Origin of the sequence: Corynebacterium sp. HMSC05C01 (assembly GCF_001807155.1) — a bacterium.
Lineage (GTDB): Bacteria > Actinomycetota > Actinomycetes > Mycobacteriales > Mycobacteriaceae > Corynebacterium > Corynebacterium coyleae.
On record NZ_KV787967.1, the window covers coordinates 107,675 to 212,978 of the forward strand.

At 63.1% G+C, this 105,304-nt stretch carries 94 protein-coding genes; 50 read left to right on the plus strand and 44 right to left on the minus strand.

Annotated features, from left to right (window positions below; translation table 11 throughout):
- The 3 genes from HMPREF3145_RS12055 to HMPREF3145_RS08495 all read right to left on the minus strand — a co-directional run.
- Nucleotides 1-398: MetQ/NlpA family ABC transporter substrate-binding protein (locus HMPREF3145_RS12055; RefSeq protein WP_246817569.1), on the minus strand; the 398-nt coding region annotated here is incomplete at its 3' end.
- Nucleotides 399-428: 30 nt separating this feature from the next.
- Nucleotides 429-1,322: a MetQ/NlpA family ABC transporter substrate-binding protein gene (locus tag HMPREF3145_RS08490; protein ID WP_070422801.1), complete on the minus strand. Its 894-nt coding sequence runs from the start codon at nt 1,320-1,322 to the stop codon at nt 429-431.
- 95 nt (nt 1,323-1,417) lie between these two features.
- Nucleotides 1,418-2,380 (minus strand): helix-turn-helix transcriptional regulator, encoded by a 963-nt coding sequence (locus HMPREF3145_RS08495; RefSeq protein ID WP_083279471.1) that lies wholly within the window; start codon nt 2,378-2,380, stop codon nt 1,418-1,420.
- Nucleotides 2,381-2,470: 90 nt separating this feature from the next.
- Here HMPREF3145_RS08495 and HMPREF3145_RS08500 point away from each other — a divergent pair, with 90 nt between their 5' ends.
- Genes HMPREF3145_RS08500 through HMPREF3145_RS08515 form a run of 4 tightly spaced genes read left to right on the plus strand, consistent with a single transcriptional unit; the run spans nt 2,471 to nt 8,270 of the window.
- Nucleotides 2,471-3,028 carry a DinB family protein gene (locus HMPREF3145_RS08500; RefSeq protein ID WP_070422802.1) on the plus strand — a complete coding sequence of 186 codons (558 nt, stop codon included), beginning with the start codon at nt 2,471-2,473 and terminating at the stop codon, nt 3,026-3,028.
- A gap of 33 nt (nt 3,029-3,061) precedes the next feature.
- Nucleotides 3,062-6,223 (plus strand): error-prone DNA polymerase, encoded by a 3,162-nt coding sequence (locus HMPREF3145_RS08505; protein ID WP_070422803.1) that lies wholly within the window; start codon nt 3,062-3,064, stop codon nt 6,221-6,223.
- Nucleotides 6,224-6,243: 20 nt separating this feature from the next.
- Nucleotides 6,244-6,879: a PH domain-containing protein gene (locus tag HMPREF3145_RS08510; RefSeq protein ID WP_371325704.1), complete on the plus strand. Its 636-nt coding sequence runs from the start codon at nt 6,244-6,246 to the stop codon at nt 6,877-6,879.
- Nucleotides 6,876-8,270 (plus strand): PH domain-containing protein, encoded by a 1,395-nt coding sequence (locus HMPREF3145_RS08515; protein WP_141740851.1) that lies wholly within the window; start codon nt 6,876-6,878, stop codon nt 8,268-8,270. The genes HMPREF3145_RS08510 and HMPREF3145_RS08515 overlap by 4 nt, the downstream gene beginning before the upstream one ends.
- On the opposite strand, the gene HMPREF3145_RS08520 is transcribed toward HMPREF3145_RS08515, so the two are convergent.
- The gene (locus tag HMPREF3145_RS08520) at nt 8,217-8,687 is read right to left on the minus strand and encodes a tRNA (cytidine(34)-2'-O)-methyltransferase (protein ID WP_070422805.1); all 471 of its coding nucleotides are present in this window, start codon (nt 8,685-8,687) and stop codon (nt 8,217-8,219) included. The two genes, HMPREF3145_RS08515 and HMPREF3145_RS08520, sit on opposite strands and share 54 nt — an antisense overlap.
- An 18-nt stretch (nt 8,688-8,705) precedes the next feature.
- On the opposite strand from HMPREF3145_RS08520, the gene HMPREF3145_RS08525 reads away from it, so the two are divergent.
- The gene (locus tag HMPREF3145_RS08525) at nt 8,706-9,584 is read left to right on the plus strand and encodes a bifunctional methylenetetrahydrofolate dehydrogenase/methenyltetrahydrofolate cyclohydrolase (RefSeq protein ID WP_210384182.1); all 879 of its coding nucleotides are present in this window, start codon (nt 8,706-8,708) and stop codon (nt 9,582-9,584) included.
- Nucleotides 9,585-9,588: 4 nt separating this feature from the next.
- Entirely contained in the window at nt 9,589-9,951 is a 363-nt protein-coding gene (locus tag HMPREF3145_RS08530) for a DUF3017 domain-containing protein (protein ID WP_224213045.1), read from the plus strand.
- Nucleotides 9,952-9,954: 3 nt separating this feature from the next.
- On the opposite strand, the gene HMPREF3145_RS08535 is transcribed toward HMPREF3145_RS08530, so the two are convergent.
- Together HMPREF3145_RS08535 and HMPREF3145_RS08540 are read right to left on the minus strand one after the other, a co-directional pair.
- Entirely contained in the window at nt 9,955-11,091 is a 1,137-nt protein-coding gene (locus tag HMPREF3145_RS08535) for a homoserine O-acetyltransferase MetX (RefSeq protein ID WP_070422807.1), read from the minus strand.
- Nucleotides 11,092-12,414, minus strand: coding sequence for an O-acetylhomoserine/O-acetylserine sulfhydrylase (locus HMPREF3145_RS08540; RefSeq protein WP_070422808.1), 1,323 nt, complete (start codon nt 12,412-12,414; stop codon nt 11,092-11,094).
- 205 nt (nt 12,415-12,619) lie between these two features.
- On the opposite strand from HMPREF3145_RS08540, the gene ppc reads away from it, so the two are divergent.
- The gene (ppc, locus tag HMPREF3145_RS08545) at nt 12,620-15,268 is read left to right on the plus strand and encodes a phosphoenolpyruvate carboxylase (protein WP_070422809.1); all 2,649 of its coding nucleotides are present in this window, start codon (nt 12,620-12,622) and stop codon (nt 15,266-15,268) included.
- A 52-nt stretch (nt 15,269-15,320) separates the two neighbouring features.
- Nucleotides 15,321-16,256, plus strand: coding sequence for a hypothetical protein (locus tag HMPREF3145_RS08550; protein WP_083279472.1), 936 nt, complete (start codon nt 15,321-15,323; stop codon nt 16,254-16,256).
- 279 nt (nt 16,257-16,535) lie between these two features.
- Here HMPREF3145_RS08550 and HMPREF3145_RS08555 read toward each other — a convergent pair whose 3' ends face one another.
- Nucleotides 16,536-18,719, minus strand: a complete 2,184-nt coding sequence (locus HMPREF3145_RS08555) for an NADP-dependent isocitrate dehydrogenase (RefSeq protein ID WP_070422810.1) — start codon at nt 18,717-18,719, stop codon at nt 16,536-16,538.
- A 112-nt stretch (nt 18,720-18,831) separates the two neighbouring features.
- Here HMPREF3145_RS08555 and HMPREF3145_RS08560 point away from each other — a divergent pair, with 112 nt between their 5' ends.
- From HMPREF3145_RS08560 to HMPREF3145_RS08570, 3 genes are all read left to right on the plus strand, one after another.
- Nucleotides 18,832-19,746 (plus strand): exodeoxyribonuclease III, encoded by a 915-nt coding sequence (locus HMPREF3145_RS08560; RefSeq protein ID WP_070422811.1) that lies wholly within the window; start codon nt 18,832-18,834, stop codon nt 19,744-19,746.
- Nucleotides 19,747-19,828: 82 nt separating this feature from the next.
- Nucleotides 19,829-20,893 (plus strand): biotin synthase BioB, encoded by a 1,065-nt coding sequence (gene bioB, locus HMPREF3145_RS08565; RefSeq protein WP_070422812.1) that lies wholly within the window; start codon nt 19,829-19,831, stop codon nt 20,891-20,893.
- Between the two features lie 13 nt (nt 20,894-20,906).
- Entirely contained in the window at nt 20,907-21,110 is a 204-nt protein-coding gene (locus HMPREF3145_RS08570; RefSeq protein ID WP_070422813.1) for a biotin synthase auxiliary protein BsaP, read from the plus strand.
- Here HMPREF3145_RS08570 and HMPREF3145_RS08575 read toward each other — a convergent pair.
- The 7 genes from HMPREF3145_RS08575 to HMPREF3145_RS08605 all read right to left on the minus strand — a co-directional run bounded on the left by HMPREF3145_RS08575 (nt 21,107) and on the right by HMPREF3145_RS08605 (nt 35,698).
- Complete coding sequence (locus tag HMPREF3145_RS08575; protein WP_070422814.1) at nt 21,107-21,790, minus strand: hypothetical protein; 684 nt, start codon at nt 21,788-21,790, stop codon at nt 21,107-21,109. The genes HMPREF3145_RS08570 and HMPREF3145_RS08575 overlap by 4 nt on opposite strands.
- Nucleotides 21,787-22,470, minus strand: coding sequence for an ATP-binding cassette domain-containing protein (locus HMPREF3145_RS08580; protein WP_070422815.1), 684 nt, complete (start codon nt 22,468-22,470; stop codon nt 21,787-21,789). Before HMPREF3145_RS08580 ends, HMPREF3145_RS08575 begins: the two co-directional genes overlap by 4 nt.
- Nucleotides 22,467-22,820: a GntR family transcriptional regulator gene (locus tag HMPREF3145_RS08585; protein ID WP_070422816.1), complete on the minus strand. Its 354-nt coding sequence runs from the start codon at nt 22,818-22,820 to the stop codon at nt 22,467-22,469. Before HMPREF3145_RS08585 ends, HMPREF3145_RS08580 begins: the two co-directional genes overlap by 4 nt.
- 97 nt (nt 22,821-22,917) lie before the next feature.
- Nucleotides 22,918-24,720 (minus strand): acetyl/propionyl/methylcrotonyl-CoA carboxylase subunit alpha, encoded by a 1,803-nt coding sequence (locus tag HMPREF3145_RS08590; RefSeq protein WP_070422817.1) that lies wholly within the window; start codon nt 24,718-24,720, stop codon nt 22,918-22,920.
- Between the two features lie 14 nt (nt 24,721-24,734).
- Nucleotides 24,735-24,950 (minus strand): hypothetical protein, encoded by a 216-nt coding sequence (locus tag HMPREF3145_RS08595; protein WP_070422818.1) that lies wholly within the window; start codon nt 24,948-24,950, stop codon nt 24,735-24,737.
- Nucleotides 24,951-24,961: 11 nt separating this feature from the next.
- Complete coding sequence (locus HMPREF3145_RS08600) at nt 24,962-34,000, minus strand: type I polyketide synthase (protein WP_070422819.1); 9,039 nt, start codon at nt 33,998-34,000, stop codon at nt 24,962-24,964.
- 45 nt (nt 34,001-34,045) lie between these two features.
- The gene (locus HMPREF3145_RS08605) at nt 34,046-35,698 is read right to left on the minus strand and encodes an acyl-CoA carboxylase subunit beta (RefSeq protein ID WP_083279473.1); all 1,653 of its coding nucleotides are present in this window, start codon (nt 35,696-35,698) and stop codon (nt 34,046-34,048) included.
- Nucleotides 35,699-35,819: 121 nt separating this feature from the next.
- On the opposite strand from HMPREF3145_RS08605, the gene HMPREF3145_RS08610 reads away from it, so the two are divergent.
- Nucleotides 35,820-36,197 carry a holo-ACP synthase AcpS gene (locus tag HMPREF3145_RS08610; RefSeq protein ID WP_070422877.1) on the plus strand — a complete coding sequence of 126 codons (378 nt, stop codon included), beginning with the start codon at nt 35,820-35,822 and terminating at the stop codon, nt 36,195-36,197.
- 19 nt (nt 36,198-36,216) lie between these two features.
- On the opposite strand, the gene HMPREF3145_RS08615 is transcribed toward HMPREF3145_RS08610, so the two are convergent.
- Together HMPREF3145_RS08615 and HMPREF3145_RS11705 are read right to left on the minus strand one after the other, a co-directional pair.
- Nucleotides 36,217-36,903, minus strand: a complete 687-nt coding sequence (locus tag HMPREF3145_RS08615; RefSeq protein WP_070422820.1) for a type 1 glutamine amidotransferase — start codon at nt 36,901-36,903, stop codon at nt 36,217-36,219.
- A 2-nt stretch (nt 36,904-36,905) separates the two neighbouring features.
- Nucleotides 36,906-37,070 (minus strand): RNA helicase, encoded by a 165-nt coding sequence (locus tag HMPREF3145_RS11705; RefSeq protein ID WP_101732482.1) that lies wholly within the window; start codon nt 37,068-37,070, stop codon nt 36,906-36,908.
- A 73-nt stretch (nt 37,071-37,143) separates the two neighbouring features.
- On the opposite strand from HMPREF3145_RS11705, the gene trpS reads away from it, so the two are divergent.
- Nucleotides 37,144-38,154, plus strand: coding sequence for a tryptophan--tRNA ligase (gene trpS, locus HMPREF3145_RS08620; protein WP_070422821.1), 1,011 nt, complete (start codon nt 37,144-37,146; stop codon nt 38,152-38,154).
- A gap of 38 nt (nt 38,155-38,192) precedes the next feature.
- Here trpS and HMPREF3145_RS08625 read toward each other — a convergent pair whose 3' ends face one another.
- The gene (locus tag HMPREF3145_RS08625; RefSeq protein WP_070422822.1) at nt 38,193-40,085 is read right to left on the minus strand and encodes a heavy metal translocating P-type ATPase; all 1,893 of its coding nucleotides are present in this window, start codon (nt 40,083-40,085) and stop codon (nt 38,193-38,195) included.
- Nucleotides 40,082-40,441 (minus strand): Cd(II)/Pb(II)-sensing metalloregulatory transcriptional regulator CmtR, encoded by a 360-nt coding sequence (locus HMPREF3145_RS08630; RefSeq protein WP_070422823.1) that lies wholly within the window; start codon nt 40,439-40,441, stop codon nt 40,082-40,084. Before HMPREF3145_RS08630 ends, HMPREF3145_RS08625 begins: the two co-directional genes overlap by 4 nt.
- Before the next feature lie 139 nt (nt 40,442-40,580).
- Between HMPREF3145_RS08630 and HMPREF3145_RS08635 the strand changes: the two genes are divergently transcribed.
- Nucleotides 40,581-41,675, plus strand: coding sequence for a YhjD/YihY/BrkB family envelope integrity protein (locus HMPREF3145_RS08635; protein ID WP_070422824.1), 1,095 nt, complete (start codon nt 40,581-40,583; stop codon nt 41,673-41,675).
- Here HMPREF3145_RS08635 and HMPREF3145_RS08640 read toward each other — a convergent pair.
- The 5 genes from HMPREF3145_RS08640 to HMPREF3145_RS08660 are packed head-to-tail and all read right to left on the minus strand — an operon-like array spanning nt 41,635 to nt 46,702.
- The gene (locus tag HMPREF3145_RS08640) at nt 41,635-42,906 is read right to left on the minus strand and encodes a D-alanyl-D-alanine carboxypeptidase family protein (protein WP_245167944.1); all 1,272 of its coding nucleotides are present in this window, start codon (nt 42,904-42,906) and stop codon (nt 41,635-41,637) included. The two genes, HMPREF3145_RS08635 and HMPREF3145_RS08640, sit on opposite strands and share 41 nt — an antisense overlap.
- Entirely contained in the window at nt 42,907-44,031 is a 1,125-nt protein-coding gene (locus tag HMPREF3145_RS08645; RefSeq protein ID WP_083279474.1) for a trimeric intracellular cation channel family protein, read from the minus strand.
- Nucleotides 44,032-44,056: 25 nt separating this feature from the next.
- Nucleotides 44,057-45,295: a hypothetical protein gene (locus tag HMPREF3145_RS08650; protein WP_070422825.1), complete on the minus strand. Its 1,239-nt coding sequence runs from the start codon at nt 45,293-45,295 to the stop codon at nt 44,057-44,059.
- A gap of 34 nt (nt 45,296-45,329) precedes the next feature.
- Nucleotides 45,330-46,424 (minus strand): C40 family peptidase, encoded by a 1,095-nt coding sequence (locus tag HMPREF3145_RS11510; RefSeq protein ID WP_245167945.1) that lies wholly within the window; start codon nt 46,422-46,424, stop codon nt 45,330-45,332.
- A complete protein-coding gene (locus tag HMPREF3145_RS08660; protein WP_070422826.1) occupies nt 46,421-46,702 on the minus strand; it encodes a hypothetical protein in 282 nt (93 codons plus the stop codon). Before HMPREF3145_RS08660 ends, HMPREF3145_RS11510 begins: the two co-directional genes overlap by 4 nt.
- 74 nt (nt 46,703-46,776) lie before the next feature.
- On the opposite strand from HMPREF3145_RS08660, the gene upp reads away from it, so the two are divergent.
- The 4 genes from upp to HMPREF3145_RS08680 all read left to right on the plus strand — a co-directional run bounded on the left by upp (nt 46,777) and on the right by HMPREF3145_RS08680 (nt 50,768).
- On the plus strand, nt 46,777-47,412 hold the full coding sequence (upp, locus tag HMPREF3145_RS08665) for a uracil phosphoribosyltransferase (protein WP_070422880.1): 636 nt from the start codon (nt 46,777-46,779) through the stop codon (nt 47,410-47,412).
- A gap of 147 nt (nt 47,413-47,559) precedes the next feature.
- Nucleotides 47,560-48,048 (plus strand): helix-turn-helix domain-containing protein, encoded by a 489-nt coding sequence (locus HMPREF3145_RS08670; protein ID WP_070482389.1) that lies wholly within the window; start codon nt 47,560-47,562, stop codon nt 48,046-48,048.
- Between the two features lie 62 nt (nt 48,049-48,110).
- Nucleotides 48,111-49,313, plus strand: a complete 1,203-nt coding sequence (locus tag HMPREF3145_RS08675; protein WP_246817570.1) for an amidohydrolase — start codon at nt 48,111-48,113, stop codon at nt 49,311-49,313.
- Nucleotides 49,314-49,361: 48 nt separating this feature from the next.
- Nucleotides 49,362-50,768 carry an NAD(P)H-quinone dehydrogenase gene (locus tag HMPREF3145_RS08680; protein ID WP_070422829.1) on the plus strand — a complete coding sequence of 469 codons (1,407 nt, stop codon included), beginning with the start codon at nt 49,362-49,364 and terminating at the stop codon, nt 50,766-50,768.
- Here HMPREF3145_RS08680 and HMPREF3145_RS08685 read toward each other — a convergent pair.
- Entirely contained in the window at nt 50,746-52,023 is a 1,278-nt protein-coding gene (locus tag HMPREF3145_RS08685; protein WP_070422830.1) for a helix-turn-helix domain-containing protein, read from the minus strand. The two genes, HMPREF3145_RS08680 and HMPREF3145_RS08685, sit on opposite strands and share 23 nt — an antisense overlap.
- 166 nt (nt 52,024-52,189) lie before the next feature.
- Here HMPREF3145_RS08685 and prpD point away from each other — a divergent pair, with 166 nt between their 5' ends.
- The 4 genes from prpD (at nt 52,190) to HMPREF3145_RS08705 (ending at nt 59,415) form a co-directional block, all read left to right on the plus strand.
- Nucleotides 52,190-53,701: a 2-methylcitrate dehydratase PrpD gene (gene prpD, locus HMPREF3145_RS08690; RefSeq protein ID WP_070422831.1), complete on the plus strand. Its 1,512-nt coding sequence runs from the start codon at nt 52,190-52,192 to the stop codon at nt 53,699-53,701.
- The gene (prpB, locus tag HMPREF3145_RS08695; RefSeq protein WP_070422832.1) at nt 53,701-54,624 is read left to right on the plus strand and encodes a methylisocitrate lyase; all 924 of its coding nucleotides are present in this window, start codon (nt 53,701-53,703) and stop codon (nt 54,622-54,624) included. Before prpD ends, prpB begins: the two co-directional genes overlap by 1 nt.
- 42 nt (nt 54,625-54,666) lie before the next feature.
- Nucleotides 54,667-55,812, plus strand: coding sequence for a bifunctional 2-methylcitrate synthase/citrate synthase (locus HMPREF3145_RS08700; RefSeq protein ID WP_070422833.1), 1,146 nt, complete (start codon nt 54,667-54,669; stop codon nt 55,810-55,812).
- A gap of 174 nt (nt 55,813-55,986) precedes the next feature.
- Entirely contained in the window at nt 55,987-59,415 is a 3,429-nt protein-coding gene (locus HMPREF3145_RS08705; protein ID WP_070422834.1) for a pyruvate carboxylase, read from the plus strand.
- Between the two features lie 3 nt (nt 59,416-59,418).
- Here the strand turns inward: HMPREF3145_RS08705 and HMPREF3145_RS08710 are convergent, their stop codons facing one another.
- Nucleotides 59,419-59,922 carry a GNAT family N-acetyltransferase gene (locus HMPREF3145_RS08710; protein ID WP_070422881.1) on the minus strand — a complete coding sequence of 168 codons (504 nt, stop codon included), beginning with the start codon at nt 59,920-59,922 and terminating at the stop codon, nt 59,419-59,421.
- A gap of 23 nt (nt 59,923-59,945) precedes the next feature.
- On the opposite strand from HMPREF3145_RS08710, the gene HMPREF3145_RS08715 reads away from it, so the two are divergent.
- Nucleotides 59,946-60,779, plus strand: a complete 834-nt coding sequence (locus HMPREF3145_RS08715; protein ID WP_070422835.1) for a chymotrypsin family serine protease — start codon at nt 59,946-59,948, stop codon at nt 60,777-60,779.
- Nucleotides 60,780-60,917: 138 nt separating this feature from the next.
- Here the strand turns inward: HMPREF3145_RS08715 and HMPREF3145_RS08720 are convergent, their stop codons facing one another.
- Nucleotides 60,918-62,702, minus strand: coding sequence for an acetyl-CoA carboxylase biotin carboxylase subunit (locus HMPREF3145_RS08720; protein ID WP_246817571.1), 1,785 nt, complete (start codon nt 62,700-62,702; stop codon nt 60,918-60,920).
- Between the two features lie 60 nt (nt 62,703-62,762).
- Nucleotides 62,763-63,647 carry a sulfurtransferase gene (locus HMPREF3145_RS08725; protein WP_070422836.1) on the minus strand — a complete coding sequence of 295 codons (885 nt, stop codon included), beginning with the start codon at nt 63,645-63,647 and terminating at the stop codon, nt 62,763-62,765.
- A 302-nt stretch (nt 63,648-63,949) separates the two neighbouring features.
- Here HMPREF3145_RS08725 and HMPREF3145_RS08730 point away from each other — a divergent pair, with 302 nt between their 5' ends.
- Nucleotides 63,950-65,011 carry a Cj0069 family protein gene (locus HMPREF3145_RS08730; protein WP_070422883.1) on the plus strand — a complete coding sequence of 354 codons (1,062 nt, stop codon included), beginning with the start codon at nt 63,950-63,952 and terminating at the stop codon, nt 65,009-65,011.
- Between the two features lie 239 nt (nt 65,012-65,250).
- Here the strand turns inward: HMPREF3145_RS08730 and HMPREF3145_RS08735 are convergent, their stop codons facing one another.
- The 5 genes from HMPREF3145_RS08735 to HMPREF3145_RS08755 all read right to left on the minus strand — a co-directional run bounded on the left by HMPREF3145_RS08735 (nt 65,251) and on the right by HMPREF3145_RS08755 (nt 69,368).
- Nucleotides 65,251-65,649, minus strand: a complete 399-nt coding sequence (locus HMPREF3145_RS08735) for a DUF3151 domain-containing protein (RefSeq protein ID WP_070449528.1) — start codon at nt 65,647-65,649, stop codon at nt 65,251-65,253.
- 26 nt (nt 65,650-65,675) lie between these two features.
- Nucleotides 65,676-66,269 carry a Maf family protein gene (locus HMPREF3145_RS08740; RefSeq protein ID WP_070422837.1) on the minus strand — a complete coding sequence of 198 codons (594 nt, stop codon included), beginning with the start codon at nt 66,267-66,269 and terminating at the stop codon, nt 65,676-65,678.
- On the minus strand, nt 66,269-66,454 hold the full coding sequence (locus HMPREF3145_RS08745) for an acyl-CoA carboxylase subunit epsilon (protein ID WP_070422838.1): 186 nt from the start codon (nt 66,452-66,454) through the stop codon (nt 66,269-66,271). The genes HMPREF3145_RS08740 and HMPREF3145_RS08745 overlap by 1 nt, the downstream gene beginning before the upstream one ends.
- Before the next feature lie 10 nt (nt 66,455-66,464).
- Nucleotides 66,465-67,988 carry an acyl-CoA carboxylase subunit beta gene (locus tag HMPREF3145_RS08750; protein WP_070422839.1) on the minus strand — a complete coding sequence of 508 codons (1,524 nt, stop codon included), beginning with the start codon at nt 67,986-67,988 and terminating at the stop codon, nt 66,465-66,467.
- 132 nt (nt 67,989-68,120) lie between these two features.
- Nucleotides 68,121-69,368, minus strand: a complete 1,248-nt coding sequence (locus HMPREF3145_RS08755) for an ATP-binding protein (protein WP_070422885.1) — start codon at nt 69,366-69,368, stop codon at nt 68,121-68,123.
- A gap of 210 nt (nt 69,369-69,578) precedes the next feature.
- Between HMPREF3145_RS08755 and HMPREF3145_RS08760 the strand changes: the two genes are divergently transcribed.
- Together HMPREF3145_RS08760 and HMPREF3145_RS08765 are read left to right on the plus strand one after the other, a co-directional pair.
- Complete coding sequence (locus HMPREF3145_RS08760) at nt 69,579-70,310, plus strand: biotin--[acetyl-CoA-carboxylase] ligase (protein ID WP_070422886.1); 732 nt, start codon at nt 69,579-69,581, stop codon at nt 70,308-70,310.
- A gap of 22 nt (nt 70,311-70,332) precedes the next feature.
- A complete protein-coding gene (locus HMPREF3145_RS08765; RefSeq protein ID WP_070422840.1) occupies nt 70,333-70,788 on the plus strand; it encodes a hypothetical protein in 456 nt (151 codons plus the stop codon).
- Here the strand turns inward: HMPREF3145_RS08765 and budA are convergent.
- Nucleotides 70,785-71,513 carry an acetolactate decarboxylase gene (budA, locus tag HMPREF3145_RS08770; RefSeq protein WP_070422841.1) on the minus strand — a complete coding sequence of 243 codons (729 nt, stop codon included), beginning with the start codon at nt 71,511-71,513 and terminating at the stop codon, nt 70,785-70,787. The genes HMPREF3145_RS08765 and budA overlap by 4 nt on opposite strands.
- 58 nt (nt 71,514-71,571) lie before the next feature.
- Here budA and HMPREF3145_RS08775 point away from each other — a divergent pair, with 58 nt between their 5' ends.
- The 3 genes from HMPREF3145_RS08775 to HMPREF3145_RS08785 are packed head-to-tail and all read left to right on the plus strand — an operon-like array spanning nt 71,572 to nt 73,703.
- Nucleotides 71,572-72,735: a 5-(carboxyamino)imidazole ribonucleotide synthase gene (locus HMPREF3145_RS08775; RefSeq protein WP_083279475.1), complete on the plus strand. Its 1,164-nt coding sequence runs from the start codon at nt 71,572-71,574 to the stop codon at nt 72,733-72,735.
- A gap of 4 nt (nt 72,736-72,739) precedes the next feature.
- Complete coding sequence (gene purE / locus HMPREF3145_RS08780; RefSeq protein ID WP_070422842.1) at nt 72,740-73,243, plus strand: 5-(carboxyamino)imidazole ribonucleotide mutase; 504 nt, start codon at nt 72,740-72,742, stop codon at nt 73,241-73,243.
- Entirely contained in the window at nt 73,236-73,703 is a 468-nt protein-coding gene (locus HMPREF3145_RS08785) for a YdcF family protein (RefSeq protein ID WP_083279476.1), read from the plus strand. The genes purE and HMPREF3145_RS08785 overlap by 8 nt, the downstream gene beginning before the upstream one ends.
- A 50-nt stretch (nt 73,704-73,753) precedes the next feature.
- On the opposite strand, the gene HMPREF3145_RS08790 is transcribed toward HMPREF3145_RS08785, so the two are convergent.
- The 3 genes from HMPREF3145_RS08790 to HMPREF3145_RS08800 all read right to left on the minus strand — a co-directional run bounded on the left by HMPREF3145_RS08790 (nt 73,754) and on the right by HMPREF3145_RS08800 (nt 76,367).
- Entirely contained in the window at nt 73,754-74,077 is a 324-nt protein-coding gene (locus HMPREF3145_RS08790; RefSeq protein ID WP_070422844.1) for a hypothetical protein, read from the minus strand.
- Between the two features lie 73 nt (nt 74,078-74,150).
- Nucleotides 74,151-74,807, minus strand: coding sequence for a TIGR03089 family protein (locus tag HMPREF3145_RS08795; protein WP_070422845.1), 657 nt, complete (start codon nt 74,805-74,807; stop codon nt 74,151-74,153).
- Between the two features lie 18 nt (nt 74,808-74,825).
- On the minus strand, nt 74,826-76,367 hold the full coding sequence (locus tag HMPREF3145_RS08800) for an AbgT family transporter (RefSeq protein WP_083279477.1): 1,542 nt from the start codon (nt 76,365-76,367) through the stop codon (nt 74,826-74,828).
- Between the two features lie 226 nt (nt 76,368-76,593).
- Here HMPREF3145_RS08800 and HMPREF3145_RS08805 point away from each other — a divergent pair, with 226 nt between their 5' ends.
- The gene (locus HMPREF3145_RS08805) at nt 76,594-77,886 is read left to right on the plus strand and encodes a M20 family metallopeptidase (protein ID WP_070422846.1); all 1,293 of its coding nucleotides are present in this window, start codon (nt 76,594-76,596) and stop codon (nt 77,884-77,886) included.
- Between the two features lie 30 nt (nt 77,887-77,916).
- Here HMPREF3145_RS08805 and HMPREF3145_RS08810 read toward each other — a convergent pair whose 3' ends face one another.
- A complete protein-coding gene (locus HMPREF3145_RS08810) occupies nt 77,917-79,599 on the minus strand; it encodes an AbgT family transporter (protein WP_083279478.1) in 1,683 nt (560 codons plus the stop codon).
- A gap of 51 nt (nt 79,600-79,650) precedes the next feature.
- Nucleotides 79,651-81,234 carry an LCP family protein gene (locus HMPREF3145_RS08815; protein ID WP_083279479.1) on the minus strand — a complete coding sequence of 528 codons (1,584 nt, stop codon included), beginning with the start codon at nt 81,232-81,234 and terminating at the stop codon, nt 79,651-79,653.
- 68 nt (nt 81,235-81,302) lie between these two features.
- Between HMPREF3145_RS08815 and HMPREF3145_RS08820 the strand changes: the two genes are divergently transcribed.
- The 3 genes from HMPREF3145_RS08820 (at nt 81,303) to HMPREF3145_RS08830 (ending at nt 83,987) form a co-directional block, all read left to right on the plus strand.
- Nucleotides 81,303-82,259 carry a glycosyltransferase family 2 protein gene (locus HMPREF3145_RS08820; protein ID WP_070422891.1) on the plus strand — a complete coding sequence of 319 codons (957 nt, stop codon included), beginning with the start codon at nt 81,303-81,305 and terminating at the stop codon, nt 82,257-82,259.
- Between the two features lie 82 nt (nt 82,260-82,341).
- Nucleotides 82,342-83,403, plus strand: a complete 1,062-nt coding sequence (locus HMPREF3145_RS08825) for a mannose-1-phosphate guanylyltransferase (RefSeq protein ID WP_070422892.1) — start codon at nt 82,342-82,344, stop codon at nt 83,401-83,403.
- Between the two features lie 335 nt (nt 83,404-83,738).
- The gene (locus HMPREF3145_RS08830; RefSeq protein WP_180952331.1) at nt 83,739-83,987 is read left to right on the plus strand and encodes a WhiB family transcriptional regulator; all 249 of its coding nucleotides are present in this window, start codon (nt 83,739-83,741) and stop codon (nt 83,985-83,987) included.
- A 26-nt stretch (nt 83,988-84,013) separates the two neighbouring features.
- Here HMPREF3145_RS08830 and HMPREF3145_RS08835 read toward each other — a convergent pair whose 3' ends face one another.
- Nucleotides 84,014-84,502 carry a metallopeptidase family protein gene (locus HMPREF3145_RS08835; protein WP_070422848.1) on the minus strand — a complete coding sequence of 163 codons (489 nt, stop codon included), beginning with the start codon at nt 84,500-84,502 and terminating at the stop codon, nt 84,014-84,016.
- A 92-nt stretch (nt 84,503-84,594) separates the two neighbouring features.
- Here HMPREF3145_RS08835 and HMPREF3145_RS08840 point away from each other — a divergent pair, with 92 nt between their 5' ends.
- The 3 genes from HMPREF3145_RS08840 (at nt 84,595) to manA (ending at nt 87,772) form a co-directional block, all read left to right on the plus strand.
- Nucleotides 84,595-85,068, plus strand: a complete 474-nt coding sequence (locus tag HMPREF3145_RS08840; protein ID WP_083279486.1) for a DUF3499 domain-containing protein — start codon at nt 84,595-84,597, stop codon at nt 85,066-85,068.
- A gap of 56 nt (nt 85,069-85,124) precedes the next feature.
- The gene (locus tag HMPREF3145_RS08845; protein WP_070422850.1) at nt 85,125-86,495 is read left to right on the plus strand and encodes a phosphomannomutase/phosphoglucomutase; all 1,371 of its coding nucleotides are present in this window, start codon (nt 85,125-85,127) and stop codon (nt 86,493-86,495) included.
- Nucleotides 86,496-86,578: 83 nt separating this feature from the next.
- Entirely contained in the window at nt 86,579-87,772 is a 1,194-nt protein-coding gene (gene manA, locus HMPREF3145_RS08850; RefSeq protein WP_070422851.1) for a mannose-6-phosphate isomerase, class I, read from the plus strand.
- Here the strand turns inward: manA and HMPREF3145_RS08855 are convergent.
- On the minus strand, nt 87,762-88,757 hold the full coding sequence (locus HMPREF3145_RS08855) for a hypothetical protein (protein WP_070422852.1): 996 nt from the start codon (nt 88,755-88,757) through the stop codon (nt 87,762-87,764). The two genes, manA and HMPREF3145_RS08855, sit on opposite strands and share 11 nt — an antisense overlap.
- Before the next feature lie 186 nt (nt 88,758-88,943).
- On the opposite strand from HMPREF3145_RS08855, the gene HMPREF3145_RS08860 reads away from it, so the two are divergent.
- The 9 genes from HMPREF3145_RS08860 (at nt 88,944) to secA (ending at nt 98,773) form a co-directional block, all read left to right on the plus strand.
- A complete protein-coding gene (locus tag HMPREF3145_RS08860) occupies nt 88,944-89,297 on the plus strand; it encodes a DUF4259 domain-containing protein (RefSeq protein WP_070422853.1) in 354 nt (117 codons plus the stop codon).
- Nucleotides 89,298-89,309: 12 nt separating this feature from the next.
- On the plus strand, nt 89,310-89,915 hold the full coding sequence (locus tag HMPREF3145_RS08865; protein ID WP_070422854.1) for a dTMP kinase: 606 nt from the start codon (nt 89,310-89,312) through the stop codon (nt 89,913-89,915).
- A gap of 46 nt (nt 89,916-89,961) precedes the next feature.
- On the plus strand, nt 89,962-90,645 hold the full coding sequence (gene mtrA / locus HMPREF3145_RS08870; RefSeq protein ID WP_083279481.1) for an MtrAB system response regulator MtrA: 684 nt from the start codon (nt 89,962-89,964) through the stop codon (nt 90,643-90,645).
- A 105-nt stretch (nt 90,646-90,750) separates the two neighbouring features.
- Complete coding sequence (mtrB, locus tag HMPREF3145_RS08875) at nt 90,751-92,382, plus strand: MtrAB system histidine kinase MtrB (protein ID WP_083279487.1); 1,632 nt, start codon at nt 90,751-90,753, stop codon at nt 92,380-92,382.
- Nucleotides 92,383-92,393: 11 nt separating this feature from the next.
- Nucleotides 92,394-94,118: an MtrAB system accessory lipoprotein LpqB gene (gene lpqB, locus HMPREF3145_RS08880; protein WP_070422855.1), complete on the plus strand. Its 1,725-nt coding sequence runs from the start codon at nt 92,394-92,396 to the stop codon at nt 94,116-94,118.
- An 11-nt stretch (nt 94,119-94,129) separates the two neighbouring features.
- On the plus strand, nt 94,130-94,747 hold the full coding sequence (locus tag HMPREF3145_RS08885) for a ComF family protein (RefSeq protein ID WP_070614826.1): 618 nt from the start codon (nt 94,130-94,132) through the stop codon (nt 94,745-94,747).
- 48 nt (nt 94,748-94,795) lie between these two features.
- On the plus strand, nt 94,796-95,191 hold the full coding sequence (locus tag HMPREF3145_RS08890; RefSeq protein WP_070449560.1) for a hypothetical protein: 396 nt from the start codon (nt 94,796-94,798) through the stop codon (nt 95,189-95,191).
- A gap of 137 nt (nt 95,192-95,328) precedes the next feature.
- On the plus strand, nt 95,329-96,048 hold the full coding sequence (gene hpf / locus HMPREF3145_RS08895; protein ID WP_070422857.1) for a ribosome hibernation-promoting factor, HPF/YfiA family: 720 nt from the start codon (nt 95,329-95,331) through the stop codon (nt 96,046-96,048).
- Nucleotides 96,049-96,205: 157 nt separating this feature from the next.
- The gene (gene secA / locus HMPREF3145_RS08900) at nt 96,206-98,773 is read left to right on the plus strand and encodes a preprotein translocase subunit SecA (RefSeq protein ID WP_070422858.1); all 2,568 of its coding nucleotides are present in this window, start codon (nt 96,206-96,208) and stop codon (nt 98,771-98,773) included.
- A 62-nt stretch (nt 98,774-98,835) separates the two neighbouring features.
- On the opposite strand, the gene HMPREF3145_RS08905 is transcribed toward secA, so the two are convergent.
- A complete protein-coding gene (locus HMPREF3145_RS08905) occupies nt 98,836-99,351 on the minus strand; it encodes a hypothetical protein (RefSeq protein ID WP_070422859.1) in 516 nt (171 codons plus the stop codon).
- A 153-nt stretch (nt 99,352-99,504) separates the two neighbouring features.
- Here HMPREF3145_RS08905 and HMPREF3145_RS08910 point away from each other — a divergent pair, with 153 nt between their 5' ends.
- A complete protein-coding gene (locus HMPREF3145_RS08910; protein WP_070422860.1) occupies nt 99,505-99,918 on the plus strand; it encodes an HAD-IA family hydrolase in 414 nt (137 codons plus the stop codon).
- Complete coding sequence (locus HMPREF3145_RS08915; protein ID WP_180950030.1) at nt 99,918-100,412, plus strand: DUF6912 family protein; 495 nt, start codon at nt 99,918-99,920, stop codon at nt 100,410-100,412. The genes HMPREF3145_RS08910 and HMPREF3145_RS08915 overlap by 1 nt, the downstream gene beginning before the upstream one ends.
- Here HMPREF3145_RS08915 and rsgA read toward each other — a convergent pair.
- Nucleotides 100,386-101,411 carry a ribosome small subunit-dependent GTPase A gene (gene rsgA, locus HMPREF3145_RS08920; RefSeq protein WP_070422861.1) on the minus strand — a complete coding sequence of 342 codons (1,026 nt, stop codon included), beginning with the start codon at nt 101,409-101,411 and terminating at the stop codon, nt 100,386-100,388. The two genes, HMPREF3145_RS08915 and rsgA, sit on opposite strands and share 27 nt — an antisense overlap.
- A complete protein-coding gene (gene aroA, locus HMPREF3145_RS08925; protein WP_070422896.1) occupies nt 101,411-102,691 on the minus strand; it encodes a 3-phosphoshikimate 1-carboxyvinyltransferase in 1,281 nt (426 codons plus the stop codon). Before aroA ends, rsgA begins: the two co-directional genes overlap by 1 nt.
- A 13-nt stretch (nt 102,692-102,704) precedes the next feature.
- Between aroA and HMPREF3145_RS08930 the strand changes: the two genes are divergently transcribed.
- On the plus strand, nt 102,705-103,361 hold the full coding sequence (locus tag HMPREF3145_RS08930) for an SOS response-associated peptidase (RefSeq protein ID WP_070422897.1): 657 nt from the start codon (nt 102,705-102,707) through the stop codon (nt 103,359-103,361).
- Between the two features lie 7 nt (nt 103,362-103,368).
- Here HMPREF3145_RS08930 and ybaK read toward each other — a convergent pair whose 3' ends face one another.
- Entirely contained in the window at nt 103,369-103,833 is a 465-nt protein-coding gene (gene ybaK, locus HMPREF3145_RS08935; protein WP_070422862.1) for a Cys-tRNA(Pro) deacylase, read from the minus strand.
- A 34-nt stretch (nt 103,834-103,867) separates the two neighbouring features.
- Here ybaK and HMPREF3145_RS08940 point away from each other — a divergent pair, with 34 nt between their 5' ends.
- On the plus strand, nt 103,868-104,488 hold the full coding sequence (locus HMPREF3145_RS08940) for a sigma-70 family RNA polymerase sigma factor (RefSeq protein WP_070422863.1): 621 nt from the start codon (nt 103,868-103,870) through the stop codon (nt 104,486-104,488).
- Nucleotides 104,488-104,739, plus strand: coding sequence for a hypothetical protein (locus tag HMPREF3145_RS08945; RefSeq protein WP_070422864.1), 252 nt, complete (start codon nt 104,488-104,490; stop codon nt 104,737-104,739). Before HMPREF3145_RS08940 ends, HMPREF3145_RS08945 begins: the two co-directional genes overlap by 1 nt.
- Nucleotides 104,740-105,304: the final 565 nt, after the last annotated feature.

Sequence of the window (105,304 nt, forward strand, 5' to 3'; positions counted from 1 at the left end):
ATGCCGTCGAGCGAGTCGTGGTCCTTCCAGTACAGGCCAAGCACGTTGATCTCGCCAGAACCAATGATGCGCAGGTCCTTGCCAGCGGTGGCGTTGTACTGGGCCTGGTAGTTGATGGTCTGGAACTTCGAAATCTCGATCTGACCCTCGGTCTGTGCTGGGTTGACCTGCGGGTACTCGGAGAAACGCACGATGTCGAGCTCGATGCCAGCCTTCTGGGCTTCGTCCGCGAAGACACTCCAGGCCTTCTGGTCGGCGTCGGTGGTGCCGATCTTGACGGTCACAGTGTCGCCATCAGCACTGCTTGTCGACGACTCCGTTTCCGACGAGCACGCCACCAAAGAGGTTGCGGCGATGACAGAGGCTGCCGCCGCTGCGAGAAAACGCTTGGTACGCATGATCTACGCGCTCCTTATTGCTTCTTGTGCTTACTTGTTCTGCAGACGGTCAAGGATGTCGTTGAGCTCCTTCTGGTCGCGGTAAACCGGAACCGAGGTGCCCTTGGAGTCCTTGGCGGTAGCTTCAGCAACCTCCGGGGTCTGCCACAGCTCGACCAGCTTGTTCAGCGTTTCATCGGAAATGTCCTCGGAACGAGCAGCGAACACGTTGATGTACGGCTCTGCTTCCTTGGACTCCGGATCGTCCTCGAACACGGCCAGGCTCGGCTCGATGCCTGCGCGGTCCAGCCAGGTGTTGTTGATGATGGCCGGCTTGCCTTCGTTGTAAGCATTCGGCGTCTGGGATGCGTCGACCGGGGTGACGGTGACCTTGGACTCGTCCTTGTTGATCTCGGCCGGGGTCGGGGTCAGCGGGTCAGCGACGTTGTCGTTGAGGGTAAGCAGACCGGCCTGAACCAGCACGTTGATGGCGCGGCCCTGGTTGGACGGGTCGTTCGGGATAGCGACGGACTGGCCCTCGATGCCGTCGAGCGAGTCGTGGTCCTTCCAGAACAGCGCGAGCGGGACGATCTCGGTGGAGCCGACAACCTTGAGGTCGTTGCCGGAAGCAGCGTTGTACTCGGCGAGGTACTTAATGTGCTGGAACTTGTTCACGTCCAGCTCTCCCTGTGCGAGCGCCTCGTTGACCGGGGAGTAGTCGGAGAACTGCACGATGTCGAGCTCGATGCCGTTGTCAGCTGCGAGCTGCTTGAATACAGTCCAGGCCTCCTGGTCGGCCTCGGTGGTACCGATCTTGACGGTGACGTTCTCGCCGTTTGCGGCGGTGGTCTCGGTGGCGTCGTTGGACTCGTTGGAGCAAGCGACCAGGCCGGTGGTGGCGAGCGCTGCAGCAGCAACGGTTGCGAGGGTGCGCTTGATACGCATGATGTCTCCTTGTTTATTGGGAAAGTTTGACGGGTGAGAATCTAGCACCCTATGTACCGCTTAGTCTATTTTTTAGAACAAAGCAGTTTGCGCTTCTATGCCTGGGCCAATAAAAGCGCAGCTTGTCCGATGTTGTGCAACGCCGTTCGAAGGTGGTCTGACTCTGCGTTCGCATCCAACTTCATCGTGCAGTCCAGGTCGCGGCATACCCAAAGAAGGTGCCATGCAAGATCGTCCCAATCTGGTGCGCCGGTGACGAAAGTACATCCATTTTTGGTTACCTCTAGGTCGGTGCGATAGGGAGGGGGGATCCGTTCGGCCACCAGATCGGGTGAGCTTTCCAGCTCCACACGGATGACGCAGGGATAGCGTTTTGCGATATCGCTGCTGAAGTCCGGGGGTGGTGGAATCTTCGGGGTGAAACCCCAGCATGTTGTCTGTGCGTTGCTTATTCGGTCGAGGCGAAAAGTGCGCCAGTCGTCTCTGCTTTTGTCAAATGCTTGGAGGTACCAGAGCTCGCCTTGGGTCATGAGCCGGGCTGGTTCAACTTCCCTCGTGGATGATGTGCCGTTGGGCTTGCTGTAGGTGAAACGTACGAGCGTGTGGTCCCGCTGTGAAGTGGCGAGTTGGGTGAGTAGTTGTAGTTCGACGGTCGGGCGCTCATGGGGGAGCGCCGTAGTTGCGTTATCAACCGCTGATGCTAGGGCTCGCAGGTGGGGCGGCACGATATGATCAATTTTGGCCAAGGCACGAAGTGCGGCGGTTCCAGCGTTGTCGGTGCCGTTCAGGGCCATCATGCGCAGACTCGCGACGAGCGCGACGGCCTCGGTGTCGTCGAGGAGTAGGGGCGGTAAATGGCGACCAGTGCCCAATTGGTAGCCTCCCTCGATCCCGCTGCTGGAATTGACCGGGTAGCCCATATCGCGCAACCGCGCGATATCGCGGCGCACTGTGCGCTCTGTGACGCCGAGCTCAGAGGCGAGGGCGCTTGCTTGCCACGTGGTTCGCGCTTGCAATAGTCCCAAAAGCTGGAGCACGCGCTGCGTCGTATTTGCCATGCAGTCATTCTTCTCCATACTGCGGACAAAAGCTGTCCTCAACGGGGCTTAGGGTTCCGGTTGGAAAGTGATCAACAGGAAGGAATATCGATGTATTTTCCGCGCAAAGACAATGAGCTAGACACGCTTTGTAACTATCTTGACGTGCAGTTAGATGCGCTGCGGGCTAGCGCGTTTGGGCTTGACGACGATGCTGCGAGGCGCACTCCACTCCGCAGTGCGCTGAGCATTAGCGGACTGCTCAAACACGTCACGTTTGTCATGGTGAGGTCGCTTTCCGGTGCCGGTGTTGCCGGGTATGAACACTCACAGGCCGACTTTGCAGCCAGCTTTACGCCGACTGCCGAAGAGACGCTGGATCGCATCTTGGAACGCTTCGATAGCGTGCGAGCTGACTATATGGAGATGTGTCGCGGCGGTGACCTTGAGGCGGAACTGCCGGTGGGGCCGTTCCCGTGGTACGGCATGGATGAGCCGCAGGTAGCTAAGTTGCGCTACATCTATGTGCATGCGGTGGAGGAGTTCGCCCGCCATGCCGGGCATGCGGACATCATTCGGGAGCAGATTGACGGTGCGCAGGCTGCAGAGTTGCTTGCGGCGATCGAGGGGTGGGAACCGAACGAATACATCACCCCTTGGAGTAACTAGCACACAGTTTCGAACGGTGGTAGCGTTCCCGCTATGAGGTTCAACGGGGGAGCGCCACTGTCGTGGTCGCGGCTCGAACGCATCCTCTCCGGCCGCCCCGGCCCGGAGCCGGTGCCGGTCGGTCACACCGGCACGCCCGCAGGCGCCGCGTACGGCAAGGCGGAGCCAGCGCCCCCGCCGCAAAAACAATGCCTATCGACGACACCGTTCGCCGAGCTGCACACCGTCAGCTCGTATAGCTTCCTCGGCGGGGCGAGCGAACCGGAGGACTTGGTGGCCCGGGCCGTTGAGCTGGGACTGAGCGCGGTGGGGCTGCTGGACCGGGACGGATTCTACGGCGCGGTGAAGTTCGCGGAGGCGGCCGCCGCGGCCGGGCTGGACACCGTCTTCGGGGCGGAGCTGACGTTGGGTGACACCGTCCTGCCCGTGATCGCCCGCGGGCCGGAGGGGTACAAGCGACTCTCCCACCTGATGGCGGACGCGCACATGGCCACCCGGGAAAAGGACAAGGTGGCCTATCCGCCGCTGGAGCTCATCGGCGACCAGCTGGGCGGCACCTGCGTCGTGCTCGCCGGCTGGCAGTGGGTAGGGGAAATCGACCACCTGGTCGAAACATTTGGCCAGGACAATGTGGTGCGAGAATATGAAGTTTCGATGACTCCTGAAGACGCTGACCGGCACGCAATGCTCGATCGTTTTGATCACCTCCCCGCCATCGTCACCGCGATACCGGCGGCAGCCACGCGTGAGCAGGCGAGGTTGGCTGCGGCGAAGCGTGCGTTGGCTCGCAGAGAAGCACTTGCACAAGCACACGGGGACTTGCATCCGATGGGTGCGAACTGGCTGCGCTCTGGCGAGCAGCTCGAACGCATGCTGCCGGGATGCAAACACATGCTGGATTACAGCGTTGAGTTGGCAAAGCAGTGCGCGTTCACGCTGAATCTTGTCGCGCCTGAACTGCCGCGCTACCCAACGCCAAGCGGGCGAGGCGAGATGGATCATCTGCGGGATCTGACGTTGGCGAGCGCGCAGTTCCGGTACGCGACGCGAAGTGCGGATGTGCGCAACCAGGCGATGAAGCAGATCCGCTACGAACTGAGCGTGATTGAAGAGCTGAACTTTCCCGGCTACTTCCTGATCATTTACGACCTCGTGGATTTCTGCGCGAAGCAGAACATTTTGTGCCAAGGACGTGGTTCGGCGGCGAACTCGGCGGTGTGTTTCGCCCTCGGGATCACGAATGTCGAGCCGATCGAGGCAGGCCTCCTGTTCGAGCGTTTCCTCTCGCCTGACCGCGACGGCCCGCCGGATATTGACCTAGACATTGAGTCAGGCCGGCGAGAGGAGGTCATTCAGTACGTCTACGACACATATGGGCGCGACAATGCGGCGCAGGTAGCTAACGTGATTACGTACCGCACGAAAGGGGCGGTCCGTGATGCCGCGCGTGCGCTCGGATACGCACAGGGCGCTGCGGATAGTTGGTCGAAGGGGCTTTCAGATCCGCCCGAGGCTGTGGAGCAACTTGCAGCGCAGTTCAAGGGGCAGCCGCGTCATCTGGGCATTCACTCTGGTGGCATGGTGATTTGTGACCGTCCCATCGCCGACGTCGTCCCCGTCGAATGGGCGCGCATGGCAGATCGCTCGGTGGTGCAATGGGATAAAGATGACTGTGCCTCCGCTGGCCTGGTCAAGTTCGACCTGCTGGGGCTCGGCATGCTCGAAGCGCTGCACCACATGGTGGATCTCGTGGAGGAAACCACAGGCCGCAAGGTGCATTTGTGGGAGCTTTCGCTTGACGACGACGCCGTGTACGACATGCTTTGCCGCGCCGATTCCGTCGGCGTGTTCCAGGTTGAATCGCGCGCACAGATGGGCACGCTGCCTAGGTTGAAGCCGCGCAGGTTTTTCGACCTGGTCGTGCAGGTGGCCTTGATCCGCCCTGGTCCAATCCAGGGTGGTTCGGTGCATCCGTACCTGCGGCGTCGCGACGGGCTAGAGCCGGTCGTGTACGACCATCCGGTGCTCGAGCGATCCCTTGGCAAAACACTGGGGATCCCGCTGTTCCAAGAGCAACTTATGCAGATCTGCGTCGACGCGGCTGGTTTTTCCGGACGTGAGGCGGATGCGCTTCGGCGCGCGATGGGATCGAAACGCTCACCGGCCAAGATGGCCGCGTTGCGCGCGAGGTTTTTCGAAGGCTGCTGGGCCACCAACCAAATCAGCGAAGAAGTCGCAGAACGGCTGTGGCAGAAGATCGTGGCGTTCGCCGCATACGGGTTCCCGGAATCGCACTCCCAGTCGTTCGCCTCTTTGGTGTACTTCTCCGCCTGGTTTAAATGCCACTACCCGGCGCAGTTCTGCGTGGGGCTGCTGCGGGCGCAACCGATGGGATTCTACTCACCACAGTCGCTGGTACAGGACGCACGCCGGCACGGGGTAGAGGTACTGCCAGTGTCGGTCAACGCGTCGGGGCGCGAGGCGCGCTGCATTGATTCCTCAACGATCCGGATGGGGCTCGGGCTCGTCCGTGGCTTAGGTGCGGATGCCGCCGACCGGATCGAAGCAGCGGCACCGTTTACCGATATTGCGGATCTATCGCGCCGGGCTGACCTGAGCGTCGACCACGTCGAGGCGCTCGCGCGGGCGGGGGCGTTGGACTGCTTTGAGGTGTCTCGTCGACAAGCATTGTGGCAAGCGGGTATCGCTGCCACGGAACGCCACGGCATGCTGCCCGGATTATCGGCGATCTCGGCGCCGGCGCTGCCTGGCATGAACTCGTTCGAACTCATGGTGGCTGACATCGCAGCCACAGGGGTGACCCCGGAGCTCATGCCAGTAGAGATGGTGCGCGAATCGCTGGAGGAGCGAGGCGTTATTCCGGTTGCACAACTGCTGCATGGCGTGGAGGACGGCACTCGCGTGCGCATCGCCGGAGTGGTGACGCACCGCCAACATCCGGTCACTGCAGGTGGTGTGACATTTTTGGGAATGGAGGATGAAACCGGGCTGGTCAACGTGGTTATCTCAGTCGGGTTGTGGAAGAAGCAACGCGTCCTTGCCCGCACTGCGAAAGCGCTCGTCGTACGCGGGATTGTGCAAAATGCTTCCGGGGCAGTGTCCGTGGTGGCGGACCGGTTCGAACCGTTGGAGGTAGGGGAGCTGCTCTCCCGGGGATCGAGGGACTTCCGATGAATGCTTCGATGAGCCCTGTCATGAGCAAGGCCGTGTCTGGGGCTGCTGGTAGCGTGATCGCCATGTCTGAAGCGCTCAGCGGAAGCCCTGAACATCACCCCGGACCAAACACTGCAGGCCCGAACACTGCAGGCCCGAACACTGCAGGCCAGCCCACTACCGGCGTGCATAGCCCGGTGCAGCCTTTGCCATCCTCGGTCGAGGAGATGCACAAAGTGTCGCCGAAGTTGATGTGGCCGATGCTGGTGTCGAATGCCCTGTGGACCATCGGCGTGTGCGGTGGCCTGTATTTGGCCTACCGCGAGTGGGGCTGGGGATTCCTGATCCCGCTGGGGATTTTCACGGTGATCTTCATCTGGCGCTTCTTCCTTATCCCGTACCAGGTCCGCAACATGGGTTGGCTGGAGACCGAGGACGAACTGGTGCTGAGCACCGGCAAGATGTTCCACACGATCACGGTGATTCCGTACGGGCGCATTCAGTTCGTGGATGTGCAGTCGGGGCCGATCACACGTGCCCTGGGGCTGAAGGAGCTGACGGTGCATACGGCGTCGAATTCGTCCAACTCGGATCTGCCGGGACTGCTTGCGGCGGATGCAGATGCGTTGCGGGATCGCCTTGCGCTGAAGGCTCGTGAGCGGATGAGTGGGCTGTGACAAGCGGACGCGTATCGACGATTCCCGGCATGGAGGGCTACCGCCACGTCCATAGGCTCACGCCATTGTTGCGTGTGTGGACGTTCATGCTGGCCCTAGCGACACTCGCCCTGTTCAACTTCACCATGCCGATTTATCGGTGGATGCAGCGCGAAAACGTCGGGCCCACCGACATTGCATGGGCAGCCGCAGGCCTTGTGGCTGCGCTCGTGGTGATTTTCGCGGTGTCCCAGGTGTGGTGGCGTCGCAGCGGATTCAAGGTAGGCGACGAAGAAGTGGAGACCCGCCGCGGTGTGCTGACCAACCAAATCCGCACCGCGCGCTACGACCGTGTTCAGGCAGTTGACGTAGTCGAATCCTTTGCACCGCGACTGTTCGGGCTTGCCTCCGTGCGTATCGAGGCCGCAGGCAGCGCCAGTTCAGGTTTGGACATCACATATCTTCCGCGCGAGGAAGCAGAGGAGGTCCGCGCGCAGATCCTGGCCCGAATTGACGGGCCAGTGAAGCGTTCGCTTGAGAGCGCCGCCGCTGCCGGGGCCGAATACGCACCGAACATGTTGGTGCCGCCGATCCCGATTCGCCGCTCGCTGATCGGCACCACATTGCAAATGTCGACCGTATTCACACTGGCGTGGTCGACGATTCCACTGTGGACGGATGTGACCGCCGCGGCGATCATCCCTGTTGTGGTGGGTTTTATGCCCCGCATTTGGCGCACGATCGACCAGTCGTGGCGCTTCAACGCGACGAAGGACGGGGAGGTGTTCCACTTGACGTATGGGTTGGCGAATCGTCGTCGGCAAGCAATGCCTCGCTCGCGTATCCACGCGGTGCAGTTGCGCCAGCCAATGTTCTGGCGCCCGTTCGGATGGTGGACGGTCTCTGTCGTGGCGGCGGGTTATGGCTCGGAACGTAACAAGCAAACCGGCACGTCGAAGATTCTGCCAGTGGGGACGTGGGAACAGGCGATGGCCGTGATCGATGCAGTCGGTCCGCTAACCGGCGCTGAACTGACCGATCTGGACAACGTAGATTTCCGCTCCCCGCGCAGCGCCCGGTGGATCTCACCGTTCGACTGGAAACGTCAAACGGTCAAGGTCCGCGCCGACGCGGTCACGACAACGGCAGGGCGGATCGGGCGCTGGTTCCAGATGGTGGACGTCCCACACATTCAGGAACTGACCTTCAACCAGGATCCGCTGCAGCGAAAACTTGGCCTGGCCAGCATTGACCTGGACCTGGTGCCCGGCGCCTTCAGCGTGACGTGTCGGGATTTGGAGGAGGACCAGGCGCGTGGGCTCGTCGATAAGCTGCGCGCTCGCGAGCTACCGCCGTTGTCACAAAGCGCCGGGGAACCCGAGTTGGCGCCAGGCCTCGTAGATGGCGACTGACGCCGAGTTGGTCAGGTTCATGCTGCGTCGCGACGGCAGCATCGGAATCCGCACCTGACGCGTAATCCGCGGGTGGGCGAGGTGCTCCTCCGGGATGCCGTTGGCCTCGTTGCCGAACAGCAACGCGTCGCCGTCCTGGTATTGCACCTCGTGGTAGTGGTGGTCGGTGTGCGCGGTGAACGCGAAAATGCGTGAGCCTTCCAACGCGTCGAAGCAGGCGTCGATGTTGGGGTGGATGACCACGTCTGCAAGATCGTGGTAGTCCAGGCCTGCGCGTTTGAGGTGTTTGTCGTCAAAATTGAAGCCGAGCGGCTCGACGAAATGCAGCTGCGCGCCGGTATTTGCCGCAAGGCGGATCGCCGCGCCAGCGTTGCCGCCAATGGCCGGATTGTCATAGATGATGTGGAGCACGCACAAGAGTCTAGGATTGGGGCCGTGACTGCGATCAAACTGGACGGAAAACTCTACCGCGAGGAGATTTTCGCGGACCTGCGCGAGCGCGTGGCGCGACTGAAGGAACAGGGGGTGACCCCGGGTCTGGCGACGGTGCTTGTCGGCGAAGATCCCGCTAGCCAGAACTACGTGCGTATGAAGCACAAGGACTGCGAAGAGCTCGGCATTGCCTCCATTCAGAAGCACCTGTCTGCGGAGACCACTCAAAAGGAGCTTGAGGCGGTTATCGACGAGCTCAACCGCGACGATTCCGTCACCGGCTACATCGTCCAGTTGCCGCTGCCGAAGCACCTGGATGAGAACCGGATCCTGGAGTTGATTGACCCGGACAAGGACGCCGACGGCCTCCACCCGGTGAACCTGGGCAAACTCGTCCTCAACGAGCCGGCCCCGCTGCCGTGCACCCCGAACGGCTCCATCAAGCTGCTCGAGCGCTTCGGCGTGGATCTCAACGGCGCCATCGTTTGTGTTATTGGCCGCGGCGTGACGGTGGGCCGTCCGATCTCGCTGATGCTGACCTCCCGCGATGTCAACGCCACCACCGTGCTGTGTCACACCGGCACCAAGGACCTCGCCGCGGAGACTCGCCGCGCGGACGTGATCATCGCTGCCGCTGGCAAGCCACACATGATCACCGCCGACATGATCAAGGAAGGCGCGGCGCTTCTCGACGTCGGCGTCTCCCGCGTCGACGGCAAAACCGTCGGCGACCTGCACCCCGACGTGTGGGAGAAGGCCGGTTGGGTCTCCCCGAACCCGGGCGGTGTAGGCCCGATGACGCGCACGTTCCTGGTGCGCAACATCGTCGAAAGCGCCGAGCGCCAAGCCGGCGTGAACCAGCAAGCAAACCAGGACGCGTAACAACGTGGGAAGCACCCGCATCCAGCTCCCTGGGACTTCGCTGCCACCGGGGTTGACGCTGGATAACCCTCACGACCGCGGCAACGCCCCGTCACGCCTGCCATTGTGGGCGCAGCGCGTCGGGGTTGCCCTGTTTGTTGTCGGGTTTGTCATTTCCGGCATCTTCGCCGCTACCGAGCACTGGCGTCGCGCCACGTTCACCCTTGGCGCGGCGCTACTGTGGCTCACGCTGGTGCGCTTGACCTGCGACTCCAAGGTTATTGGTCTGGTCGCGGTGCGCTCCAAGCGTTTCGACGCCATGTTCACCACCGCCCTTGGCGCCACCATGATGTGGCTGTCCTGGTCGGTGGACGCGCTGGGGTCTTAACCCCTAGATCGCGTAGTCGCCGTAGCGTGACGCGATCTCGCGGGCGGGCGGGATTTCGTGGGTGAGTTTGATGAAGTTGCGCAGAATCCGATCCATCTGGCGTGCCTCCACGAGGAAGGCGTCGTGGCCGACGGGGGAGGACAACTTCGACATGGCTAGCAGGTTGCCCAAGTTTCGGGAGATGTGTTCCTGCTGGTGGTAGGGGTACAAAATGTCGGTGTCGACGCCGACGATCATCGTCGGCACGGTTGAGGATGCCAACGCCTTGTTCAGCCCGCCGCGGCCCCGGCCGATGTCGTGGCGGTTGAGGGCTTCGGTGAGGGTGACGTAGCAGGCGGCGTCGAAACGCTCGGTGAGTTTCTTGCCCTGGTGTTCCAGGTAGGACTGGACGGCGAAGCGCTGGTCGTCTTGGCGGAATGGCCCGAGTGGGTTTTCGCCGGTTTGGGCGGAGGTGCCGAAGCGCTCGTCGATTTCCAGCTCGCCACGGTAGGTCAGATGGGCGATGCGACGCGCGGCGGCGAGCCCGGCATCCGGCGACTGGCCGGTGCCGTGGTAGTCGCCACCCTGCCAGGCTGGGTCCTGGGTGATCGAGGTGATCTGCGCGGTTTGGATACCGATCTGCCAGGCGCTTGCTCGGGCAGACACGGCCAGCACCAGCGCGTAGTCGGCTTGCTCGGGGTAGAGCAGCGTCCACTCCAGAGTGCGCGCGCCGCCCATGGATCCACCGATGACCGCGTGGACGCGCCCAATGCCGAGACGGTCAAGGAAGGCGTGCTCGGCGTGCACCATGTCGCGGATCGTGATGGCGGGGAAGCGCGAGCCCCACACACCACCATCCGGGTGCTCGCTCGCGGGGCCGGTGGAGCCGTAACACGACCCGAGTGCGTTGGTGCAGATCACGCACCACTCGTCGGTGTCTAGCGCTTTGCCGGGGCCGATGGCTTCGGACCACCAGTCGGAGGCGTCACTGTCGCCGGTCAGGGCGTGTTCGACGAGGATGACGTTGTTGACGCCGTTGGGGTCGCCTTGCAGTGCGCCCCATCGTCGATAAGCAATGCGCGTATCCGCGATCACCTCGCCGGCCTCAGTGACAACATCGCCGATGGCGACCGTGGCGAGCTGCCCTTCAGGAGCCAGCATTTAGACCGCCGCGAAACCGCGCTCGAGGTCCGCGATAATGTCCTCGACATCCTCGATGCCGACAGACAAACGCACCGTGGCCTGCGTAATACCAGCGCGGGCAAGACCCGCAGCGTCCGACTGGGAGTGCGTTGTCGACGCCGGGTGCACCACCAGCGAGCGCACGTCGCCGATGTTGGCCAGGTTGGAGTGCAGCTTCAGCGCGTCGATGAACTTCCACGCGTTCGTCTTGTCATCCTGATCGCCCGCGATGTCGAACGACAGCACCGAACCGGTGTACTTCAGACCCAACTTGTCCTTCGTCGCCTTGTACGGCGAATCGTCCAGGCCTGCGTAGTTGACCTTGGCCACCTTGTCATGGCCCGCGAGGAACTCCGCCACCTTCAGCGCGTTTGCATTGTGCTTCTCGACGCGAAGCGCCAACGTATCAATACCCTGCAGCGCAACCCACGCGTTGAACGGCGAGATCGCCGCACCCGTGTCGCGCAGCAAACCGGCGCGGGCACGCAGCGCAAACGCCGGGGCGCCCAGGTCCGCGTACTTCAGACCGTGGTACGCCGGATCCGGGGTGGTAAACAGTGGGAAGACGTCCTTGCCGTCGCGCTGGACGGTCCAGTCGAACTTGCCGCCGTCGATAATCGCGCCACCAATCGCAGCGCCGTTACCGGTGTAGAACTTCGTCGTGGACACGACCACGATGTCCGCGCCCAACTCCAGCGGCTTGACCAGAGCGGCAGTCGCCATCGTGTTATCGACGATCAACGGCACCTGATTGTTATGCGCAACCTCTGCAACCGCCGGGATGTCCAGGACGTCCGCGATCGGGTTGCCGAACGTCTCGCCATAAAACGCCCGTGTGTTCGGCTGGACGGCAGCCTGCCAGCTTGCGGGATCGTCCGGATTTTCCACGAAGGTGAACTCAATGCCCAACTTCGGCAGCGTGTGCTGGAACAGCGTCTCGGTACCGCCGTAGAGGCGCGGGGACGTAACAACGTGGTCGCCTGCCTGAGCCAGGGTAAGAATTGCGGCGGTCTCCGCAGCCATGCCGGAGGCGAACGCCGTGGCAGCCACGCCGCCCTCCAGCGACGCCAGGCGATCCTCGAGCGCCTGCTGCGTCGGGTTGGTCAGGCGGGTGTAAATCGGGCCTGCATCCGAGAGGTTGAAACGGTTCTCCGCGTGCTGTGCGTCGTCGAACACGTAGCTGGTGGTCATGTAAATCGGCTGGTTACGAGCGCCGTAATCCTGATCGACCTGCTGGCCAGCGTGGATCGAGCGTGTGCCAAAGGACCATTCTTGTGCGTTGGAGTTGTCGTAGTTTCCCATGGGCTGCAATGTAGCCCGCTTAGTCTGCCGTTGTGTACCAAGCGGTCTATTTTCCGAGTTGAAAGGCTGAATAAAAATAGTGCAAATACCCAGCCCGCGATCGTTCGACCTCCGATGTCGAGACAGGGGAGTAGAACTTGGCTACGTTTACTAAGCACGTCGCGCCCGTGACGTCTTAGTCGCGCCGTAGTTGAAGGAAGCCTCCGTGTCTGCTCAGCCTGCCGATCACGTCCGTGAAGACATCCGACTCCTAGGCCGGGTACTCGGCCGCGTGCTTGCCGAGCAGGAAGGGCAGGAGATCTTCGACCTGGTCGAATCCACCCGCCGCACCGCCTTCGACATCGCCCACGGGGACGCCACCCCGGAAGACTTGCTCGCAGTCTTCCGCGATATGGACATCACCAAAGTGAACCTCGTCGCACGCGCATTTAGCCACTTCGCGCTGCTGGCTAACTTGGTTGAGGATCTTGACGACGAGAAGGCCGCCGCACCGGTCTCGCTACGCACAAGCTTCGCGCACCTGAAAGACAGCGGCGTGGACGCTGACAAGGTCGCCGACCTTATCGCCGGGGCGCAGGTCTCTCCGGTGCTCACTGCGCACCCGACTGAGACCCGTCGCCGCACCGTCTTCGACACCCAGACCCACATCAAGCGCTTGCTGAGTGAACTCCACGCTGGTGCCGACCCGGCAGCCATCGAACGCGAGATGGAGCTGCGCATGACCCTGATGTGGCAGACCGCGCTGATCCGCATCGCCCGCCCGCGTCTTGAGGACGAGATTGACGTCGGCCTGCGCTATTACAAGCTCTCCCTGCTTGAGCAGATCCCGGCGATCAACCGCGCAATCCGCTACGAACTTCGCGACACCTTTGGCCGCGACCTCGCCCTCACCCCCGTGATGCGCCCGGGTTCCTGGATCGGCGGCGACCATGACGGCAACCCGTACGTGAATGCCGAAACGCTCACGTATGCCACCCGCCAAGCCGCCGATACTGTGCTCAGCTACTACATCGATGAGCTGGGTGAGTTGGAGCGCGAGCTGTCGCTTTCAGACCGCTATTCCACCTGCTCGGAGGAGCTTTCCCGGCTTGCGGATGCCGCCAACAACACCGCCGAGTCCCGCGTCGATGAGCCCTACCGCCGGGCCATTTTTGGCATCCGCCACCGTGTCGTCGCTACGCGCGAGTTGCTCGCTGGCTCGGTGACCACGGGCTCGCCGTATGCGGAACCGGGCGAGCTGCTCGCAGACTTGGACGTGACCGACGCCTCCCTTCGTGCCCACGGCGGCGCCATCATTGCCGATGACCGGCTGGGCCGCCTGCGCTCCGCCGTGACCACCTTCGGCTTCCACCTGTACACGCTTGACCTGCGCCAAAACTCCGAATCCTTTGAAAAAGTCGTGACCGAAGTGCTTGCGGTTGCCGGCGTGTGCGATAACTACGCCGCGCTCGCTGAAGAGGACCGCGTGGAGGTACTCGTCGAGGAGCTGCGCACCCCACGTCCGCTGCTGCGCGCCGAAGCACTGCTTAGCGACGACACCCGCAAGGAAATGGGCATCCTCACCGCCGCCGCCCGCGCCGTCCGAGACTTGGGCCAGGGGGCGATCGCGCAGTGCATTATCGCCATGACCGGTGCCGTCTCCGACATTTTGGAGCCCATGGTCCTGCTCAAAGAGGTCGGCCTGAGCGACGTCAACGTCGTCCCACTCTTCGAGACCATCGAGGACCTCGCACACGGCGCCAGCATCCTCGAAGATCTCTGGTCGCTGCCGTTCTATCGCGAACATCTGCGCGCCCGCGGTGACATCCAGGAGGTCATGCTCGGCTACTCCGACTCCAACAAGGACGGCGGCTACCTGCAAGCGAACTGGGCGCTTTACGACGCCGAACTCGCCCTGGTCGACCTCTGCAACCGGCACGGCATCCGCCTTCGACTCGCGCACGGCCGCGGCGGGGCAGTCGGCCGCGGTGGCGGGCCCACCTACGACGCGATCCTCGCTCAGCCCAAGGGTGCCGTCGACGGCTCCATCCGCATCACCGAGCAGGGCGAGATCATCTCCGCCAAGTACGGATCGCCAGAGACCGCCCGCCGCCACCTCGAAGCCTTCGTCGCCGGCACCCTGGAGGCATCCCTCCTGGATACCGAACCTATTGAAGACCCGACCCGCGCCTACGACATCATGCGCACGCTTGCCGCCTACTCCGGCGAAAAGTACAACGAGCTCATCGGCGACCCCGGGTTCATTGACTACTTCACCCAATCCACCCCGCTGCACGAGATCGGCGAGCTCAACCTCGGCTCTCGCCCGGCGTCCCGCAAACAGACCACCGCGATTTCCGACCTGCGCGCCATCCCCTGGGTGCTGTCCTGGGCGCAGTCGCGTACCAATGTGCCTGGCTGGTTCGGCGTCGGTACTGCAGTCGAGCGCTGGGCTGGGGAAGACGAAGACCGCTGGGATGACCTGCGCGAACTCTACCGTGACTGGCCGTTCTTCCGCTCCGTGCTGTCCAACATGGCCCAAGTCATGGCGAAGGCCGAGCTGTCGCTGGCCCGCCTCTACGCCGACCTAGTGGAGGACCGCGAGGTAGCCGAGCGCATCTACTCCCTTATCGCCGATGAATTCGAGCGCACCAAGCAGGTCTACTTCCGTATCACCGGGCATACGGACCTTGTTGCCGAGAACCAGCGCCAGGCCCGATCCCTAAAACGTCGCTACCCCTACCTGCTGCCGCTCAACGCGGTCCAGCTTGAGCTGCTGCGCCGCTACCGCGCCGGCGACGAGGCCTTCCTCGTCCCGAAGACGATCCAGGTCACCATGAACGGGCTGGCCACCGCACTGCGCAACGCAGGGTAGATTTCCTGCGGCGAAAGGGAACCGGTGCCGAGTTTCCGCCGTCAGAATAGGTATGGGGATTGACAGAGAACACAAGGCACAACAGCAACGATGGGAGGAGCGGAAGGAGGAACTGCGGCGGGGGATTGTGGACAAACGGCTGCTCTCCCACAAAGCACTCGACAAACTCCGAGGGCCGCATCGGGTGCTCGACACAAGTATTGTGTATCGGGAGACGAGCTGGAAAGAGCTGAAGTTCCACGAACGTCAATGGCTGCGTGTCGAGGCTGCTGCACTGATGAGCAGGGAAGCAGTGCTAGTCGGCAGATCGGCCGCGCGCATGCACGGTATTTGGGTGATCAGTACGACAAAAGAGCCCGTCGAACTGTGTCTGCTTTCCAGGGGGAGCTCCCCTACTCGACGAAACCGGGAAGGGATCCTGTTTCGACGCATGGTGCTGCGCAAGAGCGAAATCTCGTTGCGCGACGGCCACCGGGTTACCAATGGTTTTCGAACGTTCGCTGATATCGCCCGCCACTACGGCTTCGTCGAAGGGCTCGTCGCTGCCGACTACCTCCGGCGCAGTGGGTTTACGCTTGAACTCCTTGAACGGGAGGCATCCCAGCTTGGCAGACTGAAAGGTGTTGCAGTGGTCCGGGAGTGCATTCGGCACAGCGTCGCGGATTCCGGTTCGCCCTACGAATCTTTCGCGCGCGCCTTGCTGATCCGTGCGGGGATCGGCCCCTTGTTTACACAGTACGAAGTGGCTGGACGCTACGCCGACCTTTGCATCGATGGCTGGTTACTCATTGAGATCGACGGCAACGTGAAATACCAGGGACCCAACGCCGAACGCGCGCGGCAGGAAGAGTTCGAGCGACAGAAGATGATCGCCAACCGAGGATATGTGTTTCTGCGCTACTCGCCGGATTTCCTACGCCGGCATCCTGAGAAGTTCGTCCGAGAGGTTCTCGCCACCATCGCTGGCCGTCGAGCAGCCTTGGGGTGAGCAGTCGCACCCGCTCTTCGCCGGCGCTGTTCCCGCCCTTCGCCGCTCCTGGCCGGCGCTGTTCCCGTCCTTCGCCGAGGATGGTAACCGGAGGATGGTGATGAGCCGAGTTGGACGAGCACCGTCGGTCCAGGCACTCGGTTGATTACCATCTGGTGGTTACCACCTAGGAGGACAGCACCAGGAGGAAAGCACCCAGGGCAGGCCTGACGCGACGAACAGCAAAAGCCCCGGCCGCTGCGAAAAAATGCAGTGACCGGGGCCGATCAAACCGAGCGCTTACTTCTCCAGTGCGTCGATGATCTTGTTGAAGGTTGCGGACGGACGCATGACCGCGGAGGTCTTGGCGTCGTCCGGCCAGTAGTAGCCGCCGAGGTCGGCAGCGTTGCCCTGGGCGTTCAGCAGCTCAGAGTCAATCGTCTCGGCGTTGTCGCGCAGGTCCTTCGCAATCGGGCCGAAGACCTCAGCCAGTTCGGCGTCGTCGGTCTGGGCTGCCAGTGCCTCTGCCCAGTACAGGGAGAGCCAGAAGTGGGAGCCGCGGTCGTCGATTTCGTTGACCTTGCGGGACGGGGACTTGCCTTCATCCAGCAGCTTCTCGGTTGCCTTGTCCAGAGCGGCGGCAAGGACGCCCGCCTTCTCGTTGCCGTTGGTGTTCTTCTCGTGGCGGAAGGACTCGGCCAGTGCGAGGTACTCACCGAGGGAGTCCCAACGCAGGTGGTTTTCTTCCTCAACCTGCTGGACGTGCTTCGGGGCGGAGCCGCCGGCACCGGTCTCGAACAGGCCGCCGCCAGCCATCAGCGGGACGACGGAGAGCATCTTCGCGGAGGTACCCAGTTCGAGGATCGGGAACAGGTCCGTGTTGTAGTCACGCAGCACGTTGCCGGTCACGGAGATGGTGTCCTCGCCGCGGCGGATGCGCTCGACGGAGATCTTGGTGGCCTCGACCGGGGAGGCGATGGAGATGTCCAGGCCGTCGGTGTCGTGGTCGGCCAGGTACTTCTTCACCAGTTCGATGAGGTTGCGGTCGTGTGCGCGCTCCTCGTCCAGCCAGAAGATGGTCTTCATGCCGGACAGGCGTGCGCGGTTGACGGCCAGCTTGACCCAGTCTTGGATCGGGGCGTCCTTGGTCTGGCATGCGCGCCAGATATCGCCAGCTTCGACGTCGTGCTCGATCAGCACGTCGCCAGCAGCGTTGACAACCTGGGCCTTGCCGTCAGCCGGGATCTTGAAGGTCTTGTCGTGGGAGCCGTACTCCTCAGCCTTCTTCGCCATGAGGCCGACGTTCGGAACGGTGCCCATGGTGGTCGGGTCGTAGGCGCCGTTTTCGCGGCAGTCGTCGATAACCGTCTGGTACACGCCGGCGTAGGAGGAATCCGGGATGACGGCCAGGGTGTCCTGCTCCTGGTCGTCGGCGTTCCACATGTGGCCGGAGGTGCGGATCATGGCCGGCATGGAGGCGTCGATGATCACGTCGGACGGGACGTGGAGGTTGGTGATGCCCTTTGCGGAGTTCACCTGTGCCAGTGCCGGGCCGTCCTGCAGGGCCTGGTCGAAGGCTGCGCGGATCTCTTCGCCGTTCGGCAGATCAGCAAGGCCCTCGTAGATTGCGCCGAGGCCGTTTTCGCCGTTGAGGCCGGCGTCGAGAAGCTCGGCGCCGTACTTGTCGTAGACATCCTTGAAGAATGCGCGCACGACGTGGCCGAAGATGATCGGGTCGGAGACCTTCATCATGGTGGCCTTGAGGTGCGCGGAGAAGAGCACGCCCTCTTCCTTGGCCTTCTTCACGGACTCGAGCAGGAACTCATCCAGAGCCTTCGCGGACATGAAGGTGCCGTCGATGACCTCGCCCTTTTCAACCTTCAGGCCGTCCTTGAGCACCTGCTCGCCGTCTGCGGTGACGAGCTTGATGGCCAGGGTGTCCTCGGCCGGCATGATGACGGACTTCTCGTTGTGGCGGAAATCGCCTGCGCCCATGGTGGCAACGTTGGTCTTGGAGTCCTTCGACCAAGCGCCCATGGAGTGCGGGTGCTTCTTGGTGTAGTTCTTCACGGCCTCCGGAGCGCGGCGGTCGGAATTGCCCTCACGCAGGACCGGGTTCACAGCGGAGCCCTTGACTGCGTCGTACTTGTCCTGCGCGTCCTCGTAGTCCGGGATGTCGAAGCCTGCGGCCTGCAGTTCGGCGATGGCCTTCTTCAGCTGGACGAGGGAAGCGGAAATGTTCGGAAGCTTGATGATGTTGGCTTCCGGGGTCTTTGCCAGCTCACCGAGCTGTGCGAGTGCGTCGTCGACCTTCTTGTCGCCGAGGCGATCTGGGAACTGTGCGAGGATGCGGCCTGCCAGCGAGATGTCTGCGGTGTCGACCTCGATGCCTGCACGGGAAGCGAATGCCTCCACGATTGGCTTGAGGGAGTACGTCGCAAGCAGCGGTGCTTCGTCGGTACGAGTCCAAATGATCTTCGCCATAATGCTCCTTTGTTGTAAGGTTCCTGACTTCAACCCACCAGAGTACCGTCCCAGCGCAGCCCTGTCTGGCGATAGGGCCGGGAGAGGTTCGGGATAGGTAAGGTCTTGGCCCATGAGCCTTACCATTGCATCCGTCAACGTCAACGGCATCCGTGCCGCCACGAAGGTCCGCAACGAGAACAATCCGGGCATGTTGGCCTGGTTGAACGAGAATCCGGCTGATGTGGTGCTGATGCAGGAGGTGCGCGCCACTGCTGATCAGACGCGTGCTGCGCTTGCCCCGGCGCTGGAAAATGGGTGGCACTTGGAGGTGGCACCGGCCGAAACACCTGGTGCGAAGGGTCGTGCGGGTGTGGGCATCCTGTCGCGCACGCCGCTGCGTGATGTGGAGGTCGGGATTCCTGAGTTTGAGGATGCGGGTCGCTTTATTGCAGCATCGCTTGACGACGACACCCGTGTCGCATCCCTCTACCTCCCCTCAGGAGCAGCCGAGACGGCCAAGCAGGACGAGAAGTATCGTTTCCTGGATCAGTTCGAGCCGCTGCTGGAGCAGTGGGCGGGCGAGTACCCGGACATGGTCATCGGCGGGGATTGGAACATCTGCCACCGCCGCGAGGACCTGAAGAATTGGAAAACGAACAGGAAGAAGTCCGGTTTCTTGCCGCACGAGCGCGCGTTCATGGATGCGGTGTTCGGTTGCTTCCCGGACGCGGAGGCCCAGGATGTAGAGGACAAGGCTGCGGTGGAATGGGCTGGGGCGGTGGAGTACCGGTCGGGGGGTCGTCGTCAAGCAAATGGTGCTCCGAAGTGGTTCGATGTTGCGCGCAGGCTGCACCCGGAGGACGCGCCGTACACCTGGTGGACGTTCCGCGGCCAGGCGTTTAACAACGACGCGGGTTGGCGCATCGACGTCCAGGCTGCCACCGCGAACATGCTGGAACGCGCGCAGCGCACCTGGGTGGAGAAGGCGCCGACGGTGGAAGAGCGCTGGTCGGACCACTCGCCGCTTGTGGTTGAGTATCGCTAATTCGGGTTTTCCTGAACGCCGTTCAATTGCGCGCTAAACTGTTGCGCAACCATCACGTGAACGACGCGAACGGAGCCCGCAGATGACCGACATCCTTGACATCGCCCGCGAAAAAGCCCTGGAAAACGGCGAAGGTCTAAACAAGGAGGAACTCGTCCAGATCCTCAACATTGAGGACGAGCGCCTGCCTGAACTGCTGGACCTCGCCCACCAGGTGCGCATCAAACATTGCGGTGTCGATGTTTCGCTGGAAGGCATCATCTCCCTGAAGACCGGCGGCTGCCCCGAAGACTGCCACTTCTGTTCCCAGTCCGGCCTGTTCGAGTCACCCGTGCGCGCCGTGACTTTGGACATCGCCGAACTCGTCGAGGCTGCCAAGCAGTCCGAGAAGATGGGCGCTTCCGAGTTCTGCATCGTCGCCGCCGTCAAGGGCCCGACCCAGCAGCTGCTGGACCAGGTCGCCGAGGCCGTCACTGCGATCCAGGAAGAGGTGGACATTTCCATCTCCGCATCGCTGGGTATCCTCACCCGCGACCAGGCTCGCCAACTGGCCAAGATGGGCGTGTCGCGCTACAACCACAACTTCGAAACCGCCGAGTCGTTCTTCCCCAACGTGGTCACCACCCACACCTGGCAGGAGCGCAAGGACACGCTGGAGAACGTCCTGGCAGAGGGCATGGAAACCTGCTGCGGCGGCATCATCGGGCTCGGCGAGACCATCGAGCAGCGCGCCGAGTTCGCCACCCAGCTGGCCGAAATCCAGCCGCATGAAGTGCCGATGAACTTCCTCGACCCGCGCCCAGGCACCCCGTTCGCCGACCGCCCCTTGGTGCCGCAAGGTGAGGCGCTGCGTGCCGTCGCCGCGTTCCGCCTGGCCATGCCGTCCACCCAGCTCCGTTTCGCGGGTGGCACGGAGCTCGCGCTTGGCGACGACGGCACCGAAGCCGGCCTCATGGGCGGCGCGAATGCCATTATTGGCGGGAATTACCTGACCACGTTCGGCCGTCCGATGGAGAAGGACCGCGACGCCGTCGACCGGGTCATGGAAGGCGGGGCGAAGCCAGGCTTGAGCCTGAACATCACCCCGGTGGGGCAGAAGCAGAACTCCGGCCACGGTGTTCTGTACGACACCATCAAGTCGCTGTAGGTTTTCTCCGCGCATGAAGATTCCGGATTCAACGGAACTCGCCGACGCAGTCCTGTCCGGCGAGATCGCCTGGCCGCTCGACCCGGCCCGCCCCTACGACGCGCCGCGCATCTGCCCGCTGTGCCAGCGGCGCATGGTGGTAAAAATCAGCCCGATGGCGTGGGAGGCAGCTTGCTCCCGCCATGGGCTGCTGCGCTCCGAGTGGTTGGAGCGTTAGTGCACGAAACGGCGGGTTCTAGCGAACACAATTGCGCTGGCTGCTAAAACTACTGGCCCCGCCGCCGCTACGAAGATGGCGTAGAGGTAGGGGTCGGAGGGGTTCACATCCGCCTTGTAGATACCCACTAGAAGCCCGGTGAAACCACCCACGAACATGCTGCCGAGCATGAACCACTGCATGGCGGTGCCCCGCGCAAGGCCGATTGCTACACCGGTCAGCGCCATGGTGAGGAAGATGACGAAGTGGAGTAGCACAGTTGCCACGACGGATGTCAGGTCCTGCGCGGCGCCTTCAACGAAATACGGTTCGCCGCTGCCGTTGATCCAGGGCATCGGTTGTCCGTTCGTAACAATGAACGGGTCGTACCGCTTGTAGTACGGGCTATGTGCTTGGTGGTACACCGCCGACGCGGCGGTAAGTGGCGTGAGTATGACCGCTGCCACGAGAGCCGTTAGCGTTGCCGAATTCATCCATCGGTTGAAGCTCGCGCCTAGCTGGTTCATTGCTGGCCAGTTCGATCCTCCGATTGCGAAGAGTATCCACAGTGTGGCAGCGCCCGCCATGGTCCAAAGGCCGCCGTCGCCAAACTCCAATCGTCCAAAGGGTACGGCAATGCAGAGGACGAGAAAGATGCCCAAATACATCGCTGGTTTGAAGGGGCTGAGGAAGAGTTTCATCGTTCGGGCCTTTCCGTCGCGAGGAGGTCAATGAGTTCGGCATCGTCCGGGTACTCGATGGGCAAGTGGACATCGGCCACGCCGATAGGTTCGGCGAACGTCGCGCGTGTCGTGGGCCCGAGGCTCGCTGTCTCAGCGACGGGGAAGCGGGCGGTAAGGTCTTTGATCTCGGCGGTGGGGCCGGTGACCGTTGGAAAGCACAGGCGGGCGTCGTCGAGTGGGACTGGGCGCGAAACCACCCGATCAAACACCTGGATGACATGGGTGGCGAGACCCACGAAGTCCTCTGGGCGATGCGATGCCATCACCACGCTGCGCTGCGGGTTCTCCGCGATGTAGTCGATCAGTCTCTGGCGGACCTGTTTGCGGGTGGTGGTGTCGATGCCATCAAACGGCTCGTCGAGAAGCAACAGGTCTTTGCCAATGGCTAGGGCCACCTCAATGGTGAGTAAGCGGCGCTGCCCAACGGAGAGATCTTTGATGCGAGCGTTGGGGAACTCGAGCCTCACGTGCGGGTAGATCGCTGCGACTGCGCGTAAGTGATCGTCCACGGTCGTGCCTGCAAACTTGGCATCCGCACCAGCCGGAACGAACGCGGCGTGAGGGCTCATGAGCGTGTGGAGGTAGTGGGTTTTGCCGGCGGCGTTCGGGCCGACCAGCGCGTAGAAGCCGGGATTCATTGAGCACGCTCCTTTTCAATCATTGCGGTCAGCTCCTCGGTGGTGATGCCGAGTTGGTTGGCCTCATGGACAAACGGTTGGACAAAATCGCGGGCAAATGCTTCGCGACGAGTACGTAGCACCTGCTCACGTGCATTCTCCAGGACGAACATGCCGAGCCCGCGGCGTTTCTCCAGCAGACCCTCGTTGAACAGTTCGGTGAGTGCTTTGGCGGAGGTGGTGGGATTGACAGAGTGGTAGGCGGAGAGCTCGTTGGTAGACGGCACCCGGTCGCCGGGAGCGAGGGTGCCTGCCCCGATGAGGTCACGTAACTCATCTGCTATCTGTAGGTATATGGGTTTACCACTCATGTGGGTAACCATAGAACCGGAAAGCCCGGCGCGTCAACCCCCAATTTTGACGCGCCGGGTGAGATCCGGGTATGTCGCGGAAACCGCAGGCTAGCGGCTACTCGGCGTCGGTGATGTCGAGCAGTGCCGCGCCCTTATCCACGTGGCTGCCGGCCTCCACGGCGAGGTTTTTCACCACACCGCTCTTGTGGGCCTTGACCGGGTTTTCCATCTTCATGGCCTCGAGGATGACCACGATGTCGCCGGCTTCCACCCGGGCGCCCTCGGCGACCTCGGACTTGACCACGGTGCCCTGCATCGGAGCGGTCAGGGTGTCTGCGCTGGCAGCGCCCTTGCCGGACCCCTTGCCGCCGGATCCGCCATTACGGGAGCGGCGCTTGCGGTCGCGGCGGCGCTGCGCCACTGCGCCGAGAAGCAACGGCTCCGGCAGCGTGATCTCGATCGATCGGCCGTTGACCCCGACGGAGACGGTGCGGCGGCGCGCTTCGTCCTGCTCACCGTCTTCGCCAGCGCCGTCGGACTCGTAGGGTGCGACGTCCGGGTCCCATTCCTCTTCGATCCAGCGGGTGTAAACGGCGAATTGGGTGGCGTCGCCGGTGAAGGCGTCGTCGTTAAGCATGCGCTGGTGGAAGGGGATGATGGTCGGCATGCCTTCGACCCGGAATTCGGCGAGGGCGCGCTTGGCGCGGGCGATGGCCTGGTCGCGTGTTTCGCCGCGGACGATGAGTTTGGCCAACATCGAGTCGAACTGGCCGCCGATGGTGGAGCCGGCGCGGATGCCGGAGTCGACGCGAACGCCGGGGCCTGCCGGTTCGATGTAGGTGGTGGCGGTGCCGGGCATGGGCATGAAGTTGGTGCCGGCGTCTTCTGCGGTGATGCGGAATTCGATGGCGTGGCCGGTGGGTTCCAGGTTGGCGTCGAAACGCAGTGGCTCGCCGGCGGCGATGCGGAACTGCTCGATGACGAGGTCCACACCGGTGGTTTCTTCGGTGACGGGGTGCTCGACCTGGAGGCGGGTGTTGACCTCGAGGAAGGAGATCAGCCCGTCGGAGCCAACCAGGTATTCGACGGTGCCAACACCCACGTAACCTGCCCGCTTCGCAATCGCTTTGGCGGAGGAGTGGATGCGTTCGCGCTGCTCATCGGTGAGGTACGGGGCGGGGGCTTCCTCGATGAGCTTTTGGAACCTGCGCTGCACGGAGCAGTCGCGGGTACCGGCGACGATGACGTTGCCGTGAGTATCCGCCAGTACCTGCGCCTCCACGTGGCGGGCACGGTCGAGGTAACGCTCCACGAAGCACTCACCGCGGCCGAACGCTGCCTTGGCTTCGCGGGTGGCGGACTCGAACAGTTCGCGGATTTCGCCGCGGGTGCGGGCGACCTTCATGCCACGGCCGCCACCGCCGTACGCCGCCTTGATAGCCACGGGCAGACCGTGGGTGTCGGCGAAAGCGACCACATCGTCGGCGCTGTCCACCGGGTCTTTCGTGCCCGGCACGAGCGGTGCGTCGACCTCCTCAGCGATGCGCCGGGCGGTGACCTTGTCGCCAAGCGCGTCGATCGCCCTTGGCGGCGGGCCGATCCAGGTCAGGCCCTCGTCGATGACACGCCGGGCAAACTCGGCGTTCTCTGCCAAGAAGCCGTAGCCGGGGTGGACGGCGTCCGCGCCGCTGTCGCGGCAGGCCTTGAGCACTTTGTCGATATCCAGATAGCTTTGCGACGACGTCTCGCCACCGATCCCAATCGCCTCGTCCGCCATTTCGGTGTACGGCGCGTCTTTGTCGGGGTCGGCGTAGATAGCCACGGAGGCAAGGCCGGCGTCGCGGGCTGCGCGGATGATGCGGACCGCGATCTCGCCGCGGTTGGCGACGAGGACCTTGCGGAACGGAAAGTCATGCATGTGTGCGGTCCTTTCTAGAAGTAGGTGACGTTGCCGATGGTTTGCTGGGCACCGAACGGCTGGCCGAATGCATCGCCGAACACGTTGTCTTCGTAGGCAGCGCCGGTGCCGGCAGCCGCAGCATCAGTGGCAACGGTCTGCCAGGTCTGGGCCTCGGCGAGGACGGTGGTCAGTGCTGCCAGTTCGTCGTGGGACAGCGACGTGTCGTCGGTACGAAACAGTGGTGTCATGGTGTCTCTCCTTAAACGGTCGGGGTCGCGGTCGGGTACGTGCCGTCGGCGTTGAGACGGGCATCGGGGTTGAGCAGGAGTGTGATCTCGTCGGCGTGGTCGTCGATACCGGCGAAGCGGCGGTTCTCCACCTGGGTGAAGAGGTCGGCGCGGCCGATCATTCCGGCTTCGAGTCGGCTTGCGCCCTGGGCGAGGCGTTCGGTTGCGCGCTCACGCCAGGCGGCGGCGTCGCGGCCGTCGCGTGTCAGTGCGGCTTCGAACACACCCGGGTGGCCCAGCACGACGAGCGCGCCGACGTGGCCGAAACCGAGCGAGGTCAGCGCCGCGGCCTTCACGTTGCCGGCACCGAGGGCGAGCGGGGAGCGCAGCCACACCAGGTTGGTTGCCTTCGGCTCGATGAGCGGGTCGACGCAGTCCAGCGAGGCGTTCGGCGGGAGGTCGCCGGTTGCCAGGACATCGAGAAGTCCGCCGGTCTGCAGCAGTGCCGCACCTGCCTTGGAGTGGCCGGTGAGGGTCTTTTGCGAGATGACGTACATCGGCGCGTCCGGGTCGCGGCCAACGGCCGGCCACAGCACCGAGTGCAGTTCGGACTCGTTCGGGTCGTTGGCGTTGGTGGAGGTGTCGTGCTTGGACAGGACGGTGACGTCGTCAGGGGTCAGCCCCAGCGAGGACAGGGAGCGGGCCAGACGCGAGTCGGTTCCGCCGCAGGCTGCAGCGAGCACGCCGAGGCCTGGTGCCGGGATGGAGGTGTGCGCGCCGTCGCCGAAGCTGGAGGCGTACGCGACCACTGCCAGCACCGGCAGGCCGAGTTCGGCAGCGAGGGTGCCGCGGGCGAGCAGGACCGTGCCGCCGCCTTCGGCTTCGAGGAAGCCACCGCGTCGGCGGTCGTTGGCGCGCGAGATAAAGCGGCCGTCGATCCCTTGTGCCGTCATCTTGGCGGTTTCGGCGGTGGCGTTCATGTCGCCGAAGCCCTGGAGGGATTCGACCTGGACGTCGTCGATACCGCCGGCGACTACGAAGTCAGCCTTGCCCAGCGCGATCTTGTCCACCGCTTCTTCGATGCTGACGGCGGCGGTGGCGCAGGCGCCGACCGGGTGGATCATGGAGCCGTAGCCGCCGACCAGTGCCTGCATGGTGTGGGCGGCCACCACGTTGGGCAGTGCTTCCTGCAGGATGTCGGTCTGGCGTTCCTCGCCGATGAAGCGGGAGACGAACACCTTGTGCAGCGATTCCATGCCGCCAATACCGGTGCCTTGGGTGGTGGCGATGAAGGACGGGTGGACCTTCTGCATGAGCTCCGCCGGGGTGAAGCCGGCGTTGATGAACGCGTCGACGGCGGTGACCAGGTTCCAGGCGGCCATGCGGTCCATGCCGTCGGCCATCTGTGCGGGGATGCCCCACTTGGTCGGGTCGAAGCCGTCCGGCATCTGGCCAGCGACGGTGCGCGTCAGGGTGGCCTTCTTCGGCACGTGTGCCAGGGCACCGGCGTGGCGGGTCACGCTCCATTCGCCGTCGATCTGGCGGATGGTGGTCTTCTCACCATCGGCCTCGACGTATGCGAGGGCTTCCTCTTCCGTGGCCACGGTGAACGTGATGTCGCGGTCGAGGTAGACCTGCTCGAGGTCGATGGAGCCTTGGTCGGTGAGGAAGTACTTGTCCGTCAGGGTGCGGATACCGCTGCGTGCGATGACATCGTCGCGGAAGCGCTCGTAGATGTCCTCCTCGGCGACCTCTGCGCCGTCTTCGTCGTACCAGGCCGGGTTCGGATCCTCGGACCAGGTGATCAGGCCCATCATCCACGCCAGTTCGAGGACACCGGCTGCGGTGAGGTCGACCTCGCCGGTGCGGGTGATGCCGTATTCGGCTTCGCGGCGGGTGCGGCCGGAGCCCCAGCTGGATACCTCGCCGATGCCGACGACAACCACCATGTCATCAAGTGCGCAGGTCACATCGCCCACAGCCGCAGGTGCGGGCTGGCGTGGGGTGGCGACGTTCGGCAGTGCGCGCACCGTGGCGCCATTGCTTGTCGACGACTCCGTGCCCGCCACATCAACACGTGCATTACGCGCCAGATCGGCGATGGACACGCCTGCGTCCTCGAGCCCACCTGTGAGGTCGAGATCCAGCGGGGACTGCTTCGCCTGCTCGCGGGATTCCTCGGTGACCAGACTAAGTAGCTGCGTGGAGATCTCCTCCGGGCTCCACACGTGGATACCCGCAGCCTGTGCTGCCGGAACGAGCCCGTCGTTGCCGCCCATCAGGTGCGTGCCGGCAACCCAACCGATGCGGGCCTGCGCCAGAGTCACGCCCTCTGGCCAGCCGGTTTCCGCGGACCACTTGTTTACGATCGCGTCGAAGGCGGCCTTGACTTCGCCGTAGGCGCCGTCGCCACCGAAGGTGCCGCGGTTCGGCGAGCCCGGCAGGACGATGTGTGCGCGCTCGGCAGGGAAGTGATCGCCGCGCTGCGCCAGGTCGGACAGGCCGGCGATGGTGCGCTCCACCGACCACAGCAGCAGGCGGGCCTGCGTTTCGGCGTTGCCGCCGACCTCTGCAAGCGAGCCGGATACCGGCGGCGCTGCGAACGGGAAAGCAAGCGTCGGCGTGAGTGCCGGTTTGATGGTCTTGACGTCCTTGCCAACGGTTTCCTTCTGCTCGGAGCCGATCCACTCGATGAGCGCATCGATGTCGCGGTAGGACGACAGGTTCGTCGGCACCAGCCACAGGCGCGCACCCGCGGAGGCGTGCTCGGCGAAAAGCGTGCGGGCGAATTCCTTACGCGCCTGGCTGACGTTGGATGCCGTCATGATGACCGTCGCACCGCCTGCGAGCAGGCCCTCCACCACAGCGGTGGCGATGGAACCCGGCGCGGCACCGGTGACCAGGGCGACGTCGTTTGCGTACGGCTCGTTCGCTGCGGCGTTGGCGGCAGCGGCGATCTCGCCGAGTACGTTGCGACGATCACCCTCCACGCGCTTGGCGTACCACTCGGCCTGCTTGGCCACGGTGGAACCGGTGCCAGCGAAGCGCTGTGGTGCGAGGTCGATTTCGCCGAGGGCGACGCGGGCGAGGTCTTCGCGGGCTTGGGCCCAGCGGTCGTCGAAGAGCACGGCCTTGCGCTCGTCGAAGACCGGGGTGACCTGCTTGACCCAGCCGGAGCCGAGTTCTGCCTCGATCGTTTCCACGATCGTGGTGTCCGGTGCGGGGATCTCGGCGACCTCGTCTTCGATGCCGAGCTTGTTCAGCAGCGTGCGGGCGGTAGCCACCAGGGTGTCGGTGACTTCGTCCTTGTAGGCGTCGAGCGCGGCCGAGTCCACCACGCCGCCGCCGGATGCGCCGCCGCTGGTGGCCTGGGAGACTGCAACGCCGTAGCGTGCTGCGACGTTTTGTACCGCCTGGTCGATCAGTGCGGTGATCTCCGCCTTGGTTGTGGCCGACGGCAGGCTGTTTAGCGAGCCGCCGCGCACCGATTCCTCGGTGCGGCTGCCCAGCAGAATCTCGGCTTCGACGTGCGCGGTCCAGGTTGCTGGCAGGCCCCACGCGGCTGCGAGGTGCTCGCCGACAAACGCCGGCTTCAGGCCCGCGCCACCGAAGAGTTGGCGCAGGCGGGTGCCCACGGCCTCGCTCAAGACAGCGCCGAACGGGGTGTAGCCAGGCGCGGCGGTGTTCACGCGCGTGTTTAGCGTGGCCACGTCGGCTTCCGCTGCGCCGTCGATGGCGGGCACGCCGAGTTCGGCGGACATGTCCATGAGCAGCTGGTTGCGTCGCGACGACACCCCACCGGTGAGCTCCTCAATAGTGTCCGAATCGTTGATCTGCTCGGGGCGGATCTTGTTCTGCAGCGCGAACAGGACGGTGATCGCATCGGCCGCGGTGAAGGGAAGGTCGGACGCGGGTGCGCCGGATGCAGCAGGTGCAGCCGGTGCAGCCGGTACTGGCTCTGCCGGTGCGGCGGGGGCCGCGGGTGCAGCCTCGGCGGCCGGTTGCGGGGCGGATTCTGGGGCCGGTTCGGCGTCTGTTTCGGCCGGGGTGTCGTCGACAAGCACAGGCTCCGGCGCGGACACCACGTCGTTGAGCATGACAATGTCCTGGCTTGCCTCAACGTTGAAGACCGGCACGTGGATGCCAATGACATCCATCTCGCGCTTAGCCAGGTTGGTCAGCGTCGGCGAGGACGCAAGGCCGACCTCGATGACCTGGTCGACGCGACCAAGCAGGTAGTCCTGCGTTTCAATCCAGCGCACAGGCGAGGCGAACTGCCACGCCAGCAACTCGATAAGCAACGTGCGTGCGAGCGTGTTGCGTTCGGTGTTCTCCGGCGTCATGCCCTTGAGGCGCTCGGAGGGGACCTCGTCGGTGACGGCGTCGATGAACTGCTGCGTCAGCGCGAACGGCTTAGCCACCAGGTTCGGGATGTAGCGATCCACCAGCGTGTCCACGTCGATGATCGCCGGCATGTGCTCGTCGAGCTTCTCGGCGAAGTCCGCCACACCCTCGCGCAGCACGCGCGAGTGGAACGGAACGTCCACGCCCGGAACCGTGACGTAGGCGCGCGGCGTGACCGAGTTGGCCTTGCGCTCCAGAGCAGCAAGGCCGCGCTTCGTGCCCGCGACGGAGTACTGCTGACCCTTGATGTTGTAGTTGACAATCTCCAAGAACTCGCCGGAATCCTGCGCAACACCAGCGACGTAGGCCTCGACCTCTTCCGGGCCGACACCGATCATGTTCGGGCGCAGCGCACCCATGCCGTAGTCGGAGTTACCCTCCGCATCGCGCGGCACCAGGGAGCCCATGGCGGAGCCGCGCGAGTACACGATGTCGATGACCGCTTCCAGATCAAAGATGTTGCCCAGCGCGGCAAGCGCGGTGTATTCACCAAGCGAGTGGCCCGCAAAGTACGCGCCGGAGGCCAACGCGTTGGCCTCGTTCAGGCGCTGGGTCTGGGCGTAGGCGACAACCGCCATGGCCACCTGGGTGAACTGGGTCAGGTGTAGCACGCCGTCCGGGTGCTTGAACTCCACACCGCGGATCACCAAGCGCGACGGGTTGTCTTCCACAATGCACTGGATGGAAAACCCGTGGGTCTCGCGCGTGTGGCGGTCTGCGCGGCGCCACACCTCGCGCGCCGCAGCGGAAGTCGCACGGTCGCCGTTGCCCATGCCCTGGGTCTGAATGCCCTGGCCGGGGTAGACGTAGGCGGTGCGTGGCTGGGCCAGAAGCGCCTGACCACGGGAGACAACGTCACCCGCGATGCGGCAGGTCACCTCAAGGGCCTGCTGGATGCCGACGCGGCCGACACGCTCGACGGTGATCTCTACCTCGTCATCAAGCTGCACCATGCCGTACATGGAGTAGGTCCAGCCGATGACCTGGCCGTGGCCGGCAGCGAGGTGCTGCGCGGTGGCAGACAGCCACATGCCGTGCACCAGCGGTGCATCCAGGTTGACCAGGGCGGCAGCGTTGGCGGAGGTGTGGATCGGGTTGTAGTCGCCGGAGACCAGCGCGAACGGGGTCATGTCCGACGGTGCGCGGACCACGGTGCGGTCCACGAACGAACGTGGGGTCGGCTCCACCTGATCGCTTGCCGCGCCGCCGCCGTACGCCGGCGCCGGGACTGGCGTCGCGGTGCCGGTGGCGCGACCACGGATGGCAAAGCGCTGCATCTGGGTTGCCACAACCTCGTCGCCAGAGCGCAGCTCCAACTCGACGGTGACAATGCGGCCAGAGGTGGACTCGGCAATAGAAGTGCACTTGGAGGTCACGTCGATGCGCCTGCCATCGGCAAGCTCGGACAGCGGGACACGCAGGTCAATGACGTGATCCAGGTGGACCGCGTTGAGCAGACCCTCGATGACCGGCGTGCCATCAGCCAGCCTGCCGGAGCCCAGCGCGGCGTAGATCGCCGGCCAGCAGGGGCCAACCAGCACGTCCGGCGTACCAACCACAGCGTTGTCGGCCACAGCGCCACCCGTAACTGCGGAGTGCGACGCCAGCAGGGAAGCAGGCAGCGTAAACGACGAGCGCGCCACACCAAACGGTGCGTCCTCGGTCGGTTCCTCGATCTGCGGAATCTCAGTAATCGTGTCGCCGGCCTCGCTGACCGAACCGACACCCGCCAGGCCAGACAGCAGCTCGAAGACGCTGTCGGAAAGACGATCGCCGTCCACAACCGGGGAGGCACCCGTGCCTGCGCCGGCAGGGATCTCGACCGGGATGTTCACCTCACGTACGTAGAACGGGCGCTTATCTTCCGGCAGGTGATCCCATGCGGAATCAGCGTGGATCCGGATCGTCCACTCACACTCACCAGCCGCGTTGGTGGTTGCCTCCACGTCGAAGGCGTCCTCGTCCAGCGCGTATGCCGGGTTTGCCATCAGGTGGCCGTGCCACACCAAGGTTGGGCAGGAGCGCAGGTACGCGGCCTCGTCGGCGGCGTCGCTGCGTCGAGCGAAGCGGGATTCGGCGGTGACGCCGTCGTCGATAAGCATCTGCGTCGCGGCATCCTCGAAGCGTGCCAGCAACTGCGCAACCGGCTCGTTCTTGCGCGTAATGCCAGCAACCGCAACCGGGCCAGGGATGATGCGCACCTGGTCAGCGGTGTAGCGCTCATCCTGTGCCTGCCACAAGGTGTCCTTGCCGAACCAGGACTTCAGATCCGCATCAAGTGCCGGCACCCACGGCATCGGCTTCGGGTAGGCGTAGTGCAGGCCGATCCACCACGCCGCATCGCGCGGGGAAACCACAACCTCGCGTGCCTGCGGGTAGTGCTGCAGCAAGGTCTGAAGACCATCGCGCGGGGAGATCTCGACATCGTCGGGGAAGAGGGTCGGGATCTCGCCGTGGTCGGCCTCGTTCAGGCGTGCCTCGATGCGCTGCAGCAACGCGACAAAGCGCGCGTTCCAGGTCTGGTCGATGAACGGATCGGCGAGCTCGACGAAGCGCTCGACCCACTCGGCGTACGTCATCGTCTCCACGTCGCCGAAGTAAGGCTTCGCCGTCTTCGACAGCGCCTCGATGATCTCTTCGCGGTGCGCTGGGTACTCCTCAATATCCAACGAGGCGATAAACCGCGCCGCCTTGGCAAAGGAGTTGTCCAGGTCGTGCAAGTCTGCCAGCAGGTGCGATTGCGACGACGCCACACCGGCCACGCCGCGACCGCGGCCGACCCAACCGCCGTTGTTCTCCGGGGGCAGGCCCGGCGTATCCACGAGCAGCTGCTTGACCGAATCCGTGGCCTTCGCCTCCTTCGTGGCCATAGCCACGGTGCCGACGAACACACCATCCACCGGCATCGCAGGCAGCCCGAACTTCTCGGACCAACGGCCCGTGATCAGTTCCGCGGCACGCTCCGGCGAGTACACGCCACCGCCGACGGTGAGCACCGCGTTGTCGTGCGCACGAATCTCCGGGTAGGTCTCCAGCAGCATGTCTTCCAGGTCAACCCAGGAGTGGTGGCCGCCAGCGTGGCCGTCTTCCACCATCAAGATGACCTGGTCGTCCGGGTTCGCTGCCGCGATGGCAAGCGCGTTGCGGATCTGCTGCGTCGTACCAGGCTTGAGCGCAATGTAGGGGAAGCCATCCTGGTGCAGCTGCGCGAACAGTTCCGTAGCTTCTTCAACTTCCGGGATGCCTGCGGAGATGCACACGCCGTTAAACGGGGCACCGGCCGCGCGGGCCTTTGGCACCATGCGCGTTTGGCCGAACTGCAGGTTCCACAGGAAGCGGTCGAAGAACATGGTGTTGAACTGTGCGGTGCGACCGGGCTGCAAAAACGCCTTGAGGTTGGCGGTGTGCTTGCCAAACTCCTCCTCGGAGTACATGCCGCCACCGGCAAGTTCTGCCCAGTAGCCGGCGTTGGCAGCAGCGGCGACGATCTCGCCGTCTGCGGACGTCGGCGTCATGCCACCCAGGATGATTGGGGACAGGCCAGTCAGCGACGAGAACTTCGTCTGCGTGTACGTCTTGCCGTCCGGCAGCGCAATCACTCGCGGCGCGTAGTCCGAATAGTCCACGCCCTGCGGCAGCTCAGCACCCGGGCGTGCGAGGTCGTCGCGTTTCGCGGCAGTGGACGCATCGAGCACAGCGACGCCGGAACCGTTGGCCAGGTTGGTCACAATGGTTTCCGTCGCCGAATCAAACGTGAAAATGTGGCTCGCACCCTGGGCAATCAGGTCGCGCACGACTTCGGTGAAGTCGAATCGGTCCACCAAAATTGACTGCGCCAGTTCACGCGGGGTGGTGGTTTCAAACGTGATCCCGCACGCGTCCGCCCACTGCTGCGCCAGATCCACACCAGGGGCGTTGGTCTCCACATGGAAGGGGTACGCAACATCAAGCGAATCGAACACCGGCGTGATTTCGGAGCCGCCGTACTCCACTTCCAACTTGGCGTTGTATCTGCTCGCAGCCGCTTCGATGTCCTTGCGTGCCTGCGCGAGCGCCTCCGGGCTGCCGGACAGCACCACGTGGCGGTGCCCATTGATCACGCTGATCGGAGCAGCTTGCGTATCGACGACAAACTCACCGACCTGCTCAGGCGTTAAGCCCCGAACCGAAAGCATCCGGCTGCGCGAGTCGGCGGCACCGTACACGTTGGTCGCGGCGGCACCCATGATGAACGCGAACGCAAGCGCCTTCTCCGCAGCCTGCGGGCCGTTGGCGCGATCCAGTGCGGCAGCGCCCAGGATGCCCTGCGAGTGACCGGCGAACAGTGCGTCGGCGGTGTCCAGGCCGAGCTGCTCGAGGTCTTCAGCAGCAACAATCTGCGATAGCAAAATCGCCGGCGCGCTGACTGCGGGCAGGGCGTCGATTGCCTCGTGCGCAGCATCTGCATCCATCGCCTCGCGGATACGCTGCACAACCCCCGGCACCACAGAGGCCAACGGGCGGGCGACGGCGGCGGTGAGAGACTGGGCGTCGTTAAGCAATTGCTCCATGCGGCTGCGTGCCACAGGAGTCGCAGCAGCATCAGCGAGTGCCTGCTGCCAGGAAGAACCCTGCCCCGGGAACAGGATTGCGGGACGCTTCAGGGAAGAAAAAGAGGTGGAATTCATAACAGTGTCCTTATGGTCCTTTGTGGTCCTTGAATCGGAGCGGGATTAGAGCGGGATATTGCCGTGCTTGCGCATCGGACGCGCCACGGTCTTGTCACGGAAGAAACGCAGTTGCGCTGCGAGAACCGCAGGGGTTTCGCTTGGGAGGATGACCGAATCGATCAGACCGCGCTCAGCGGCCTTGTACGGGTTGAGCATCTCGTCTTCGTAGTCGCGCTCGTACTTCGCAATCAGTTCGCGGAGCTCCTCGTCGCTCACACCGGAGTCGCGGGCGTTAGCAATGTCTTTGCGGTTGATAAAGCCGACTGCGCCAGACGCACCCATCACCGCGATCTGCGCGGTCGGCCACGCCAAGTTCACATCGGCGCCGAGGCCCTTCGAGCCCATCACGCAGTACGCGCCGCCGTACGCCTTTCGCATGGTCACGGTCACCTTCGGCACGGTTGCCTCGCCGTAGGCGTACAGCAGCTTCGCGCCGCGGCGCAGAATGCCGCTGTGCTCCTGGTTCGCGCCGGGCAAGAAGCCGGGAACGTCCACCAGCATGACAATTGGGATGTTGAAGCTGTCGCAGGTGCGGATGAAGCGCGCGGCCTTTTCCGCCGAGTCAATGTCCAAGCAACCTGCGAGCACCATGGGCTGATTAGCGACGAAGCCCACCGGCTGGTCCTCAATCCGACCAAACGCAGTGACGACGTTTTCAGCGCGCTGCTCCATGACCTCCAGGAACTCGCCGTCGTCCGCGATATGCGCAATCACGTCGCGGACCTCATAAGGGGTGTTCGGCGAGTCTGGGATCAGTGAATCCAGCGCGGCAGCATCGGTGGCGTCTGCCTCTGCATCGGTTGGGGTTGCCGGGCGCGGCGCCGACTTCTGGCGGTTGTTCGACGGCAAGTACTCGAGCAAGTCAGCCACCCAGTCGAGCGCATCCTCGTCGGATTCCGCAACGTAGTGGCAGTTGCCGCCCTGCTGCATGTGGATCCAGGCGCCGCCGAGCTCCTCCTGCGAGATCTCCTCACCCGTGACCGTCTTGATCACATCCGGGCCGGTGACGAACATCTTCGAGGTCTCATCCACCATGACCACAAAGTCGGTCAGTGCGGGGGAGTAGGCGTTACCGCCGGCGCAAGCGCCCATGATCACGGAGATCTGCGGGACCACGCCGGAGGCTTCGATGTTGTGCAGGAAGGTCCGCGCGATCCAGTCCAGCGATACCGCGCCGTCCTGGATGCGGGCGCCTGCACCTTCATAGAGGCCGATCAGTGGACGACCGGTGGTGACGGCAAGGCGCTGAATCTTGGTCATCTTCTCGCCGTAGACCTCACCCAACGCGCCACCGAAGACGGTGCCGTCCTGGGAAAAGATGCAGACCTCGCGTCCGTCGATCGTGCCGAATCCGGTGACAATGCCATCCGTTGCCGGCCGCTTCGCCTGCATCCCGAAGTCATGGGTGCGGTGGCGGGCGTGCTGGTCGAACTCCACAAACGAGCCCTCGTCCAGGAGGTAGTCCAAGCGCTCACGTGCGGTCAGTCTGCCTGCTGCGCGGACCTTCTCCAGTGGTTTTGATCCCATCGGCTCGGCCGCTTCGGTGCGTCGTTGCACGAGGTCATCGTGTTTTTGGGCTGTGGTCGCCGGTGCCGGGATTGGCGCCGGAACCGCTGCCTTTTCAGTCTGATGTACACCTGTAAACGTATTTGGCATGCTGGCATTCTAAACCTACGAATCCGTAAGTTACTAGTCGGTAGGTAAATTCCCAGCCACACAGCAGGTTCTATTACGAACGCCAACCCCCGATGGACATTCAAGAAACTAGGCTTTGACCATGCATATCGGCATCGACCTCGTGGACGTTTCCTCGTTCGCCCAACAAATGGAATTCCCAGGTTCTACCTTCGGTTCTGTGTTCACCGACCGCGAGATACGCACGTGCAACACGAAACCGAATCGTGCTGCATCGCTCGCCGGACGCTGGGCGGTAAAGGAGGCTTACATCAAAGCCTGGTCCCAAACGATCATCGGCCAGCCCCCGCTTATCACCCCGGACGAGCTCAACTTCGCCGAGATAGAAGTAGTAAACGACGCATTCGGGCGACCTGTGGTCCAGTTGCACGGTGAGGTCGCACGGTTAGGCCCCCACGTCCAAAGCGTCTCCCTGAGCCACGACGGCGACTATGCGATTGCCACCGTGATCGTGGACTAGGGGCGCTTGGCCGGAAGGCTTACCGCCACGCCTGGGCGGCACGGACGAAGCCGGCTGCAAGGGTGCGGCCGGTGTGGGTGAGGTGGTCGTCGTGAAGCGAAAGCTCCTGGGTGACGGCGGCAGCGTCATAACCGCTGCGCGCGGCCCACTGACCTGCAACATCGGGGGAGCATTCGGGGTGGAACTGCACCGAGACGATGGAACCGAGACGCATCGCCTGGATGGGGCAGCGGGCACTCGAGGCGAGCAGTTGCGCGCCGGGCGGGAGCGACACCACTGCATCGTGGTGGGATTCGACCACAACCAATTCGGGATCGAGGGCGCCGAAAAGAGGATCGGCAAGACCAGCTTCGGTCAGCGACACTCGTGCGGCGCCCTCTTCGTCCTGACTGGCTAAGCCGACGGAAACTTCGCCCCCGAAGCAGTCGGCGATGATCTGGTGGCCAAGGCAGATACCCAGAACCGGCATGCCTGACGAATGAGCTGCGCGAAGGAGGTCGTGGACGGCGGGCAGCCAAGGTGCGGCCTCGGTGTCCAGGGCGTTGGTGCGACCGCCGAGGAGGATGAGGGCGGAGGTGGTGTCGTCGATACGCGGTGGCGTTTGGTTGAGATCGACGACATCGAGCTCAGCGCCGGCGCGTTCGAGCCATGGACCGAGGCGCTGGAGCGGGCTGATCGGGTCGGGCTGGAGAACAGTGATGCGCATGGTCAGAGGTCAAAAGAAGCGACGCGACGCATTTCATCAGTGACACGGATCTTGCCTTTGCCCTCGCGCTCTCTCTTGAGGATCAGCTTTGCAAAAGCAATCTGGCCACGGGGCGGACGTTCTCCCTTAACATCCTGAGCTGTCTCAGGGCGGTTACTCACAGTCATCGCTGCTCCTTTCGTGGGCTTCATCGTAGCGAGTAAACAACCCCCGGTTCCCTCGAATGCGCATCGGGTTAATATGTGGTGCATGCAACGCGTGCTTTCCGGAATCCAGCCCACCGCCGACTCTTACCACCTGGGAAACTACCTGGGTGCCCTGAAACAGTGGATTGACCTGCAGGACGGCTACGAGGCGTTCTACTTCATCCCGGATCTGCACGCGATCACGGTGGACCAGGACCCGGAAGAGCTGCGTCACCGCACGCTTGCAGGCTGTGCGCAGTTGATTGCGCTGGGTATTGACCCGGAGCGCTCCACCCTGTTCGTGCAGTCGCACGTACCGGAGCACGCCGAGCTGACCTGGGTGCTGCAGTGCCTGACCGGTTTTGGTGAGGCCAGCCGCATGACGCAGTTCAAGGACAAGTCGGCCAAGCAGGGCCAGGACCGCACGTCGGTGGGTCTGTTTACCTACCCGGTGCTGATGGCTGCGGATATTTTGCTGTACTCGCCGCAGTTGGTACCGGTGGGTGAGGACCAGCGTCAGCATTTGGAGCTCACGCGCACGCTCGCGGAGCGGTTCAACTCCCGCTACGGCAAGACGTTCACGGTGCCGGAGGGCATGATCGTCGAGGGTGCGGCGAAGATCTACGACCTGCAGGATCCGACGTCGAAGATGTCCAAGTCCGGCGCGAACCCGAAGGGCATTGTGAATCTTCTGGACGAGCCGAAGACTTCCGCCAAGCGCATCCGCTCCGCCGTGACCGACAACGATGGCGTGATTGCCTACGACAAGGAAAACAAGCCGGGCGTGTCCAATCTGCTGGTGATTCAGTCGGCGCTGACAGGCAAGCCTATCGACGACATCGTCGCCGGCTACGAAGGCCAAGGCTACGGCGCGCTGAAGGTGGATACGGCGGATGCGCTCGAGGCGTTCACCACGCCGCTGCGCGCGCGTTACGACGAACTCATGTCGGATCGTGCCGAACTCGAAGCCATCCTCGCCCGCGGTGCCGAGCGCGCCCGCGAGGTGGCATCGCCGCTGCTGAAGGACGTGTACGAGAAGGTTGGGTTCTTAGCGCCGAAGCGCTAAGGGCTAGCGGCGGAGCCAGGTCCGTTTCCGGCGTAGCCTCAGCGCTTCGCTCGTGCGGCCCGCAGGCCGTTCAAGATCACGATGACTTCGGCGACCTCGTGAACCAACACCACGGCGGCTAGGCCCAGCACGCCGGTGATCGCCAGCGGCATCAACACGATGATGATGGCCAGAGACAGCACGATGTTTTGGTTGATGATCCTGCTGCCTCGGCGGGCGTGCTGCAGAGCCTGCGGGATCAGCCGGAGGTCGTGGCCGGTGAAGGCGACGTCAGCGGACTCGATCGCGGCGTCAGAGCCGGTCGCTCCCATCGCAATGCCCACCGTCGCGCCTGCCAGTGCCGGCGCGTCGTTGATGCCGTCGCCGATCATCGCCGTCGGCGTCTTGGAGGAGAGTTCGGCGACGATGTTTGCCTTGTCCTCCGGTCGCAGCTCGGCGCGCACGTCGTCGATTCCGGCGATTTCAGCCAGCGCCCGGGCGGTGCGAGTGTTGTCGCCGGTGAGCATGCTCACTTCCACGTCGTTGGCGTGCAGGGTCTGCACGGCTTCGGGAACCTCGGGACGCAGCTCGTCGCGGACACCGATCGCCCCGGCGAGGGTGTCATCGACGGTGACCAGGACGCAGGTCTGGCCCTCGGACTCCATGCGCTCAACGTCTGCCTTCAATGGCCCGGCGTCGATCCACCGGGGGCTGCCCACCAGCACTCGTCGGCCTTCGACGGTGCCGCCGATGCCATGCCCGGCTTCCTCGCTGATGTCCGAGGCGGTGGGCGCTTCGGGCGCCGCTGCCGCGATCGCCGCGGCGAGGGGGTGCGTCGATTGCTGCTCAACTGCCGCCGCGAAAGCAAGCACCTGCGCCCGATCGAATCCGTCCGCCGGGACCACGCCGGTAACCTCGGGCTGGTTGCGGGTAAGGGTTCCGGTCTTGTCCACCGCCAGGTGACGGATGCCGCCGAGCCGCTCGAACGCCGCGCCGGACTTGATGACCACTCCGAACTGACTGGCCGCGCCGATCGCGGCCACGACCGTCAGCGGCACGGAGATTGCCAGCGCGCACGGCGAGGCTGCGACCAGAACCACCAACGCACGGGTGATCCACGTCTCGGGGTCGCCCAGCAGCGAGCCAATCACACCGACCAGCACCGCCAGGATCATCACCCCGGGCACTAGGGGTTGGGCGATCCGGTCGGCGATCCGGGCGCGGTCGCCCTTTTCCGCCTGTGCCTGCTCGACCAGGTCGACGAGGGTGGTCAGCGAGTTGTCCGTTCCAGCTGCGGTCGTCTCGATCTCCAGCACACCGGCGGAGTTGATTGCTCCCGCGGGTACCTCGTCGCCGGGTGCGACCTCCTCCGGAATGGATTCTCCGGTGATCGCTGAGGTGTCAAGGCTGGATCGTCCGGAACGAATGATGCCGTCCGTGGCGATTCGTTCCCCGGGGCGCACGAGCATTAGCTCGCCAACCACGAGGTCCTTCGCTGCGACCTCGACCGCCGTGCCGTCGCGCAGCACCGTCGCGGTCTGCGGCACCAACTTCAACAGTGCCCGCAGTCCGCTCTGGGCCCGGTCCATCGCCTTGTCTTCCAGTGCCTCGGCGATCGAGTACAGGAACGCTAGCGCCGCGGCCTCTCCGACGTAACCGAGGAACACCGCGCCGACCGCACTGATCGTCATCAGCAAGCCAATGCCGAGCTTGCGCTTCGTGACAAGGTTCCGGATCGCTCCAGGTGCGAACGTGTAAGCGCCCAACAGCAGGCCGACCCAGAACAGTACTGTCGCGGGTGTCTCCAAGTCGGACCAGTCCAGCGCCAGACCTATGAAGAGGGCTATGCCGGAGAAGATCGGCAGTAGCAACTCGGGGTCCTTCCACCATGGCCGATCGAGCTCTTCGACCTCCGCGGCGGGTTTGTGTTCGCATCCACACGCTGAACTCATGCGTCCGCTCCCTTCTCGCCGCAGCCGGGGACCGAGCACTCAGAGTCGATGCATGGGGCGTTTTCGTCGACAGCCAGCGTCGCGTTGACCAGCGCGTTGAGCGCTGCTGCGAGATGCGGATCGGCGATTTCGTAGCGTGTCTTGCGGCCCTCCGGCTCGGCGACGACGATGCCGCAGTCGCGCAAGCAGGTCAGGTGGTTCGAGACGTTCGAGCGGGTCAGGTCCAGGTCGCGCGAAAGCACGGCCGGGTAGCTCGGGCCGTCGAGTAGTGTCATCAGGATTCTGGAACGCGTCGGATCCGCCATGGCCCGGCCGAGCCGGTTCATGACGTCGAGGCGTGAAGCAATGGTCAGCATGCGCTGAACTGTACAGTGGCTACTGAACTGGCGCAAGGCGTGAGGAGTCTGCTACTGCCTCCGCCCCCGCTACGCCGTTTCGCAGGCTCCTCTACGATGTGTTCGGTAAAGCACATCCGTTTAGAAGGGACGTCCGTCGATGGCAACCTCGACATCGCCGCGTAAGGCGTACACCGACGAACAAGGAATCGAGCGCGCCTCGAAGCAACAGCAAGAAGGCCTAGAGGCGAAAGTAGAGGAGAAGGCGCCCGCTGCGGCTCACGTGCTGCGGATGAACGAGCGCTTCGGTACCGAAGGCGGTAACCAGCTTGCCGGTGGCATTACGTACTTCTCGGTGCTGTCGCTGTTTCCGCTGCTCATGCTGCTTTTCGCTGGCCTCGGTTTCTTCCTGAGTGCGCGGCCGGATCTGATCCAGGAGATTGAAAACCAGATCACCTCCTCCGTGGACGGCGATCTGGGCGACATGCTCAATGAACTGGTCAATGCTGCTATTGATCAGCGCGGTGCCGTCGCTGGTATTGGTTTGCTGACCACCCTGTGGTCTGGCCTGGGCTGGATGAACAACCTGCGCGTGGGCGTGTCCGCGATGTGGAAGGTGGATGCGAACGAGGGCGGCAACTTTGTGACGAAGAAGTTGGCCGACCTACTGGGCCTGATCGTGCTCATTGTCCTGTTCGTGGTGGCTGCAGGCGTGACCGCGGTTGGCGTGTCCGGCTGGACCAGCACCGCAATGGAGCGCCTTGGCATCGGTGATTTCCCGGGCGCGCGCCTCGTGGTGTGGGTCGTTGGATTCCTGGTCAGTGTGCTGGCCAGCTTCCTGGTCATGCTGTGGGTGAACATGTACATGCCGCGCACGAAGGTGCCGGTGAAATCAGGTCTGAAGGGTGCGCTGCTCGGCGCGGTCATCTTCGCCATCTTGCAGCAGTTCGCAGGTCTGGTGATTTCCTCCGCTACCGGTAACCCGGCGGGTGCAATCTTCGGCCCGATCATCACCCTCATGGTCGTGCTGTACCTGATCTGGCGCGTGGTGCTCTACGTTGCAGCATGGACTGCGACGACGCAGGAGTCCCTGGACGCAGCCCCGGCGGAGGTTCCGGAGCCGGCCGTGATCAATATCCGTGCAGGTGCGGTGCGTAACACCGATAAGTCGGCGTCTACCGGCAAGGCGCTTGGCGTCGGCGCCGCGCTTGGCGCTATCGGCGTTGGCCTCGCTTCCGTGCTGACGCGAGACTAACCACAGCGGCAAGCAACGCGAGGGCCACAACGCCCGCAACGACAAGGTAGGACCACCAACGGTTCCAGGCCGTCTCCTCTTCCATACCGGAGTTCTCTTCGGGCGTGGGGGAGGGGGCGGCCTTCGTCGTTTCAGGGGTGTTGGTCTCTGGGGGCGCTAGCTTTGCGACGACACCCTCCACCCCATACGCCGCATGCAGCAGCATCTGCGCCTGTTCCCAGGCGCGGTGTTCGTGGGCAGTGGTGTCGAGGACGACGGCGACGAGGCGGCGGCCATCGTGGTTGACCGCACCGACGAAGGTGTGGTTGGCGTCGTCGGTGTAGCCGGTTTTTCCACCGATGCCGTCAGGGTCGTTGAGGTAGAGCTTGTTGTCATTCCACAGCTCAAAGGCTGGTAAGTCGTCGAATCCGGGGAACGTGTAGGACTCGGTGGCGACGATGTCCGCGAACGTGGGGTTCGCAAACGCCGCTTTGTACGCCAGGCCCATATCCCACGCGGAGGTGGACATGCCGGCGCTGTCCAGGCCGGAATACGAGGTGGCACGGGTATCGGTCATGCCGAGTGTTTTGGCCATTTCGTTGATCTTCAAAAGCGTCATCTCGTTGCCGCCGAGCGCCTGGGCGAGCGCGTGGGCGCAATCGTTGCCAGAGGCCAACAGCAGACCGTGGAGCAGGTCGTTGACGGTGTAGTCGCCGCCCTCGCCGATGCCTGCGGCGGAGCCTTCCTGGCCCGCGGACTCGGCGGATACCGGCACTTTCTGGTCTAGCGGCAGTTCGTCGATCGCCGCCAATGCCAACAGCACTTTGATGATCGATGCCGGACGGTATCGTCCGTGCGGATCCTTCATCGCCACCACGTCGCCGGAATCCAGGTCAGCCACCAGCCACGCGGATGCGAGCACGTCCTGCGGAACCTCGTAACCGTCGGCGACGCTGACCCCACACGGCCCGTCGTAGGTCACCGGCAACGCGTCCGGCGTGCTTGTGGCCCGTTCTGAGGTGGAGACAGGCTCCGGCGGCCAGGTTGCCTGCGGGCAGTTATCGGTATCGGGTGCTTTGTCGCGCTTGGGTGGGACCCAGTTGCCGGTGTCGTCGTAGTAGCCGGTGGTGGGGGCGGCCGGCTCGATGGCATCGGTTGGGGCGGGGGTTTCGGCGTCTTGCGCGTTCGCTGTCAAGCACAGCCCCATGCTCAAACACACCACCGGAACTGCTGCCAACGTGCGCTTGATCATTTAGGACCCCTTCTGTTTGTAGCGGGTGACGAGGCGGTCGATGAGCTCGTCGGTAAGTTTCTCATCGGAAAGAATGATATCGAGCATGTCAGCATGCATCGCCTCAGTTTCCTCCGGATCTGGTTCTACCTGGTCATCGTAGGAATCGCCGGAGAGATCCATGCCGATGCCGTCGAGGAGCCCCTCGTCTTCAACAGGGGTGTCAATTCCCGTGGCTTCTGCGAGCATCTCCGCATCAATAGCGGGGAACTGGGTGGTGAACTCGGTGAGGAAATCATCCGCATCGCTCATCGCCTGCGCCGGGCGCTTGCCCTTGCGGATCTCCGCATCGATGCGACGCTGCAACGCCTTCTCCATCTGGCGGTGGCGCCAGGAGCGCACACGGGTTGGCTCCAACTCGCGGGCCACCGCGCGTGATTTGTTCTCAGCCTTGCGCGCAAGCGTGGCTACCTGCGTCGCCGTCGCGTTCACAGTGGTATTTACCGGAGCGAACTCCGAGTCGGTGGAAATGCGCCAGTTGCCGTAGTAGCCGAACAGGAACAGGGCGAAACTGGCAACAGGTCCGAGAATCATGCCCCAGGCGAGGTAGCCAGTGGCGTTGCCGATCAGCGTGATCACTGCACACGCCACTGCCGGCAGCACGGTGGGTTGGTTACCGCCAAACACTGACGGTTCTTGGCCGGTGACCACGTCGCGGATCATGCCGCCGCCGGTCGCGGTGAAGACACCCATCATGATGGTGGGCACAACCGGAAGCCCGTACTGGATTGCTTTCGACGCACCCGTGGACGCCCACAATGCGGAGACCAACGCGTCGCCATGCGATTGCAAAAATTCCCATGCGCGGCCCTTGAAGTAGGTGAACCTGGCGATCAACGCGCCGGTAAACGCAAGGATCAGGTACTCAGGCTGGCTCATTGCTGCGACGGTGCCCTCGTTTATCAGCACGTCGCGCAACATGCCTCCGCCGAGTGCGGAAAGCATCGCGATGAAGAAAAACCCCACGATGTCGTAGCCGAGTTGGCGTGCCAGGGTGCCGCCAATGACACCCATGAGGAGCACGCCGGAGATGTCCATCCAGTGATAGATGGCGTTGATGAGGGGGTCGACCTGGTCCACTGCCATAGCCGACCATTCTAAACCTCAGGTCTTAGAACTTGGAGAAGCGCTTGATCAGCTGGTTTTCCATCTCGGTCCACGCTTCTGCCTTATCGGTGAACGGTGCGGACGGAACGTAACCGGCGGCGCGGGTGGAGCCAAGCATGTACGCCAGGTAATCCTGCATGCGCGGGTTGGCCAGCAGCAGGGAGTTCAGCGAATCGTCCTTCGCCCAGTCGGCGGCGTCCGCGAGCAGTTCGTAGGCCTTGGCCATCTGCTTGGTGTCTACCGCGTCGGTGCCCTTGGCAATGTCGGCGGCGATGCCGTTAAACGAGTAGGAGTTGTCCGGGTGAACCTCCACCTTGAGATCACCAGCGTTTGCCGCGTTGAGGATGTCCTGCCAAGTGGACACGCCTGCGAGGTCGTGGTCGTCGTTTTCCAAAATCCAGCGGCCGAGGTGCTTCGTGGACGGGAAGGTGATGATCTCGCCGTACTTACCCAAGAACACCGGCGCGCCGTTCAGGTACGTGCGCAGCGTGTACACGCTCTGGCCCTGGATGGAAACCTTCACCGGGTCGATGCCAGCAAGGCCCCAAACGGAGGAATCGTACGGGTCCTGCGCGGCGGCCTGTGCCTGCTCGTCGGCGCGGCGCTGCTCCTCAGCCGCTGCGCGTGCTTCCTGTGCTTCAGCAATAGCGGTGGTTGCTGCGGCAACCTCGTTCGCATCGAGATCTTGCGTATCGACGACACGCACCACCTCATCCAGCGACTCCACAACCTGCTTCCAATTGGTCAGCACAACGCGGCCCACACCCGACCATTCAGACATGCCGTTCTCGCCCGCGTAGTGGTCCGCGCCACGGTTGACGTTGCCCAAAATGGAGTGGGAGGCGAAGAAGATCTGCGCATGCTCAGCGCTGGCCACCTCGGCCAGCGAACGCGACACCTGGAAGACGCGTGCCAGCGACGAGACGTTCTCGTGGCTCGGACGACCCGCTAGGAAGTTCGGGGCGCCAATGATGTCGTAGTACTGCTTGTCACCCGGCACGACGCGGTCGTCGCCCTGAGTGTTAAACGCCTCCCACTTCGGGTGATCACTCAGGTCATGCGACGGGTTGGTGTTGAGGTAGGCCAGAAGCTCCTCGGGGGAGTTGAAGGCGAGGACCGACTGGTCGTCGCCAAGAAAGGCCTGCCACTGCGTGCCCTTCTCTTTCCAGGTTGGGGCCCACAGGGTGTAAAAATCGCCCTCGGTCAGGGACAGTTTCACGGGAAGGATCGCGCGGGTACTCATGGGGTGAGAGTCTACTCAACTCACAGCCAGCAGATTAACCGGTTGGCCGCCAGAACCCGTAGAACGGCATTCCGATGTTCTCGGTGCGCACCGGGTTCATCTGTACCGGGTCGCCGGCCTCAATCATCATGCCGTCGCCTGCGTACATTGCGGCGTGGCCCGACCAGAGCACAAGATCGCCCGGCTGCAGTTCCTCGTAGGACACCTGCCTGCCAACCGTCTGGTCGGCCGCAACGCGAGGAATCTCCATCCCTGCCTGGCTGTATGCCCAAGATGTCAGCCCGGAGCAGTCGAAGCCACCAGGGCTCGACCCTCCCCAGACATATGGCGTGCCCAGTTGGCTTTTCGCTGCGGCCACTGCGGCTGCGCCGACTGGTGAACCACCCTGTGCCGGTGCTGGCGTGGGCTCCGGTGGAGGAGCAGACATTGGCGTGACCTCAGGCGGAGCAGGCGCGGGGACCGTGGCTGCGGGTTTCGGTGCAGTCGGCAGCGCCGCGGCCACAAGCTGGCGCGGGGATGATGGCACCGAGGCCGATAGGCGCTGCAACTCTGCGTTCGCTGCCTCACCGAGCGCGCCCGGACCCGGCATGACACGGGCGGCCGCCGCAGCGGTCGACGCCCCCAGTTTCGTCGCAAGGGCGCCCAGGTCCTTCTCCAAGCTCTGCAAAGCCGCCATCGCAGCATCGAGCGCCTGACAGACTTGTGCCGCGACAAACGCCGCTGCACCAATTGGGCCGATTGGTGTCGCCGCAAGCGCGGGCGCTGCCGCGGCGTTGCGCATGAGACCGATTGCAATAGAGACAAGCTCGGCGACCGCGGCCGAAGCGCGGACTGACCCGCGCAGGACTGCGTCACTGATATCTGCACGGTAGGCCGCCAGGTCGGATGCAGCCTGCAGCCTGGTTTCTCCGCTCGCGTTAGCAACCTGTGCGAGCGGGCCGAAGTCCTTGAAGTCCGGCATGCGATAGCCCGGAAGGGTCGGAAAATCGATGATGTCTGCCATGGACAGAATCTGTGCCGCAGCAGTACCGATATCTAACGAGAAGTTCAGGTGGCGGTTGTTTGTCACTGATGGCGGCCCGCCGAGCGAGGAAAGCGCGTCGAGCATGGTGCTAAGGGTGGGGTTCATAGTGTCGCTCCAAACTTGTGGCAGGTGGCGGTATCGACGGCGCACGCAGCATCAACGGTGAGGTCCATGGTTGCGGCGATGCGCCGGGCTTCGTCGCGAAGCAAAGTGGCGTCGCTGTTCGCTTGCTCGATAGCGGTGGACACTGCGTTGTGGAATTCGCTCATTGGCCACACATCGGGCACTGGCACATAGTTGAGGGCGCGCAGCGAGGCTGCGTCGTTGCGTAGAGAATCGGTCATGGAAAACACGGATGCGGAATCAAATTGAAAGACAGTCATGCACATTGGACGGTGAAAACCCCACGCCGGTTCCCTCGTAGGAGAAAAAACTTTGGTGAATTAGCATGGGCAGCATGGACATCACGGTTATTAACCACCCGCTGGCTGCTTCGCGGCTGACCATTATGCGCGACAAGCGCAGCGACAACGCAGCTTTTCGTGCGGCGTTGGCCGACCTCGGCGCAATGCTGATCTACGAGGCGGCGCGTGATTTGAAAGTCGAGCAGTTCGACACCGAAACCCCAGTTGCGGTCGCTCAAGGCACGCGGCTGGCCACCCCGCCGATCATCGTTCCGATCATCCGAGCCGGTCTGGGCATGATCGATCCAGCACTGTCGATGATCCCGGACGCCCAGGTGGGCTTCATCGGCTTGGCTCGCGACGAGAAGACCCACGAACCGGTGCCGTACCTCGAAGCACTGCCCGACGATCTGTCTGGACAGCCGGTGTTCCTGGTGGACCCGATGCTGGCAACCGGCGGCTCGCTCATCCACGCCATCGATCTGCTTGTTGGCCGCGGTGCGGACGACATCACCTGCATCTGCATGGTCAGTGCACAGCCGGGCGTGGATGCGCTCAAGGCTCACGGCGGGCCTGTCCGCCTGGTTACTGCGACGATCGATCCGTCGCTGAACGAGGACGCCTACATCGTGCCTGGCTTGGGCGATGCCGGTGATCGTCTCTACGGTCCGCGCAACATCGACCTCTAACGCGCATAACGCGCGTACAGTACAAGCGCAGCGCAAGGTCTACGCGCCACGGAACCGAAAATAACCGTGGCGTGCACACTTGCGCTGCGCTACATTGTGAGCACAACGGCACAACAGCACAACGACACAGCCAGGGGGAGAGCTGTCATGGGGGAATTGCTACCGGACTCGCACTGGGCCAGCTACGCGCTGGGCTTGGGAGAACGTATTCGCGCGCTGCGCATCATGCGGGGGTTGAGCCAAACACGCCTTGCGGAACTCGCTGGAGTGTCGCGCTCGCTTGTGTCCAACATTGAGCGCAACGACTACAACGAGCGGGCTGCCGACCCAACCTTAAGCACTCTCTACCGCATCGCTCGTGCGCTGCACGTGCCACCTGCGATGCTGTTGCCGGGCAGTCTTGACGATGTCGACGATGCCTACGTGCTCCAAGGCCCTGACGCCAAAGTGGAGGCGATCATGTTCCAGTGGCCCCGCAGTCCGTACGACACTGCCCGGTTTTCCACCGCCTATCTTCAACCCGGCGCACCGAGGGGAACACCAGTGTTTAGCGTTGCTGAACAGATTCAGCACTGCACTGAAAACGCAGTACCGAAAAAGCAGTGCGCTTCTAGCGTGGCGACGACCCCGGCGTAGACTCTGTGCAACATATGCACTTGCTTGTACCCGCTGTACAGGACGACCTTAAGGGAGGACGCGTGAGTAACGCCGGAATCGCTACAGCCGTGGCGGCTTGGTTTGATCAAAACCAGGACAAGGTCGTGGGGTGGCGTCGGCACATTCACTCACACCCAGAGCTATCCAACGAGGAAGTGGAAACTACCGAGTTTTTGGTCAACGTACTGGAGGAACATGGTCTGAAGCCGGTGTGCTTCCCGGGCACCGGGTTGTATGTGGACCTTGGTCCTACCGAAGGCAAGCGCTTGGCGTTTCGCGCAGACATCGATGCGCTGCGTGTGCCGGAGCAAACCGGTTTGCCGTTCGCGTCGGTGAACCCGGGCGTGTCGCACTCGTGTGGCCATGATGTGCATACGACGGTTGCTCTGGGCCTTGCGTGTGCGTTGTCCACGATCGAGCTTGAGCAGGGTGTTCGCGTGATCTTCCAGCCTGCGGAAGAAGTTATGGGTGGCGGCGCGCTGGACGTGGTCAAGTGGGGCGGGTTGGAAAATGTTTCCGCGATTTATGCGGTGCATGCCGAGCCGCATATCCGTGTTGGGGAGATCGGCGTGCGCACCGGTGCGATCACCTCGGCGTCTGACGTGATTCGTATCGATGTCCAGGGCCCCGGCGGACATACGTCGCGCCCGCAGTTGACCGCCGATGTGGTGTACGCAATCGGTGCGCTGATTACTCAGTTGCCGGCGTTATTGTCGCGCCGGGTGGATCCGCGCACAGGCACTGTGTTGGTGTTTGGCCACGTCAATGCGGGTGATGCGGCGAATGCGATTCCAAAGGTGGGAGTCTTGGAAGGCACGTTGCGCACGGCGGATATTACGACGTGGCGTGAGATCGAGGACTTGATTACGGACCTGATCGACCTTGTCGTTGCGCCGACCGGTTGCACGTACCACCTGGATTACATCCGCGGTGTGCCGCCCGTGCTTAACGACGACGCCGCCACCGCCCTGGCCGTCCAAGCCGCCCGGTCCGTGGACCCGCACAGTGTTGTCTCCGCCCCGCAATCCAGCGGTGGGGAGGACTTTTCGTGGTACCTCGAGCACGTGCCCGGCGCGATGATGCGCTTGGGTGCGTGGAACGGTGAGGGTGAGCCACAGGATCTGCACCAGGGGAACCTGAATGTTGATGAGCGGGCGATTGGGGTTGGGGTTCGTTTGTTCGGTGCGATTGTGGAGCAGTACTTCCGGGTGGGTGAGGTTTCTCCGGCTCCGGGTAGACTGTGACGTTGTTTAACCTGTCACGTCAAGTCTGAAACTTTGAGGAGAGCCGTTTTGTCCAAGAAGATTGTCATCATGGGTGGAGGCCCCGGCGGATACGAGGCCGCGCTGCTCGCGTCGAAACGCGGCGCAGACATCACGTTGGTGGAAGATTCTGGGGCTGGCGGCTCGGCGATCCGTAAGGACGTTGTGCCGTCGAAAAGCTTCATTGCGGGCGCGAACATTAAGACGGACTTGCGCCGCGCGGACGATATGGGGCTCAACCACACGTTGGGTGACGCGAAGCTGTCGCTGCTGGCGCTGAATGAGCGTGTGAAGCAGTTGGCGGCGGAGCAGTCCAGTGACATCCGCGAGCAGCTTGAGCGCAAGGGTGTGCGCCTGGTCAAGGGGCGTGCGCGCTTCTCTGATAAGCAGGTCGGTCACACTACGCATGACATTGAGATTGTCACCGAGTCTGGTGAGACTGAGCACGTCAGCTGCGACATGGTGCTTGTGTGCACGGGTGCGAGCCCGCGTGTGCTCAAGGGGGCGGAGCCGGACGGCGAGCGCATCCTGAACTGGCGTCAGATGTATGACCTGCAGGAGCTGCCGACCCACCTCATTGTGGTTGGTTCTGGCGTGACTGGTGCGGAGTTTGTCTCTGCGTTTGCGGAGCTGGGCGTGAAGGTGACCATGGTTGCTTCCCGCGATCGCATTTTGCCTCACGACGACGCCGACGCCGCCGATGTCTTGGAGAAGGTCCTGGCGGATCGCGGCGTGCAGTTGGAGAAGGACGCGCGTGTGGAGCGTGTGGAAAACACGGGTGACGCTGTGGTCGTGCACACCACTGATGGCCGCGCCATTGAGGGTTCGCACGTGATGATGTCCATCGGTTCTGTTCCGAATACGGCGGATCTGAACCTTGAGGCTGCAAAGGTGGAGACCACCCCGTCCGGCCACATTCATGTGGACCGCGTCTCGCGCACTAACATCGCCGGCATTTACGCTGCGGGCGACTGCACGGACCTCATGCCGCTGGCGTCGGTCGCGGCGCAGCAGGGCCGCACTGCCGTTGACCACGCGATGGGCGACGGTGTCAGCCCGATCCGCCTGAAGACGGTTGGCAACGCCGTGTTCACCCGCCCGGAGATCGCTGCCGTGGGTGTCACGGAGCAGGAGATCCGCGACGGCAAGGTTGAGGCAGACATCTACAAGCTGCCCTTGTCGACGAACCCGCGCGCCAAGATGCGTTCCCTGCAGTACGGATTTGTGAAGATCTTCGCCCGCAAGGGCTCCGGCCAGGTCATCGGTGGCGTAATCGTGGCGCCGACGGCATCCGAGCTGATCTTGTCGCTGACCATCGCGGTAACCAACAGCCTCACCGTCACCCAGCTGGCTAACTCGATGGCGGTGTACCCGTCGCTGTCAGGTTCGATTACCGAGGCGGCGCGCCGCCTGATTACAAAGTCGGATCTGGACTAGCCGGAAACGCACGTTGGGGGCAGCGGGTGCGCGGACACGTCGCGCACCCCGGACCAATCGGGGTAGCTGACGCCGGGGCCAGATCAAGGCCGTCGGCGTACACCAGTTGGGGTGCGTATGCGGCGTCGCAGCCAAGCGCTACGGCGTGCTCGCGCCGGGGCTGACCAAAGCCCACGGCGGGACCCTGCACCATGCGCGCAACCCACATCTGTGTGCGCCCGTCCGGGGTGGTGGAGACCTGCCTGGTCACACGGTTTGGGGTTTCAAACGCACGGTGCACCACCCATAGCGGGCAGGTATCGCCGGAGACGGCGAAGCGGAACGACGTGGTGGCCTGGCGCTTGGACACATTTCCTGCGCGGTCGGTGCGCATAAATACAAACGGCACAGCCTGCGCGCCGGGGCGCTGCAGTGTGCCGAGGCGTTGGCAGGTGGATTCGAATCCGGTGCCGAAGCGGGCCGAGATGACATCGATGTCGTAGCGCGTCTCGTGGGCAGCCTGCAGGATCTCCGTGTACGGCATGGTGACGGCAGCCGCGAAGTACTGGGCTAAGCCGTGGGTGGTGACGTTGCGGGCCGGGGTGTCGTCGATACGCGCAATGAGCTCTGACATCACGTCGCCGTGGGCGAGATTGCTGTAGCGGTAGGACAGCTCGAAGCACTGTTGCGCTTCGCTCAAGCCGGAGCGCAGGCGGATCTCGCGGGTGGTGGTGTCGATGTCGGAGCGACCCGACTCCACAGGCTGGTTGAAGCGCACGGTGTAGCCGAAGTCGCGGTCGAGGACCGACGCAAGACGGGTCAGGCGCAACTGGCGGCCACCAAGATGCTCCGCAAGCGTTTCGGCCGCTGAATCCAGGGAGTGGAAGTAGTTGCTGTGTTCCTGGAAAAAGCTGCGTGCGTACTCGTAGGGGTTGGGGGCTTGCTCGTTGAGGCGCTCGGGGATGGTTCGGACACGCTCCGCAAGGGTAGGGAAGTGGCGGGCGAATTCCTCCAGCTCGTGCTGCGCGATGCCGGGGAGCAGTTCCGAAAGGGCGGCTGCGGTTTCGCGTTCGGCGTCGCCGGAGAAGAAGGAAGCATCCACCCCGAAGGCGGACGTTAACTGCAACAACACCGTCGCCGTGAGAGGGCGCTGATCGTTTTCCAACTGGTTGAGATAGCTCGGCGAGATACCGACGAGGACCGCCGCATCGGCTTGAGTGAGGTTGCGAGCGGTGCGCAGTGTGCGGATCTGACCCCCCGCGTACAGCTTTGCCATCGTTGATTTTGCTCCTTCTCAGCCGCTTGGCCTGGTGATTTGCAACACTTTGCAAGTCTGTCAGTTTCAGGACGCAAGAATACGCAACTTCCACTATGATGCGCAACACACTTTCGCTCCTAATATGAGGTGCATCATCATCTCGATTGCCAGAAGGAGCCGAAGAATGATCCAACACGAGGTACGTACCCATAAGTCCGCAGAAGACTTCCCGATTGAAGAGCATCTGGCCTACAAGATTGCCAAGGTCGCGGCCGACCCGGTTGAGGTACCGGAAGACACCCGCGAAATGATCATCAACCGCATCATCGACAACGCTTCTGTCGCTGTTGCCTCCTACAACCGCCGCCCGGTCGCCGTCGCCCGCGAAATGGCCAAGGCACACCCGGCAGACAACAAGGGTGCACTCGTCTTCGGCGAAGACGGCACCTACTCCGCAGAATGGGTCGCTTTCGCAAACGGCACCGCCGTGCGCGAGCTCGACTTCCACGACACCTTCCTGGCAGCCGAATACTCCCACCCGGGCGACAACATCCCGCCGATCCTCGCTGTTGCACAGCACAAGGGCCTCGACGGTAAGGCGCTGATCCGCGGCATCGCCACCGGCTACGAAATCCAGGTCAACCTAGTCAAGGGCATCTGCCTGCACGAGTGGAAGATCGACCACGTTGCACACCTTGGCCCCTCGGCCGCAGCTGGCATCGGCACCATGCTCAACCTGGACGTGGACACCATCTACCAGGCAATCGGCCAGGCGCTGCACACCCCCACCGCAACCCGCCAGTCCCGCAAGGGCCTGATCTCCTCCTGGAAGGCATCCGCCCCGGCGTTCGCCGGCAAGATGGCCATCGAAGCGGTGGACCGCGCCATGCGCGGCGAGGGCGCACCGGCCCCGATCTGGGAAGGCGAAGACGGCTTCATCGCATGGATGCTGCACTCCCCGGAGCGCACCTACACCGTCCCGCTGCCGGCAGACGGCGAGCCGAAGCGCGCGATCCTGGACACCTACACCAAGGAACACTCCGCCGAGTACCAGGCACAGGCTCCGATCGACCTGGCTCGTCGCATGAAGCAGACCATCGCAGACGCAGGCAGGACCACCGCCGAGATCGAGTCCATCGTGCTGCACACCTCGCACCACACCCACTACGTCATCGGCACCGGCGCGAACGACCCGCAGAAGATGGATCCGAAGGCATCCCGCGAGACCCTGGACCACTCGATCATGTACATGTTCGCTGTCGCCCTTGAGGACGGCGGCTGGCACCACGTCGACTCCTACACCCCGGAGCGCGCAAACCGTCCGGAGACCGTCGAGCTGTGGCACAAGGTGTCCACGGTGGAGGACCCGGAGTGGACCCGTCGCTACCACTCGCAGGATCCGGACGAGAAGGCATTCGGCGCCAAGGCTGTCATCACCTTCAACGACGGCACTGTCATCGAGGATGAGATGGCTGTCGCCGACGCCCACCCGTACGGTGCTCGTCCGTTCGAGCGTGAGAACTACATCCAGAAGTTCCGCACCCTGGCTGAGGGCATCGTCGATAAGGACGAGCAGGACCGCTTCCTCGCCGCCGTGCAGGATCTGGAAAACCTCACTGACCTGACCGAACTTAACATCCGCGTCAACGACGCAACCCGCGCCGCTGCAGAGGAGATCCCGGGAGGCATCTTCTAATGTTCAAGCCTGACACAACCCCGAACGAGCGTCGCAAAGCACTGCGAGCATCGCTTGTCGACGAAAAAATCACCACCCTGCCCGGCGCCTTCAACCCGCTGACCGCGCGCCTGATCGAGGACATCGGATCCTTCTCCGGCGTGTACGTCTCCGGCGCCGTGGTAGCCAACGACCTGGGCCTGCCAGACATCGGGCTGACCACGCTTTCCGAGGTTGCAAACCGCGGCGGCCAGATCGCCCGCGCCACCAACCTGCCGGTGCTCATCGACGCCGACACCGGCTTCGGCGAGCCGATGTCCGCAGCCCGCACCGTCGCCGAGTTTGAAGCGGCAGGCCTGGCTGGCCTCCACCTGGAAGACCAGGTCAACCCGAAGCGCTGCGGTCACCTCGACGGCAAGGAAGTTGTGCCGCGTGACCTGATGATCCGCCGCATCACCGCAGCGGTGCGCGAGCGCCAGGACGACGACTTCGTCATCTGTGCCCGCACCGACGCCGCCGGCATCGAAGGCATCGACGAGGCCATCGAGCGTGCGAAGGCATACGCCGACGCGGGTGCGGACCTCATCTTCACCGAAGCGCTGTACTCGGAGGAAGACTTTGCCAAGTTCCGCGCCGCCGTGGACACGCCGCTTCTGGCCAACATGACCGAGTTTGGCAAGACCGACCTGCTCAGCGCCCAGCAGCTGGAAAACCTCGGCTACAACGCCGTGATCTGGCCGGTGACCACCTTCCGCATCGCCATGGGCCAGACCGAAGCAATGCTGCGCGACATCGCAGAAACCGGCACCCAGGTGCCGTGGCTGGACAAGATGCAGCACCGCGCGCGCCTCTACGAACTGGTGCGCTACGACGAATACAACCAGTTCGACCAATCCGTCTTCACCTACTCGAAAGACACCTACAGCTCCACCTTTGAGCAGTAGACCGCCACCACCAACACCACCACCAAGAAGGAGTGAATCATCATGACTGAGCAGGAAATTCGTAAGGGCCTCAACGGCGTTGTCGCTGACTACACCGCAGTGTCCAAGGTCAACCCGGAGACCAACTCGCTGCTGTACCGCGGCTACCCGGTCCAGGAACTGGCAGAGCATTGCACCTTCGAGGAAGTGGCATACCTGCTGTGGAACGGTGAACTGCCGACCGAGGAGCAGTTTGCAGAGTTTCGCGGTGGCTGCATGGAAAACCGCGACATCGATGAAGAACTGATCCAGATCATCAACTTCATGCCGAAGGACTGCCACCCGATGGACGTGCTGCGTACCGCAGTGTCCTACCTGGGTGCAGAGGATCCGGAGAAGTTCACCCCGGATTCCGATCACCTGCGTGGCATCGGCCGCAAGCTGCTGGCCAAGCTGCCGACGATTGTCGCAACCGACATCCGTCGCCGCCAGGGCAAGGAGTACATCGCCCCGAGCAAGGAGAAGGGCTTCTCCGAAAACTTCCTCTGGATGGTTTTTGGTGACGATGAGAAGTCCCCGGCCAACATCCCGTCCGACATCGAGGCGTTTGAGAAGACGATGATCCTCTACGCCGAGCACTCCTTCAACGCCTCCACCTTCACGGCCCGCACGATTGCCTCGACGATGTCCGACGGCTGGTCCGCAATCACCGGCGCAATCGGTGCCCTGAAGGGCCCGCTGCACGGTGGCGCCAACGAGTTCGTCATGCACCACATGACCGAAATCGGCGACCCGGCCAAGGCAGAGCAGTGGTGCCTGGACAAGCTCAAGAACAAGGAGCTCGTCATGGGCTTCGGCCACCGCGTGTACAAGAAGGGCGACTCGCGCGTGCCGACGATGGAAGCCGCCTTTAAGAAGCTCGCTGCGGAGCACCCGGAGAAGGACGCTCAGAAGTGGGTCGAGATGTACGACATCATGGCCAAGACCATGCACGACAACACCTCGATCAAGATCCGTCCGAACCTGGACTTCCCGTCCGGCCCGGCCTACTACATCCTGGGCTTCGACATCGAGTTCTTCACCCCGCTGTTCGTGATGTCCCGCATTACCGGCTGGACCGCTCACATCATCGAGCAGTTTGAGAACAACTCCCTGATCCGTCCACTCTCGGCCTACAACGGCCCGGAGGAGCGCCACGTCAAGGCGTAAGCGGATCACCCCCGAAACGCGGGTCGTCGCAACGCGGCGCCCGCGTTTTTGCACCCCCGCGTTAGGGTGCAAACGTGTCACATTCGTTGGCGAAAACGACCCAAGAAAAGTGTGACCTGTACTAAACTACCCGTTGCAGTATGACTTCGATCTTTCCTTGAGGAAAGGAACCAAATGAACCCGGATAACCTCCCGCTTAATGACCTGCCAGCATTCAAGAAAATCCTGGTAGCTAACCGCGGTGAGATCGCCGTTCGTGCCTTCCGTGCAGCCTTTGAAACTGGCGCGAAGACCGTCGCGGTCTACCCCCGCGAGGACCGTAACTCGTTCCACCGTCCGTTCGCGGACGAGGCAGTCCAGATCGGCGAGGCCGGCCAGCCGGTCAAGGCGTACCTGAACATCGACGAAATCATCCGTGCCGCGAAGCAAACTGGCGCAGATGCCGTCTACCCGGGCTACGGCTTCCTCTCCGAGCGTGCTGACCTGGCTCGTGCCTGCCGCGACAACGGCATTAAGTTCATCGGCCCGACCCCGGAGACGCTGGACCTGACGGGCGACAAGTCCGCCGCTGTCCAGGCCGCTGAGCGTGCCGGCCTGCCGGTGCTGAAGGACTCTGAGCCGTCGTCCGACCCGAAGCAGCTGGCAGAGTTTGCCAAGGACTTCGAGTTCCCGGTGTTTGTGAAGGCTGTCGCCGGTGGCGGCGGACGCGGCATGCGTTTCATTGAGAAGATCGAGGACGTTGAGCGTCTCGCAGCCGAGGCATCCCGCGAGGCTGAGGCAGCCTTCGGTGACCCGAACGTCTACATCGAGCGCGCCGTGATCCGCCCGCAGCACATTGAGGTGCAGATCATGGCTGACTCTTACGGCAACGTGGTGCACCTGTTTGAGCGTGACTGCTCCGTGCAGCGCCGCCACCAGAAGGTTGTTGAGATCGCTCCGGCGCAGCACATCACGGAAGAGCAGCGCCAGAAGATCTGTGCCGACGCTGTGGCGTTCTGTAAGGAAATCAACTACGAGGGCGCAGGTACGGTCGAGTTCCTTGTCGACGAGTCCGGCAACCACGTCTTCATCGAGATGAACCCGCGCGTGCAGGTCGAGCACACGGTGACCGAGGAAGTCACCGGCATCGACATCGTAAAGAACCAGATGTACATCGCCGCCGGCGCGAAGCTGGAGGACATCCACCTCACCCAGGACCTCATCGAGGTCAACGGCGCAGCCCTGCAGTGCCGCATCACCACCGAGGACCCGGCCAACGGCTTCCGACCGGACTCCGGCGTGGTCACCGGCTACCGCTCCCCGGGTGGTGCAGGTGTGCGTCTCGACGGCTCCGTGGCCGTCGGTACCACCATCACCCCGAACTTCGACTCCCTGCTGGTCAAGATGACCTGCCGTGGCCGCAACTTCCAGGTCGCCGTCGACCGTGCACTGCGCGCCCTGAACGAGTTCTCCATTACGGGCCTGTCCACGAACATCGGCTTCCTGCGCGCCCTGCTCAGCGAGGACGAGTTCCGCAACGAGCGCATCAACACCGGCTTCATCGCGGACCACCCGCACCTGCTCGAGGCTCCGGCCGCGGCTGACGATGCCGGCAAGATCCTCGATTACCTGGCATCCGTCACGGTGAACCAGCCAAACGGTGCTCGCCCGACGAACATTCAGCCGTCGAAGAAGCTGCCGGAATCCAAGTACGGCGATCTGCCGCGTGGTTCCCGCGACGATCTGCTTGAGCTCGGCCCGACAAAGTGGGCTGAGAAGATCCGCAAGCAGACCGCACTTGGCGTCACCGAGACCACGTTCCGCGATGCCCACCAGTCCCTGCTGGCAACCCGCATCCGCACCAACACCCTGGTTGCGGCAGCGAAGCATGTGGGCCACCTGACCCCAGAGCTGGCCTCCGTTGAGGCATGGGGCGGCGCCACCTTCGACGTGGGCATGCGCTTCCTCCACGAGTCGCCGTGGATGCGTCTCGACGAGCTGCGCGAGGCTATGCCGAACGTCAACATCCAGATGCTGCTGCGTGGCCGCAACACCGTCGGTTACACCCCGTACCCGGACAAGGTGACTAAGGCGTTCGTCCGCGAGGCCGCTTCCTCCGGCATCGATATCTTCCGTATCTTCGACGCGCTCAACGACGTGTCCCAGATGCGCCCGGCTATCGACGCCGTGCTGGAGACCAACACCACCGTCGCCGAGGTGGCCATGGCGTACTCCGGCAACCTGGTGGACCCGAACGAGGACCTGTACACGCTGGACTACTACCTCAACCTCGCCGAGGAAATCGTCGAGGCAGGCGCCCACGTCCTGGCGATCAAGGACATGGCTGGCCTGATGCGTCCGGCAGCAGCAGCCAAGCTGGTCACCGCGCTGCGTGAGCGCTTCGACCTGCCGGTCCACGTCCACACCCACGACACTGCAGGTGGCCAGCTGGCGACCTACCTCGCCGCAGCGAATGCGGGTGCCGACATCGTCGACGTCGCATCCGCCCCGCTGGCAGGCACCACCTCCCAGCCGTCGATGTCCGCCCTCGTCGCGGCGTTTGAGAACACCGAGCGCGACACCGGCATCGACCTGCAGGCCGTCTTCGACATGGAGCCGTACTGGGAGGCCGTGCGCCAGGTGTACGCACCGTTCGAGTCCGGCATTCCGGGCCCGACCGGCCGCGTGTACAAGCACGAAATCCCGGGCGGTCAGCTCTCCAACCTGCGCACCCAGGCGAAGGCTCTTGGTCTGGAGGATCGCTTCGAGCTCATCGAGGACTACTACGCAGGCGTGAACGAGATCCTCGGTCGCCCGACGAAGGTCACCCCGTCCTCCAAGGTGGTTGGCGACCTGGCCCTGCAGCTCGTCGGCCAGGGTGTCAGCCCGCAGGAGTTCGCAGAGAACCCGCGCAAGTACGACATTCCGGAATCCGTCATCGGCTTCCTGCAGGGCGAGCTGGGTACCCCTCCGGGGGGCTGGCCGCTGCTGCGCGACAAGGCACTGGAGAACCGCTCCGAGGTCGACCACACCGTCCAGGTGCCGGCAGAGCTCGAGCCGGATCTGCAGTCCGACGACCACAGTGTGCGTCGTGCGGCGCTGGATCAGCTGCTGTTCCCGAAGCAGTACGCCGAGTACCAGGAGCACCTGCGCACCTACGGCATCACCGACCAGTTGGGTGACAAGACCTTCTTCTACGGCCTTGAAGAGGGCGTGGAGACCATGATCTACTACGGCGAGATCGACGAAAACCGTCCGCCGCTGGTGGTCAGCCTCGACGCTGTCGGCGAGCCGGATGAGAAGGGCATGCGCCAGGTCATCCTGACCGTCAACGGCCAGGTCCGCCCGGTTGCCGTCCGCGACGAGAACGTCGAGTCCACCGTCGCTGAGGTGGAGAAGGCCGACGCGTCCAACCCGGGCCACGTTGCCGCACCGTTCGCTGGTGCCGTCACCGTCACGGTGAAGGAAGGCGACGAGGTCAAGGAAGGCGACCCGGTCGCAACCATCGAGGCCATGAAGATGGAGGCCGCGATCTCCGCACCGAAGTCGGGCGTGATCGAGCGCATCGCGCTGACCAAGCCGACCAAGGTGGAAGGCGGCGACCTCGTGGTAGTTATCGCCTAATGCTTAGGCGGTGAAGTCCTTCACGTCGACGGCCATGACATTGTCGTGGCCGTCGACGTTTTTAAATCCGAAAGTTTCGTAGCGGTGGCGGGCACGCTCGTTGTTCGGGTCCACCCACAGCGCCACCTTCGGCGCACCCTGCTTCGCGGCCAACTCCACCGCGGCAGCCAGCAGCCGGACGGCGAGTTTGTGCCCTGCGTAGCGGCGTTCCACCGCAATCGCGATTTCCGGAATATCGCTGCCCAGGTTCGCCCAGCCCTGCTCGGGCGTCGACCAGTAGCGCAGCCACACACCGCCCGCCGGCACGCGGAACTGATCGAACGCGAGAACGCCGCCCTCGGCTTCCGGATCCCAGTTTCCGACGTAGTCGTCAGACCCTTCAGCTTCCTCTTGGCCGATCTCGCCGTGCTCGTCACCGAACACGTCGGTAAGAAAGTTCAGCCGGCGCAGGTACGTCCGGTCAGATTCGGTCGCTTCACGTAGTTCGAACTGAGGTGTGTAATCCATGCGCACCACGTTAATCTTTTCCCATGCTTCGACGCATATTCCTATCGACGACCACGGCAACCACCCTTGCCCTCACCCCCATCGCCAACGCCGAGGTTCCGGTGGTGGAGCAGGGCGCCCGCGTGGTAGTCGTCGATAAGGGCATTTGCTCCATCGGATTCAACGACCCCAACCAACGGATTAGCTACACCGCCGGACACTGTGGCGAACACGGCAGCCGCGCCGCCGTGGGCCAGGCGAACGGAACGTTCTATCCCTCCACGGAGTTTGGTAGGTCTGCGACCGGCAACGACTGGGGCATCATCCGCTGGGACGACGGTGTCCAACTGGGCGCGAACACCATCACCACCGACGCCGTGGTGGACCTCGAGGATCTTCACCCCAACGACGAGATCTGCCTGCTCAGCCGGGGACAGCAGCAGTGTGGTGCGTACACCGGCCGTGTGGGCAACAACGTCTACTGGGACGGCGGCGCTGGCGTGAAGGGCGACTCCGGCGCACCCGTCTGGGCGCCCGGTAGGGGACTGGTGGCGGTCTACTCGGGTGTGAGCACCGTGTCGAACCGGAAAAGCGAGTCGGCCTCCTTGAACCGTGCTTCGAAGCCGCTCAACGGGCCAGGCGTGACGGAGGCGCAGGAGATCGAGCTGATCAGCGCCACGAAACCGATTGGTACGCCCGTTACCCACGACGCCGAGACCCCCGAGTCGCCCGCGACCAATGTGGCTCACTCTGGCTCGAGCGCTTCTCCGGAGGCCATCGCCACGATTGTTGTGGCGGTCGCCGTTGTGTTGGGCTTCCTCGTGCCGTTTATCGGACCTGTGCTGGAGCAGTTCGCCGTTTCCATAGGCCTGCGCTGACAGATTGTGGCGGAATGTGTCAGGCGGCCTTTGAAGGTGCATAAAACGCCTGGTCGCAGCGTCGCAAAGAAAAGCCCTGACAGATTCTGCAAAATCTGTCAGGGCAATGGGTGGGACAAGCGCCACCGAAGCAACCAGCTACTTCAGCTCCATGAGCACGGCGCCCTTGGACACCTGGCCGCCAGCCTCGGCGGCGAGGCCCGTGACGGTGCCGGCCTTGTGTGCCTTGACCGGGTTCTCCATCTTCATGGCCTCGAGGACCAGCAGGACGTCACCTTCAGCAACCTCGTCGCCTTCGGAGACGTTGACCTTGATCACGGAACCCTGCATGGGGGAGGCGACGGCGTCACCGGAGACAGCAGCCTTGCCTGCGCGGCGCTTCTTCGGCTTGCGCTTGGCGGGGCCTGCGGTGACGAGTTCCTCGGGTAGGGCGACTTCGACGCGGCGGCCGTCAATTTCAACGGCAAAGGTGCGACGGGTCGGCAGGTCGGTGTCGGCGTCGTCACCAGATGCATCGGCGCTGGACGCGGGCAGTTCGCCGTCCCACTCTTCCTCGATCCAGCGGGTGTACACGTCGAAGCCCTCTTCGGTGCCGACGAATGCCGGGTTATCCAGGATGGCCTGGTGGAAGGGGATGACGGTGGGGAAGCCGGTGACCACGTATTCGCCGAGTGCGCGGCGGGCACGCTGGATGGCCTCTTGGCGGGTGGCGCCGTAGACGATCAGTTTCGCCAGCATGGAGTCGAACTGGCCGCCGATGACGGAGCCTGCGCGCACGCCGGAATCGACACGCACTCCGGGGCCGGTGGGCTCAGCGTATGCAACGACGGTGCCCGGTGCCGGCATGAAGTTTGCGGCGGCGTCTTCGCCGTTGATGCGGAACTCAATAGCGTGGCCACGCGGGGTCGGGTCTTCGGTCAGCAGCAGTTCTTCACCGCGGGCGATGCGGAACTGCTCGCGCACGAGGTCGATGCCGGCGGTGACCTCGGTGACGGGGTGTTCGACCTGTAGACGGGTGTTGACCTCCAAAAACGAGATCAGCCCGTCAGAGCCCACGAGGTACTCCACGGTGCCGGCGCCGTAGTAGCCGGCTTCGCGGCAAATCGCCTTGGCAGAGGAGTGGATGCGCTCGCGCTGTTCGTCGGTCAAAAACGGTGCGGGTGCTTCCTCGACAAGTTTTTGGAAGCGACGCTGCAAGGAGCAATCACGCGTACCGACGACGACAACGTTGCCGTGCTGATCAGCCAACACCTGCGCCTCAACGTGGCGGGCCTTGTCCAGGTAGCGCTCCACGAAGCACTCGCCACGACCGAACGCTGCGGTGGCTTCGCGGGTGGCGGACTCAAACAGTTCCGGAATCTCTTCGCGGGTGTAGGCGACCTTCATGCCGCGACCGCCACCGCCGAAAGCTGCCTTGATGGCAACGGGCAGGCCGTGCTCGTCGGCAAACGCAACGACCTCGTCAGCGTTAGCCACGGGGTCCTTAGTGCCGGGTGCCATGGGGGCGTCGGCGGCTTCAGCGATGTGGCGGGCGGTGACCTTGTCGCCGAGTGCCGCGATGGCCTCCGGCGACGGGCCGATCCAGGTCAGGCCAGCGTCGATGACCTTCTGCGCGAACTCGGCGTTCTCCGAGAGGAAGCCGTAGCCCGGGTGGATAGCGTCGGCGCCGGACTTCTGCGCGGCGTCGATGACCTTGTCCATGTCCAGGTAAGACTCGGCGGCGGTGGTGCCGCCGAGGGCGAAGGCTTCGTCGGCAAGAGCGACGAACGGCGCATCGACATCAGGGTCTGCATACACCGCGACCGACGCAACACCTTCGTCCTGGCACGCGCGGATGACGCGCACGGCAATCTCGCCGCGATTAGCGACGAGCACCTTGCTCAGGCTGCGGGGCAGATCAGTATTCGGTGCGGTGGTGGACACGAAGCAATCCCGTCCTTCAATCGGAAATACGAACCGTCAGAAAATCGGACAAATGTCGTTCTATGTTACAGCCCCACCACGGGAATCCCCTTTAGCCACGGGGACGCGGACCATGTTGCCCCACTCGGCCCAGGAGCCGTCGTACAGCGCAACGTCCTCGAAACCGAGAATATTGTTCAGGACGTACCAGGTGTGCGACGCGCTTTCGCCCAACTGGCAGTACACCACTGTGCGCTTCTTCGGATCGAAATCCTTGTAGATCTCGCGGATGTCCTCCAACGGGCGGAAGCGCGCGTTCGGGTGCACGGAACGGCCCCACGGGACGCTAAACGCGCCCGGAATGTGGCCCTGGCGCAGCGTCGGTACTTGGGGTTGCACAGGGGCGGTGCCGTCGCCGCGGTAAGCGGGGGCTGGGCGGGCGTCGATAAGCTGCTCCGGCGGATTATCCAGCAGCTCGGAGGCGAAGGTGCGAACTGCGGTGTCCTTGCGCTCCACCACGGGGTAGTCAGACTCGGGGTAGGAAGGAACGACGAAGGACGTGTCGCGCTCCTCACCCATCCACGCGTCGCGTCCGCCATCGAGCAAGCGCACGTCGGGGTGGCCGAACAGCTCGAACACCCAGGCGGTGTAGGCAGCCCACCAGTTGGCGTGGTCGCCGTAGACCACCACCGTGTCGTCGCGGCTGATGCCGCGGGATCGCATGAGTTTGGCAAAGGCTTCGCCGTCGATGAAGTCGCGGTTGAGCTCGTCGTTAAGATCGCTCTTCCAGTCAATGCGCACCGCGCCCGGAATGTGGCCGATGTCGTAGAGGAACGCATCCTCATCACTTTCGACAACCTTCAGACCATCCACGCCGAGCCGCGCCGAAAGCCACGCGGCGGTGACAAACTTCTCAGGATGTGCGTAGTCCTTGAACTGGGGATTGTCGTCGAGTTCGATACCCACGTCAGCTGCCTTTCGTCTCTGCGGCCCCCGCCGGAATAGGCGAGTGAACAATCACCGACAAGGATACAGGTAGTACCAGCAAATCCCGGCCGGAATCGGCGAGAAACCTCGCCTCGCCACAACAGGTGTGAACTTGCACACTATCAATTCTGCCGCCCTGTGTGGGTCGCTTTAAGCCGATAGAGTCAGAGACGGAACACGACGGCTACGGCTGAGATGTTTCGCGAGTTTTTACCTACCCCGCCGATGCATGCGCTGACCGCATTCACACGCTGCGGGACAACATCATGAAAGGGATCACCGTGCACAAGGCGATTGTTGTCTTCGAGGTTGAGGGCGGCTCCGACAAATACATTGACGGCCACCGCAAGGACACCATGCCCATTGTCAACGCCATCAAGGAAAAGGGCTGGCACGCAGAGGTTGTCTACTTCCGTCCGGAGTGGGCCGACGACCTGTTCACGTACGTCTCCGAGAACTTCGACGGCTACATCTCGCGTGTGAACCCGGGCAACATCCCGGGCGGCGAAAAGGGCTACTTTGACCTGCTTACCCGCCTGTCCGAGGCCGGCCTGGTCGGCATGTCCACCCCGCAGGAGATGATCTCCTACGGTGCGAAGGATGCCCTGGTGAAGCTGAACAAGACCGACCTTGTGCCGGAAGATACCGCCGCGTACTACGAGGTTGAGGACTTCCACAACACCTTCCCGACCTCCCTGTCCTACGGCGAGCGCGTGCTCAAGCAGAACCGCGGCTCCACCGGCTCCGGCATCTGGCGCGTGCGCCTTGCCGACGAAGCCCTGGCCGACTCCGTCGAACCGGGCACTGCCCTGCCGCTGGACACCAAGCTCAAGTGCACCGAGGCCGTGGACAACCACACTGAGGAGCGCGAGCTCGGCGAGTTCATGGACTTCTGTGACCAGTACATCGAAGGCGACAACGGCATGCTCGTGGACATGCGCTTCATGCCGCGCATCGTCGAGGGTGAGATCCGCATTCTGCTGGTCGGCCCGCACCCGGTGTTCGTTGTGCACAAGAAGCCGGCTGAGGGCGGCGACGCGTTCTCCGCAACCTTGTTCTCCGGCGCGAAGTACACCTACCAGAAGCCGGAGGAGTGGCAGGAGCTCGTCGACATGTTCGCCGAGGCCCGCCCGGTCATCGCCGAGAACCTCGGTGGCGACAACATTCCGCTGATCTGGACCGCGGACTTCATGCTTGCCGATGACGACGAGACCGGGGAGGACACCTACGTCCTCGGCGAGATCAACTGCTCCTGCGTCGGCTTCACCTCGGAGCTCGACATGGGCATCCAGGAGATGGTGGCCGAGGAGGCCATCAAGCGCGTGGAGGCGAAGCACGCGTAAGCGCTGACTTTTCGACGACACCAACGCCCCGGCCCGAAAATCCCGTGCCGGGGCTTCTTGTCTGTCGTGACCCGGTTTTCGCCGACCGGGAATGCGAATCGTCTAGTTGCATTTCGGAGCTGCTAGACGATCCGCATTTTATTGATATCTATTTTCAATATCACCTGGGGAAATGCATCCGGGGACTCGTGATCGTCTAGTGCCCCCTCACAGGCAGCTAGACGATCTGCTTTTGACGCCTACCCCAGCAGCTCCTTTACGCTAGCCGGGTCGGCATCGGAGAGCATTTGGCGGCAGCGGTCGTACTCGGCGTCGTCGCCAATCGCCTTGGAGGTCAGCGCGAGCATCGCGATGGCTTTGAGCACACCGCGGTTCGGCTCGTGGGACGCCGGGACCGGACCCCAGCCCTTCCAACCGTTGGCGCGCAGGCGGTCCAGGGAGCGGTGGTAACCGGTGCGGGCGTAGGCGTAAGCGATGAGTTTGTCGCCGGATTCGAGTTCACGCTCGGCGCGGGTGGCCCAGACGGCGGGGGAATCGGGGTGGGCGAGCGCGGTGTCGTCGGCAAGGAGGTCCTTGCCGGTGGCCGGGTCTGCGGGAAGTTCGATGGGCTTCGGTGCAAGCATGTCGTTGATTTCCATGATGGCCAGGCTACCCACAACGTGCGCTACGCGGTCCAGAAGTCGGAGGCGTCCAGCCCGAAGCGGTACAGGCAGCGGCGCAAAAGTGGCATGGACAGGCCGATGACGCTGGTGGGGTCGCCGTCGATGGAGTCGATAAACCAGGAGCCGAGTGCCTCGAGCGTGAACGCGCCGGCGCACTGAAGCGGCTGGCCGGAGCGGGCGTAGGCCTCGATGTCGGCATCGGATACGTCACCGAAGCGGATGGCGGTGGTGACGGTATCCACGACCCATTCGCCGCCGAACCACACCGCATGCCCGGTGAGCAGGTGTGCTTCCTTACCGCGCTGTGCTTTCCACCGGCGGATAGTTTCGTCGACGGTGTGGGGTTTGCCCAGCAAGGTGTCGTCGAGAAGCAGCATGCTGTCGCAGCCAACAACAACATCGTCGGGGAACTGCGCAATCGCCGTCTCGGCTTTCGCGCGGGCGAGGGTGGCAACGGTGGTGGCGGGTGGGACGTTGCCAAGTGCAGCGATCACCGCATCCTCATCGATGTGCGCGGGGCGCAGCACCGGGGTGACGCCGCCTTGTTCGAGCAGCATGCGTCGCGACGGCGACTGCGACGCCAACACCAACCGCATTAGAAATACGCCGCCGAATCGAACGCGTGCGGATTAAACGCAGTCGCCGGGTGGGACGCACCCCACATGTTGGCGTCCGGCTGCACCCCGGACTGCTTGCGTTCGCGCTGGAGCTGCAGCAACACCTCGGTCAGCGCCTGCAGTTCCGCCTCGGTGGGGTTGCCTTTAACTACCTGAATATCCACGTCAGCCTCCTTACAGCGGGATGTTGCCGTGCTTCTTCTGTGCCGGGTAGGTCACCTTGCGCTCGAGCAGGCGCAGGCCTTCGAGGACGCGGGCGCGGGTGGTGGATGGTTCGATGACGGCGTCGACAAGCCCGCGCTCAGTAGCCACGTACGGGTTGAGGTTGTCCGCGGCGTACTGCTCCTCGTCGGTGCCGATCGCCTCGGCGGCGGTGGTGGCGTCTGCCAGTGCGATCTGTGCGGTCGGCCAAGCGAACACCAGGTCCGCGCCCAGGCCCTTCGAGCCGAGCAGCGCGTACGACGGGCCGAACGCCTTGCGGGTGACCACGGTGATCGTGCCCACCTGGGCCTCTGCAAACGCGTAGGCGAGCGCGGCAGCGGCTGTGGCGGAACCGGAACGCTCCTCTTCGACCGACGGGAGGAAGCCGGGGGAGTCCACGAACTGCACGACCGGCAGGTTGAACGCGTCGCAGGTGCGGATGAAGCGGGCGGCCTTGCGGGCGGCGTCGCGGGTCAGGCAGCCGGCCAGCACGCTCGGCTGCGTGGCGACGACACCAACGGCGCGCCCACCGACATGCGCAAACCCGGTGACCACGGAACCTGCGAAGCCAGCGGAGAGTTCCAGAACGTCGCCGTCGGTGACCGAAGCCAGGATGTCGGTGACGTCGTAGGGCTGGTTGTCGTCGTCAGGCATGAAGGCGTCCAAGTCGGCCTCAGCAGCGGAAGCCTCGGCGTTGTCCGCGCCCAGCGGGGAAGCGGCCTTGTTGTTCAGCGGCAGGTAGCTGACCACGGTGCGGGCCAGGTCCACCGCTTCGGTGTCGGTGGCGGCGACGAGCTGCGCCAGGCCGGTCTCCGTGGCGTGGACGGCGGTACCGCCAAGCTCATCGGAAGTGGTTTCTGCGCCGGAGACCTTGGTCACGATGTCCGCCGTGGTCACGTGCAGGGACGCGCCCTCGGCCATGACGGTGATATCCGCCATCGGCACGGTGGCCGCCGCAAGGGCTGCGACGTCACCGGCCACGACCGCGATCTGAGGGATCAAACCCGACGCGCGGGTTGCCGCACGCAGGATCTGCGCCTGCATATGCGCGGTAACAATGCCTTCCTTCCAGCGCGGGCCGGTCGAGTCATAGATACCGATCAGCGGCACGCCGGTCTTGGTGGCTAAGTCGTAGATCTTGAGGATCTTCTCGCAGTACACCTCACCGACCTGGCCGTCGAAAATGGTCGGGTCTTGGGAGAAGACGCAGACACGGCGGCCGTCGATAAGTCCGTAGCCCGTAATCACACCGTCGGTGGAAGGCTTGGACTTGTCCATCTTGTATGCCTCGACGCGGTGCTTGGCCAGGGCGTCGGTCTCCACGAACGTGCCGTCGTCGAGAAGCGAAAGCACGCGCTCACGAGCAGTGGTGCCGCCAGCCTCGTGGACAGCATCGATCGCGTCCTGACCGACCGGTGCCTGCGCCTCATCCAGGCGATTGCGCAGATCCTGAATGCGGCCAGCCGTCGTGGTCATGTCGGGTTTAGATGAACTCATAACGCCCCAGTCTAGATTCCGAGATTGTTCCTGCCACATTGCCTATCGACGGCGCGTCGCCGGACGTTTCGCTACGGCGGGGCGTGGTTGGCCTGGCCGGGGCGCGGGGTTGGGGTGAGGGAGCGGGGAACACTAATTGCCGAGAAGCGCGAGAGGCATAACGATCACACCGTCACGTCGTACATAAGCCTGTTTCCCCGTGGTAAGGACCATGAGGTTGGTGACGCGGTCTGGAATACGTTCGCGCAACCATAGGAGGTGTCGGACGTCGGCGTCGTCGATATGAGGCTTCAGCTTGACCTCCACCCCGAGCACCTCCCGTTCAGCGCCCTCAATGATGAAGTCGACTTCCCGCTCTCCCGCGTTGGACCTGAGGTGGTAGACCTTGGCCCTGTTTGCTTGGGCCAGTACACGCAGGGTGAGCGCGCACAGAGACTCGAAAAGCGGCCCGAACATGTGCGCAGCACGGTTACTCAAGAGGCCAGATGGGGATATTCCAAGAAGCCTGGCAGCGAGTGCAGGGTCAGCCAAGTGATGCTTTGGGCCTTGCTGCAGGCGTTTGAACTCATTGTTTTCTGGAACCCAACCAGGAACTGGATCAAGCAGCCAAATCTTTGCAAGGTGCTCACGATATGCGAGTGTGGTCTTCTGATTTGGTTGTTCAGTCTGACCGCCGGTGGTCGCATCAAGCAGTCTGGAGTAAGCGGTGGTAGTGGCTGTTGCAGCAGCGTATGCGCGCAACCAGCTTCGAAGCGATTCCGGCCGTCTCACCTCGTATCCTGCATCGGGAATATCACGATCGATGATTCGCTCAATGTAGGAATCCAGCAGTGTGACCTGGATGAGCGGATTCGCGGAAGCGATGGCGGGGAATCCGCTTCCGGTGATGAGGCGTGCGTAGTCGTCGAGCGTACAGTCAGAAGAACCAGTTACATCGGTGTTTCCGGCCAAGATCCCGGCGAAGCTGCATGTGGGGTTAGCGACGCCACGTTCATGCACTGCCATTGGTCGCATTCTCAGTGAGACGATGCGTCCGGCCCCAGAGTGTGAGCCCTTCGGGTCGACTGGAGTAGCAGAGCCGGTGAGGAGGAAGCGCCCGGGCCCAGCGCCCTGATCTACTTGGCGTCGGACAGAATCCCAGATCTGGGGAAGATGCTGCCACTCATCTAGTAGAAGAGTTTCATCTGGTGCGGAGGAGAGCGAGAAATCTGCCTCGGCAACGTTCCTCATATCGGGATCGTCGAGATACCAAGCAGCGTTGGCTCGGCGCCTTGCGGTGTCGGTCTTACCCACACCTTTTGGTCCGTCAATTGCGATTGCGGGCAGGTGAGGCATGAGGAGATCAAGCTCGTCATCAAGCGTGCGCCGAAGATAAGACATACGGGTAGTGTACAGCATGAATAGTTCCTACTACCTGATTTTCAGGACTTCTACTACCCGTTTTTCAGAAGGGCTACTACCTGATTTTCAGGACTCCTACTACCCAATTTTCAGAAATGGGGTGCCTCTTCGGCGAAGCGCGCTAACTGACCTTTGCGGGGAGAGGGGCACCGAAACCCCAACACCCTGCCCGCTACTACGCTCGTGCACATGAGTGTCAAGGACGTGCAGGCAATTCAGGACAAGATGGCCGGATACTGGACTGACGTGCGGTGGGTCGAGTCCACCGGGTCGACGAACGCGGACCTGCTCAAGGACGGTTCCGCGCCGGGCACGGTGCTCATCGCCGATGAGCAAACCGCTGGCAAGGGCCGCTTGGGCCGCCATTGGGTATCGCCGAAGGGCTCGCAGTTGGCCATGAGCATGGTCATCGACGTGACCGATACCCCGCCGCCGTTCGGGTTGCTGTCTATCGCGCCGGGGGTGGCGGTGACGGATGTGGTGCCGCAGGCGCAGTTGAAGTGGCCCAATGATGTGCAGATTGGCGGCAAGAAGATCGCTGGCATCCTCTCGGCGTTGGATATGCCGCGGGTGATTGTGGGCATCGGCATTAACGTCGCTATGCGTCCGGAGGATCTGCCGGTGGAGACCGCCACCGCCCTGAACCTGGAGGGCATTGACGTGGATTTCGACGAGTTCACCGCCGACATCCTCGCCGCGATGGGTCGTCGTTTGAAGCAGTGGCAGGAGCGCGACCCGCAGTTGTTGGAGGATTACCGCAAGGTCTGTTCGACCATCGGCCAGCAGGTTCGCCTGGAGTTACGCGAGGGGGAGGAGACGGTGCGCGGCCTGGTCACGGGCATTAATGATGAGGGCGAGGTGCTTATCGACGACACCGCGTTCTCCGTCGGCGATGTCCACCACCTCCGCCCGACCCAGTAGGCGTGCAGTAACCTAGCCGGTCATGGCTAACAAAGCGGTGTTTCGCGTCGGCGAGGACGAGGTGGTCCTCGCCGATGTGTGTGCGCCGCTTTCTTCGTTGACGTTCCCGTTGCTGGAGTTGGTGGCGCTCACCGGTGTTGCCTGGATGGCGATTGGCTGGATGGACGTCACCCCGCATATCGATCCGGGGATGCGCAACATTGTGGTGCTGATCTGGGCGATTCTTGCGCTGTGGCGGTTTGTGTTGCCGTTGGTGTCGTCGCGACGCAGGCGCTTCGTGGTCACCGACAAGCGCGTCCTCGCAAGGGGGCGGCGTGGCGCGGTGGATTCGATCCCGTTGCGCCAGATCCATTCGGTGCGGCGGGAGCGCGGGGGCTTGTGGATCGCGCTGTACGGCTACGCCCAGCCGGTGCGGTTTGACCGGGTGGGCAAGACGCGCGCGGTGGAGAAGGTGCTGCAGTCGCAGCTGCGCGGCTAGTCCTTGACTTCCGTGGTGTGGAGCTGCTCGTCGAGGTCCTCAGGCGAGAGGTGCCCGCCGAGGAATTCGGCGGTGACGGGCAGGTGCAGTTCCATGTCGGTGCCGGGGCACAGTTCGATGACGGCGTCGTCGACGGTGTAGTCGAGAACGTGGCCGCCGCGCGTGTGGTCGTCGTCAATGAAATGCACGTGGCAGCCGGGCACACCGATGCCTTTGGCGTACATGGGGGTGCGGAATCCGCCGATGACGCCTTCGACGTCGGTGAAGATGTGTTCGGCGTCGTCGGAGACCGCCTCGGACATTGGGGGATAGGGCTTTTCTTGTTTGGTCACGGTGCGCACGCGGACTTCTTTGAAGCGGCCGGTGATTTTGACGGCGGTGAAGAAGTTGTGGCTGGGTTCGGCGTCGTCGATAAATTTGGCGAGTTCGGCGCGGACCATGCCGGCGGGTGCGTCGAAACGCAGGCGGGGTACGAAGTTGGTCACCACGGTAAAGGGGGTGCGTTGGTCGAGGTCAGCGACGCGGGCTTTGCCGTCGGAGGTGAGTTGGTGGCATACGCCGTCGAGGATGAGCATCTCGCCGTCGAGGGCGTCGAAGGTGCCGAGGCCGAAGTTGCCTTTGCTCAGGATGTCGCTGATGGTGAGCTCGCCGTCGTAGATGCCGTCGAGAAGTGCGGTCATGAGAGAGTTTTGGAAAATGGTGTGGCGGGCGATGGTTTCAGACATGGCTGCGATGCTAGTCGGTTGGCCGACTACAGTGTGGGGCGTGAGTAACGCGTATGGGATGCCTGTTGTCGCCGTGCTTGGCGACGGCCAATTGGCACGAATGATGCAAACAGAAGCTATCGAGCTCGGCGTGGACACTCGCGTGCTCGCGTCGAGTAAGGACAAGTCGGCGGCGCAAGTCTTCGGTGATGTCCGCATCGGCGACTACACCAACCTTGAGGATCTGCTCGCGATCGTCGAGGGCGCGGACGCGGTCACGTTTGATCACGAGCATGTGCCGAACGAGTACGCGCAATTGCTTATCGACGACGGCGTCGCCGTCGAACCCCGCCCCGAAGCCCTCATCTACGCCCAGGACAAACTCGAGCAGCGCCGCCGCCTCGCGGAGGCGGGCCTGCCGGTGCCGCCGTTCGCAGCGATCACGTCGGCTGCGGACGCGGAGGCGTTCTGGGACGACAACGATGGTCAGGTCTGCCTGAAGGCGACGCGGGGTGGGTATGACGGGCATGGGGTGTGGTTCCCGTCGTCGAGAAGCGAATGCGCGGAACTCGTGGAGCAGCTTTTGAGCCGCGACCTGCCGCTGATGGCAGAGAAGAAGGTCGCGTTTACGCGTGAGTTGTCCGCCATGGTGGCGCGCAACCGTTCCGGCGATGTGCGTGCGTGGCCGGTGGTGGAATCGCGCCAGGACGACGGCATTTGCCGCGTGGCCATCGCGCCCGCACCGAACATGTCGGACGAGCAGGCCAAGCATTGCGAAGACCTCGCCGTGCGTGTCGCCGAAGGCTTGGGTGTGACCGGCGTGCTGGCGGTGGAACTGTTCGAGTACGAGGGCCCGAACGGCCCGGAGGTGGCCGTCAACGAACTGGCCATGCGCCCGCACAACACCGGCCACTGGACCCAGGACGGCTGCCTGACCTCCCAGTTCGAGCAGCACATCCGCGCGGTGTTGGACTGGCCGCTCGGTGCCGTGGACACGCTTGCGCCGGCGACCGTCATGGTGAACACGCTTGGCGGCGACGAGGATCCGGACACTCCGATGGCCGAGCGTGTCGTCGCGGTGATGCGCAAGTACCCGCAGGCCAAGGTGCACCTCTACGGCAAGGACCACCGTCCGGGCCGCAAGATGGGCCACGTCAATGTGTGCGCCGATACCGTCGAGGAGGCACTCGCGATCGCCGAGGATGCCGCGCACTACATCATCCACGCAACCTGGAAGGACTAAGCAGATGGCACAGCCGCAAGTTGGCATCATCATGGGCTCGGACTCGGACTGGGACACCGTTGCCCCGGCCGCCGAGGTACTCGCCGAGTTTGGCATCCCGTTCGAGGTCGGCGTGGTCTCCGCGCACCGCACCCCGGACAAGATGCTCGCCTACGCCAAGGAAGCACACGCCCGTGACCTGCAGGTGATCATCGCCTGCGCTGGCGGTGCCGCACACCTGCCGGGCATGGTCGCCGCGGCCACGCCGCTGCCGGTCATCGGTATCCCGCGCGCGCTGGACACGCTCGACGGCATGGATTCGTTGCTGTCCATCGTGCAGATGCCCGGTGGCGTCCCGGTGGCCACGGTCTCCATCGGTGGTGCAAAGAACGCCGGCCTGCTCGCCGCCCGCATCCTGGGTGCCGCCGACCCGGCTGTGCAGCGCAAGATGGTGGACTACCAGGCACGCATGGCAGCCGAGGTAGAGCGCAAGGACGAGGCGCTGCGCCAGCGCCTGATGGGTGAGTAACCCAATCGTTGTGTTGGGCGCCCGGATTGTGGACGGGCGCCCTTCTCGCATGCTCGAGCACCGCTTGCACAAGGCGCTCGAGGTATGGCGTGCGAATCCGGCGCCGATCGTGGTGTCCGGCGACGGGGAGGCCGACATCATGGCCGCCTGGCTCACCGCCCACGGTGTGCCTGCTCAGGCGGTGGTGCTCGAGCCGCATGCGCGGTCCACGAACGAAAACCTGGAACGTTCCCGCGCGCTGTTCCCCGACGCGTCGTACCTCACCGTAGTGACCAGCGGTTTCCACGTCCCCCGTACCCGCGTGTGGGCGTGGCACCTGGGCATCCCGGTGCGCATGGTCGCTGCGACGACGCCTGAAACCTCGCGGAAGAAAAACTACGCGCGCGAAGTGTTCGCCGTGCCGCACTCCATCACGCGCGTTGCTTGGCGACGACTCGCCCGCCGCCTCTTCGGCCGCTGAGCCATGCAACACGTGCCGGGCGGCGTCGGCCAGCACGGCGGCGCCCGGGACTAGCGGGGGAGACCCGGCAGGTTGATGCCGAAGTGTGGGCCAGCAAAGTACAGGCCTGCTGCGCCGAGGGTGGCGATGATCGCAGCCGCACCGACCAGCAGCGCGACGAAGCGCCCTGCGTTATCGACTTCATCCTGGGTGTACTCGGAGCTACCCGGGCCGGTGGCCATCTTCTTGTCTTTCGGGGTGCTGTTTGTGTTCTCGGTTTCCGTCTGAGCCGTGGTCTCAGCCTGGGCCGGGGCGACAGTTGCGGTGGCGAGGCTGACGGTCAGTGCGGGGGCGAGAGCCAGCGCACCAGCGCGGCGGATCAGCGTGCGGGACATGCCGGATTCCCTTCATCAATGCGGGTAGTGTCCGGCACAGCTTAGCCCAGGAGTGCAGGGGTAACAGTCATGACTACTGGATACGGCGCGTGACGTTCTCAGCGGCGGAGATCTCCTGGAGCCGTTCATCGGATACCGAACCCGTGACGACGACCACGGATCCACCAGCGGCCAGCGGTACCATCACCGACATCGTGAAGTCATCGGTGCCACGCCAATCTTGGGCGAGGTAGCGTTCGGCCTCAACGCATGGCTGGGCGAAGGTGGACAGGTCTGGGCTGTTGCCGAAGTAGTCGTCGCCGTAGAAGCGCACGGTGGGGCCGAAGTCCACGGTGCCGGGCGGAATGGTGCCGCCGGCTTCCTCGACGCCGCGGCCGAACGGGTCGTCGGAGACAAGGACGCACTCGGTGGCGTCGGTCCAGTTTTCGGCGCGTTCCGGGGTGGTGAAGACGATATCGGGGGCGGTGGGGTGGTCGTCGATGAGCGGAGCGCGCGAAGAGTTGAACGTGCCAACCGCAATCACCGCAGCCTGCCAGGAGACGGGCAGGTCGATGACGATGCTCGCGTCGAGGGGGAGGTCGAATTCCTCGTCGAGCATGTTGGCTACTTTGCTGGCCCAGTTGTCCAGCGTTTGGGCGGAGAAATCCATGCGTAATCCCCGCGCATCGTCGTAAATGGTGAAGCGCGGGGATGCGGGATCTGCGGCGAGAAGTGGGGCGAGCATGCTCATGCTCGCCCAGTGTAGGCACTACAGGAAGATGGCAGCGCCGGGGCCGAGCGGCAGGTCGAAGATGTACCAGATGAACAGCAGGGCAGCCCAGGACACCCAGAACGGAACCACGAACACGATCAGGCGCGACATCAGCGTGCCCAGGCCCGCATTGGGCTCGTATCGACGAAGCAACGTCAGGATCACGATGATGTACGGGTTCAGCGGGGTGATGATCTGGGTGGCGGAGTCGCCGACACGGAACGCGGCCTGCGTGAAGGCCGGCTCGAAGCCGATCAGGGCGAACATTGGGACGAACACGGCTGCCATTAGAGTCCACATCGCGGAGCCGGAAATAACCAACAGGTTCAGGCACGACGCCAGGATGATGAACGCGAGGATTGCCGCGAAGCCGGTGATGCCGGCAGCCTCGAGCATCTCTGCGCCCTTGACGGCGGAGAAGGTGCCGATGCCGGACCAGCTAAACAGGGAAATGAACTGGCCGAGGATGAACGCGAGAACCAGGAAGCCGAGCATGTCGCCCATCGCCTTGGTCATCATGTCCACGACGTCCTTGATGTTCTTCACTGTGCCAGCGACCTTGCCGTAGACGATGCCGAGGACCATGAAGTAGGTGAAGACGATGAACACGATCGACTGCAGCAGCGGGGACTTCGGCAGGAAGCCACCTTCTTCGTTGCGCCACGGGGAATCCGGGATGAGTACTGCGAACAGGATGATTGCCGTGACGATAAGCGTGGCGACGCCCGCCCACATCAGGCCGCGGCGTTCCGGCTTGGTCAGTTCGACGGAGATCTCGTTGCCGTCGGTGTCGCGGTTCATGCCGTCGTCGCCCTCGACCATCTCCTGGGGGACGTCGAGTTTGTGCATGCGGGGCTCGAGGATCCTGTCGATGATGAAGCCACACGCTAGGCCCAGGATGATAGAGGCGGCGATGTTGAAGTAGTAGTTGGACACCGGGTTGACCTCGGTGGCGTCCATGCTCGGCAGGGTTTCCATCACGGCGTTGGTGATGCCGGCGAACAGGGCGTCCAGCGACGTCGGCACTAGTGCGGTGGAGTAGCCAGCGCCGACGGCGGCGAAACCACCGAGCAGGCCTGCGACCGGGTGGCGGCCAGCGGCCTTGAACACCATCGCGGCCAGCGGCGGGATGACCACGAACGCGGCGTCCGCCATGATCGAGCCGGTCACGCCGATGATGCCCACCGCGTACGGCAGAACCGAGCGGTTAGCGGAGCCGAAGAGCTTGCGGATGAGCGCGGAGAGCATGCCGGAGCGCTCGGAAACGCCCACGGCGAGCATGATTGGCAGGACCGTGACCAGTGGCGGGAAGCCGAGGTAGTTCTGGCCGAGGGTGGTGGTGAACCAGGCCAGGCCCTCACCGGTGAAGAAGCCTTTGATCTTCACACTTTCGTCCTCGCCGGGCACTGCGACTTCGGCCCCGAAGTACGCCATCACGGTGGAGATCACCGCGGTGATGAGGAACAGGATAAGGAAGAGCGTGAATGGCTCCGGAAGTTTGTTGCCTACCGACTCGATGGTGCCGAGGAGGCGATCCATTGCGGTTTTCTTCTGTGGTGGGCTGCTGTCGGCAGAGCGCTCGAGCTCGGCGCTCTCTGTGGCTTTTCGCGTACTCATGCGTATATGTTGTACCAGTCACATTATTTCTGCGCTAGGGTTTTGTAGAAACGTAATCCGATCGACGGAGAGTGAGCGGACCGTGAGCGAAACGCATCCCAACCGCCCGACCAGCCCAACCCCACCGAACCCTGCCTTCCTGCAACGCATGGACGCAGTGGTGCGAGATGAGATCGCCGCTGCGTCGCCGCAGTTCCCGGTTGAGCCGGGCTATCCGGAGCGTGACGCGGTGTGGGGGAAGGTCGAGCGCAACGTCGAAGCCGTCCGGGCCGACCTGGAACACATCATGCGTGACCTGCACGCGAACCCGGAGGAGGCGTTTCAGGAATTCCATGCGCAGGCTGTGATTGCGAAGGTGCTTGAGGGGCAGGGGTTCGTCGTCAAGCAAGGGGCGCATGGCGTGGAAACAGCGCTGCGTGCGGAGTGGCAAAGCGACGACTTTGACCCGAGCACACATCCGACGGTGGCGGTGATGTCTGAATACGACGCGCTGCCGGGTATCGGGCATGCGTGTGGCCACAACGTGATCGCTGCATCCGGGGTGGGTGGTTTCCTCGGCGCGGTCGGTTCGGGTTCGGGCCGCATCGTGTTTCTTGGCACCCCGGCGGAGGAGGGCCACACCGGCAAGGAGTACATGATCCGCGGCGGCATGCTCGACGGCGTGGATTGTGCGGTGATGATCCACCCGTTCTGCTACGACCTGGTGTCGCACGCGTGGACGGGGCGCCGCTCGCTTACCGCGACGTTTACCGGTGTTGCCGCGCACGCGTCGATGCAGCCGTATATGGGGCGCAATGCGCTTGATGCTGCGACGCTTGCGTACCAGGCCATGGGGTTGTTGCGCCAGCAGATGCCGCCGTCGGATCGCCTACACGCAATCATCTCGGACGGTGGTGCGAGGGCATCGATCATTCCGGAGACGGCCACGCTGAGCCTCTACGTGCGTTCGCTGTATACCGAAACACTTATGGATTTGAGCAAGCGTATCGACGACATCCTTACCGGTGCCGCCCTCATGACCGGCACCGGCGTGGATGTGCAGTGGGATAACCACCCAATGTCGCTTCCTGTCCGGAACAACGAAACCTTGGCGGCGCGCTGGGGAGCGACCCAGCAGGCGCGGGGTAGGGAAGTGTTGCCGGGTGGGATCTTGCCGGACTCGCAGGCGGCGTCGACAGATTTTGGCAACGTCTCACAGCTCGTGCCCGGCATCCACCCGTTGGTCAAGATCGCGCCGGAGGGCACCGCGCTGCACACCACTAAGTTCGCCGATGCGGCGATCACCCCGGCCGCAATGGACGGCGTGATCGACTCCGCGGTGGGGCTCGGCCAAGTCATCGCCGACGTACTCAATGACCCGGTGCTGTTGCAGCGCGCTCGCGAGGAGTTCGAAGCGGCGGGCGGGGCGATCTCCGTGGAGGCGCTGCTAGATGAGGCCTAGATGACGCGTAACTGACGCCTGAATGGCGCGCTACAGGAAGATGGCAGCACCCGGGCCGAGCGGCAGGTCGAAGGTGTACCAAATGAACAGCATGGCCATCCAGAAGATCCAGAACGGAACCGTGAACATGATCAGGCGCGACATGAGCGTGCCCACGCCAGCCTTCGGTTCGTAGCGGCGCAGCTGCGTCAGGATCACGATGATGTAGGGGTTCAGCGGGGTGATGATCTGGGTGGCGGAATCGCCGACACGGAACGCTGCCTGGATGAAGGCCGGATCGAAGCCGATCAGGGCGAACATGGGCACGAACACGGCTGCCATCAGGGTCCACAGTGCGGAGCCGGAGATGATCAGCAGGTTCAGGCACGACGCCAGGACGACGAACGCGAAGATGGCGGCGAAACCGGTGATGCCTGCGGACTCGAGCGCGTTGGCTCCCTTCACGGCGGTGAAGGTGCCGATGCCAGACCAATTAAACAGGGCGATGAACTGGCCCAGGGTGAACGCGAGGATGAGGAAGTTCACCATATCCTTCATGGCGCCAGCCATCATGTCTGCGACGTCGGGTACGCGTTTGATCGTGCCCGCAACCATGCCGAAGACCAAGCCCATGACCACGAAGTAGAGCACCACAATGAACACCGTGGACTGCATCAACGGCGAGTCCGGCAGGAAGTTGCCTTCCTCGTTGCGCCACGGAGAGTTCGGGATGAGGACGACGATCGTGCACACCACGGTCAGCAGCAGGGTGGCCCACAGAGTGGCGCGCAGGCCACGGGACTCGGCGTCGGTGAGCTCTGCGGAGATTTCCTTGCCGTCGCGGTCGCGGGTCATGCCGTCATCGCCAGCAACCATCTTGTTCGGTACACCGAGCTTGTTTAAGCGGGGCTCGAGGACCTTGTCGATGATGAAGCCGGACAGAAGTCCCAGCACGATCGCGGAGACAAGGTTGAACCAGTAGTTAGAGACCACGGTGACCTCAGGGGCGTCGAGGCTTGGCAGTGCCTCCATCACGGAATTCGTGATGCCAGCAAACAGTGCATCGAGCGAGCCCGGCAACAGCGACGTAGCGTATCCCGCGCCCACGGACGCGAAGCCACCGAGCAGACCCGCCACCGGGTGACGGCCAGCAGCCTGGAACACCATGGCAGCAAGTGGCGGGATGACGATGAACGCCGGGTCGGCGATCAGCGAACCGGACACACCAATCAGGCCCACCGCATACGGCAGTACCGAGGTATTCGCGGAGGAAAACAGCCTGCGGATCAGCGCCGACAACATTCCGGAGCGCTCCGCGATACCGACTGCCAAGATGATCGGCAGCACGTACACCAACGGCGGGAAGCCAACGTAGTTCTTGCCCAGGTTCACGGTGAACCAGGCAAGGCCTTCGCTGGTGAAGAAGCCCTTGATGGGGCGGATCTCGTCGTCGCCAGGCACCTGCACTTGCAACCCAGCCCAGGCCATCACTGTGGAAATGACCGCGGTGATCAGGAAGAGCAACAGGAAGAGCGTGAACGGTTCCGGAAGTTTGTTACCTACCCGCTCAATAAAAGAGAGGAGCCGGTCTACGGCTCCTCTTGGTGTCTGATCTCGTTCGGTCCCATCGTCCGGTCCCGGGTCGGGAACCGTGCCTGATGTGGCCTCCTGAGGTGCTACCGAAGTGGAGCCCTGGGCGGCGTGGTGGACAGAATGATTCTTTGCAATGTTCATGCAAAGAGGTTTTACCTGTCGCCGATTCGAATTTCAGGCGATTGGGGGATATTAATTCACGCAGCGCGGGCTGTCCTCGCCAGCTGAGAGCTCAGGGGCAGGCTCGTTGGCACCGAAATCCTCACCTGGCGTGCCCACAGGAGCGACCTGTTCCGCCTCGTCAGCATCCATCGCGCCGGGCCCGTTGTAGTCGTCCGCGATGACGGCAATGACCGTGTTCGGCTCCACGCTGGCGTTGGCCACGACGGGCACTCCGCCGAGCAGCTGGGCCAGCTCCTGGGCGGCCGGGTCGTGCTCGTCTGCGGCAAGCACTTGGGTAGCTGTGTAGAGGCCTTCCATGGCGTTGGACACGCTTGTCACCGTCAGGCCGTCGCCGTTGAGTATCTCAGCAACACGCCCAGCCTGTCCGGGGACGCTGCCGGCGTTGAGCACGACTGCTTCGTAGCCGTTGAACGTCTCGCGTGGGGCGCTGGTGGCGGAGTCCGAACCGTCAGAACCCTCAGTGCCGTCGGTGTTGTCCTCCTCAGGCTTAATCGCTTCTGCCATGAACTTCTGCACCTGCGGTAGATCCACGGTGACGATGGACTCGCCATAGTCACCGACACCATTGACGGAGGTCACAGGGATGGTGGTGAAGGTGACGTTGCCACCAGCCAGGCCGGAAAGTTGCTGGGCCAAGCCCACAATGTCCCAACCCTTATCCAGTGTCACGGAGCGTTCCGCTGCGTTAGACAGTTCGCGCAGTTTCGCCGGGTTGGTCAGGGTGCCTGCGGAAAGCATCGACTGTACGAGCGAAGCCATGTAGGCCTGCTGGCGCACGATGCGGTCTAGGTCGCCGCGCGGCAGGTCGTGGCGTTGGCGCACAAACGACAGGGCTTGCGCACCGTCGAGGGTCTGCTCGCCGGCGGGGAACTTCGCGCCGGAGAGTGGCTCGTCCACGGGATTATTCAGGCACACTTTGACGCCGCCGACAGCGTCGGTGAGCAGCACGAAGCCAAGGAGACCGACCTGGGCGAAGTGGTCGACTTCGACACCGGTGAGGTCCGCTACGGCGTCGATCAGTCCCTCTTGTCCTGCGCGAGCAACCTGCTGTTCGAGCGCCGGGCCTTCGCTCATGCCGGATTCGATCAGTTCTTCGCGTTTTGCGGCAGCGTGTGCGCCGTAGACGCCATTGATTTTCAGGTTGCCGTAGTCGTCCGTATGCACATAGGTATCGCGTGGGATGGACACTGCGGTCGCACGTGAGCCGTCCTCCGGGATGCGGATAACCATGATGGTGTCGGTGTTGATCTCACCGTCCGCGATACCGGCGTTCAGACGGGAAAGTTCCTGCTCACTTAAGGGGTTGCCCTGCGCGTCCGTGCGCGAATCGGAGCCCACCAGCAGGATGTCCATTGCGCCGTCCAGGGCGTTGCCGTCTTTGCCTTTGCTTTGCGACGACACCTTTAAGTCCGACGCGCTCAACTGCCCACCAAGCCGCCCAACGGCGAAATACCCGACGCCCGACAGGGCGATTGCGGCGGCGGAGACGATGGCAAGGGTGGTTCGCAGTGCGGGGTGGCCAGATTGCGAAACATCCCGCACCCGGGACGGGGCAGGTTTGATATCGCGGGCTTGCCGCCTGGGCTCAGTCACGCCGGGAATTATACGACATTCCCCGGCTCGCCCTGTGCCGTGCGCCGGAATTGGAGGTCATGGTGGGTATGCTGTCCAACATTGTGAAAGACACAGAGCATCATCCTGACGCTCATCAGGCGCCACTCGCGGTGATCACCGTGACGTATTCGCCTGGGGAGCACTTGGCGCAGCTCATCGCCTCCTTGGAGAAGGCGACGACGCGCCCCGTTGTGCTGCTTTGCGCCGACAACGGCTCCAAGGACGGCGTGCCGCAGCAGGCCGCACGCGAGCACGAGCACGTGGAGTTTTTCCCCACTGGTGGAAACATCGGTTATGGAGCCGCGATTAATGCGGCTGCTCGGCAGTTGGGGGATCGTCGAAAAGCAGGTGCGGTGCGCGGCGACTACTTCCTTATTGTGAACCCCGACGTGGAGTTCACCCCGGGGAGCATCGACGAGTTGATCCACTGCGCCGACGACGCGCCGAAGGCTGGCGCCGCCGGGCCCAGGATTGAAGAGGCCGACGGCTCCGCATACCCCAGCGCGCGCGAGGTGCCCAGCCTGGCCATGGGGATCGGGCACGCGCTGCTGTACGACTACTGGCCGTCCAACCCGTTTTCCCGCGCGTACCAAGCCGGGGCGAATATGGAGGTGCAACGCACCGCAGGCTGGCTGTCCGGCGCGTGCCTCCTTGTGCGGTGGGATGCGTTCGACCAGATCGGCGGGTTCGACGAGCGCTACTTCATGTACCTGGAAGACATCGACTTCGGTGACCGTCTTACCCGTGCAGGCTGGGACAATTTGTACTGCCCGAGTTCCGTGATCTTGCACGATCAGGGCCATGTTGCGGACCGACACAGGGGAGTTACGGTGCCTGCGCACCACGCCTCGGCGTATCGGTTCCAGCGCGACCGCCATCCGCATGCGTGGCAAGCTCCCATCCGCTGGGCGTTGTGGCTCGGCCTCCGAGTGAGGGGTGCGCTGCAGTTGGGTAGGGCGAAACCTGCACGCAGGGCTGGCACCGGCCGTGGGGAAGTGAACTGACAACAAGATGAAGGATCTAGCAATGGCTCAGACAGCCTCCACCGAAATCACCGAGTCTGCTGAAATTGCAGAAATCACAGAAATGGATGCGGTGATTCTCGTCGGCGGGCGTGGCACACGCCTTCGTCCGCTGACTGTCTCTACACCCAAGCCGATGTTGCCGACGGCAGGTTTCCCGTTCTTGGCACATCTGCTTGCCCGCATCCGTGAGGCTGGCATGCGTCACGTGGTGCTGGGGACGTCCTATAAGGCAGAGGTGTTTGAGGAGTACTTCGGCGACGGCTCCGAGTTCGGTCTAGAGATCGAATACGTCGTGGAGGAAGAAGCGCTTGGCACCGGAGGTGGCATCCGCAACGTCTACGAGAAGCTCCGCTACGACAACGTGATGGTCTTCAACGGTGATGTGCTTTCTGGCGCGGACCTGTCGGCGATTGCGCACACGCACGTGGATAAGGATGCGGATGTCACACTGCACCTGGTGCGGGTGCCGGATCCGCGCGCGTTCGGCTCGGTGCCGACGGATGAGGACGGCAATGTGCTGGCCTTTTTGGAAAAGACCGAGGATCCGCCGACCGACCAGATCAACGCTGGCTGCTACGTGTTTAAGCGTTCGGTGATCGAGCAGATCCCGGCAGGGCGTGTGGTTTCTGTAGAGCGCGAAACCTTCCCGGGCCTGCTTGAGCAGGGTGCGAAGGTCGTCGGCCATGTGGATTCGTCGTACTGGCGCGACATGGGTCGCCCGGACGATTTCGTCCAGGGCTCCTCGGATGTGGTCCGCGGCATTGCGTACTCGCCACTATTGAAGGGGCGTACGGGCGAATCTGTGGTGGATCCGTCTGCCGGTGTTGCGCATGGCGTGATTCTGATGGGCGGCACAACGGTTGGCCGTGGCTGTGAGATTGGGGCGGGCTCGCGTATCGACGACTCCGTGATCTTCGACGGCGTCACCATCGAGCCTGGCGCAATGGTGCGCAATTCCATCATTGCTGCCGGAGCCACGATTGGAGCGAATGCGCGCTTGGTTGATTGTGTGATCGGTGAAGGCGCCCAGATTGGTGCGCGCTGCGAGCTGCAGGGTGGCATGCGTGTGTGGCCGGGTGTTGTGATCCCAGATTCGGGAGTGCGTTTCTCCCCAGACGCGTAACCGACACGCCAACACGGCCAAATAGTCGCGCTTTTTAGTCCAGACACTACATGTAGTACCCCCGAAGTCCACCCCCATTGCAGCTATACTGTGACAGTTGTGACTGGTGTGAAAGTTGACGTGGGGAATGTCTAAAAAAGGCGCGCTCGGCTCACATTTTGGTTGCGACTATTTAGTGCCTCGGTGTGTAATCACAGAAGTGTTATTTCCGCATCCGCAACCAGCGGGTGCATCACTCTTCGAACGACCACCGAAAAGATCAACTAAGCAACAGGGAAGGTAATGGCGTGGAAAATCAAGCGGACGCCATCCTCCGCGGCGCTGCTGCGGGAGGGATGACCCTCGACGAGTTGTTTGGCACTGTCGAGCAGGAGTGGCAGGACCAGGCGCTGTGTGCGCAGACTGACCCCGAGGCCTTCTTTCCTGAAAAAGGCGGCTCAACTCGTGAGGCCAAACGAATCTGCAAGGCATGCGCAGTGCGCGATGAGTGCCTCGAGTACGCACTCGAGCACGATGAGCGCTTCGGTATTTGGGGTGGGCTGTCCGATCGTGAGCGTCGCCGTCTGAAGAAGCAGATCGGCTAACAACTCCCAAGATCTACAGGGTGGATCTACCAGGGAAAATCGGGATTCACAGTGCGTGGATCCAAATTTAAATAGTTTGCTACCAGCGCGGTGAGCACCCACGTGAGCAACTCTGCACGCTCCTGGGTGGTCACCGCGCGGTGTTCTATCGGCATGCGAAACACGACAAAGCGCGCACGGGTGGGGTTGCCGTGCTGATCCACGCCTGCCTGGAGCACCCGCCCGAGAGGGACCGGGCCGTCGGCGATGATCTCGTCCGGCAAGATCGTCATATCTGCGTGCAGGCGCATGCGTGGGATCGTGTCCACCGCCAAATCCACGCTTGCCAGCTGCTCAAAGTACGCGTTGTGGAGCGGGGCGTAGGCTTCCATGACAAGTGCGTCGAATGCGTCGTTGCGCGAGCGATAGCGGGGCACCCCAACGGGCAGGAGCGGGCCACGGGCACCTCGCCCGTGGCGGTCGCGTGCGGCGCGGACGTGCGAGGGGCCGACGCCGGGCCTGGAAGGGGTTTGCATGACGGCAATCCTAAGGTGGAAACAGGCAGGTGTGGAGGGGGCGCGCCGCGCCGCAGTACAAAAACCTCAAGAAGGGGTTTAGACTGTCCGCCGTGAATGTCTTCCGTCGTTGTTGTCGCCCGGGTTGCGGCAGGCCCGCTGTGGCCACGCTGATTTACGCGTACGCGGACTCGACGGCAGTGATCGGTCCGCTCGCCCCGGTAGCAGATCCGCATGCGTGGGACTTGTGTGAGCGCCATTCCGCCCACATCACCGCGCCCGTTGGTTGGGAAATGGTCCGTGTAGAGCACGTCGAGTTAGAAGGCGATGAGGATGACGATCCGGAAGCCTCCGACATCACCGCCTTGGCCGAGGCCGTGCGTGAGGCGGGTCGACTGACCACTGGTTTGGTCGATTCTTCGCAGGACCCAATCGAGTACGAAGCCTCGCACGACTTCAACGACCCGGATACCTCGAATCACCCGGTGCATCGCACGAAGCGGGTGGAAGAGCAGATTGCTGCGCATAAGGCGGCGCGCCGTTCGCATTTGCGCATCGTGCCGGATCCTTCGGCTGAGCAGGAATAGCGAAACCACAGCAGCCGGGGAGGGGTCGTGTCGCGGGGCGCACTAAGATGGCCTGCATGGCTATCCAGCACACACGTGAGACTCTGAGCAGCGTTATTAAGGCCTACGACGTTCGAGGCGTTGTCGGCGAGCACATCGACGAGGACTTTGTCCGCACCGCCGGCGCTGCGTTTGCCCACATTCTGCGCGAGGAGGGTGAGACCCGTATCGCGGTCGGCCACGACATGCGTCCGTCGTCGCCGGCGCTGGCCGCGGCGTTCGCCGAGGGAGCTGCCTCCCAGGGGCTTAATGTCACCGACTTGGGGCTGACGTCGACTGACGAGCTCTACTTCGTTGCCGGCTCCCAGCGTTGCGCTGGTGCGATGTTTACCGCCTCGCACAATCCGGCTCAGTACAACGGCATCAAACTCTGCCGCGCGGGCGCGACCCCGGTGTCTACAGATACCGGTTTGTCGGAAATCGGCCGCATGATTCTGGAGGGCGTGCCGGAGTTTGAGGGGGAACGTGGTGTCGTCGAGAAGCAAAATGCGCTCGAGGCATACGCGAAGTATGTGCGTGATCTGGTGCCGGTGCCTACGCGGCGCAAGTTGGTCGTGGCAGTGGATGCCGCAAACGGCATGGCTGGGCTGACGGTTCCGGCGGCGTTGGGGGATATGGATATTCGCTCGCTGTACTTCGAGTTAGACGGTACTTTCCCGAACCATGAGGCGAACCCGCTCGACCCGAAGAATTTGGTTGACCTGCAGAAGTTCACTGTTGAGCAGGGCGCGGACATTGGGTTGGCGTTTGACGGGGATGCGGATCGTTGCTTTGTTGTTGACGAGCGGGGCGAGGCCGTTTCCCCTTCCGCCATCACTGCGCTGATTGCCACGCGCACCCTTGCGGAGAACCCCGGTGCGACGATCATCCACAACCTGATTACCTCGCGTGCAGTGCCGGAGATGATCGACGAATGTGGTGGCACCGCCGTACGCACCCGTGTGGGCCACTCTTACATCAAGGCCAAGATGGCCGAGCACAACGCGCTATTCGGCGGTGAGCACTCCGCCCACTACTACTTTGCTGAGTTCTTCAACGCGGACTCTGGCTTGGTCGCTGCGCTCCACGTTCTGGCGGCGCTGGCAGAGCAGGACAAGCCGCTGAGTGAACTGATGGCGCAGTACGAGCGCTACGTCGCATCTGGCGAGATCAACTCGGAAGTTGCCGACCAGGAAGCGGCGACGAAGCGTGTGGTGGATGCGTTCACGGATCGTGCGGAATCGGTAGACACCCTCGATGGTGTGACTGTGCAGTTGAAGGACTCCAAGGCGTGGCTCAACGTGCGTGCATCCAACACGGAGCCGCTGCTGCGTCTTAATGCGGAAGCGCCGACCCAGGAAGAGGTCGACGCGCTGGTCAACGAGATTCTTGGCCTGATTCGTTCCTAGGCACCGAATTCTTGTAACTCGAACGGGGAGCGTGGGACTGCTATTTTGGACGTTTGCGCTCACGCAGAACCAAAGGAGGCCACATGGAGCGATTGGATGGGGTACTGCGACCCTACCCATGGGGGTCGCGGACGCTGCTCGCACAGCTGAGGGGGACGCCCTCGCCGAGTGAGAAGCCCGAGGCCGAACTGTGGTTTGGTGCCCACCCTGCCGCCCCAGCGACCATTGATGGACGTGGCCTCGACGAGATCATCGCCGAGGACCCCCAGGCAGCATTGGGCGACCGCGTGATTGCCCAGTACGGCGAGCAACTGCCGTTTTTGGTGAAGTTGCTCGCGGCGGATTCCCCACTGAGTATCCAAGCGCACCCGTCGCGCGAGCAGGCCGTTGCTGGCTTCGAACGGGAAAACGCTGAGGGCATCAGCCTCAACAGCCCGCAGCGCAACTACAAGGACTCGAACCCGAAGCCGGAACTTATCGTCGCGTTGACTACGTTCCGTGCGATGGCGGGCTTTCGCCCTGTGGAGCAGATGACCGAGTTGTTCGAGGCGTTTTCCTCCCCAGCCTGGGACCGTTACGCAGCACTACTGCCAGCGGCCGGCGGTGCAGGGGACATGCGGGTGCTGTTTACTACCCTGGTGTCGTTACCCAAGCCCGCGCTGACGGAGGTGCTCGACGCCGTCGGACATAGTGCCCGCACGATCGCCGATGGAGGCACCGCAGCCCACCCTGCGTGGGTTGTGGAAGCAGCCGAGGTATTCCTTGAACTAGCGCAGCGTTACCCAGGCGACGCTGGTGCGTTTGCGGCTCTGCTGCTCAACATTGTCACCCTCAAGCCGGGTGAGGCGGCGTTCCTCGGCGCAGGTCAACTGCATGCCTACCTCAGCGGTCTCGGCGTGGAGGTCATGGAAAACTCCGACAACGTTCTGCGCGGTGGTCTGACCACCAAGCACGTAGATGTGCCAGAGCTCGTGCGTGTACTCGACTTTTCTTCGTTGGAATCGCCGCGCGCAGACACCGAGGAGGTGGCTGGCGGGACGCGATTCGTGCTGCCGGTGGAGAGTTTCACCGTGAGCATGCACGAGCTTGATCAGGGCGAGTTGCGTATCGACGAAGATGGCCCCGCAATCGCACTCTGCACCGCGGGCACCGCCACGGACGGGACAATGTCAATCGCCGCTGGGGAGGCTGTGTGGATTCCCGCAAGCGATGGTGCGGTGACCCTGCGGCCTGCAACGGATGGGGAACCCACCCAGGTGTTTGTGGCTACCGTGTAACGCTTCGCGCGATCTGGTCAAGCGCCTCGCGGGGGCTAAAGCCCTCATCCGGCTGGGGGTATCCGGCCACGTCCTCCTTGCCCGGCACACGCGCCCGGGCAGTTGTGGGCGCAGATGCCTGCGACTGCAGTTGAGCCTCCAGCTGGTCTGCGGGAATCGCCTTGTTGTTTTCGGGGTGCTCATCGCGATCGTTCTCACGCGAGGTTGGCTCGGCGGGGGAGGAGCCGGGTGCGGGTTTGCCGTCCTTGATCTTCGGCTCGTTGTCCGCAGATGTGCCGGGGCCGCGCTCGGGCTCGGATGGTGCCGTGGGGATCCCGGAGGTGCCTGCCGAGTCGGTCTCGGTCGGCGTTTGTGCAGACGTGCCAGGCGTGTCCGGTGTGGACGGGTGCGACGCCTCAGGCGTTGGCTGCGGCCTGGACTCCGACGGGGACTCAGGCGTTGTCTCGGGGCGGTTCGGCCGTTCTTCGCTCGTTGTTCCAGACGGGCGGGTCGACTGTGAGGCTGACTGCGGCCCCGATCGCTGTGATTGCGGTGCCTGCTGGGCCGACTGAGCCGACTGCGCCGGTGGCGGCACAACGATGTTGGTCGGGCGGTACACCTTGGTCGGCTGCGCCGGATCTGCCTGGCCCACCACTGCGTGCGGTGGCAGGTATGGATCGTTCTGCGCCGCATAGTTCGGGTTGACGTGGTGCGTGCCACCCTGCATGCCGTGTTGTGCGCTGTAGTCCTGGTCTACCGGTGCATCGTTTCCGTCAGTGCGCCCATCTGCAGAGGTTTCTGTTGTCGACGAGTTGGTCGCTGTGCGGGAACTCGACGTGCTTGAGGTTGTCGAGTGCGCGCTGGTGGTGTCTGCTGCCTCGGCGGAAAAGCCTGCGTGGTCCGAAGGCCCGGTGGACGATGACGCCCATACGGTCCAACCGGTCAGGCCAGCAAGCCCGAGGCCTGCAGCAAAAAGAGCAGCGGTACGGCGGTTGGTCGGTTTCACGTCCCCGCTCCTTCCACGGTCGGCGCGCAGCCCTTACATCACGAATTGGTAACAGTATGGTGGTGTAGGAATGTTTATAGCACGTCGTACGGCGAAGGTGTACCCCCATAAGGTGCAAGTGCCGTATATAAAGACGTAATAGATACCGTGTTTGCAGCACTCGATACAGACGGAAGGAGCGTCACAGTGACGACCTGGGACGAGCAGATTTTCACCATTGACACCAATGCAGATTTCCTCGACGAGATCTCTGACCTGGATACCGACGAGATTGTGGAAGCAGTGCGTGACGCCGTGCTCCTCGCCGCAAATGGGGATTCCGCAAGCGAAGATGAGATCCTCAACGGCCAGGCTGCGGCGACGATCGCTGCAATTTGGTCGGGTGCACCTTTTTCTGCCGGTGATGTGGCAGAGGCGTACCCGTTCATCCGTCTGCGCCCGGACGAGATCGACGAGAAGCTCGTCGAGGCTGCTGCTGCGGTGCTGGAAGCAGTGGAGACCGAGGCGGACCTTGAGCAGTTCCTCGAGGCGCTGGCCTAACGGTTTGCGGCCATGATTATTGCGTTTGAAGGTATCGATGGCGCGGGCAAGAACACGCTTGTCACCGCGATCAAGAAGGAACTCAACGCCGACACGCTTGCGTTTCCGCGTTATGAGGACTCCATCCACGCCCAGCTCGCACAAGACGCGCTGCACGGGCGCATGGGGGATGTGACGGATTCCGCGTTTGCGATGGCGACACTGTTCGCACTTGACCGTCATGGGGCGAAGGCGCTTCTCGACGAGTACGTCGACGATCCGTCCCGCGTCCTCATCCTGGACCGCTACGTGGCCTCTAACGCCGCGTACACCACTGCGCGCACCGGTGACGATGCCGCCTTGCGCTGGGTGGAAGACCTGGAGTTTGGGCGTTTGGGGTTGCCGAGGCCGGACTTGCAGGTGCTCGTCGATACGAGCCCTGAGCTTGCGCGGGAACGCGCAGCGAAGCGCGAGACGCAGGACGCAACGCGTGCGCGCGATCGCTACGAACGCGATGGTGGCCTGCAGGCCGCAACGTATGCGATGTACGGACGGCTGGCGGAAATGTCGTGGGGTGGGCCGTGGGTACGCGGCTCGGATCCTGCGGTTATCATTCAGGCAATACGCGACCTGGCATAAGCCTCGTCATTTCAACCCCCATAAAAGCCCTGACAAAGGAGTACATGTGGCCCACAAGATCCTGGTCGTGGACGATGACCCGGCGATCAACGAGATGCTCACCATCGTGCTTGAGGCCGAGGGGTTTGAGACGAGTTCCGTCACCGATGGCGCTGAGGCCGTTGGCGCGTGGCGCAGCTTTGATCCGGATCTGATCCTGCTCGACCTGATGCTGCCAGGCGTCAACGGTATTGATATTTGCCGCGAGATCCGCAAGCAGTCCGCCGTGCCGATTGTCATGCTGACAGCGAAGACCGACACGGTGGACGTGGTGCTTGGACTGGAGTCTGGTGCGGACGACTACATCACCAAACCCTTCAAGCCGAAGGAACTGGTCGCCCGAATCCGCGCGCGTCTGCGTCGTACTGACGACGAGCCGGCGGAAATCTACGAGGTTGGCGATCTGACCATTGACGTTCCGCAGCACACCGTGACTCGCGGCGGCCAGGAAATTCAGCTGACCCCGCTCGAGTTTGACCTTTTGCTGGAAATGGCGCAGAAGCCGAATCAGGTGCACACCCGCGAGGAGCTGCTGGAGTCCGTGTGGGGCTACCGCAACGCTTCGGATACGCGCCTGGTTAACGTGCATGTCCAGCGTCTGCGCTCCAAGATTGAGCACGACCCGGAGAACCCGGAGATCATCCTCACCGTGCGTGGTGTGGGCTATAAGACCGGCAAGCCGGGGGTGTAGTCGCTGAATGCGCTCAAACGCGCACGCGAACGCGTAGCGCACGCATGGTCGACCTCGTTGCAGGTGAGGTTCGTGGGCACGGTACTCATCGTGTCCGCCATCGTGATGTCCGTGCTTGGGTTTGTGCTGGCGTCGGTGGTCACTAGCCGCATCACCGAGGCGAAGCTGGAAACCGCGAGTGTGGAGATCGAGCGCGCACGCGCCACCGTCGAATACCAGCTAGACAACAGCGGCAGTTCCGCCTCGCTGCAGGCGCGCTTGAACTCAGCCCGTGCAGGTTTGACCCAGCGCGCACAGGAAAACTCGGACACGTCGAGCTTTTACGAGCCGGTCTTGGTGGCGGAAAGCGTTGGCGGGGTGGTGACCTCGTCGCCGGAGTCGTACCAGATCCCAGAGCGCTTAGCGCAGTTCGTCAACGACGGAAATGTGGCCTACCAATTCGCCACTGTGGAACGGCCGGATGCGACGTTGTATGACGCGTTAATCGTCGGTACACCAACGAATGCGGATATCCCGAATCTGCAGCTCTACCTGGTCATGAATATGGAGAGCGAAACCACCACCGTTGCACTGATGCGTGGCATTTTGGCTATCGCTGCGGTGATCGTCGTGGTGCTTTTGATGGGCATTGCGTGGCTTGCGTCGCAGCAGATTGTGGCGCCGGTGCGCTCGGCGTCGAGAACTGCCCAGCGTTTCGCGTCTGGTCACCTGCGCGAGCGCATGCCGGTCGATGGCGAAGACGAAATGGCAGTGCTGGCCATGTCCTTCAACAACATGGCGGACACGCTGTCTAAGCAGATCAACAACCTGGAGGAATACGGTGACCTTCAGCGCCAGTTCACCTCCGATGTCTCCCACGAGTTGCGCACGCCGCTGACTACGGTGCGTATGGCCGCAGACATGATCGCGGCGAACGAGGATTCGCTCGAACCGTCGACCAAGCGCGCTTCCCAGTTGATGATCAAGGAACTCGACCGCTTCGAGGCGCTGCTCAATGATTTGCTGGAAATTTCGCGTCACGACGCCGGCGTGGCCGAACTCTCCACCACCAGCATGGATGCTCGCGGGCCGGTGGAGTCTGCATGGCAGCAAACCCAGCACCTTGCCGACGAATTGGATGTGGAAGTCGACTTCGACATCCCGGAGGAACCACAGACGATCGAGGGTGACCCACGGCGTATCGAGCGCATCGTGCGCAACCTGGTGGCCAACGCCATCGACCACTCGGAGGGCAACCCGGTGAAGATTGTGATGCGTTCCAACGACGAGGCCGTGGCAATCACCGTCACCGACCGCGGTGTTGGCCTGAAGGAAGGCCAAGACGAGTTAGTGTTCAACCGCTTCTGGCGCGCGGACAAGTCCCGCAAGCGCCACTCGGGCGGCACCGGCCTGGGCCTGGCTATTGCGCGCGAGGATGCGCTATTGCACGGCGGCATCCTCGACGCCGCTGGCACGCACGGCGTGGGTTCCCAATTCCGCCTGGTGCTGCCGAGAGAAGTCGGGGCGAAAATCAACGTCGCCCCGTTGGACTTGGTCGCGCCGGGACAGAATGCTGCCGAGATCCAAAGGGCGCCTGTTGCCGCCAAGGAAGCAGGAGATGCCGAAGCTGACGCCAGCAGGGGAGTAGACCTCTCCACCGATAGCGGGGCCGGTGCCGGCGCTGCTGGCGGAGCTGCCGGCGGAGCTGCCGGCGGAGCTGCTGGTGCAGTAGCACCGGATCCGCAGCCTGAAGTCTAGGAGGAACATCGATGAGGACGAATAAAGCTGCATCGTTGGCGCTGTCGGCCGTGGCCACGTTGACTGCGATGTCCCTGCTGTCGGGGTGCGCAACGCTGCCAACCAACTCGGCACCTCACGTGCTGCGTCCGTTTACGCCGGCGGAGTCTCCGACGCCGGATGCTGGTCCCGCGGAGGATGAGGAGCCAGACTTGCTGCTGCGTGGGTTCTACGCAGCATCGGCGATTCCGGACGGCGACTACGAAATGGCGCGTGCTTACCTGACGGAGAGCGCTGCCCAGGCGTGGGATCCAAGCGGGCAGAAGCTGATCGTGGACAGCTTCGGCGTGACCACGCTGCCGGGGGCCTCGGCAGGGAAGCGTCGCTTTGCGGTTCACGGAAACGTAGTTGGTGCGGTGCACACCGGGGGATCGTTTGCTCCGGAGCGCGGCAAATACGAGGCAGAAATCGAGCTGGACATGATCGATGGGCAGTGGCGTATTTCGTCGCTACCCGCGGGTGTGGTCATGGAGCGAACTGAGCTGCGTAACCAGTATCAGCCGTATAACCTGTACTTCTTTGATGCCGACGACCGTGAGTTGGTCACCGACCGCCGTTGGGTTCACTCGCGTCGCGAGGCCCTGGCGGGTGACTTAATCGGGTTGCTTATGGAGGGGCCTGCGGAGCGTTTGCGTCCAGCGTTGCCCAATGCGTTGCCGTCGAAAGTGGCCTATACGGGGTTCAAAGATGGCGCGTTTACCTTTACTGGTTTCAGCGAAGTCGACGCCGCACGCCGCACGCAGTTTGCTGCCCAAGTGGTGTGGACCCTTGCCACCGCCGGCATCACAGGTCCGTATCGTTTGGAAGCCGACGGCAGCCCCCTTATCGAAGGCGCTGACGAACTCGGTACCGACGACTTTGCGGACGAGAGCCCACTGGTGGAAACCGCTGGGGAAAGCACGCTCTACGCGCTCGTCGATGGGCGCATTTTGCGTGTCGACGGCCGCACCACCCAGGCCGTCGACGGCAGCCTCGGCAGCTCTGGCCAGATCACTTCAGCCGACCTGGCCAAGGGTGGCCAATGGGCGGCTGTCTTCGGCAAACCAGACGATGACAAGGACGATGTGCTTCGCGTGGGCAAATTCGGTGCCCGCGAGGAAGAGGTTATGCGGGCGCGTACATTCACACGCCCGAGCTTCGAAGCGAACGCGGCGGCGGTGTGGTCGGTTGCAGACGGCAAGCGGATCCTGCGCACAGTCCAATCCGCAGCCAGTGGCGAATTGTCCACCGGCGAGGTGCACGTCGACCTGCCAGAAGGCGTGGACGGCAACATTTCTGTGCTGCGCCTGTCGCGCAGCGGCACCCGCGTGGTCATGGTGATCGACGGAAAGCTCTACACGGGCATTGTCCAGCGTGGCGCTTCCGGCGAACGCTCTATTGTCAATGTGCTCGAGTACGCCCAGGAGCTCGGTGGCAGTGTCGTATCTGCCGAGTGGCGTGCGGATGGTTCACTCATCGTCGGTACCTCCGCCCCGTCGCCAGTGCTGCGTGTGGAGCAGGACGGCTCGTCTATGACCGCGTTGTCGGCGGGCAATATTTCGGCTCCGGTGGTGGCAGTGGCGGCGTCGCCAAGCATGCTCTACGTCACTGACGTCAATGCTGTATTGCAAGTGCCGGCCTCAGGTGCGGATAACCCCATCTGGCGTGAGGTGCCAGGTCTGGAAGGTATGCGCGCGCTACCGATCATCGCGCGGTAGGGGAGTCAGGGATGCTGGGGGATATCGGGGAGTTGCTGCTACCGCGCAAGTGCGCCGGATGCGGCGTGCCGGGGCCGCTGTTGTGCGCCACCTGCCGGATGGAGTTGGCGCACCCGCCGCAGCGCGTGTTTCCCAACACCACACCGATGGTGCCGGTGTTCGCACTAGGTGCCTATGCGGGTGCGCACCGTGGGGTGGTGTTGGCAATGAAGGAACGTAACCACCTTGCCGTGCGTCGCCACGTCGGTGCGGTACTCAACGCCGGGCTGGACTACTTGGAGGCGCGCGGCGATATCGCAGTCGGCGCGGTGCTGGTTCCCGCACCGACGAAGGTGTCCTCGGCACGCGCCCGCGGCGGCGACCCCGTGGAAGCTATCTGCCGCGCCACCCGGCGCAGTGTCACACCCGCGTTGCTACTCGACGCCAGCGCTGCCGATCAGTCGAACCTTGACGAGTCCTCGCGCCGCGCAAACCTGTCCGGAGCAGTACGGCTTGCCGCCATCCCTGCAGGTCCCGTGGTTCTTATCGACGACGTCGTAACCACCGGCGCAACCCTCCAGGCCAGTGTGTCCGTGCTGCTCGCCCACGGGGTTGACGTGAGTGCGTGCGTGACCGTGTGCGCAGCGTAACCGCAGGCCAAATATGTGTTTTTGCAGGTGTCCAGTAGGGTCACAGGAATGAAATTGCGTCTTCTTCCACTCGTGTGTGCCCCGGTTCTCGCGTTGGTCGGTTGCTCGACTGCAGAGATCACCCCACTTCATGAGGCCCGTGTTCAGGAGGTCTCCGAAATCCGTGACGCCCTTGCCGGCACGGACTTCGACTGCACCAACTGGCAGGAGTTGAAGCAGGAAGAGGGCGTGTGCATGCAGAAGGAAAAGGGCCAGATCAAATTCAAGCTCGACGGCACGCCTGAGGATTATGCGCGCTACCTCATGGAGGAGCAGTTCCCGTACGCAAAGGAAGTCATCGTCGGCGAGAACTGGGTTGGCCGCTGCGATAACACTGATGAGGGCACCTGCCAGACCATCGCTGAAGGTCTCGGTGCAAACGTGAAGCAGAGCACCCGCAGCTAAGCATCCGCTGCTCAACACCCGGCAGCGTAGCTCTCAGTAAGCTCATAGCGAACATTTTGCGAACCCCCGTGTATTGGTCATAACCAGTTGTATAGTGGTGATGGACACAGTTCCTACTACCCACAGGGAGGAAGCACATGACTTCTGCAGACCAGAATGCCGTACAGGGTGACGCACAGGGGGAGGGTCTCGGACCCGATGTGGTGTTGACCATCACCGGCCGCAACGTTGAGGTTCCGGAGCACTTCCAGGAACGCGTAAGCGGCAAGTTGGCAAAGATTGCGAAGCTCGATCCGACTCTGAATTCCTTCCACGTTGAGCTCAAGCATGAGCCGAATCCGCGTCGTGAACAGGAAGCGGAACGCATCCAGATCACCGCAACTGGCTCGGGCCACCTCGCACGCGCTGAGGCGAAGGAAGACACCTTCTACAACGCCTTGGATGCCGCAGTGGCAAAGCTGGAGCGTTCGCTGCGCAAGGTCAAGGCTCGTCGCACCACTCCGATGTCTGGCCACCGTGCACCGAAGGGCACCGGCAAGCTTGCTGCTGAGCTTGAGGCTGAGCAGAAGGCAGCGCAGGCTCGCGAGGCTGCTGCGCAGGGTCCGTACGATGTTGACCCGTACGAGGATCAGGTTGAGGATCTGACTCCGGGCCAGGTCGTTCGTACCAAGGTGCACTCCAACGCTCCACGTAGCGTGGATGATGCGCTCAGCGAGATGGAGCTGGTTGGACACGATTTCTACCTCTTCATCAACGAGGAGACGAACCGTCCGGCTGTGGTCTACCGCCGTCACGCGTTTGATTACGGTTTGATCGAACTGGCTGATGAGGCGGAAGCCGAAGCAGGCGAGAAGTAGCGCTTGCGCTGTTACCCGCACGGTCCTGTGAAAGGGGCCGGGCGGGTTTTGTCGTCGATTAGCAACGCCGGGTTGTTCTCTGCAACGTGGGCGTGCGTACAATGGCGGGTTGTTACACCTTGGCCCTGCCTACTCCAGTAGTAAAGGATTTTCTCACGTGTTTGGACTGTCGAAGCTGCTCCGCGCCGGTGAGGGGCGTACCGTCAAGCGCCTGGCGAAGATCGCTGACCAGGTCATGGCCCTGGACGATGAATACGCGGCGCTGACCGATGAGGAACTTAAGGCGAAGACCGCCGAGTTCAAGCAGCGCATCGCCGACGGCGCGAGCCTCGACGACATTTTGCTCGACGCGTTCGCGACTGCCCGTGAGGCGTCGTGGCGCGTGCTGGGACAGAAGCACTACAAGGTGCAGATCATGGGTGGTGCCGCACTGCACTTCGGCAACGTCGCTGAGATGAAGACCGGTGAAGGCAAGACGCTGACGTCGGTGCTGCCGGCGTACCTCAACGCGCTGTCCGGCAAGGGCGTGCACGTGGTCACCGTGAACGACTACCTGGCTAAGCGTGACGCCGAGATGATGGGTCGTGTGCACCACTTCCTCGGCCTGGAGGTGGGCGTGATTCTGTCGGAGATGCGTCCGGCGGAGCGCAAGAAGGCGTACGACGCTGACATCACCTACGGCACCAACAACGAGTTGGGCTTTGACTACTTGCGTGACAACATGACGCGTTCGGTCAACGAAATTGTGCAGCGTGGCCATAACTTTGCGATTGTGGATGAGGTTGACTCGATTCTTATCGACGAAGCCCGTACCCCACTGATCATCTCCGGCCCGGTCGATGGGTCCAGCCAGTTCTACTCGGTGTTCGCACAGCTTGCGCCGCGTATGCGTGAGGGCATCCACTACGAGGTGGATCACCGCAAGCGCACCGTCGGTATTTCCGAGGAGGGCGTGGAGTACGTCGAGGACCAGTTGGGCATTGACAACCTGTACGCGCCTGAGCACTCCCAGTTGGTGAGCTACCTCAACAACGCGATCAAGGCCAAGGAGCTCTTCGAGCGCGATAAGGACTACATCATCCGTCAGGGTGAGGTCATGATCGTGGACGGTTTTACCGGCCGTGTGCTCGCTGGCCGTCGCTACAACGAGGGCATGCACCAGGCCATTGAGGCCAAGGAGCAGGTGGAGATCAAGAACGAGAACCAGACGCTGGCCACCGTTACCCTGCAGAACTACTTCCGTCTGTACGACAAGCTCTCGGGTATGACCGGTACCGCTGAGACTGAGGCGGCCGAGCTGCACCAGATTTACAAGATGGACGTTGTGCAGATCCCGCCGAACCGTCCGAACCAGCGTGTGGACCGCGACGACCTGATCTACAAGACGCAGGAAGCAAAGTTCGCGGCCGTTGCGGAGGACATTGCGGAGCACGCGGAGAAGGGCCAGCCGGTGCTGGTCGGTACCACCTCGGTGGAGCGTTCCGAGTACCTGTCGCAGCTGCTGACCCGCAAGGGTGTTGCCCACAACGTGCTCAACGCGAAGCACCACGAGGAAGAAGGCCGCATCATCGCTGAGGCTGGCCTGCCGGGCAAAGTGACCGTTTCCACCAACATGGCTGGTCGCGGTACCGATATCGTGCTGGGTGGCAACCCGGAAATTCTCTTGGATGCGAAGTTGCAGGAGCAGGGCCTCGACCCGTTTGAGGACGAGGAGCGCTACCAGGAGGCGTGGAACGATCAACTGCCGAAGGCGAAGGAACGTTCCAAGAAGCTTGGTGATGAAGTCCGTGAGGCCGGCGGCCTGTACGTGATTGGTACGGAGCGTCACGAGTCGCGTCGTATCGACAACCAGCTCCGTGGCCGTTCCGGCCGTCAGGGTGACCCGGGCGAGACCCGTTTCTATCTGTCCATGCGCGATGAGTTGATGGTTCGCTTCGTGGGTCAGACCATGGAGAACATGATGAACCGCCTCAACGTTCCGGACGATGTGCCGATCGAGGCGAAGATGGTGTCCAACGCCATCAAGGGCGCACAGTCGCAGGTTGAGAACCAGAACTTTGAGATGCGTAAGAACGTGCTCAAGTACGACGAGGTGCTCAACGAACAGCGCAAGGTGGTCTACGGCGAGCGTCAGGAGATCCTGGCGTCGAAGGACATCAAGGACCAGGTGCGTCGCATGATCGAGTCCACTATCACTGCGTACGTCGATGCGGAGACCGCGGAAGGCTACGTGGAGGACTGGAACCTCGAGGAACTCTGGCACGCACTCGAGTCCCTGTACGGCCCGTCCGTGACGCCGCAGGAACTCATCGATGGTGACGAGTACGGTCGTCCGGGTGAGCTGACCTCGGCACAGTTGCGCCAGGCGCTTCTCGACGACGCCAACGCCCTCTACGACAACCTCGAAGAGAACATCTCTGCGATCGGCGGCGAAGAGCAGATGCGCAACCTGGAGCGCATGGTGATCCTGCCGATCATCGATACGAAGTGGCGCGAGCACCTCTACGAGATGGACTACCTCAAGGAAGGTATTGGCCTGCGTGCGATGGCGCAGCGCGACCCGCTGGTGGAGTACCAGAAGGAGGGTGGCGACATGTTCAACGCCATGAACGAGGCGATCCAGGAAGAGACCGTGCGCCAGCTGTTTGCCATGCGTAAGCAGTTTGAGACCCAGCCAGCCCAGGCTGCTGAGGGCGAGACTGACGGCGGCACCGCCACCGTCTAAAACCGCCGCTGACCCACTGTTTGGGGCCACTGTTTGGGGCCACTGTTTGGGCCAGTGCGGTCTCACACTGAGGGCAACGCCCTGGTGAGGGCGTGAGGAGCCGTCTGCGACGTGTTGCGCGCAGGCGGCTCCAGTATTTTGAACGACTGCAGTTTGCCGTCCGCCATCTTCGCGGCAAAGGCGAGGCGTCGCCCGCCTTTCTCCACGGTGCCGTAGAACTCGCCGGCCTCACCAGAGTGGCAGGTGATCACCCGGACGTGCTGGGTGGGCAGGACTGCGGTGTTGCGGGTGTGGGCGCGGAGTTGGAGCTGGGCTCGTCGATACGCACGGATGTGTGTGCGCACCGACGTACTGAACCGCGAGGCTGTCATGACAGTCGGGTCGTAGCCTCCGAACGCAGCGCTGATGGCCTGGCGCACGAGAGGGTCGACGCGTTGATTGGTCTGTGGTGTGGCGCTGAGCGCCACGTCCGGCTCGAGCACCGACGGCGCCGGTTTCGGCGCGGGCGTGCGGCGCTCAGGTGCGAGGAGTTGAATGTGCTGGTGGCCGGGAACGCTGTAGTACCTGGTTGCGGGCATGTGGGAATCCTCCGTCACGGGAGGGGGTGGGCGCGGCGCGGGGTAGGTATCATTGTTCACGATTGGCGCAATGAAATAAAGAGTGTGCGCACTAAAATACGCATCACGTACGCGAAATACGCAGCTAACGAAAGCTAACGAAAGAAGGCCGAAGTGCAGGGTTTGATCATCGACTACGCAGGTGTGCTGGACACGGGCGCTGAAGACCAGAGCCGCTGGAAGACCCTCATCGAGGAAGCCAAGAAGAAGGACGTCTCCGTGGCCATCCTGTCCAACGAGGCAGCTGAGGGCGAGATTGCGGACGCGATCCGCGAGTGGGAGTTCAAGGGCGTTGTCGACGCGGTTGTGCTCTCCGGCGAGATCGGTGTGGAAAAACCGGAGCGTGCAGCGTTCCAGGCGGCAGCCGACGCGATCGGCCTGGATATGAACGAGTGCGTGATGATCGACGATGACATCATGAACATCCGCGCCGCAGTGGAATACAACCTCATCGGCATCCTGCACACCGCGCTGGACCGCACTGCGGTAGAGATCCAGTCCCTGTTCGACATTGAGGGCGAGTTCTAGTGCGCGTCTACATCCCGGCAACGTTTGGCATGCTGCAAGCGCTGCAGGACAACGGTCTGTTGCATGCGCGCAGCGGGTGGGGTTTTTCTGCGACGAAGGCGTTGCAGGAATTCTTCACCTCGGGCGATCTCGAAGAGATCGAAGATGTGGCGTTCGATGACGCGGCGTTGGCGTCGCTACGCCTGCTCGCCATTGGGGACGAGGAGCGCTTCCCGCACCGCCGCGTGGTCATCTCCGTGGACGTGGACGCGACTGAAGCGCCCGATATGGGCGAGTCTGTGGTGAAACTGTCCGGCCCGGTGAATCTTGAGGACGTCGCGGCGATCCACGTGGACATCAAGGAATCCGAAGAAGCCACCGCGAAGGCCATCGAGGTGGTTGATGCCGCGGATCTTGGCGACGAAGACGCGGAGCTGACCGTCGGCGACGCCCAAGACAACTACATGGCGTTCTATCACCCAGACGAGTTAGCGTTCCTCCTCGAGCTGCTTTAACTCCCACTCGTTATTGCTGTGTAGAGCCTCCAGCAGGTGGCGCACAGCCAGCGCGCGGCGCCCGATGGGGGATTCAGCGTCGAGCGTGTCCCAGGCACACTCCGGGTCCGCAGGCGGACCCAAGTGGGTGCAGCCGCGGGAGCAGCCTTCGGCGGCCTCGGCGAGATCGGGGAAGACCTGCACGATTTGTTCCGGGGCGACGTGTGCGAGGCCGAAGGAGCGGATACCGGGGGTGTCGATAATCCAGCCACCGCCGGGTACCTCCAACGCCACGGACTGGGTGGAGGTGTGGCGGCCCTTGCCCACGCCGGAGACCTCGCCAGTTTCGCGGTCCGCGTCCGGGACGATGCGGTTGACCAGGGTGGATTTGCCCACTCCGGAATGGCCGATCAGCGCAGAAACGCGGTCGTGGATGTGTGTGAGCAGTTCCGCGATGTCGTCGTCGACGCCGGTGCGCAGCACCTCCACACCAAGGTCAGCGAGTTCACGCTCGAAATCGGTAGGGTCGGCCAAATCAGACTTGGTCACGCACACCACCGGGGTCACGCCGCCGACAAACGCGGCGACTAAGGCGCGCTCCACAAACCCGGTACGCGGTGGGGGATCGGCGGCGGCAACCACGATGAGCAACAGCTCAGCGTTGGCGACGATGATGCGCTCGTACGGGTCCGTATCGTCAGCCGTGCGGCGCAGGACAGAGGAACGCTCCTCGCGCTTCACAATGCGCGCCAGCGTGTCCTTTGCGCCGGAGGTGTCACCGACGACGCCGACACGGTCGCCGACCTCGATCGAGGTGCGCTTCAGGTCCCGGGCGCGGGTGCATTGCAGGCGCGTGGCGTCGTCGTCAAGCACGACGCCCCAACGCCCACGATCCTTAGCCACGACCAAACCGAACTTGGCATTATCGTGCGACGGACGGTTCTTCGAGCGTGGCCGTGAGCCCTTGCCGGGGCGGACGCGGACGTCGGATTCGTCGTAATCGGAAAACTTGCGGCGCATTACTTGGAAACCATCTCCAACCACATGTCCTCAAACCCAGGAAGCGTCTTCGCGGTGGTTGCAATGTTTTCCACCTGGACGCCCTCCACAACCAGACCGATGATGGCGCCGGCGGTGGCCATGCGGTGATCGTCGTAGGAACGCCACGTCCCGCCATGCATCTCGGTCGGAGTGATACGCAGGCCGTCGCCGAGTTCCTCGCAGTTGCCGCCGACGTTGTTGATCTCGTTGGTCAGCGCCGCCAGGCGATCCGTCTCGTGGCCGCGCAGGTGCGCAATGCCAGTTAGCTCGCTCGGGGTGGAGGCGCACGCCGCGATGACGGCGACGGTGGGGGCCAACTCGCCGATGTCGCTCATGTCGAGTCGAATGCCCTTTAGCGTGCCAGGCTTCGGGCCGCGCACGCGCAGGGTCTGGGTGGAGCCGTCGGCGATGAGTTCGACCTCGCAGCCCATGCGCTCCAAGACGGTACGGATCACTGCACCCGGCTGGGTGGTGCGCAGCGGCCAGTTCGGGATACGCACCTCGCCGCCAGTGACAGCTGCCGCGGCGAGGAAGGGTGCTGCGTTGGACAGGTCGGGCTCGATCACCCAGTTAGTGCCGCGGATCGGCTGCGGGTCAACGTCCCAGGTGTCACGGGTACCGGTGACCTTCACGCCAGCCTCTGCGAGCATGGCCACCGTCATCTCAATGTGCGGCATCGACGGCAACATGCCACCCGTGTGGCGGATGGACACGCCACGCTCGAACCGGGGCGCAGACAGAAGCAGGCCCGATACGAACTGGGAGGAACCAGAAGCGTCAATCTCCACCGGGCCGCCGTCAGCCTTGCCGGTGCCGTGGACGGTAAACGGCATCCCGTCACCCGCAACGGACACGCCGAGGGTGCGAAGGGCGTCGAGGATAACCGCGATGGGGCGGTTGCGGGCGTGGGGGTCGCCGTCGAAAAGCACAGGCCCCTGCGCAAACGCCGCAACCGGCGGCACAAACCGCATCACGGTGCCAGCAAGACCGCAATCAACCTCCGCGCCGCGCAACTCGCCCGGGGTCACACGGATGACGTCGCGGTCGTGCTCGAAGCCGGTGCCCATGGACGCCAGTGCGGCCTCCATAAGATCCGTATCGCGCGAGCGCAGCGCCCCAGTCATCGTCGACGGACCAGCGGCAAGTGCCGCCAGCACGTAGGCGCGGTTAGTCATGGACTTTGACCCCGGCACCCGCTGCGTGTGGGTGATCGGGGCCGGATGGAACGGTGCGGGCCACATGTTCGTCATGAACGTCATAATAATGGAGCGCATGTGCGGACGATTCGTTCTTTTCACTACTGGCGACGAGCTCCTCTCCGAGGTAGCCACCCTGCCCGGCATCAACCACGTCGAAGCGCCCGACGGCACCCCGCCGCCGCGCTACAACATCGCGCCGACAAACCAGGTGCCACTCATCCGGATCGCAGAGCAGGCTGCGCGTATCGACGCCGCCCGCTGGGGTCTCCTCCCAACCTGGAAGAAAGACGACACCGGCATGCCTCTGTTCAACGCACGCGGAGAGACGGTGGCGGAGAAGCCCTCGTTCCGCAGCGCGTTCAAGGCGCGGCGCGGGCTGATGGTGCTCGACGGCTACTACGAGTGGAAGCAAACCGAATCCGGCAAGCAGCCCTACTACGTGCGCCCTGCAGAGGGCTTGCTGTACGCGGCGGCACTGTGGGAGACCGGGCTGGACCGGCTATCCACCACGATGATCACCACCGACGCCACCGACAACATGGCCTGGCTCCACCACCGCCTACCGCTCTTTCTGCGTGACGACGAAATCCGCCAGTGGGTCGACGGCACCCCAGAGGAAGCGTTAGAACTTGTGCACCCCTCGCGCGTGGCCGACACGTTGCAGTGGAACGAGGCCGCAAAGGAAGTAGGCAACGTGCGCAACGACTACGCGGAGTTGATCTCGGGCTAGTCCAGGGCTATTCAGTCCCGATAGGCGCGAACTTCGCGTTGGTCAGCTCCGCCAGGTCGGTAGGCGACAGCGCAATAGAAAGGCCCCGTTGGCCGGCGGAGACGGTGATGGTTTCGAGGTCGGCGACGGAGTCGTCGATAAGCGTAGGCATGCGCTTGGTGGTGCCCAGCGGGGAGATCCCGCCCACGACATAGCCGGTCGCACGCTGCGCCTGAGCAGGATCGGTCATCTCCGCACGCTTCCAACCCAGCGCTTTCGCCGCCGCCTTGAGCGAAAGGTGGCCGGCGACGGGCACGCAACAGATCGCCATGTCGCGTTCGTGATGGATCACCAAAGTCTTCAGCACCGTGTGGGGGTCACGGCCCAACTCAGCAGCAGAATGTGCGCCGAAATGATCCTTGCTCGGGGTGTATTCGAGCACCTCATGAGGGGTTTGAGAAAGGGCGCTCAGTGCGCGAGTCTTAGCAGCCATGGGGCGATTTTAGCGCTGACCTACAATAGCGAGCATGCCCGAAACCGAGCTTGATCAAGAAGCAAAGGCACGCTTCGCCGAAGAAGCCATGCCGCTGCTCGACCAACTCTACGGCGGAGCCCTGCGCATGACCCGCAACCCGCAAGACGCCGAAGACCTGGTGCAAGAGACCTACCTCAAGGCGTACAAAAACTTCGACAGCTTCACGCCCGGTACCAATCTCAAGGCGTGGCTGTACCGGATCATGACCAACACCTACATCAACTCGTACCGCAAGAAACAGCGCCGGCCGCTGGAAACCTCCGCGGACGAAGTGACGGATTACCAGTTGTACTCCTCGAGCTCGCACGACTCGACGGGACTGGAATCCGCCGAGGTTGAAGCGCTCAAGGCAATGCCGAACTCGCGGATCTCCGAGGCGCTCAACGCGTTGAACGAGGACTACCGCATGGTGGTCTACTACGCCGATGTTGAAGGGCTGGCGTACAAGGAAATCGCCGATGTGCTGGACATCCCTATGGGCACTGTCATGAGCCGACTGCACCGTGGAAGAAAACAACTGCGCGGCATGTTGAAAGACGTGGCGAAGGAACGAGGCATTGGCCTCGACCACGCGGACATGCAGGACACCGACACTGCGGCGAAGGAGAAGTAATGGCTACGGGACACGGATGCGAAGCGACATACCGCCTGCTGTGCGAACTTTTCGACGAAGAAACTTCCCCACAGCGCCGCGAGGAAATCACCTCCGAGATCGCGCAATGTCCGGAGTGTCGCAGTATTGCCGAGTCTGAACGTGCCGTTCGCGCCATCGTGCGGGATTGCTGCCAGCCAACGAAGGCTCCTGAGCCGCTGCGCGAGCGCATCATCACCACCATCTCCTACACCGAGGTCACGTGGCACTAGGGCGCTTTTAGGGGGAGTTCGGGGGCTGGTTGTTGCGGCCTTTCTCATCGTCTAGCTGGGCTTGTGATGTTGCTAGACGATCTCGTTTCGGCCTCTGTGTTTGCCCTGGTGGTGTTGGGGTTGTTTGTCGTTATGGGGCTGATCGTCTAGCTGGTGTTTCGGGGTGCTAGACGATGAGCGTTGGGGTGGTGGACTGGTGTGTTCGTGGGGTTGAAACACGGTGTTTTCGTGTCTTGAAGGCTGTTATTACGTGTGCGCTCGGAAAACGGGGGTAATTTCCGGGGGTAAGCAGGTGGTGCGGATTGCTGAACAATCCGCACGTCACACCCATTTCGAGCCGTTTTCACAGTCGTTGAACAATCCTCCCGACCATTTCCGGGTCGTTTTGAAGTGCTGTTCCGGCATTTCCCCAGGTCGCGATTCAAACGGGCGGGTGTTGGCTGAAAATACCCTTAAAGCGCATACTATGCATGCATAAAGATTGTTCAACGAAGTGCACCCAAGGCAAAACAGATCGTTCAACAACCCTTCTAATCGGTGGTGCTTGTGGGTTGGATTGGTGAAC

Bases quoted from the DNA above. Each gene is read 5' to 3' on its own strand.
- HMPREF3145_RS08490 (WP_070422801.1), bottom strand. From the start codon at position 1,322: ATGCGTATCAAGCGCACCCTCGCAACCGTTGCTGCTGCAGCGCTCGCC.
- HMPREF3145_RS08495 (WP_083279471.1), bottom strand. From the start codon at position 2,380: ATGGCAAATACGACGCAGCGCGTGCTCCAGCTTTTGGGACTATTGCAA.
- HMPREF3145_RS08500 (WP_070422802.1), top strand. From the start codon at position 2,471: ATGTATTTTCCGCGCAAAGACAATGAGCTAGACACGCTTTGTAACTAT.
- HMPREF3145_RS08505 (WP_070422803.1), top strand. From the start codon at position 3,062: ATGAGGTTCAACGGGGGAGCGCCACTGTCGTGGTCGCGGCTCGAACGC.
- HMPREF3145_RS08510 (WP_371325704.1), top strand. From the start codon at position 6,244: ATGAGCAAGGCCGTGTCTGGGGCTGCTGGTAGCGTGATCGCCATGTCT.
- HMPREF3145_RS08535 (WP_070422807.1), bottom strand. From the start codon at position 11,091: ATGCTGGCTCCTGAAGGGCAGCTCGCCACGGTCGCCATCGGCGATGTT.
- HMPREF3145_RS08540 (WP_070422808.1), bottom strand. From the start codon at position 12,414: ATGGGAAACTACGACAACTCCAACGCACAAGAATGGTCCTTTGGCACA.
- HMPREF3145_RS08550 (WP_083279472.1), top strand. From the start codon at position 15,321: ATGGGGATTGACAGAGAACACAAGGCACAACAGCAACGATGGGAGGAG.
- HMPREF3145_RS08555 (WP_070422810.1), bottom strand. From the start codon at position 18,719: ATGGCGAAGATCATTTGGACTCGTACCGACGAAGCACCGCTGCTTGCG.
- HMPREF3145_RS08560 (WP_070422811.1), top strand. From the start codon at position 18,832: ATGAGCCTTACCATTGCATCCGTCAACGTCAACGGCATCCGTGCCGCC.
- bioB (WP_070422812.1), top strand. From the start codon at position 19,829: ATGACCGACATCCTTGACATCGCCCGCGAAAAAGCCCTGGAAAACGGC.
- HMPREF3145_RS08570 (WP_070422813.1), top strand. From the start codon at position 20,907: ATGAAGATTCCGGATTCAACGGAACTCGCCGACGCAGTCCTGTCCGGC.
- HMPREF3145_RS08575 (WP_070422814.1), bottom strand. From the start codon at position 21,790: ATGAAACTCTTCCTCAGCCCCTTCAAACCAGCGATGTATTTGGGCATC.
- HMPREF3145_RS08580 (WP_070422815.1), bottom strand. From the start codon at position 22,470: ATGAATCCCGGCTTCTACGCGCTGGTCGGCCCGAACGCCGCCGGCAAA.
- HMPREF3145_RS08585 (WP_070422816.1), bottom strand. From the start codon at position 22,820: ATGAGTGGTAAACCCATATACCTACAGATAGCAGATGAGTTACGTGAC.
- HMPREF3145_RS08590 (WP_070422817.1), bottom strand. From the start codon at position 24,720: ATGCATGACTTTCCGTTCCGCAAGGTCCTCGTCGCCAACCGCGGCGAG.
- HMPREF3145_RS08595 (WP_070422818.1), bottom strand. From the start codon at position 24,950: ATGACACCACTGTTTCGTACCGACGACACGTCGCTGTCCCACGACGAA.
- HMPREF3145_RS08600 (WP_070422819.1), bottom strand. From the start codon at position 34,000: ATGAATTCCACCTCTTTTTCTTCCCTGAAGCGTCCCGCAATCCTGTTC.
- HMPREF3145_RS08605 (WP_083279473.1), bottom strand. From the start codon at position 35,698: ATGCCAAATACGTTTACAGGTGTACATCAGACTGAAAAGGCAGCGGTT.
- HMPREF3145_RS08610 (WP_070422877.1), top strand. From the start codon at position 35,820: ATGCATATCGGCATCGACCTCGTGGACGTTTCCTCGTTCGCCCAACAA.
- HMPREF3145_RS08615 (WP_070422820.1), bottom strand. From the start codon at position 36,903: ATGCGCATCACTGTTCTCCAGCCCGACCCGATCAGCCCGCTCCAGCGC.
- HMPREF3145_RS11705 (WP_101732482.1), bottom strand. From the start codon at position 37,070: ATGACTGTGAGTAACCGCCCTGAGACAGCTCAGGATGTTAAGGGAGAA.
- trpS (WP_070422821.1), top strand. From the start codon at position 37,144: ATGTGGTGCATGCAACGCGTGCTTTCCGGAATCCAGCCCACCGCCGAC.
- HMPREF3145_RS08625 (WP_070422822.1), bottom strand. From the start codon at position 40,085: ATGAGTTCAGCGTGTGGATGCGAACACAAACCCGCCGCGGAGGTCGAA.
- HMPREF3145_RS08630 (WP_070422823.1), bottom strand. From the start codon at position 40,441: ATGCTGACCATTGCTTCACGCCTCGACGTCATGAACCGGCTCGGCCGG.
- HMPREF3145_RS08635 (WP_070422824.1), top strand. From the start codon at position 40,581: ATGGCAACCTCGACATCGCCGCGTAAGGCGTACACCGACGAACAAGGA.
- HMPREF3145_RS08640 (WP_245167944.1), bottom strand. From the start codon at position 42,906: ATGATCAAGCGCACGTTGGCAGCAGTTCCGGTGGTGTGTTTGAGCATG.
- HMPREF3145_RS08645 (WP_083279474.1), bottom strand. From the start codon at position 44,031: ATGGCAGTGGACCAGGTCGACCCCCTCATCAACGCCATCTATCACTGG.
- HMPREF3145_RS08650 (WP_070422825.1), bottom strand. From the start codon at position 45,295: ATGAGTACCCGCGCGATCCTTCCCGTGAAACTGTCCCTGACCGAGGGC.
- HMPREF3145_RS11510 (WP_245167945.1), bottom strand. From the start codon at position 46,424: ATGAACCCCACCCTTAGCACCATGCTCGACGCGCTTTCCTCGCTCGGC.
- HMPREF3145_RS08660 (WP_070422826.1), bottom strand. From the start codon at position 46,702: ATGACTGTCTTTCAATTTGATTCCGCATCCGTGTTTTCCATGACCGAT.
- upp (WP_070422880.1), top strand. From the start codon at position 46,777: ATGGACATCACGGTTATTAACCACCCGCTGGCTGCTTCGCGGCTGACC.
- HMPREF3145_RS08670 (WP_070482389.1), top strand. From the start codon at position 47,560: ATGGGGGAATTGCTACCGGACTCGCACTGGGCCAGCTACGCGCTGGGC.
- HMPREF3145_RS08685 (WP_070422830.1), bottom strand. From the start codon at position 52,023: ATGGCAAAGCTGTACGCGGGGGGTCAGATCCGCACACTGCGCACCGCT.
- prpD (WP_070422831.1), top strand. From the start codon at position 52,190: ATGATCCAACACGAGGTACGTACCCATAAGTCCGCAGAAGACTTCCCG.
- prpB (WP_070422832.1), top strand. From the start codon at position 53,701: ATGTTCAAGCCTGACACAACCCCGAACGAGCGTCGCAAAGCACTGCGA.
- HMPREF3145_RS08700 (WP_070422833.1), top strand. From the start codon at position 54,667: ATGACTGAGCAGGAAATTCGTAAGGGCCTCAACGGCGTTGTCGCTGAC.
- HMPREF3145_RS08705 (WP_070422834.1), top strand. From the start codon at position 55,987: ATGAACCCGGATAACCTCCCGCTTAATGACCTGCCAGCATTCAAGAAA.
- HMPREF3145_RS08710 (WP_070422881.1), bottom strand. From the start codon at position 59,922: ATGGATTACACACCTCAGTTCGAACTACGTGAAGCGACCGAATCTGAC.
- HMPREF3145_RS08715 (WP_070422835.1), top strand. From the start codon at position 59,946: ATGCTTCGACGCATATTCCTATCGACGACCACGGCAACCACCCTTGCC.
- HMPREF3145_RS08735 (WP_070449528.1), bottom strand. From the start codon at position 65,649: ATGGAAATCAACGACATGCTTGCACCGAAGCCCATCGAACTTCCCGCA.
- HMPREF3145_RS08740 (WP_070422837.1), bottom strand. From the start codon at position 66,269: ATGCGGTTGGTGTTGGCGTCGCAGTCGCCGTCGCGACGCATGCTGCTC.
- HMPREF3145_RS08750 (WP_070422839.1), bottom strand. From the start codon at position 67,988: ATGAGTTCATCTAAACCCGACATGACCACGACGGCTGGCCGCATTCAG.
- HMPREF3145_RS08755 (WP_070422885.1), bottom strand. From the start codon at position 69,368: ATGTCTTATCTTCGGCGCACGCTTGATGACGAGCTTGATCTCCTCATG.
- HMPREF3145_RS08760 (WP_070422886.1), top strand. From the start codon at position 69,579: ATGAGTGTCAAGGACGTGCAGGCAATTCAGGACAAGATGGCCGGATAC.
- HMPREF3145_RS08765 (WP_070422840.1), top strand. From the start codon at position 70,333: ATGGCTAACAAAGCGGTGTTTCGCGTCGGCGAGGACGAGGTGGTCCTC.
- budA (WP_070422841.1), bottom strand. From the start codon at position 71,513: ATGTCTGAAACCATCGCCCGCCACACCATTTTCCAAAACTCTCTCATG.
- HMPREF3145_RS08775 (WP_083279475.1), top strand. From the start codon at position 71,572: ATGCCTGTTGTCGCCGTGCTTGGCGACGGCCAATTGGCACGAATGATG.
- purE (WP_070422842.1), top strand. From the start codon at position 72,740: ATGGCACAGCCGCAAGTTGGCATCATCATGGGCTCGGACTCGGACTGG.
- HMPREF3145_RS08790 (WP_070422844.1), bottom strand. From the start codon at position 74,077: ATGTCCCGCACGCTGATCCGCCGCGCTGGTGCGCTGGCTCTCGCCCCC.
- HMPREF3145_RS08795 (WP_070422845.1), bottom strand. From the start codon at position 74,807: ATGAGCATGCTCGCCCCACTTCTCGCCGCAGATCCCGCATCCCCGCGC.
- HMPREF3145_RS08800 (WP_083279477.1), bottom strand. From the start codon at position 76,367: ATGGATCGCCTCCTCGGCACCATCGAGTCGGTAGGCAACAAACTTCCG.
- HMPREF3145_RS08805 (WP_070422846.1), top strand. From the start codon at position 76,594: ATGGACGCAGTGGTGCGAGATGAGATCGCCGCTGCGTCGCCGCAGTTC.
- HMPREF3145_RS08810 (WP_083279478.1), bottom strand. From the start codon at position 79,599: ATGAACATTGCAAAGAATCATTCTGTCCACCACGCCGCCCAGGGCTCC.
- HMPREF3145_RS08820 (WP_070422891.1), top strand. From the start codon at position 81,303: ATGCTGTCCAACATTGTGAAAGACACAGAGCATCATCCTGACGCTCAT.
- HMPREF3145_RS08825 (WP_070422892.1), top strand. From the start codon at position 82,342: ATGGATGCGGTGATTCTCGTCGGCGGGCGTGGCACACGCCTTCGTCCG.
- HMPREF3145_RS08830 (WP_180952331.1), top strand. From the start codon at position 83,739: ATGACCCTCGACGAGTTGTTTGGCACTGTCGAGCAGGAGTGGCAGGAC.
- HMPREF3145_RS08835 (WP_070422848.1), bottom strand. From the start codon at position 84,502: ATGCAAACCCCTTCCAGGCCCGGCGTCGGCCCCTCGCACGTCCGCGCC.
- HMPREF3145_RS08845 (WP_070422850.1), top strand. From the start codon at position 85,125: ATGGCTATCCAGCACACACGTGAGACTCTGAGCAGCGTTATTAAGGCC.
- manA (WP_070422851.1), top strand. From the start codon at position 86,579: ATGGAGCGATTGGATGGGGTACTGCGACCCTACCCATGGGGGTCGCGG.
- HMPREF3145_RS08865 (WP_070422854.1), top strand. From the start codon at position 89,310: ATGATTATTGCGTTTGAAGGTATCGATGGCGCGGGCAAGAACACGCTT.
- mtrB (WP_083279487.1), top strand. From the start codon at position 90,751: ATGTCCGTGCTTGGGTTTGTGCTGGCGTCGGTGGTCACTAGCCGCATC.
- lpqB (WP_070422855.1), top strand. From the start codon at position 92,394: ATGAGGACGAATAAAGCTGCATCGTTGGCGCTGTCGGCCGTGGCCACG.
- HMPREF3145_RS08885 (WP_070614826.1), top strand. From the start codon at position 94,130: ATGCTGGGGGATATCGGGGAGTTGCTGCTACCGCGCAAGTGCGCCGGA.
- HMPREF3145_RS08890 (WP_070449560.1), top strand. From the start codon at position 94,796: ATGAAATTGCGTCTTCTTCCACTCGTGTGTGCCCCGGTTCTCGCGTTG.
- hpf (WP_070422857.1), top strand. From the start codon at position 95,329: ATGACTTCTGCAGACCAGAATGCCGTACAGGGTGACGCACAGGGGGAG.
- HMPREF3145_RS08905 (WP_070422859.1), bottom strand. From the start codon at position 99,351: ATGCCCGCAACCAGGTACTACAGCGTTCCCGGCCACCAGCACATTCAA.
- rsgA (WP_070422861.1), bottom strand. From the start codon at position 101,411: ATGCGCCGCAAGTTTTCCGATTACGACGAATCCGACGTCCGCGTCCGC.
- aroA (WP_070422896.1), bottom strand. From the start codon at position 102,691: ATGACGTTCATGACGAACATGTGGCCCGCACCGTTCCATCCGGCCCCG.
- HMPREF3145_RS08930 (WP_070422897.1), top strand. From the start codon at position 102,705: ATGTGCGGACGATTCGTTCTTTTCACTACTGGCGACGAGCTCCTCTCC.
- ybaK (WP_070422862.1), bottom strand. From the start codon at position 103,833: ATGGCTGCTAAGACTCGCGCACTGAGCGCCCTTTCTCAAACCCCTCAT.
- HMPREF3145_RS08940 (WP_070422863.1), top strand. From the start codon at position 103,868: ATGCCCGAAACCGAGCTTGATCAAGAAGCAAAGGCACGCTTCGCCGAA.
- HMPREF3145_RS08945 (WP_070422864.1), top strand. From the start codon at position 104,488: ATGGCTACGGGACACGGATGCGAAGCGACATACCGCCTGCTGTGCGAA.